Raw genomic sequence first — 112,416 nt, forward strand, 5'->3', positions numbered from 1 at the left:
CAGTGGCCAATGCCACACGCTATCAGGCGGTCATACACAGCGCCGGCAGCCCGTTGCAAGTGACCCCGTTGCAAGCCAGTGCCCAGGGCCAAGAGTGGGTTGCGAAACTGACCCTCACCGGTGCCGCCGGCTCGCCACGACTCTACCAACTACAGGTCCAGGCCATCCCTGCCGAGGGCCAGAACGACATCGTGCCCGGTGTGCCTTCGACCACGGTCGACGTCACCATCACGCTGTACGCCAGCGCTCTAGAGATGGCGACGGCTCTTAACAGCCAGAAGGTCGATGGAGTCCATTGCGCCCAACAATTGCTGGACGCCTTCCCGAGCCTGACCCTCGACACCCTGGCCAGTGCCATGGCCGGGGCGGTTACGCCATGGCCGACACCAGCAAGGGCCTCATGGCCGTTTGGCCGCAGACCTCGCCCCAGGACTTGGCGGCCGCGCTGGCAGGGCCTACGGACCCGGTGCAGATGGCCAGCCGTCTGCGGGCCCAACGTAGCCGGATGTCGACTGTGGGCCGCAATTGGCCCACGCGTTCCCCGCCCTGACCCTCGACACCCTGGCCAGCGCCATGGCTGGGGGCGGTTACGCCATGGCCGACACCAGCAAGGGCTTGCTGGCCGTTTGGCCGCAGACCTCGCCCCACCTGGCGGCCGCGCTGGCACAGGCCTACCCGGACCCGGTGCAGATGGCCAGCCGTCTGCGGGCCCAAGGCGTAGCCGGTGTCGACTGTGGGCCGCAATTGGTCCACGCGTTCCCTGCCCTGACCCTCGACACCCTGGCCAGCGCCATGGCTGGGGGCGGTTACGCCGTGGCCGACACCAGCAAGGGCTTGCTCGCGGCTTGGCCACAGACGCCACCGCAAGCCTTGGCGGAGGCGCTGATCCAGGCGTACCCCGGTCCCGTGCAAACGGCTCGTGCGCTACGAGCCCAGGGTGCGACCGGCGCGGCCTGTGCAATCGCTCTGCACAAGGCATTCCCCGAACTGCTCGCCAAGGACTTGGCCGCCGCCATGGCGCAAGCCGGATACCCCGCCGAAGATACCGGCGCGGGGCTCAAGGCGGCGTTGCCCGGCTTGTCTCCCTTGGATCTGTCCACCGCGCTGGTCAGCGCTTACCACTGAAGCAAGGAGCCCTGTATGACAACCGATGTCCCGAGCCTGATCCGGCTCCTGCAGCCCTTGCGCCAGCAAGGCATGACTGCCGTGCAAGCCGCGAATACCGTGCTGGCACAGTTCAACACCGGCAGCGCTGGCGCACGCCTAGCCGATGCATTCGGACCACACGTATCCCTGGTCCAGGCGCTGGTTCAGGTCTATGCGCCTGTCACGCTCCCCGAGATGGCCAGCATCCTGCACCAGCTCTATCCGGACCTCGGGCCGGTAGCGGTCGGCAAGATCCTGCTGGCGCCGGGTGTGTTCCCCCATACCACCGCCGAGCAAATGCAGAGTGCGCTGGTTTCGGCAGGCTTTTCACCGGCAGCAGTGGCGCAGGCCATCAAGGAGCTCTACCCCGCTCCACCCGTCCAGGAGCCCTTCGCGGCGATTGCCACCTCGATGCAAGGCGGCAACCGAGGCATCGAATTGTGGGTAGCCGGCACACCCGGGCAGGTATGGACCTTGTACCAACGAACCCCAGGCGCAAACTGGAGCGCCTGGGAGGGGCCGGGCTTCAAGAACCAGCCCAAGCCATTGATGCAACTGGCCGCTGCGCTACAGAACAATGGAAACGTACTGTTTGCCGGGCTGGACGGCGCAGGCAGCGTCTGGACCTGTGGCCAGGGCAGTCCCGGCGGCGACTGGAACGCCTGGAATGGTCCCAACGTAGGTGCCCAGCCTTGTGCCTTCGAGCAACTGGCGGCCTCGCAACAAGGTGGCCACAGGGGCGTCGAGCTCTGGGCAGCCGGTGCTGACGGGCAAGTCTGGACCTTGTACCAACTCACTGCAGGCGGCGCCTGGAGCCATTGGGAGGGCCCCGGGTTCAAGGGCCAGCCCACTCCCCTGTTCAAGCTGGCAGCCGCGCAGCAGAACAATGGCAACGTGATGTTCTGGGGGCTGGACCGCGAGGGTCGGTTGTGGGGCATCGGCCAACAGTCGCCGGGTGGCGACTGGGGTGCTTGGCAAGGCCCTGGCTTTGTCGGCCAGCCCGAACCCTTCACCGCTATCGCTGCCTCGGAACAGCTCGGCAACCGGGGTGTGGAACTATGGGGCATTGGTGCCAGTGGCCAGCTGTGGACGTTGTACCAGACCACTGCCGGCGGCCCCTGGAGCCGTTGGGAAGGCCCCGGCTTCAAGCAACAGCCGGCGCCCATGAAGAAAGTGGCGGCGGCCTTGCAGAACACGGGCTGCGTACTGCTCTGGGCTGTCGACAACGATAACCAGCTGTGGCAGATCGCCCAAGGATCACCGGGTGGTGACTGGGCCGGCTGGACGCGCACCAGCCCTCCACCGCAGGGCTGATCGGCCTCTCTGCCCCTCCTTAATCCTTAAGAGGAATACCCGCATGACAATCGACGTACCAACCTTGAGCAAGCTTCTGCAACCCCTCAAGGAGCAGGGCATGGGGCCGGGTGAGGCCGTACGCGTGGCGCTGGCATCGGCAACGGCATCGGCTGCAACCGGCGTCGGCGCCAGGGCGTTCTCGCTACCGCAGCAGGCGTTCGTTCACAACGGCGCCGTGGTGGCCGAAGCGGTACACAACGTGTTCTCGCCCATCACTGCCGCAGCACTGGCGATCATCCTGCGCGAGACCTATCCGAATCTGACTGCCCTTGAAATAGGTGGAATCATCCTCGCGCCCAACGTCTTGCCCGGCACGCCAGCGCCCGAAATGGCCAGTGCCCTGGCTGGCGCGGGTTTCGATGCCAATAGCACCAGCGATGCCGTCAATGTGCTGTACCCGATCACCCTGACCGTACAGGCCAACCAGGCCTGGCAGGCCAGCGGGCTGAATGTGACCGGCCGCCAGGTCACGCTGATCAGTGCCCAAGGGTCGTGGACCGCCAACCCCGCCAACGGCATGGTGGGTCCCGCCGGCGACTCTCGCTTCAAAGCCCCCGCACGCTACACCTTGCCGGGTGCACCGGAAGGCGCACTGATCGGCAAGATCGGCAGCAATGGGCCATTTCTCGTAGGAGCCTACGTGCAAGCGCCAGCGGGTCAGTCGGGACCGCTGCAATTGTGTATCAACGATGACTTGGATGGGGTCTACGGCGTAGGTTTGCGCGACAACGTCGGCACACTGCAAGTAAACCTGCAAACAAAGGGGAACTGAGCACGCCAGCCTGGTATCGCAAGGTGCCGGGCACGCCTGCACTCCCTACTATCCCTGCCCTGCACGCTCGCGTTCACCGTAAAGCAGCGTGATGTTGATGCGCGCGCTGGTGTAGCCAGGACGGAACGCCAGCGGCGCAGTGGCATGAAACAGGTCCGAATTGAAGATGACCGCACGATTGCAGCGATAGGGAATCACCAGCGGCTGTGCCCCTGAGGCCCGCAGGAAAGCGTCGATCCGATCACCCTGTCGGTTGTACGTTTCGAAGTCCCAGTCCATTGGGGCCTCGACGTCGTAGATCACCAACCCACCCGAGTTCTTGTCCAGGTTGGCGTCGTCGGGGGTGATCCAGAAATTCACGTTCACCGCAGCGAAGTCGGCATGCGGATAGGTCGCCGGCTGGTCGTGCCCATATTTGAATCCCCACAGTTGCAACAGCGGATGCCGCGTGCCGATCACCTTGGGAAAGTACTGCTGGATCTGCTCAGCAACTTGCAGCAGCAACGGGCAGTTGAAGCCTTCCCTGAAGAACGCCCCCAGGCGGCCATGGGCATAACGGTTGGTGTGCCAGACAGTGGATTGCAGGCAAAACGCTTGCAACTGCTGCAATGCTTGCGGTGTTAGAAAGTCATCGATCACTACGATGCCCAGCGGGCTCTGCTGGTAATCCTGCTCCGCTCCACGCAGCGCCGGGCTATCGTTCAACGCACCTTCATCCAGATGTGCGGCCGGCAGATGATGGATGACTCGACCATAGGTGGAGGACAGTGGCCATGACGCGAGCAACTGCTGTTGCAAGAGGCTGTCGCTCTCGTTGAAGCGCTGCAACGCGGTTTCATAGCCGTCGATCACGGCATCCAGTTGCGGACCTATCAACTGCCGATCACGCAGGTAGCGCATCTGCTCAAGGTCATGGCTCAGCTTGCTCCGGCTGAGTTTCGGCACAGGCGTGGGAACGTTGGGTATATCGCCTGGCAGCGAGTGCCAGGTACTGCCGCGAGTGACCGCGGCATGACGCAAGGCCCAATGTCCCGCTGCGCCAAGGTCATTGACCCGCAGCGCCGTGCTCGTGAGGTTGTCCAGCACTTCAGGATCCTGCGGATACAGCTCGACCAGCACCTGCCACATCCCCCGCGCGGCGTCGTACTGCCCCAGATGCACATACAGGTGGGCAAGCAGATAGGCCAGATTGGCCCGGGCCAGCACATAACCGGGTTCCCGGCGCAGGGCGCACTTGTAACTGCTGATGGCGTCTTCGTTGCGGCCTTGGGCTTGAGATACCCAACCCAGGTTGTTGTGCGCAATGGACCAGTCCGGTTGGTGTTCCACGGCGTATCGAAAGCAGGCTTCGGCGGCCTCGAAACAGCCTTGCAGGCACAACCGATGACCTTCGTCGTTCTGCGCCAGCACCTGCTCCGCAAAGCGTTTTGCGGCCCACAAGGCCGAGGGGGCTTGTGCCGTTCCGTAGCGCGGGCTCGATGCGGGTGCCGTCAAGCGAACCCCCGGGATTGTTTCAGTCTCTGGCTCAGTTGCATGGCATCGATAATGGCCTGGTTGACGGTCGTTTCCAGCGCAGGACTCCCAAGATCGATCTGTTGCCCGGCCTGGCGAGTGTCGTTAAGCGCAGACCCGCCAGGCTCCCGGCCTTGGGTTGCATGCAGAAACCGCCTTTGGTCGTTTAGATCATCTTGGTGTGTTGGCTCAAGTGCAGTGCGTGAACGATAGACAGGGCGCGCAATCTTGCAAGGGAACCGCAGCAAAAGTGGCGGCCAGAGGTTACTTACAGTCCTGGTTCAGTACTTGCAGTCTTGCCAAGGCGCGTCGGAGTGGCCGACCTGATCGCCGTGATGGATGCGGTCGCAGGCAGTGAGCCGGCCATAACGCTTGTTTCACTACTAGGCTTAGACCCGGACGCATTCCTGGTCCAACGGCGTTACCAAGATATCGGGGATGCACCTGCACTCCCCGCCCGGGTATTGGGTGTCACTCGATCCACAAGTACAGATCATGAAGGAACTCGGAATATGAGCACTGTCACGACCAAAGATGGCGTTGAGATCTACTACAAGGACTGGGGCCCGCGGGACGGCAAGGTCATCCATTTCCACCACGGTTGGCCACTCAGTTCAGACGACTGGGATGCGCAGATGCTGTTCTTCGTGAACAAGGGATTTCGCGTGGTCGCGCACGATCGACGTGGCCATGGCCGCTCCAGCCAGGTTTGGGACGGCCATGATATGGACCACTACGCAGACGATGTCGCGGCGGTCGTCGAGAAGCTCGGGACCCAAGGTGCAATGCATGTCGGGCATTCGACGGGTGGCGGGCAAGTGGTGCGCTACATCGCTCGACATGGACAGGACAAGGTGTCAAAAGCCGTGCTGATCAGCGCGGTTCCACCACTGATGGTCAAGACGGCAAGCAACCCGGGTGGAACGCCCAAAGACGTGTTCGACGGTTTCCAAGCCGCGCTCGCGGCTAACCGCGCCCAGTTCTACTACGATGTTCCCGCAGGTCCCTTCTATGGCTATAACCGCCCAGGCGCCAAGCCATCGGAAGCGGTGATCTGGAACTGGTGGCGCCAGGGAATGATGGGGAGCGCAAAAGCGCATTACGATGGCATCGTCGCGTTTTCACAAACCGATTTCACCGAGGACCTGAAGGCTATTTCCATCCCCGTCCTGGTGATTCATGGCGACGACGATCAGGTCGTGCCTTACGCGGATTCCGGCGTGCTCTCTGCCAAGTTGGTCAAGAACGGCACACTCCACACCTATAAAGGAGCGCCGCACGGCATTCCGACTACCCACGCGGACCAGGTCAATGCCGACCTGCTGGCGTTCATAAACGCCTGACGCAATAGCACGTACTCCAGCCACTGCCGGCCTGCAGGATGCGGGTCGGTCTAGGCTTTGATGCTAAAAATGCTCCGTTCTGAAGAAAATACTCGCGTAGTGTTTGTCGTTGCTGACAAGACACCCATGAGTTTTGGGGATAACGCATTTAGCCTCATGTAAAACTTACCCGATGGTTGATTCGGGCAGAAAACCTTCTGGCCCCATGCTCCAGGTATAAAAGCGCAGTAATGGATGCCTCAATGCCCCCCAGGAACTATTCCCCAAGTTCCAGCCGCGAACCCGCCATACGCTGGCGAGCCGCCGACAGCTGCGACTGGTACGCAATCATCAAGGCGAAAAAACTCACCAGCGCAGCGGCCAGCAAGTAATACGCCGCCATCATCGGGTCGCCGGTATAGCGGTAGAGCACAGTCACCAGGGTGGGTGTGAAACTGCCGAACAGCACCACAGAACTGGCGTAGGCCACGCTGATGCCCGTCGAACGCACCGCCACCGGGAATAGTTCGGCCAACGCTGCCGACGCCGGGCCGGCGTACAACACCATCAACATGGCCAGCCCGGCTTGCAGCAGCATCAAGCCGCTGTCCTGCGGATTGTGCTTGAGTGCCAGGAATGCCGGGTACGCCAGCAGCAACACTCCCAGCGCCCCGAGCAGCATGACGTTGTATCGCCCCCAGCGATCCGACAGCCAGCCACCCAACGGGCTGAGCAAGGTGATGAAGCCGACCAGGGTGATCCCGTAATAGGCTTTCCCGGCATCCAGGTTGAGCATGGCCTGGGCGTAGGCCGGCATGAAGTTGATCAGTTGGGTGCACACCGTCCACAAGGCAACAAAGCCGATTCCCAGGGCAAGGCTGCGCCAGTGCCGGAGGATTTCCCGGGCTGGCACCTCTACCCCCTGGCGGGCATGGGCCTGGAACGCATGGCTCTCGTCGAGGGTGCGGCGCACATAGACACCGACAAAATAGATGAGCACACCCAAAGCAAACGGAATACGCCAGCCCCAACTGCCAAGCTGTTCAGGCGTCAGCAGCGTTGCCAGGATGCTCGCGAACAAGCCACAGAGCAAAAAGGACCCCGCCTGGGCGACCTGCTGGAAGGCGGTAAAAAAGCCCCGGCGCGAAACCGGCGCCGCTTCACACAGGTAGGCCAGCGCACTGCCGATTTCGCCCCCTGCCGCCAGGCCCTGGACAATCCGCGCTACCACCAAGAGTACCGTGGCGCCATAGCCCAGCATGCTGTAGCCGGGACACAGGGCAATCAGCACCGTGCTGGCGGCCATCATGTTCATGGTCAGGATCAGCGCTTTCTTGCGTCCGTGGCGATCGGCATAGCGACCGATGAGAAACGCCCCCAGCGGCCGGGCAACGAAACCCACCGCGAGGGTGACGAAGGTGGCCAGCAGCGACATCAGTTGGTCCTGGGCCGGGAAGAACGCCTTGGCGATGTACAGAGAAAAGATCGCGAACAAGGTGAAGTCGAACCATTCCAGGGTCGTGCCTATCCCTACGGCCAGCAGCATCCTGCGCTGCTGCCGCGGCGAGTCCATTGGCTTCATGGCGATGATTTCCAGACGTAGACGCGCAACCCTGCGCACACGGGGGGCTTGGATGTGGCGGCGTACCGGGCCCTTGAGCAGGCCCGGTCAGCAGTCACCCTCCCAAGGCTACTGGACGGTGAACAGGCGCGAGGTGCGCTCCCACTCCCGGACAGTCTTGTAGTCCTCATGCAGGACATTGCTGTCGGCATGGCTCATGAACACAATGCCGGGACTGGAAAACAGGTCGATGGTCTTGACCACCGTGTCGCCTTCTTTCGGCGCACGCTGCAGCCAGGCCTTGCTTTTGAACGTCTTGAGCAACTCGTCGTACGAGGAGCGCGCGACCACGCCTTCCTGGTTGGAGATGAACTGCACCTGCCACAGCGGATAGCGATGGGGTTGCCAGGTTTGGAGAATGTCATCGATGGCCGACTCCCCTTCCCTGACCAGCTTGCCCACCAGGTCCAGCTGGCTGGAGCCGACCGCGTAGTTGGCCGCCGGGCGATTTAGCCCGCCGGACAACCGCGAGGCACACTCGATCAATGTCGGGCCGTCGGCGGTCACGATCAATTCGGTGTGGTTGGCCCCGTAGCGGATGCCCAGGGCGTCCAGCACGCCGTGGACATACTCGACGATTTCCTGCATTTCAGGGGAAGTGGGATCGAACAGCACGGCACGGTCATAGATCCAGCCGCCATCCGGTGCCGGCAACTTGTCGGCGCGCCAGATTTCAGTGATCAGATGCTTGCCATGGCCACTGACGCCGTTGATGAAATACTCCGGGCCAACCAGCAGGCGCTGCGCCAGGACCGCGTCGTTGCGTTCACCCAGTTGATTGACGGTACCGAACAGCTTGTCGAAGCTTTCCAGCAGCTCACGCTGATCGGCACAAAAAGTCACCGAATCGGTGCCCGCACTGGCCTGAGGCTTGATCACCACCGGCCAGCTACCGCGCTCGGCCCAGGCGCTCAGGGCACTGCGCTCGACAGCCAGGAAGTGGTCCATGCTGCGCAGGCTGGCAGCCTTGAGTCGCTCGTGCATGGTGTATTTGTCACGTCGAGCCAGGCTGGTCGATGGGGCGTTGCCCGGTAGCTGCAGAGCCGCGGCCAGGAGGTCGGCGACTATCACCCCGCTCTCGGTCCCCGGCAGTACCGCCGCCGGGCGCCAGGCCTCCACGGCATCGGCCAGCGGCTGGATGTCGCCCTGATACTCGAAGTGTGCGATGTACTCATTCTTGTGGTAGGTGCGCAGGTAGTATTCCGGCGGATTGGCCGAGCTGCTCACGTGCAGGCACTTCCAGCCGGACTCGGCCATCAGCGTCGGCAGCTGTGAGCCCGATGAATAACCATCGACTACCACGAGGATCTTTTCCTTGGCTTGTGTCATTTTCTGTCTCCCTTGAATTTCATCCATGTGCCGAACACCGTGACCAGGGCGATCACGGAGCAGCCCAACGCAGAGGTCATCGACCACTGGATTCGCGCATCGAATACTTGGAATACGTAGGTGAGCAGCGGTGCCCACGCGAGCAGTGCCGCCACGGTAAAGGGTTCCGAAAGCAGGATGCCACGCTGCAGCAACCACAACGGGATGATCACCCCGAGCAAGGTGGCGATCGCCAGGCCGCCGACTTGCGTGCCGGAGGCGATCACAAGGCCCGGACCGTTGTAGGCCAGTACGGCGGCGACAATGATCAGCAAATAGAAACGGTGGGCCATGATTCGCGTGGCGGTCCAGCTGCGCTCACCCAGTTGCTTGGTGGCGATGGTGTTCAGCGCCTGGGACGCACCACCGGCTGCCGCCGCGGCGAGGCCGATCAGGGTGTCACCGACGTTGATCGGACGAATCCCCGCCAGCCCCACCAGCGACGCCCAGGCCAGCAATGCCGTGCCCGACAGGATGCCCGCCGCCACCGCGTAGGTGTAAAGCGGCAACTGCCGGCGACGCACCACTCGCTCCAGCAGGATCGTGCTCACCGGGCCGAGTCCGCCCATGATGGCGCTGACAATCGCCGGTTCGATATAGCGCAAGGCGTAGAAATAGCCGATCCAGTTCAAGGCGCTGGTGAAATTCAGCACGGTCAGCGGGCCTGCGGCGTTGGTGCCGATTGCCAGTCCGCGAGTACCGGAACTGAGCAACAAGCGCGTCAGAAAGAAGCCGCTGGTGATGACGAAACTCCAGAACAGGAAGGTGAACGGATGCAGCTGCTGCAGCAGGTTGCCGGAAAAGACCGCGTTCGCGTTGGCCAGTACCAGGAAGGCAGCCACGTACAGCACCCCTGCCCGCCCGCCCCAGCGGCTGACCGGCGTGGCGATGCCGGCCAGGCTTGCTTCAGGCTTGTTCATTGACGGTCTTCTCCATGAATACGCTCAGCGGATCTTCTCGATAATCGGCGAAGGGGCCGCGATCGCGAAAACCTGCGCGGCGATAGAGTGAAATCGCTTCAGGCTGGCTTACGCCGGTTTCCAGCAGTAGCGTTCTGGCGCCGTTGTGCCGGGCCAGTTGCTCCAGGCGCTTGAGCAAGCGCACACCGACCCCACGACGGCGGGCATTGTCGGCAACGAACATGCGCTTGAGCTCGGCCTCGTCGTTACCGATGCTCACCACCGCCCCGCAACCGAGCACCTCGCCGCTGTGCAATTCGCGGGCGACGATAAAGCTGACACCCGGGGCCTTGAGTTGCGCCACGTCGAGCATGTGCACACTCTCAGCGGGATACAGTGAGCGCGCGTAATCTTCCGAACGTTGCAGCAGCGCGGCGACCTGCAGTTCCTCGGGGTCGCCTTCGTCGATGCTGAACGGCTCCTGGCCGAACGTTGCCGATGAGGGGTAATCCTGCAGCACCATGTCCGCGCCTTTCTCGGCGATCATCAGGGACGCGGCGTTGGTGTTGCCCGAGACCATCGTCGGCATGATCGATGCGTCGATCACCCGCAGCCCCTGCAGGCCACGCACACGCAGGCGATGATCGACCACGGCCAGCTCATCGTTGCCCATGCGGCAGGTGCCGACCGGATGGTAGGAGGTGTCGCCCTGGGTGCGGGCAAATGCCAGCAACTCTTCGTCTGACTCGACCTTGCTTCCCGGCGACAACTCATGGTCGCAATAGGCCCGCAAGGCCGGTTGTCCAGCGATTTCGCGCAAGATACGCATACCCGCAATCATCCGCCGCTGATCCTCTTCATGTTCCAGGAAGCGCGATTCGATGGCCGGCGCAACCGCCGGATTGCTGGAAAGGATATGGATGCTGCCCGTGGATTCCGGGCGCAACGGATACAACCCCACGGTCATGCCGGGCAATGTGTCCAGCCGCCGACTGGAGCCGGGACCATAACTGGCCGGGGCAAAATGGAACTGCAGATCGGGCCGCGGCTCTTGCTCGCGGGATTTCACGAAGCCGTGCCCGAGAGCGATGGGCAGGCTCAGCACACCGCGCCGGCGCGTCAGGTAGTGCAGGACTTCCTTGAACAGCGCAAAGCCGCGCGTACGTTCGTTGAAGGTGATCTTCTGGCGAATGCGCCACTTCAACCGGGAGGCGAAGTGATCGCGGAAGTTCTCACCGACGCCGGGCAGCACGTGCTGCACGGCGACACCGGCTTTTTCCAGTACCGCGGGTGCCCCAATTCCCGACAACTCCAGCAGTTGTGGCGACTGGATCACCCCCGCACTGAGGATCACTTCACGCCGGGCCCTGGCGAACTGCAATGTGCCGGCCAGGTAGTCGACGCCAATGCAGCGCTTGCCTTCCAGGCGCAGTTTCTGCACGGGCGCCTCAGTGACGACCGTCAGGTTTGCCCGCTTGCGCGCTGGCAGCAGGTATTGACCATAAGCCGAGGAGCGCCGTCCCTGATCATGGTTGACCTGGTAATAGCCGAAGCCCTCCTGCTCGCCGCTGTTGTAGTCGGGATTGCGCGAGTGCCCGGCCTCAGTGGCGGCAGCGAGAAAGGCATCACACAGTTCGTCGCGCTCGCGCGGCAGCGCCACGTGGATCGGCCCGTGCTGGCCACGGGCCGCACCGTGCACGTCGACACTGGTTTCCAGGCGTTGGAAATATGGCAAGACGTCATCCCAGGCCCAGCCCGCATTCCCCTGGCTGGCCCACTCGTCATAGTCCTCGCGCTGCCCTCGGACGAAGATCATGCCGTTGATCAGGTTCGACCCGCCCAGCAGGCGCCCCCGGGGAATCTGCAAGCGGCGCCCGCCTAGCGTCGGGTCCGGTCGGGTTTCGAAGCACCAGTCGTACTTGGGATTGCCCATCAGCAGGACTTCGCCTACGGGTATCGATAACAAGGGGCTGCGGCGTTCGGCACCGGCTTCGAGCAGCAGCACCCGGATATCCGGGTTTTCGCTCAAGCGTGCAGCCAGCACGCAGCCTGCGGCGCCTGCGCCGACAATGATGTAGTCGTACTCGTTCATGCCTGGCGCTTCCTGTCCCGAGACTCGACGGTGCGGGCGCCGATGGTGGTGCGATGCAGCAGCCGCCGGTATTTATCGTCGTACACCGTGGCTTTGTGCATGGCGCTGCGGTTGTCCCAGAGGATGATGTCTCCCGGCGTCCAGCGGTGCCGGTAGGTAAATTGCGGCTGCACCGAAAACTCCTGGATGAACGTGACCAGTGGTGCGCTTTCCTCAAGCGCTAGACCTTCGATGCGCCACGGCACATTGCCGCCGGCGTAGAGTGCCTTGCGCCCACTGACCTCATGGCGACGCACCAATGGCTGCGCCACGTCGACCCAGTCGGCCAGTTCCTGCGCCGAGGGCGCCGCTCGGTCGGGATAGTTGTAGGGCCGCGACTGGGTCCGGCTGATGACCACCTTGAGGTGTTCGATGCGCTGTTTGACCGCATCGGGCAATGCCGCGTAGGCGGCAAACATGTTGGCGAACCAGGTGTCGCCACCCTCCGGCGGGATTTCCAATGCATGTAGCATCGACCCTGCCGGCGGTACCTCCAGGTAGTGGCCGTCGGTGTGCCAGACCCGGCCGCTGACGGGTGAGCCGATCAGCTTCCCGTCCTTGGTGATGTTCGACAGGATGAGGATCTCCGGCTGGGTCTTCTCGCTGAACTGCGACCGTGTGTAGCTGACCAGCTCGCCGAAATGGCGACTGAATTCCAGCTGCTGCTCGGGGCTCATGGACTGTCCGCGAAACAACAGGATGGTGCTGCTGATCCAGGCCTCGTAAAGCGCTTCTATGGTGTCGTCGCTGAGCTTGGAATTGACATCGATGCCGCGGACTTCGGTGCCGATCGAATCGGTAATGGGAACGAGTTCAAGCATGCCGCCTCCTTGATTTGCATAAGGCCAGACTTCCGTGCTGACCGTGTCTTACACCGCGACCCGGTTGTCGACGATCCAGCGGTGCATCTCCACCAATTGGATCAACAGATGCGCCGGGCTGGCCCCGCCCGGTAGCATTGATGCGTTGAGCTGATTGGCCGCGATCTGTTCGATCAGCGCACTCAGGCGCGGGGTGTCGAACATCCAGGCAATCGGCGATTTCGGGTCCGTGGCGATCCAGCGCGCTTCGCTGATCAGCACCCGGTCGTACTCGGTATCCTGAATGTGCGGGTAGGCGCTTTTTTTGCGCGACAAGGTGGTCGGCGGCAAGATGTCGTGCATCGCCGCCTTGAGCAGGCCCTTGACCCCACCCCGGGATTTCATTTCCCACGGCACGTTCCACACATACTGGATCAATTGCGGATCGCAGAATGGCACCCGCACCTCCAGGCCCTGGGACATGCTCATGCGTTCCTTGCGATCCAGAATGACCGACAACGGTCCGGACATCCCAAGGAACAGGACTTCGCGCATGCGCGCCGCCTCGGCGCTTTCCCCTGGCAGGCGCGGCACCTGGCTGAGCCAGTAGTCGTAGCGGGCGCGTTCATCCTCGGCCACCCACTGCGCGGGGGCCAGGGCGGGCGACAGATAGGCGGCCAGCTTCGGTCCATCGCCCAGCCAGGGGAACTGTGCCCGGGCCAGTAACTGCGGTTTGAAGTAGTAGGGGTAGCCGCCGAAGATCTCGTCGGCGGCCTCTCCGGTCAATGCCACCGAGCATTTGCCGCGCATGCGTTCGAACAGCAGGTACATCGATGCATCGAATTGGCCCCAACCCGGCAATCCACGGGCTGTGCGCGTGGCCGGAATGACATTGAGCAAGTCCTGCATGGTTGCGCTGAGCGTGGTATGGCGGGTACCCATGTATTCGGCGGCCAATGCGGCGAAGGGTGCATCGATGTCCGGCCGCAGCTCGGTTGAGGTAAAGGCATCTTCGTCGGTGTCGAATTTCAGGCAAAAGGTATCGAGTGCAGCCCCAGCGCCCCGAGCCGCCAGTTGTTTCATCACCAACGCGGCAACCGACGTGGAGTCGATGCCGCCGGACAGCATCGCTGCGCAGGGCACTTCATGTTCGTACTGGCGCGCCACAACCCCCTCGAGCAGCGCGCGTACCTGCTCCGCGGTCTGCTCGAAAGTAGCGGTGTGCGGGGCACTCTCCAGCCGCCAATAGCGCTTTTGCGTCTGGCCGCGTTCGCTGAAGCTCAGCACAGTGGCCGGTGGCAGTTCGTGCAAACCTTGCAGTGGGGTTTCGCCGGGCAGTGCCATGCGTGGTTGCAGCACGATGGCCAGCGCGCTCGTGTCCAGCCTGGCGGTAAATTGAGGGTGGGCCTCGATGGCCGTGGGCACGCTGGCGAAAATGATGCCGCCATCGGTCAACGTGTAATACAGCGGTTGCAGGCCGAGGCGATCACGGGCCAGCAACAGCTCGCGTTTCTGACTATCCCAAAGGGCAATGGCGAACATGCCTTCAAGGTGCTCGACGAAGCCGGCTCCCCATTGCGCATAGGCGCGGCGAATGATTTCGGCGTAGGTCCAGCGGTCCGGTTCCGGGCCGAGACCGGCGAGCGTGTGCTGCAACTGCCCGGCGTTGTAGATCTGCCCGGTGTACAGGATGGCAACGGTGGCGCCGCGAATTTCCCCGATCCAGGGTTGCTCTTCGCCGTCGTAGCGCGAAGTCACCGTGCGGCAATGTCCCAGTGCAAGCTCCGGAGCGAGCCACACCGCTTGCCCGTCAGGACCACGCCCGGCCATTGCAGCGATCATCGCCGAGACAATCCTGGCGACCTTCGAACGAGGTAGATTCGTTTGTTGCCCAACACCGTGACGCAGGTCGACCCAACCGGCCATGCCGCTCATATGACGCTCCTTTCGAATTACCTACTGGGCAACGCCTTTATTGGCGTAACCGTCTCCATGTAGATCAATGTGCGCGGCCTACGGACCGAAGTAGATCAGTTCTTGTTGTTTAATCTATTTGTCCAGCCGGGCACAAAGTACTTCAAGCCATACATCGACGACAAGTGTCTTTTTGAATGTCTAAATAACCAAAAAAGAGGTGGCTATTACTTAAGATTATTTATGCCTTCGCATAATTTACTAAAAAGCACCAAGATGGCGCACAGCAACTCTTGATGGGTCAATCTCGCACTAAAAAAGTGCAAGTAAATATAGGGCCAATATCCATTTAAACGGCGCGCGCGTAGCACGGCGCAGACGGTGATATCAAAAGAAACCGCAGGAAATATTATTGGCCGAGCAACTTGATAATATTTAAGGAGTTTCTTGATCGGCACTGCGAAACCCTTGCCGTCAGCTGGTTTTTTTTAGTTCCCCCTACTTGTGGCCCAAAAAAAATCGCTGTTATGCTCCACAACAAGCAGCGTGGTGCCCCGTGTTCCACACTTTTACATGGAATGTGAGTAAAGGAATGTATATGGATATACATCTGCACATCATCTATCCCTATCGGCCATTAATGCAGCACCGCCCTTACTTGGTTGCATTGGGGCGTTAGTGCCAGCGTGGCTAGCGTCCGCCAATCAATCCAGACCATGCCGATTTAATCTGCGTATCTAGATCGCCATCCATTGCATCGTCGCCGGTATTAATGCGCAGGTTGCGTAACACCGCCCGTTCAAATAGCCGTGCACACCCGCGCCTGTCTGATGGCGAAGTGTGCGCTGACGTACTTCAGCACGTAGAGGGAATTATGAGCGTAAATCGGTTCGACTATTCGGGAAACCTTGCCAGGGCCAGTACTTATCATGGTTATCGCAATACGTTCTGGCCCCCGGCTGACAGTTATCACCTGACTTCGCTCGACCTGACCCCCGCGAACCCTGCCATGGGCGATGCCTGGCAAGAACGCCTGGACGCGCTCAAGACCGTGATTGATGAGCAATGGCGCGACGCCAAGCTGCACGGCGTGCCAGAACGGACCCGTTTCAGCGATCCGCGCGCCGTGGCCCAGGCCTTGCGCGCCCTGGGCGACCATCTGCAGCGCCCCCATGATCGCCAAGCCCTGCTGCTCAGGGCCAAGGCCATCGAGCACGGCTACGACGACGAAATACTCAAGACCCTCGCCGGCCTGCAAGAAGAGGTCGCGCTGGTCAGCGGGCAGTTGGCAACCTGGTATGGCAAGCAGACAGGAGGGTTGCCAAGCGCCTTCGGCTGCCAGCTCAATCCCGCCCGGCAAAGGGACGTGGAGCTGGCCATGGCGCTGGTGGATCAAGTGCCCGCATACCTCAAGGGCCTGCATACCCATTTGCGGCTGGGCGATGTGCCCTCCTTCGCCGCCACCGATCTGTTTTTCATGGCCGGCGAAGGTAACCTGCACCCCAAGCATATTGCCTATTTCCTCCCGGAGGACGAAGGCGTCAAGCGCTCGCCGTTCAAGAAGACCTATTACTTTGCGAACACCCACGCCGCGATGGTCGAGCACCTGGCGGCGCCGCTGGCGCGCCGGTTTCTGGCCACCGGAGCCCAGCATGACGCGGCGAGCGAGCCTTTTCGCCGCATCCCGACACTGGGTGTGCTCAGCCATGAACTGGGCCATTTCGTCCATCGCCAGGAGACCACCTACTCGCCGTTGAACAACGCCAATCGCTGGGCCTCGGTGGTGTTGCAAGAAGTCGCAGCGGATGTTTTCGGCATCCTGATCCTCGCCCAGGTCTGGGCACCCGCGCTGCAGATCCCGCCCGAGCAGGTGCTCGAATACTACTTGGGCGAGTGCCTGCGTTATCTGAACCGTGGGCTCGGACTCTTCCCCGACTGCGACGGGATGTACCTGCAATTGTCTTATTTCGTCCAGCTCGGCGCCCTGACGCTGCAGCATGAAGATGGGCAGCCCGTGCAACTGCTGGTCGATCACGGCGCCTTGCTCGCCGGCTTGCGTTCGCTGGCCCGGGTCCTGGCCGATGCCCTGCTCACAGGCGATCCGGAGGCTGCTGTCGCCTTCTACCAGTTTTACGGACCGGCACGGCTGCAGCCGCTGCAACCACTGGTCACTGCGTTGGCCAGTACGCCCGCGCAGTCCATCGAATACGTGCAAGAGCCTGTGCGTGTACCCACGGACTGCGCCGCAACCTGCGCGCAAGCCCGCCTCTAGACAAGGAGAGACAGAGATGACGAAGCCGATGCAGGACCTCAAACAGGTTGAAGACTACTACGGCACCACCCGCCGGTTTGGCGATAGCGATGCCACCATCTACGGGATCTGGGAACAGGGTGGAGCGTTCAACGATTCCATCACCCCCTCCACCTACAGCCCCGAATACCGCTCGCATCTGGGGCTCAAGCTCAAGTCCCTGACCCAGGAAGGCGCGACGATTTTCTCCATTGGCTGCGGCAATGGTTTTGTCGAGGGCGACCTGGTGCAGGCCAAGCGCCGCGTGCTGGCTATCGACTTCAACGATGAAGCGGTGGCCCTGAGCCGGAAAAAAGGCGTGGATGCGTACACCGCCGACTTCTTCAAGCTGGAGCCCGGCGCCCTCGCCGGCGTCAAGTCGGTCTATGCCGACGGCTTGCTCGGCCATTTGTTCCATCCGGAGCTGGAGCTCAAGCCGACCTTCGACAAGCTCAAGGAGTTGAACCTGGAATCCGGCACGACCCTGGTGTTCTCCAACGATTCGCCGCGCGATCCCGACACGCTCTTTGCCGCCCACGACAAGGTCGACGGTTTCTGGTTCATCTCCCGGGACTACCTGCGCGATGCACTGATCGAGGCCGGCTTCAAGATCGAGGAGTCCTACTACTTCCCCTACACGCGCCCGATCAGCGGCCTGCGCAATCGAACCCTGTGCATCGCACTGGTGCCCTGAGCCGATCACGCCCGCGCCGCGAGGAGAAACCGCCGTGCCCATATCCGAAAGCTTCGCCCGACGCTTGTTGCCGCTGCTCGATGATCTGACGAAGATCTACCCGACGCCTTTTCATCTCTATGACCAGCGCGCCATCGTCCAAACCCATCGAAACGTGGTGCAAGCCTTCGCCGACAGCGCGTTTCGTCAGTACTTCGCGGTCAAGGCGCTCCCCACGCCAGCCATCCTGTCCCTGCTGCTCAAGGAGGGCAGCGGGCTGGATTGTTCATCGCCGGTCGAGTTAATGCTGGCCGAACGGCTGGGCGCGCGGGGTGACGACATTGTCTTCACCTCCAACAACACCTCGCCCAGCGAATACCAGATGGCGCTGCGGGCCGGCGCCCTGATCACGTTCGACGACCGCAGCATGCTGGAGCAAGTGACATCCTTGCCGGATATCGTTGCCTTTCGCGTGTCGCCCCACGGCGTCATCGCCCGGTCGTCACAGATGGGCAACGCCCAGCAATCGAAATTCGGCGTTCCCGAGGCCGAACTGGTTCAGGGCTATCGCGAGGCATGGGATCGCGGTGCCCGGCGTTTTGGTCTCCACGGCATGATGTGCGCCAACGAGCTGTCGCTGGAGGCCGCGGTGCAGGCCGGTGTGCAAGTCATCGAGGTCGGGGCGCGGGTGGCTCGCGAGGCGGGCATCGAACTCCAATACATCAATATCGGCGGTGGCCTGGGCATTCCCTACCGGCCCGACGACCAGGCCCTCGATCTCACCGCGTACGCCGATGCGCTGAAACACGCGCTGAAGCAGGCATTCCCCCGCCACGCACCCAAGCTGCTGATGGAGTTGGGTCGCTACATCAGCGGCCCGCACGGGGTGCTGGTGTCCCGGGTCATCAACCGCTGCAGCAAGGCGCGGGAAATCGTCGGCCTCGATGCCTCGATGTCGGCGCTGATGCGCCCCGGACTGTATGGCGCCTACCACCACCTGACGCTGCCCTTCGCCAGTCAACGCCCCGAGGGCGTGTTCGATGTGGTCGGTGCACTGTGCGAGAACTTCGACAAGTTCGCCGTGGATCGCCCGCTGCCGACCCCGCTCATCGGCGACCTCGCACTGATCCATGACACGGGAGCCCACGGACATGCCATGGGCTTTACCTATAACGGCCGGTTGCGCCCGGCGGAATTGATGCTGACCGACGATGGCGATGTCGTCGAAATCCGTCGGGCCGAGACCTTCGATGACCATACCGGCCCGATTCAATGGCAACCCGTAGACGTCTTCAACCCCCACAAGGTGCGTTAAATGAGTAACCGTGCATTGATTGAAGCAGCGTTCGAACGGCGCACGCTGCTGACGACGCAAGAATTGTCGGCCCTGGTGCCGTCGATCGAAACCGGCCTCGCTGCCCTGGAGCGTGGCGAGTTGCGCGCAGCCTATGTACAGGATGGCCAGTGGGTCTGCGATGCCTACGTCAAGAAGCTGATTCTGCTGTCCTTCCTGACCCGCGAAAATGCCCTGGGCGAAACCAACCCCGGGCGGCCGAAAAGCTACGACAAGCTACCGCTGAAGTTCGAACAATGGGACGCCGCCGCGTTCCGTGACGCGCGCATCCGAGTGGTCCCCGGCGCGGTCGTCCGGGCCGGGGCGTACATTGCCCCGGGCGCCGTGTTGATGCCGTGCTTCATCAACATCGGCGCGTACGTCGGCGAAGGCACGATGATCGACACCTGGTCAACGGTCGGTTCCTGCGCCCAGGTCGGCGCACGCTGCCATATCTCCGGCGGCGTGGGCCTGGGCGGCGTGCTCGAGCCCATCGGCGACAACCCCGTGGTCATCGAGGACAACGTTTTCATCGGCGCCCGCAGCGAGGTAGCCGAAGGCGTCATTGTGCGCAGCGGAGCGGTGATCGGCATGGGGGTCTACCTCGGTGCCTCGACGCCCATCATCGACCGCGAGAGTGGCGAAGTGCGCTTTGGCGAGGTGCCGGCCAACGCGGTGGTGATCGCCGGCAATCGCGCCGATCCGAAGCTGCCGGGCGTATCGCTGGCCTGTGCGGTAATCGTGAAATACGTCGATGAGCGCACACGTTCGAAAACTGCGCTCAACGACCTGGTCCGGGTGCTCAGCCAATGAACGTCGCAGGCAACGCTTTCGCCAGGCTGCAGGGCCTGCTGGATGACCTGCCGCCCGCGCCAGGCTTGTCGGTGATCGCCCTGCACCTGGGCGAAAGCAGGCTGGGCGATCCGACATCGCTGCTGGCACCGTTGTCGGACCTCCAAGACTGGACCCGCTACCCGCCGCTGGCGGCGACCACGGCACTGCGCGAGGCCTACAGTCACTGGCTGCGGCGCCGTTTTGGCATCGCCGACAGCCTCGGCAAGTCGATTGCCATCGAACCCACCCCGGGGACCAAGCAGGCGGTCGCCACCTGCATCGCCCTCGCGGTCACCCGAGCGCGGGCACGGGGCGTGGCGGTGCCGGTGGTGGTGCTGCCCAACCCCTTCTACCCCACGTATGTCGCGGCAACCGAAGCCGCGGGCGCGCGGGCCTTGTTCTACGATCTTTGCGATGGGCAGCTGGAGGCCAACCTTGCCGCCCAGCTGGCGTTGGCCGGCGACAGCGCCGCGGCCGTGGTGCTGTGCAACCCCGGCAATCCACTGGGCAACATCCTCTGCGCCGATACGCTGGCGGCAATCAGCCGCCAGGCACACCAGGCCCGGGCCAGCCTGCTGGTCGATGAGTGCTACATGGATCTGCTCTGGCATTCAGCACCGCCCGGCTATCTCAGCCTGGTCGAGGCCGGCAGGGTCGCGCCGTGCCCGTTCGTGGTGCTGCACAGCTTGTCGAAGCGCTCCGCCGCGCCGGGTTTGCGCAGCGGTTTCATTGCCGGCGACCCACAGAGTATTGCCGCCTATGCCGCGTTCAATCGTTCCTGCGGGGTGTCGCTGGCCTGGCCGACGTGCGCGGCCTCGGCCGCGCTGTGGCAGGACGAGGCCCATGTGCAGCAGCAACAGCAGGCCCTGCAACGCAACTGGGACATGGCCGATGATTGCCTCGCCCAAGTGCCCGGCTACCAGCGCGCCGAAGCTGGTTTCTTCCTCTGGCTGGCCGTCGCCGATGGCGAGGCGACCGCGCAGCGGTTATGGACCGAGCAGAGTTTGCGAGTGATGCCCGGACGTTATCTGTGTCATGCCGCCAGCGACGCCAGCAACCCCGGAGATGGCTTCGTGCGCCTGGCCCTGGTTCATCAGCCATCGATCATGGGGGAGGCCCTGCGGCGCCTGCGTAGCGGGTTGAGCGGCCAATAGGCCGACGGCGGCTGGAACGCACAACTGCATCCCCTGGCGGATGCGATACCGATTCAGAGTCACCCGAGACAGGAACAGCAAGATGGCAATGGCAACGGACGCAGGGCTGCAAGAACGCATGGTGGGCTGGCGTCGCTGGTTGCATCAGCATCCAGAGGCGGGATTCGCCGAGAGCAAGACCTGCGCGTTCATCGCCGAGACACTGCGCAGTTTCGGCTTGCAGCCCCATGAGAGCATTGGCGGAACCGGTGTTGTCGCGACGATCGAAGGCGAGCAACCCGGCATCGAGATCGCCCTGCGCGCCGACATGGATGCCCTGCCCATCCAGGAAGAAAACACCTTTGCCCACCGCTCACGCCACGACGGCTGGATGCATGCCTGTGGTCACGACGGCCATATCGCGATGCTGTTGGGAGCTGCCAGCCGCCTGGCGACTGACCGGCGCTTCGCGGGCAAAGTCCACTTGATCTTTCAGCCGGCCGAGGAAATCGGTACGGGGGCCAAGGCGATGATGAACGCCGGCCTGTTTGACAGGTTTCGCGCCGAATGCGTGTACGGCCTGCACAACTGGCCAGGCCTGGAGGCGGGTCGATTCGTGGTGCATCACGGTGCGGCAATGGCAGGCGCCAGGCCCTTTGAAATTGTCGTCAGCGGCTGCGGCTGCCATGCCGCCATCCCCCACCAAGGCACTGATCCGCTATTGGCGGCGGCACACCTGGTCACGGCATTGCAGAGCATCGTGTCACGTAATATCGACCCGGCCGACGCACTGGTCCTCAGCATCACCCAGTTCCATGCCGGGCATACCCACAACATCATTCCCGACACCGCCCGCCTGACCGGCACCCTGCGCTACTTTCGCCCCGCGGCTGGCGAAATCGCATCGCGTCGAATGCTCGAACTGGTCGAACAACTGGCGGCCGCAATGGGCGTGCGCGCATCACTGGAGTTCTTCGAATTCGGATCGCCACCGGTGATCAACAGCGCGGTGCATGCCGAACATTGCGTGGTCGCCAGCCGCGCCGTGGCCGGGCGGGAAAACGTCGGTACTACCGTGGCACCGAGCATGACCGGGGAAGACTTTGCCTTCATGCTCGAACGCAAGCCTGGCGCCTACATCTGGATCGGCAACGGTTCGGCCGAAGGCGGTCGCTCGTTGCACAACCCGCATTACGACTTCAACGACGAAATCATGCCCATGGGCGTGGCCTACTGGGTCGCCCTCGTCCGGCACCGGCTACAGGTGTGAGCAATTGCCCCGATCAGGTGCGCATTTGCGGGAGGGAGCGGCGCTTTATCCAAACGGGCCGCGCGGGTATCGCAGGCCCGTTTTCCATGAGCTGGAATCGAGGAACATCTCAAGAGGCATTAGCTACAGGACCGCGAGTTGACGCCTAGCTAATCTCATCGGAGCCCTCATGGCTCATGTCCGCCGTTGCGCACGCGCAGCTTAAGGCCTGGAAAGCGCAACCTCGTCCTTTGCCTGATAAACGAACACTGAGCTGAAGGCGCAATTACAGGTGGAAATCGCCAGCGGCCTCCGGCTGATAAAGCACTTTCCTGATTTCGATCCGGCGGGTCCGATCAGAAATACGCCAGTCGATGGCATCGCCCTCCTGATAGCCGAGGATGGCGGCGCCGATGTCGGAACACACGGAGTGCTTCCCGGCGCTGCTGTCCGCGTCGTCCGGGTAGACCAGGGCTACTTCGATTTCTTCGTCGTCCAGGTGCAACAAGGCCCTGGAGTTCATCGTGACGACGTTGCGCGCCACTTGCTGCGGCTTGACGACAATGGCTCGCTCAAGCTCATGTTCGAGTTCAACCACGGCCGGGCCTTGCTCGAAGACGATCAGGCTCTCGAGCCTGGCTTTGTCGATTTCGGTGATGTAGATCCCCGTGGAGTCGCCAGCGGCACCTTCGCGCAAGAACTGCAGATAGCGCCCCGCCGTCATGGAAAACGACTTCAATGCCGGCGTTTCGTTCTCAAGCACAAAGCCGCTGCGCACAAAGGCTTTCAATGAGCGCGAGTTGTCCGGGTGGATCTTGGCGATGAGCTTTTCGGCCCGCATGTCGAGAAAGGCCAGTTTCATGCCCTCGCGGATGGTCCGGGCGCCAAGGTTTCGGCCCCATTTATCGCTGTCGCCGATAACCAGGACGATCTCGCAATTGGAGTCGGTCTTGACGAGACGGACAAAACCCACCGGGGCGTCATGGCGGTCATAGGCCATGAAGAACCGGCCGCCTCGGTTGAATAGATGGGTCAGGATCGGCAGTTGAGTCCGATCGATGACGTGTTCGATGGAACGGGAAACATCACGTGAATCGCTGAGGTAACAGGTAACGCGCTCATCTTCCAACCAATCTTTCAACGTCAGCGCATGTGCCCGAGTGATTTCAGGGCACAGCGAAATGAAAGGCTTGTTCATCTTCACCACACTTGTTTGTAAAGGATGAAAGCCCTTCATGGCGGTTATGGCCATGACGGTTCTTTCGGCAACCGGGCATCTTAAGGCATAAGGCGAGCAATGCCGAAAAGATCACAACCTGCTCCCTGCCCTACCCGTCATCGATGCCCAAGCGAGTTGGCCGTCGTTACGGCTGCTGCATCGACATCACGGTCGGCCTGACCGGAAGCTGGGAGTATTGCGGGTGCTGTTTGACGAAGGTTCGAACGGCCTGTTCCTGCCTGTCCGTCACACATATGGCAATACTGGGACGGTCCACCGTACAGGTTCCCAGTGCAAGGAAACCGCAGTTCTTGACCCCATAGACGGCAGCTGGGTGGGCCGCGACCGGGCAGCCGTACGCCATCTCGCCCAGGTAATTGAGTTGGCCGTTGGCCACGGTAAAACGCAGGGGTTTCGAATAGGGTCCCATGAGCCCGCGGCGTGAACCCAGGTCATTCACTTCATAGGTACCTGCAGGCAGCCATGCCGAGTAATAGTCCTTGGGAGCCCAGCCGTAGGTCTTGCCGCTATTCACATTACGAAAACTGATCCAGGTGCCGTAGGGCCCGCCCTCGATCAGCGAACCGAGGACGAGGCCTGCGTTTTCGGTGGAATAGACTTTGGAATCCAGGGCCATTTCAGGCGGTAATGCCGAACAGGCACTCATCAAGGCTGTAACTCCAACGACCAACAACTGACTTGTCTTGCGCATTCGATACTCGATCCATTGAAACAAAATGTGGCTTTCCCATTATGATGCTGCCCCTTTCAAATCAAGCGTTAAGGATGACACCCACTATGAGTAGTATTTTCACCGGCCGTGTATCGGGTGCCATGGCCTTCGCCTTGATCTTGAGCGGCTGCAGTTTATCGGGCACTTATCCGGATGCAACCGAAGCAGACGCCGCCAAGCTTCGTTTTATCAGCGACATGAGCAGCGCCACGCTGGGTGTGTTCGATGAGCAGAACTGTGACGGGCAAACCACGGGGATTCTCAATAACTTGTTCCTCGCCGATTCTCGCCGGCGAGCGAACATGTCGATACCTCCTGCCTCCCAGAAGACGCCTTACCTGGAAATCCGCTTGGCCCCGAACAAAGAGCGGATGCTGCACCTCAATACCCAAGGCACCGGCTCGGTATGTGGCATGGCCTTCACCTTCACGCCGCAAAGTGGCGCTGAATACGAACTCACCTTCAGTCGTGCCGGCAGTCAGTGCGTGACATCGCTCAAGCGCCTGCACCAAGCGCAGGGCCAAGTGGTGCGCTCCCCTGTCCCTCTGGTGAATAAAGGCCTGGCAAGCTGCCTGGGCGCCAACGCCCTCTTCCCTGCGCCCGTAAAGGGCCTGCCGGCCACCGTCGAGCGTGACGAAATGATCGAGCAGATTGTCTCGCAGAGCATCATCAGCGAGATGAAGCCTGGGCCTGCCTTGAGCGAGAGCAGCCAGAACGAAGCCGTCGACCTGGTGGTCGACAAACGCAAGCGGCAGATGAACCTGGACCTGCCGGATGCCTATTGGACCCAATTTCGGCAGAACGTAGTGACTTACCTGAAGCAGGCTCAAGGGGTAAAGGCCAGCGCGCTCGAGCACTACAAGGTCGAGTACCACACACGCCTCTCGCGCTTGGATACACCAGCCATCAAGGCACTGGTGCCAGACACCCAGGCCACCGATGTCACCCAGGCGCTGGCTACCAACAACGCGATGTTGCAGTACTACCATCGGCTCGATGAGCAGCTGCAAAAAGAAACGATGGCCGATCACTGGACCCGGATGGCCGACCTGGACAAGCGCTACGGGGTGTGTGAGCGCTACGCGCAGTGCTGGCAGAACTAACCTGGGCCAACCCGCTGCGCCCTTGCCTTGTTCCACCTGGCCATGGGGTTGGCCAGCGTAATCATGCAAGGGCGCCACTCTCTACATCCCCCTAGCCTCCACGGCCCTCCTCCGGCATCACCTGGTCAGCGCCTGGTAACTCACCCGGTGCGCCTCGGTCGGCAGCGGCACTTCCCATTTGAATAGCATGCGGCGGATATCCGCGTTGCGCAGCGAGGTGTCGCGCTGCTGGTTGCGCCGCATGATCTCGCTCTCCGGGCTTTCCAGGTAGACGATCTCCACCTCTGCACCGTAGCCGTACAGCAAGTCCAGGGTGCGATTGCGCATCTGCGCCGACAGATGCGTCGAGTTCCATACGAACGGCCGCTGCTCTCGCAACAAGGCCTTGGCCCGGTCGATGGCGTAGTGCGCGGCGGCGCCTTCGTTCTGCCCATGGCGCAGGCCCAGGGCCTGGCGCGCATCGTCGAACGAGACCACCGGCAGGCCCGGATGATGTCGCGCGGCCCAGGTGTCCTTGCCGCTGGCCGGCAAGCCGGAGAGCATCACCACTTGCGAGCCTTGCGGTGCATGCAGCGCATAGTCGGGATGCACCCGGGCGCCACGCAGGTACTGGATGCGCGTGTAGTCGTCGGCAAACGCCCGCGGCCCGTGCAGGCAGCCCTCCTCGGCCGCCAGTTCACGCCACAGTTCGATGGCGCTCAAGACATCGGCCTTGCCAGCGTAATCGCGGCCTTGCATGTCGGCCTCGGCCACCGCACAGAGCATCCACACCGGCAGTTCCCAGGACAGCTTGTGGAGCAGGAACTCCGTGCTGCGCCCGCTGCGATCGCCTTGCAGGGCGAAGAACGGCACCTGGTGCACGGCGATGATGCGGCAGATCTGCTCGCGCAGCTCGAACGGCACAGCGGCGCGCCATAACAGTAGCCGGGCATCCACCGCTCCCCGACGCGAGTGTCCGGGTTGGCCGATACGCCCGGTCTCGGGGTCGATCACTGTGGTATCGGGCTTGGCGATGTCATGCAGCAAGGCGGCGAAGAACAGCACGAAGCGCTGCTCGGCGCTGGCTTGCTGGTAGGCCGGCTGGGCCAGTAGCGCCTCCACCACCATGCGGGTGTGAATCCACACATCGCCCTCGGCGTGGTAGGTCGGGTCCTGCGGGGTGTCGGCCAGGCGCGCCAGGGCCGGGATGGCCGCCAGGCAGGCGGCACTGTCCATGGCGTGCCCAGGCTCGGGCACCAGGTGTTGCAGTGGATGAATATCCATCTCGAAAAGCTCCTTCAGTAGCCACGGCAGGGGCCATGCCAGTCCATGGACAGGCGCGGCGCGTAGAGGTCGACGCCGTCGGCCAGTTGATTGGGAATGAACGGTTGATTGGCATGGTGCTGGTCGGCATCGAGGATGGCCTGGACGAAATCCTGGCGAACCCACTTCAAGCGGCCGAGGGTTTGCTGTGCGTCCTCGAGCTTCAGGTACAAGCCTTCCATGCGACTGGAGCGGTCGCACTGGCGCCAGGCCCGGGCCAGGTCGAGGCCTTCGCGCTGCACCACGTGTTCGAACGCCTCGCGCCAATGGGCAGTCTTGGCCAGCGAATCGCCAACCAGCGCCATCAGCTCGGCCTGCCGGCGTGGCACCGGGCCTTCGTACAGCACCGGTACCGACAGCACGGGGCCGCCCTTGAGCAGCTCGCGGCGTGCGGCCGTAGACAAGAACACCCCGCTGCTGCGGTCCCACACGTCGAACTCGCAAAAGTAATGGGGCAAGTGGTCGTAGAACACTGAGTGCTTCTTGTGCAGCCACTCGCCGTACAGTACGAAGCGATCTTCCAGGCGCTCCAGCAGCCAGTGTTCGTGGGCCGCGGCCCACTGCTTGAACAAATTGAACTGGCGCTCGCGTCCGCCTCCGGTGAGGTAGTGGCCACGGGATTGCAGGCGCAGTTCGCCGCCCTCGGTAAAGCTGATGCCGGCGTTGGCACCGTCGAGTTTTTCTTCCACCACCAGCCATTGGCCAGCCAGGGAGGCATAACGCACCTGTCCGGCGTCAGTGTCGCCATCCTGCAGGCGCGAGCTTTCCAGGTGGGGGGTACGGGGGTACTTGAGCAGTTCTAGGGAGTGCGCGTCGGCACGAATATCCATGTTCATGGGTTTCTCCTTGGGAATAGGGAAAAACCGACGACAGGATCAGGCAGGCACAGCGATGAGGCGCCGCCGCGCAAAGGCGCGGGCAGCCATCAGGCACGATGGACCGTCGTCGGTATCAGGCGTGTTGGCTGGCGTAGGGCACTGGCTTCACCACTTGGGAGAAAGGTTGCAGGGGCTTGAGGGCGCGCATTCAACAGCAGACGGCGGTACCTGGTCAAGCCCTGCGATACGTTGAGCTGGGCCAGGTCAACGAGTTTTCGCGATCACCCCAGTCATGTACTGGTGCAAATCACGAAAGTCCTGGACCTTCCAGGCATAGGGCGCAATCTTCACGCCGTTCTCGCGCAAGGTTCTTGGGATCAGGTCGCCGTTTGGTCGCAGTATCACCGAGGAGACGATGACGCCCGGGTAATCGTTCAGGCGTTTCTTGAAGGCGGATGTCGTGAGGTCCGGGGTAGGAGGATTGCTTTTATTGGCCAATGGCCCTGTTCCCTTGATATCCGGGCCATGGCACACGGCACATCGCTGCAGGTAGAGGTTTTTGCCGTTGGCATTATCGGCGAAGGATAACGGCACTTGGATCAACGCTAGAACAGCCAGTGAAGCGATCAATGATCTTTTCATTTTTATTTTGCATTTCCCTCGGTCAGGTATGAAGTCCTTTTCAGTTGCAGTCGCCACTGTGATTGGGGCCCTGCAACTGCTATCGGGCAGCTTGAAAAACGCTTTCGTTGACAATGAGCACGTCATCGTCCAACAGGTTCAAGACGACACAAAAGTTGTGCGTGGACTGAACGTAAACCAGGTCGCCTTCTTGCTTGATCGCCACGAATGGATTGGCTGTGGTCGAGAACAGGAACCACTCCAAATGATTGCGTGCATCGGTCCTGGCGATAAAACCCTCGTTGCCCATTTCGCCCTCGCCGCATAGAACGACCTGGCCGTTACTCAGAGATAACTTATGGTTTACCTGGACTTGCGCCCATACATCGTCATCTTCACCAAGCAACTCACCCAGCGTGGTCTTTGCTTCCCGTGAAAGGCTGTAGGCCCTGCCATAGGTATGGGTAAGTTCGGTGTTTTCAATCGAGTCGATCGCTATGGGCTCGATAACCCCAGGTTGGCGATACATGATGTCCAGGCCGATCAACTGGCCGTCACTCCATCGCTCTTGCAGTCCTTTCATATGCGCTAGCGCTCACGGCTATTTTGATCACTGCCGGCCCAGGTTCGGCATGGCCACCCTTTAACGCGTCGCCTCAGTTTTTGGGCGCCCGATTTCGCGGGGCTCGCACTTTTGGGCGGCGGATTCTACCATGCTCCGGTGATATGAACTGGCCGATCCAGAGCCTCCAAGAGGGTAAAGCTCTATTTGCCCAGCCGGCAATTCGGCACCTTACCCGCCAAACTTTGAATGAGCTGCCTGTGCTGGATTTTTCATACTTGGCCGATAGCCAAGGCAACAAACCCTCTTTGTCCATTCATGACCGGGACGTCAAGTTTCTGGAACCTGCCTTTCTGGACCTTGAGCAGAAAACCGGAATCTATATAGACCCCTATGGGACAACGCGAATCTACCCCGCCCATCAACAAATACTGGTTGATCATCTGCAGGGGCGCAGTGAAGACAAGATTGTCGAGTTTGTGCGCTTGCTGAAGAACGCCATCAGGGAAGATGAGGTTCTAGTGGCCGATGGCGACTAAGTACGATATTCACAGGCATGCGAATGGCGAAGGTGACATTGTGATTGGCCTGGATCTCGAGATAGTCCCTGGGAAGTCGATTGGCGGTATCTGCCTGGGAGACAATGCAGACGATATCGTCTGGAACATCCTGGATGAGTTCGATGTACAAGCCTTTGATTTCGAAAACTTCGGGATGAAGTACACCTGCTACAGGATCGACGACGGAGCCATCTCATTCTCCGCCAACGAGGCCGGCAATATCGTCTCCTTATGCTGCGAGCCTCCTTATACGGGCCGCTTTGATAGAAGGTTCTACCCCGGAATAACGGCAGGTGAAATCAAGGCGCGATCCAAAAGACAGGAGCTTGTGGGCGGTTATCTGGTCCTGGATAGAAATTACCTTGTCTACTACGCAATGCCGGATGAGATCGACGACTTCGATCGTTTTTCCGATCTGGATGACGATGTGGTCTTCAATGAGTTGCATGTGGGGAACCTGGCTTGATACCAGGACGACACCCAGCCCACCGATGAAGGCGGGCTGGGTATGAAGCGTGGGGCCTAGTTGTCCAGGAAGGCGACGGCACGGGCCGGTGAGGCGCTGGTTCCCACCAGCTTCATCGGGAAGAAACCGACCATGAACCCTGACGCCGGCAGCGCGGCGAGGTTGTGCATCTGCTGCACGATGAAGGCCTCCTTTTCCTGGATCGCGAAGTGCCCATCCCAGATGGTGCTACCCTCGCCCGTTTCCTCGAACCGCTTGCGCATCACTGGGAAGGGCCGGTCCCAGCCTGGTGCATCGGTGCCGAGCACCTTGGCCCCGGCCCGCGCCAGGAACAGCGTGCCCTCGCGGGACATGCCCGGATAGGCAAACCATTCGGCGGACAGGGACTCGAAGCGCTCCTGCCCGGTACGTAGCAGCACGGCATCTCCGGCCTGGATCGGCCGGCCCACCGCATCTATCGCGGCCTGGAGCTCCTCGATGGTGTAGGCATCGTTGCGCCGCTCGTAGGGACGCATGTCGAGCACCATCCCCGGGCAGAACAACTCCTGCAGGTCGATTTCGTGGATCTTGCGTGCGGGTTTGCCCTCGATCAGGTTCCCGCTGTGATAAGGCGCGTCCACGTGCGTGCCACAGTGGGAGCTCATGTCCGAGAGTATTTCCTCGCCCCAACCCTCGCCATGGGGCAGGTCGTGGGCTTCGCAGCAGAAGAGCCCCATCATGCGTTCGCGGCCCTTGGCCTCCGGGCGGTGATAGTCGACCAGCGGAGCGATGACGCTGGCCATCGATGCCATGGCTGGCGGGATCTTCGAACGCAGCTCGGGGTCGATGGGGCGAGTCAGGCAGACCAGGCGTGTCATGTGATGCCTCCTAAGCAAGTGAGAAAGTGAAAGCGGCGGTGGTGACCTCAGGTCATGACCAGGCCGCCGTCGTACAGGATCGATTGGCCGGTCATGCCGGCCGCACCCGGTGACAGCAGATAGGCCGCCAGCTCGCCGATCTCTTCGGGGCGAATCGCCCGGCGCAGGGGAATCCGCTCCTCCAGCGAAGCTTGCAAGCTGTCCTTGTCCGTACCCATCGCCTGGGCCTGGCGGGCCAGCAGTTCATGCATCATGTCGGTGGCCACCAGGCCCGGGCAGATTGCATTCACCGTGACGCCGTGGGCGGCCGTCTCCAACGCCACGCAACGGGTCAGCCCCACCAGCGCGTGCTTGCTCACGTTGTAGGCGCTCTGGTTCATGGAGCCCCATTTGCCCGCGGTGGAAGCGATGTTGACGATGCGCCCGGCCCTTTGGGCGAGCAAATGCGGGAGCACCGCCTGCATCAAGTTCACGCAGCCCATTACATTGGTCTGGAACAGGTTCTCGAAGTCTTCGGCGGCGAAGTCGAGGAAGGCCGCGGACTTGTATACCCCGGCGTTGTTGACCAGGCCGTCGATGCGGCCCCAGCTCGCCAGCAGCTCGGCGACGGCCGAGAATACCGCCGGGCGATCGGTGACATCGAAACTGCGTACCTCCACCAGGGCCCCATCACGACCCAGTTCCGCCTGGAGGGTCCGCAATTTATCCGCGCTACGCCCGGTGACACAGACCCGGGCGCCCTTGGCCAGCAGGTTCTTGGCGATGGCCAGCCCGATACCACTGGCGCCGCCGCTGACGATGATGTTCATTCCTGCAAGTGCGGTCATTTCATACCCTCCGCTCGGTGCCGAGCCAGAACCGGTTTCTGATTTCGCGCTTGAGCACCTTGCCCGTAGCGCTGCGTGGCAAGTCGTTCCAAATCTCCACTGACTTGGGCGTCTTCACCCCGCCCAACTGCTCGCGGCAGGTGCGCAGTAGCACTTCCTGGTCGATGGACCGGCCTTTCTTCAATTGCACCACCAGCTTGACCGCCTCGCCCCATTTTTCATCGGGGACACCAATGACCGCGCAATCCTCGACCTCGCCCAGGGAGCACACCACCGCTTCGATTTCGGAAGGATAGATGTTGAAGCCACCGGAAATGATCATGTCCTTGCTGCGATCGACGATGTACAGATAACCGTCCTGGTCGAGGTAGCCGACATCGCCGGTACGCAGCCACTCGCCGTGCTTCGCCTCCTGGGTGGCGGCGGGATTGTTGTAATAGCCCACCATCACCAGGGCGCCGCACACTTCGATCTCACCGGCCTGCATGGGCTCGGCCTCCTGGCCATCACTGGTGAGAATCCGTACCTGCGTCAGGATGCCCGGGCGTCCGCAACTGCGCATGCGCTGGCTGAGGCGCGGGTCATCGGGGCGGTGATCGGCCGGCGCCAGGAAGGTGCAGGCCGTGGGGGCTTCGGTCTGGCCGTAGCCCTGGGCCATGACCGGCCCGAACACGCCGATGGCTTCCTCGATCTTCGCCTGGGCCGCGGGTGCGGCGCCGTACAGGAAGTATTGCAGCGAGCTGTAGTCGTAGCGACGCACATCAGGATGGGCCAGCAGCGCATACAGCGCCGTGGGCGGCAGGAACAGGTGCGTGACCCGGTGTTGCTCGATGCTGCGCATGACGTTCTGGGCATCGAAGCAATCGAGGATCACATGGGTGGCGCCCTGCGCAGTCAGGATCGCGGCAATGGCGCCGGCACCGTGGGTCAGCGGCGCGACCACCAGGTGCACCACCGGGCCCTTGGGCGGCAGCGCGCTGCTCACATTGGCGACTTGGGCGATCCAGTTCAGGTTGTTGTGCATCACGCCCTTGGGCTTGCCGGTGGTACCCCCTGTGGGAATGATCGACACCACATGTTCCGGCCCCGGGATCAGGTTCGGGGCCCGGGCCCATATCACCGAGGAGTTGCGCAAACCCGAGGGCCATTTCAATACACAGATAAGCCGGCACAGCCTGGAAACCGCGCTGGCACTGGATGCCTGGCTGCGCTTGCACGGGCTTTCGGCCTGATAGCCACCTGGGACGGCCGGTTCACCGGTTGAGTATTCCGGCCACCCCGCTCCACCTTGGCCTGCACTTGCCTTGCGGCAAGTGCATCGCCAACCCGGCAAGCCTCTTGCACTCCGGCACCGATAATTACCGTCACTTCGCACCTGGCGCTCCAGGCAAGCCCAGGGCGCGGCCGTCGTTCACCTGGCGAACTGTTCCTGGGCACAACGCGAGCCATCCATGGCAGCCATGGGCTATTAGCACATCTGCCCTAATCGACCGGTATCCCGGCGCCTGACTATAGTTATCTACTTGCGCGGTCGATGGACCGACGATTCATCAATCAAGGAACGAAACATCATGGAGAGCCCACTGCGCTGCGCCAGGCAGGTGCTGTTATCACTCGGTTTGCTGTGCACCAGCACCGCCGCCCTGGCCCAGGGTACCGGGGACTACTGGATCGTCTACGGCAAGGGCGAGCGTTATAACAACGAAATCTTCATCGCCAATGCCGATGCCATCCAGCAACAACCCAAAGGTGTGCAGCTGGCCATGATGATGCAGATTTTCGAGGACCGGAGGATGCCGGAACTTGCGGTCTACGAGATCCAGTACAAATGCAAGGAACGCCAGGTGCGTTTCGACAGCGCCAGGGCCATGAGCCGCCTCGACTACGCCATCAAGGACGTGACGACTATCAAGGGCTGGATCGACCCGGCGAAATCCGACTACTGGCTCCAGCGTACCTTTGCCTTCGTCTGTGCCCCCGGCAATCGCAGCAACAACCAGATGCTGCCACTGGGCAAGATGACCAACGCGCAGATGGTCGCCACCGTCAAGGAAATGTTCATACATCTGCGCGGCGTCCAGGCCAACAGCCAGGCAGTGCGCGACCTGGATACGATGCTCGGCAACAGCGCGCCATGAAATCCACGACAATGATCCGCTACCGACTGCTCCCGGCGCTGCTCCTATCACTGCTGGCCGGTTGCAAGAGCCTGCCGGAACTGCAGGCCAGCCATCATTGGAACGGTCGCGACGCGAAGGAAATCATCCAGTTCCTCGGTCCTCCCACGGACATGCAACCCTCCGCCGACCGCAGCCTGGTGACGATGCAGTGGTATCGCAATACCAGCTACGTGAGCAAGGAAGTGGTCGGCAGCACCAGCGAAATGCAAGGCAACGTGATGGTCAATACCAACTACTGGGACGATGTCAACCATCCGGGCAGTTGCACCCTCTCGGCCATCGTCGACAAGGCCCGGCTGATCAGGGACTTTTCCGCCAGTGGCCGCTGTTACGGCGTGGCTATGGAGCCCTAGGCAGGCGCCAACGCCAACCTCGGCTCAGCGTCGTAACGTCACCAGAACCAGCCACCGCGCGACAGTTCCTGCTCACAGCTCTTGTACTGGGCACCGAACAGCGAAGCGCGAGCCTGGACCTTCTGCGAAACGGTCTTGAGCCACGGCTTGGCGTCATAGCTGCGATTGCGATAGCCGCCCCAGCCCTCGTGGTAGTTCAGGTATTGGCCGTAGGCGTCCCACTTGGAGGTGCGGTTGACGTTGTAGCTCTTCTGCATGTACCAGCCCATGAAATCCAGGGCATCGGCGAAGTTGTCGCGGCTCGCCCCCCAGCCACCGGCATCCTTCTTGTAGTCGGCCCAGGTCTCGTCCTTGGCCTGGGCATAGCCGTAGGCGGTGCTGACCCGGCCCCAGGGAATGAACCCGAGGAAGTAGTAGCGCGGCGGCAAGGCGTCGTGCTTGAAGGAAGATTCCTGGTACATCATGGCCATGGGCACCTGGATCGGTGCGCCCCAGCGCTGGTTCATCTTCAACGCCGCTTCGTGCCACTTCGGTTTTTCCCGGAAGATCTCGCAGAGATTTTCGGGGTTTGCCGGAGGCTTGGTAGCGCACCCGGCAAGGGCCAGGAGCAGGACGAGAGGCAGGAGCCGATGCATGGAGGGAGTTTTTCCTTTGGCGCGGGCATGGAGTGCTGCCCTTCGGGCCAAGCTTTATACACACTTTGCCATCAGCCGGCGATACGCCAGCTCAAACAGCTGTGTTGCAACTCGCGACACAGCTTGCACGGCCCCATCCGGCACCACGGGTCAATCCCTGTCATGCCGATGGTCCTCTACCGACCAGGCACTGCATCCGCTTCAGCGGGAGATCGCCATCCAGCCGGCACAGCCGGTCATGACCCCGGCCGAGGTCCGGTTCAGGCGCCGCATGGCCCTGGGGGACTGGATCGCCCGCTTGAGCCGCGCTCCGGCCAGCAGGTAGGCCAGTTGGATACTGAGGTCGATGCCGACGCCCAGTGCGGTAATGAAGATCACTTCGGACCAGGACAACGTCGTCAGGTCGAATGCATGGGGCAACACGGCACCGAAGAACACCACGGCCTTGGGGTTGCTCAGGGTCAGCAGCGCACCGGCAAGCAAACCTCGGCTGGCCGAACGCTGCGGTGGCTCCTGGGGTTGTGCGGTGTTGTTCGACCACAGTTTCCAGGCGATGAACAGGATGAAGGCCACGCCGAGCCATTTCACGGCGATGAACAGGTATTCGAAGCGTAATGCCAGTGCGGCCAGCCCCAGGGTGGCGACCAGCAACCACAGTGCGTTGCCCATGACCATGCCGCCGATGAAAGGCAAGGTCGACCTGGCCCCACGGGCGACCACCTGCCCCAACATCGCTGCCTGGGCAGGACCGGGAATAGCCGCCGCAATCGCGAATGGCACGGCGAAGAACCAGATTGAAGCCGTCACGCTCATGTGTGAAATCTCCCAGGCACTGTCATGTGGTCCCGGATCCTCGCATTGAGCCGGCCACTGGATCAATGCCCCTCTCGGCTCCACGCTTTAGAAAAACTGCAGCATGCTGCTTGAGAACATATGGCTTGTAGCGGCTCGCGGCGCTCGGATTACATGGGCGCCCCATCAAGCCCGATGTCCGGGCCAGTACCAGGAGCACAACCGTGCCAAGACTTGCAGGATTACCCAGGGCGCTCGCCGGCATCGGCCTGGCGCTTGCCGCGGCCTTTGCCCATGGCGCCGATAACGCCGGCCAAACCGGCCGTTTCGTGGTGCATCGCATCGCCCAACACCTGTATGCCCTGGGCGAGCCGGGCTACTACCAGAAGAACTACTCCTACCTGTTCATCGGCAAGGATCGGGCGTTGATGTTCGATGCCGGGGCCAACCAGGGAGAAGAGATCATCCAGGTCATTGGCCAACTGACGGACAAGCCGGTCTCCGTCCTGCCCTCGCACCTGCACTTCGATCATCTGGGGGGCCTGCCCCATTTCAGCAGCATCTACCTGCCCGACCTGCCGTTCACCCGCAGCTTGCAACGCAGCGACGGCCTGTACCAGGTTCCCGAAGCCGTGCACCTGGGCCAGTTCGACAATCTGGTGCTCCCCCCCTTCAAGGTCGAACGGTTGATCCAGCCTGGACAAGTGATCGACCTGGGCGGCCTGCAGCTGAGGATGCTCAGTGTCCCCGGGCATACCCGGGATGAAGTCATGCTGTATGACCAAAACCATGACATCCTGCTCACCGGCGACCATCTCTACCCATCCTGGCTGCTGGTCGGCAACCTCGATGACTACCTGGCGTCCCTTGACGCGACCTTGCAGTCGATCGACCAGGACACCGTCCTTTATGGCGCTCACGCCGGTGATGACCCCAACCGGGTGCCACGCATGGATCGCGACGAGGTCGTGAAGATCCGCGATGCCATGCAGCGAATCCGTGCCGGCCAGGACCCTGGCCAGGCATTTGCCGATCCCGAACTCATCCGCCGGGCCAAGCTCCACGAGGTGGACAAGGGCGTCAGCATCCTGACGGGAATCCAGTTCACCGACGGCCGGGAGTTTGGCTACTGATCCTGCGCCCAGTCGGAGCTCGATGCCCGGGACTGCACGGTGCTGGCCAGCCACTCGATCAGTCCCATGACCTCGGGGCGGGCTCGCTGGCTCTCGGCGCAAACGCAGTAGTAGTTGTGCACGGCAGCCGACGAGATGGCCAGGGGGGCGACCAGTCGCCCTTCTTCAAGGTCACGGACCGAGACCAGCTCATCGCTGAGGGCTACGCCAAACCCCTCTCGGGCGGCCTGCAGCACCAGGCCGAAATCTTCGAAATAGACATCGGACAATCCACCCAGGGTCGCCCCCGCTTCCGCCAGCCACTGGCCCCACTGGGCACCGTTGTCCTCATGGAGCAGGCGATGTCGGGCCAGATCCGCCACGCTGCGGATGGCCCGTGGGCCCCGAAGATACTGCGCACTGCACACCGGCACCAGGCGAATGCCGTGGAGCAAGCGCCACCAGAACCCCGACCAGGGCGGCGTGCCATAGACCACCGCGATATCGGCCTTGCGCCAATCGACCTGGTTGAAGTAACTGGCCGAGATGACCTTGAGCTTGACCCCGAGGTTCTGCTCCATGAAGTGGAACAACGCGGGAGTCAGCCAGGCAATGCCCTCCAGCGGTGGCAGGGAAAGGGTCAGCTCGATCACGCCGGGCATCGCTTGCGCAGGAGCCTGCAACACCGCCACCGCATCGCCGATATCCGTCAGGGCATGGGCGATACGTTGATGAAACACTCGCCCGGCGTCGGTCAAGACCAGTTGCCGGCCACGCTTCTCGAACAGCTCGACGGCCAAGGCGCCCTGTAGCGTCTTGAGCTGCTGGCTCACCGCTCCCGCCGTCACATGCAGCTCGACCGCTGCCGCCGCCAGGTTGCCCAGGCGCGCGACCGACTCGAAGACCTTGATGCTGTTCAGTGGCGGAAAAGCCATGGTTCACCAGTACGGCAATTGGGGGGGCTGATGATATCGCTGCCGGGCCGTCGGATCGATCAGCAACCGTCCAGGTAGTCCCGGGCACACTGCAGCAGAGCGTCGATCACCGCGGACTGCGCCGCCGAGCGTGTGGCCAGGCCCAGGGTCGCCCTCGGGCTGGCCAACGCCAGTGCGCGAAAGTTGAGCCCGGGGCGCGTCATTCTCTGCATGGATGCCGGCACGATCGCGATACCCATGCCCGCCGACACCAGATTGACCGCCGACGAGACCTGTGGCGCCTGCTGATGGATCTTCGGGTTGAATCCCCGGGCCCGACACTCGGTGACGATGTCGGCGCTCAAGCCATAACCGGACTTGCGCGAATAGAGGATGAAGCGCTCGTCACGCAGGTCCTCCAGGCTCAGCTCCTGGCGCTCCAGCAGCTCGTGGCCATCAGGGAGCACCACCATGAGCGGCTCCTGGCTGAGCACCTGGAAGGCGATATCGCCGACTCCGGCAAAAGGCGGCCGGACAATGGCAGCGTCGATCTCCCTGAGCAGCAGGCGGTTGACCAGGGTTTCACTATTACCCTCGACCAGGTTGATCTGCACATGCCGGTAGCGTTGCTGGTAGCGGCTGAGCAACGAAGTCATCCCCTCATTGAACGAGGCCGACTCGGTAAAGCCCAGCGTCAGGGTGCCGATCTCGCCCCGCGCGGCCCGTAGCGCCCTGCCCTTGGCTTCGTCGGCGCGGGCCAGGATATCCCGGGCGCACTCCAGGAACACCTTGCCAGCATCGCTCAGGACTATCCCGCGGCCTTGGCGATGGAACAAGGGCGTGCCGATCTCTTCTTCCAAGGCACGTATCTGCTGGCCCAGCGGTGGCTGGGCGATGTGCAGTGCCTGTGCAGCCTTGGTGAGGCTCTGTGCCTGGGCTGTGGCCACGAAATAACGCAGGTGCCGGAGTTCCATGGAATGTAAAAGGTTCCAATATTGAATAAATAGAATATTAGACATAGCCATTAGCCAAGTCCAAGCTCGCCTCATCCATTGAACAAGACAGTTCGACCTTGGGAGGCCCCATGAAAAGCACGAAGAAACTGCGTGACCTGTTAGCCCTTGGCGAATGCCTGGTCGCTCCGGGTGCCTATGACGGGCTTACGGCCCGGTTGGTGGAGTTGGCCGGGTTCTCGGCGGTCTATGCCAGTGGCGGCGCCATTGCCCGTTCCGCAGCCCTGCCGGACATCGGCCTGCTGAGTTTCAGTGAAGTCCTGGAGCGCGTCGAAAAGATCGTCGACGGCTGCGCCCTGCCGGTGATCGCCGATGCCGACACTGGGTTCGGCGGTACCGCCAATGTCGCCAGGACCGTAAGGGCCTTCGAACGCGCGGGCGTGGCGGCGTTGCACCTTGAAGACCAATCGTTTCCCAAGCGCTGTGGGCACCTGGACGACAAATCCCTGATCGACAGCGCGCAGATGTGCAGCAAGATCCGCGTGGCTCGCCAGGCCCTGGACGATCCGGACCTCTTGCTGATCGCCCGTACCGATGCCATTGCCGTGGAAGGGTTCGAAGCGGCACTGGAGCGCGCGCAGCGCTATATCGACGCCGGTGCGGACATGATCTTCGTCGAGGCGCCCGAGACCGTCGAGCAGATCCGGCAGATCGCCGCGCGCATCCCCGGCCCCAAGCTGATCAACATGTTCCATGGCGGCAAGACGCCCATGATGCCGGCCGCGGAGCTGGCAGCACTGGGCTATCAGCTCATCATCATTCCTTCCGACCTGCAGCGCGCAGCGATCCATGCGACGCAGCAGGTGCTGGCGCAGATCCGCAGCACCGGCGACAGCTCGGCCCTGGCCAGCCGGCTCACCAGCTTCAAGGAGCGCGAGGAGATTGTGCGCACCCGCCACTACCTGGAACTGGACCGCGGCTGACGCGGACGTCGGCCCAGCAACCTGTAGCGATCCCACTGGTAGTGGTTGCAGGTCGTATGCAAATAGTCATGCGTCTTTTCGAAGGTCGCCGGTGCCAGCGGCGATAGCCTTCAGCAAGGCCACGACCTGCATGGCCGTGGCCCTGGCCGACTGTGGATTTTGCCCCGTCACCAGGCGGCCATCGCTCACGACCTTCGAGGTGAACGGCAGCCAGCCTTTCTCATAGTGCGCCCCCCGGCGGCGCATCTGCTCCTCGACGTTGTAGGGCACTTTGCCCGCCACCCCCGCCAGTACCTCCTCGATCCAGGCATATCCGGTCAGCCGGCGTCCCTCGACCAGCAAGCGCCCATCGCTCAAGCGAGTATTGAGCAATCCGCAATAGCCATGGCACACCGACGACACCACCCCGCCCTGCTCGAAGATCTCCCGAGTCAGGCGCTGCAAGCCCGCGGAGTCGGGAAAATCCCACATCACGCCATGACCACCGGTGAAATAGATCGCAGCGAAATCCGCTGCTGCCAGCTCGTCCGGGTGCGCGGTACTGGCCAGGCGCGCCATGCTCGCCGGGTCTGCCAACCAGGACTTGGCCGTGCTGTCCAAAAGCGGCCACTTGAGTGCCCGGGGTTCCAAAGGGGATGCCCCACCCGCCGGGCTTACCAGGCACTGCTCGTACCCCCTGGCAGCAAATACCTGCCAGGCATGGGTCAACTCTCCCAGCCACAGGCCGGTTGGTTGGTCGGGATCGGCGTAGTGAGCGACATTGGTCACCACATGCAATATGCGCGGGGTCATTTGGGAGGTGCTCCGGGTGCATGGCTCATCCGCTGAGCGACAGTGATACCCCACACGTTAGCCCAGCCTGGGCGCCTGGGACGGCCCTTGTGCCCTGCCTGGCCATCAACGCCTGTACGGTGGACAGATGGGCGCTTGACATTAAGGTTAAGTTGAACGTTAGGGTTTGTTCACGCCCCACCAGGCGTACCCGAGCATGGCGCCGCAGCGCGATACCGGGTCACAAGCATCGAGCGCGATGCCATTCTTTCTGGAGAACCCAACGTGAAACTCGGAACTGTCGCTGCAATGGCTGGTGCCCTCCTGGCCCCTTTGGCACATCCCGCCCTGGCCGGCTCACCAGACGCTCCCGTCCCCGCCGGTACTACAACGATCGACATTGCCGGCCACTCGGTGCCGGTCCTCAAGGGCGGCCTGTACGAGCGTTATCGCTCCAACCCGCCGCTGTCGGTGATCGAGGCCGAGGCGCCAGGGCTCGACTTGAGCTGGTTCAAGCAACTGCCCAAGACCCGGGTAGACATGGGGTTCGAGTCGTACTCGCCGAACTTCTACTACAAGAACAGCCGGATCACCGCGGTCTACACCGCAGACCTTGCACGGCTGCGCGAGTTGATGCCGGCCCAGGTACTGGAACAGGTGCAGCCGCTGCAGGTATGGCCTGGACGCGGCCTGGTGGCCTTCACGGCCTATACCTACGACTACTGCGACAACGACAGCTACAACGAGGTGGCGCTATCGATCATCACCAACAAGCCGGGGCAATCCAACCTTGGCCCGCTGACCCTGGTCGGCCAGGCCATATCGAAGGACTTCTGGGGCTATGTCCTCAAGTTGCCGGTCAATACCGAGCTGGCCAGGGTCCGGGGTGTCGTGGGCTACAACCTGCCCAAGTGGCTGACCGACATCAGCCGTCGCGAGGAAGGCGCCAGCCTCTCCTACGACATCATCGATAGCCAGACCGGCAACGTGGACGTGATCTTCAAGGCGAAAAAACTCGATGACCTCTCCCACGACGTGGGCATGGTGACCAACAGCTTCACCAACCTGGACCATAACGGCCAGCTGACCTACGGCTATGCCACGTCCCGGCAGACCCGCCACGCCTCCAGCTCCAGTGCCGATGCTGCACGCCTGATACTCGGTGACGGCAGCCTGTCGACCTACATCCGCTCATTGCAGTTGGGCAAGCTGGTGAAGTACGAGTACGTCCCTGAATTCCAGAGCGCGCTCTATGCACCCAAGCCCCTGGCCAGCCTGAAAGACGTTCACTGAGGTCATGCCGATCGCGGCCGGTCGGGGAATCTCGGCGCAGGAAGCGGGGTCATGACCCCGCTTCCTGCCGGCGAATGAACCTGGCCGGCACGGGCGAGCGGCTCACTCGATCCGCAGCGTTCCCGATCCTGGCAGGCGGGTCACCAGCTCAGCCCCCAAGAGCTTCGCCGGGGTATAGGCGCCGGCACTGGGCCGCGCCTGCAGCAGATGCTCCACCACCGCCAGGGCGCCGGTAATGGTCAGGCTGTACACATTGGCGGTATGCAGGCGAGCCACCTTGCGTTCGCCTCGGGCATTGCGTGCTTCTCCCCAGACGAAGGTGCCCTGGTCGGCGCGCTTGGTATCGTCCGGGCCGACCACGGTCTTGCTGATGCGCGCCTTGAGCCACTTCTGTACCCAAGCCAGGCCGAGCAAGGGACGCACCAGGTTAGCCAACCTGGCGCCACGGACCATGCCGGCAGAACCCGGGATAAAGACTTCGATGTTGGCAATACCAGTGGTGTGGTAAGCGGTGGAGACATCGCCCCAGGGAATGGTCATGGCGAGTTTCTCTCCGTCGCCGAAATCAATGCGCCGCACCTGATAGGCCAGCGGCACCGAGACGATCTTGCCATCGCGCCGTACCTTGCCGCCTTGCGCTAACCCCTCCACCGATGTCTTGGCGGTCCCCGGGGAAAAGCTCGAGCGCGAGTCGAACCCCAAGGCCAGGTACGTGGCATCGGGCAGTGCTGCCTTAAGCGCGGCGGCCACGCAATCGGTAGGAATCACATCGAAACCCACGCCCGGGCAGATCACCACGCCGGCTTCCCGGGCCCGCAGGTTCAGGGCTTGGGCCTGTTCGAAGACGGCAATCTCCCCTGTGATGTCCAGATAATGCGCCCTGGCCTCAAGGCAAGCCTGCATCATCGGCGCCGCCGTTGCGGAGAATGGCCCGGCGCAATGCAGGACCAGGGCTTGCCCCTGGAGCTCCGTGGCCAGTTGTGCGGCATCATCGAGGCCGAATATCTGCATCGCCAGCCCCAGTTCACGAGCCAGTGGCTCGACCTTGGCACGGCTGCGGCCGGCAAGCACGGGGCGCAATCCGCGCTTGACCGCCTCCCTGGCAATCAGTTCGCCGGTGTAGCCATAGGCGCCATAAATCATCCATGACGTGGGTTCGGGGCTGGCGTGCTCGTTCATGATGCTGCTCCTGACAGGGTGGTGAGGCGGCATTGGCGCCCTCCTCGATCAGTCACCGACGCTAACGTTGAAGCCTGGTTCAAGGTCAAGGTGCAATTGCCAGCGCCGCCTCCTGCGTGGCCAGCTCATCAAGGTAGGCCTCGACTTCGGCGGCCAGCCAGCTGGAGAAGGCCGCTTGCTTGGCCTTCGAATGCTCGCGATCGGGCAGCACCTGCCAGTAAGGATAGGGATAAGGCGCCGTGACCTGGCCCAACTGCACCAGCTCTCCACGCTGGATGGCGTCATGCACCAGGCTGCGGCGCTCCAGTGCGATACCCTGGCCGAGGCGCACCGCCTGCAGCACCAGGTTCGAATCATTGCTGCACAGCCCGGTCCGCGGGATATCGACGTCCAGCCCTGCGGCCTGGCACCAGGGCTGCCATGACTCCATGCTGAAGACGATCCTGCTGTCGATGATCTCTTGCGCCGTTCTGGGCAGGACCCCGTCGTTGAACCGGGGCGATGCGACCACCAGCGTTTCATCGTGGAACAGCACCTGCTGCTCCAGCCCTTCCCAATCACCCTTGCCCATGCGGATGGCAAGGTCCACGGACTCCCGGTTCAGGTTCGATACCGCCAGTCCTGCCTGCAGGCGCACATTGATATGAGGATGCAATTGCTGGAAGCGCGGCAAACGCGGCAACAGCCAGTTCAGCCCGAACGATGGCAACACGGCGACCACCAGCTCGGTGGACCTGGGCTGGGTCTTGATCATTCGGGTCGCTTCGTCGATGCCGCCCAGTGCCTCGCGGATCTGCAAGGCATACAAGCGCCCGTCTTCGCTGACCCGCACACCACGCCCTTCGCGAACGAACAAGGTCACGCCAAGCAACTCCTCCAGGACCTTGATCTGCTGGCTGATGGCCGAGTGGGTGACGTGCAGTTCCCTGGAGGCGGCGGTGACGCTGCCTAGCCTGGCAACGGCTTCGAAACTGCGCAGGCAGGAAATCGGCGGGATGCTCGACATGTAAGCTCTACTTACCATTGATGAAGGGAAATACCGATATTCTAGTCGGCCAAATTCTCCTAACGTAAGAAACAGTGAAGCTGTGGCCTGAAATGTGACACAGCGCGCCATACAAACCAGGGAGAGTGACGAATGAAACTGATTGGCATGCTGGATTCGCCTTATGTCCGGCGGGTGGCTATTTCATTGGAGCTGTACGGCGTGGCGTTCGAGCATGAGCCGTTGTCGGTGTTCAGCACCTTCGAAGCTTTTTCCAGGATCAACCCGGCGGTGAAGGCCCCCAGCCTGGTGCTCGACGACGGTAGCGTGCTGATGGACTCGACGCTGATCCTCGACTACTTCGAAGCCACCAGCCCTGCCTCCGGCAAGCTGCTGCCCCAACAACCCCAGGCCTTGGCCAAGGCCCTGCGTACCTTGGGCCTGGCATTGGCGGCTTGCGAGAAAACCGTCCAGATCGTCTATGAACACAACCTTCGGCCAGCCGAGAAACTGCATCAGCCCTGGCTCGAGCGTGTCACCCGGCAACTGCTGGCCGCCTGCACCGAGCTGGAACAACAGCTTCTGGCCGAGCGGGCTCAAGAGCCACGCCTCGACCAGGCCGCCATCACCAGCGCAGTGGCTTGGTCCTTCATGCAGTTGATGCTCCCGGATGTGGTCAAGGCCGATGACTTCCCGAGCTTGGGAGCCCATGCCGAGCGGCTGGAATGCAGCGACCTGTTCAAGCGTTATCCCATCGCCTGAGTCGTCGGCGCGGATCGAGCCAGCCTGACCGCGCCGCCCTGCCTATTCCCGGCCATGGGAGCCATCGCCATGTACACCCTGTATTTCGCGCCGACGGCCAATGGCCACAAGATCCTGATCATGCTGGAAGCGCTGGACGTTGCTTATCGAATCCAGCGCTTGGACCTCGCCTTGGGCGACCAGCATCGGGCGGACTTCGCACGCTTGACGCCCCATGCAAAGATTCCGTTGCTGGTCGACCACGCACAAGCCTTGGTCCTCCCGGAGTCAGGCGCCATCCTGCAGTACCTGGCGGAGACTCACTCGCGCTTTCTGCCAGCGGTGGGTACGCAACGTTATGCGGTATTGCACTGGCTGGCCTGGCAGATCAGCAGCCTGGGCCCCATGGCCGGGCAGCATTATCATTTCCTCCAGCTCGATGCACAGGCCCACCATTACGCCCGCGACCGTTATTTGAAGCAGACTGCAGCCTTGTTCGATACGCTGGAAAACGCCCTGCAGGACAAGGATTTCATCTGCCACGACTATTCCATTGCCGACATGGCCATCTATCCCTGGCTACGCATCCACGCCCAGCTGAATGTGGATATCGACGACCTGCCCAATATCACCGCCTACCTGCAGCGCCTGGCTGCGCGGGAGGAAGTCATCAGCGCCTATGCCAAGGGCGCGCAAGCCTGAGCCGCCGTTTTCCCGAGCGTTGCGAGGGTGCTCGCCGCCAAGTGATGTTTCTCGCCATCATCGCCACTAAATCATTACAGTGACGCCAGATACCCTAAGCGAGTGCGAGGCCCGAGATGATGACTGGCAACCACCGAGACTCAACCAATGGCATGGACCACCTGGCGTTCGGGCGCGTATCGGTGTTCCTGGGCGAGCGCAACGGCAAATACCCGGACGGCAACCAGGTGCTGATCAAGGGCACGGACACCCTGGCTGCCCTGGATACCCCGATCAGCTCCAACAGCATCGGCCCCCTGTTCGACGCGACCGAACTGGTCGTCCTGGGCCATGCCCATGAAGACCACATGGCCGGCCTGCATCGGCTTCCCGATGCGCAAGTCCATGTGCACCAGGCAGACCTGCCGGCAGCGCGCAGTTGGGAAGGAATGGCCGCGGCCTTCGGCCTCAGCGAGGCTTGTGCCATCCAGCAGATGCTCAAGCGCTTGCAGGATGAATTCTTCTATGCCCCACGCCCCGATGCCCTGGGTTATGAGGACGGTGCATCCTGGGACCTGGGAGGCTCCAGCATCCATGCCTTTCACCTGCCCGGCCATACGGCAGGCCACAACGTGCTGCTGGTGGAGCCGGAAGGCGTGGCCTTCATTGGTGACATCGACTTGAGCAGCTTCGGCCCCTATTACGGCGATGCCAGTTCGAACCTGGCGGATTTTCGACGCAGCCTCCAGCGCCTGCCGCAGATTCCCGCCAGGACCTGGGTGACTTCCCACCATCGCGGTGTCTACACCGACCGCCAGCGCTTCCTGGAGGATCTGCAGGCATTCGCCGCCAAGATCGACGAGCGAGAGAGGCGCCTGTTGGGTTGGTTGCAGGAGCGACCCTTGAACCTGGCCCAGATGGTCGAGAAACGCCTGCTGTACCCGACAGGCTTTACCGGGACCTGGGTGACTGCTGCCGAGGCTCGGACCCTCTTGCAACACCTGGACGAGTTGCAGCACGGCGGCCAGGTCCAGCGCGACGACCAGGGGCTCTATCACCTCGGCTAATGCCCCACTACAGGCCACGCAACCAGGGGCTGTAGCAGCGCTGACCCGGTTTGCCCAGGGGGTTATCAGCAGGTGCTTTAGGGCAGATTTTTCTATGCTGGTGCCTCGTTCATCCGGCCTCCAGTGGAATTCATTCCTTGCTTTGCGACCTGATCAGCGCCATAGGCGACGGCTGGATGATTGCCAAGCCCATCGAGCCAAACAGTTCTCCGGTGCCCGCAACAGGCGTTGCTCGATGCCCTGTTGCCCCTGGTCAAGCCCCTTCCGAGCGGGAAATAGAAGAGTCGCACCGTGAATATCCAGCGTGAACCGGATAGGGCTTCAGGACGCGATCGCGACGGTGATACCCATCCACGCCATGGCCAGGATCTGGATGAAAAAGAACACGAAACGCAAGGTGGCGATCGTATCGCTCTGCGGCACACAGATATGCACCAGGCTCTGGGCGATCCGCGCAGCAAGCAGTACCAGGGCCAGGCTGTCCAGGGTGCCGCTATCGACCTCCGAGGCATTGATGGCCACGACAATCGCCGCGTAGACCGGCAGGTTCTCGATGCAGTTCCTGTGGGCCCCCATGGCTCGCTGGTACCACTCGCTCCCCTGGGGCTTGCCTGGCTGCCATTGGCTCACTGTCGCGCGTCCCGTGAGGATTCTCGACCAGCGATAAACGCCAACGGTGCTGAACAGGATGAATAATGTCCAACCGGCAAATGCCAGCAGGACCCATGTTGGGGTATTCACTGTGTACCTTCCTGATTGAGGGATAATATGCGGCGCGGAGCCGATTGCACTTTCAGCGGCGAAAGCCCGAATCATAATATTAGATTATTCTAATTTAGTAATTACTAATTTAAATGGACGACCGACATCCCATCCCCATGACTTCTGAACATTTCGACGATGACCAACGCTTCCTCGCCCAAGGTGCACAAAAGGCCGCCAGCCTGCTGCGTGCGATCAGCAACGAATACCGCTTGCAGGTGCTGTGCCTGTTGATCGAGCAAGGAGAAATTACCGTCGGCGGATTGCTGCAGCGCATCTCGCTGAGCCAGTCGGCGCTGTCGCAGCACCTGGCGAAAATGCGTGAGGAAGGCTTGGTGGCGTTCCGCCGCGAATCACAAACCTTGTATTACCGCATCGACAATCCGGACGTGGAGAAGATCATCGCCACGCTCAAGAGCATCTACCGTCCGTGAGCTGCACAAATGCGGCCAGCTCCAGGGGCAGCATGGGTGATGGGCAACGGTGCTTGACCTCACGCCGCTAGCAGCTTTCAAGCGCCCACGGCGAAGCGACTGCGATAGCTTCCCGGGCTGATGCCCATGCGCTCACGGAACAGCCGCGAGAATGAACTGACATCCAGGTAACCCACCTGGATGGCGATCTGGTCGATGTTCTGATCCCCCAGTTCCAGAAGCGCCCGGGCCGCATCGAGCCTGAGGTTTTGCAGATAATTCAGCGGTGTCATCTCCAATGCTGACTTGAAACGCCGGACCAGGGTCTTTTCACTCACGCACAAGGCCTTGGCCAGCTGCGTCATGCGGATTTCATGCTGCATGTTGCCTTGCAGCCAATGCTGCGCCTGGCTGACCAGCGAATCGCCATGCTCGCGCTCCACCAGCAGCGGCAAAAAAGCGGTCTGGGTGTTCTGGCTGACATCGATCAGCATGGTCCTGGCCGTTTGCGTGCTGATCGCCCGACCGGAGAAACGTTCGATCATCCGGATGGCCTGCAACAGGTAGGAAGCCTGGGCGCCCGCGCACACCAGTCGGTCGGCTTCGGTGAGGATCGGTCGCAGTTGCAGGTCCACCCGCGGGAAGCGCTCGCGGAACTGGCGCTCCAGCCACCAGGTGGTAGTGGCCATGCGCAGGTCCAGCAACTGGCTTTGGGCGAGCAGGAAGGTTCCGGTGCAGTTCGCGGCGATCCAGGCACCGGCTTGCCACTGTTGCACGAGCCAGGTGCAGGCTGCGCGCTCACGTTCCAGAAGCTGGTCGAATGCGCGGCTCCCGGCGTAGTGGATGCTGGGAATGAATACCAGGTCGAAGCGTTCCCTGGGCTTGATCTTCTGAGTCTGGATAGCCAGGCCATTACTGGTGGTGACCAAGCCTCCGCACAGCGACACGAAGCGCCACTGATAGCCGTGCGCGCTGCTCCCCTGACGCTGCAGGTGCGAGTTGGCAACCTGCAGGATGTCTGCGAAGCCGGTGGCACTGGATGCGTAGCAGCCATCGAAGGCCAGGATTGCAGCACAAGGCATGGAGTGTCCGATCTCGCATAGAAATTGTCTTTATAGACAATATACAGGGTCAGGCAGCCTGCCTAGAGTGGCGCGATTGCGGTTCTTCTCAACGATTGGATAGCGCTATGCCTCAAGAGACTCAGGAAATCGTGGTAGCAGGTGCGGCAAGAACGGCCATCGGCAGCTTTGGTGGCGCCTTGCGTGATCAGTCCGCTTGTGACCTGGCTACCCTGGTGGTCAAGGAAGCCATCGCTCGTGCCGGGGTGTCGCCGACACAGGTGGGGCAAATCGTGTTGGGCAACGTGCTGCATACCGAGCCACGGGACATGTATGTGTCACGCGTTGCCGGCCTGCAAGCGGGCATGGACCAGGCTTCGACCGCCCTGACCCTCAACCGCCTGTGTGGGTCCGGGCTGCAGGCCGTCGTGACGGCGGCCAACGCCATTCGCCTGGGCGAATGCGAGATTGCCATCGGCGGTGGGGTCGAGACCATGAGCCGCTCGCTCTATGCTTTGCCAGCCGCCCGTTGGGGCGCGCGCATGGGCGATAGCCAACTGATCGACATGATGACCGGCGCGCTCACCGACCCCTTCGGCGCAGGCTCCATGGGCGTCACGGCGGAAAACGTCGCAGGCCTGTATGACATCACCCGCCAGCAGCAAGATGCATTTGCCCTGCAAAGCCAGCGCAAGGCCAACGCCGCCATCGCCGCCGGGCACTTCCGCTCGCAGATCGTGCCGGTACACATCAGCTCGCGCAAAGGTACGGTGGTGTTCGATACCGATGAGCACCCGAAAACCGACGCCAGCCTGGAGTCCCTGGCCGCATTGCGCCCGGCGTTTCGCAAGGAAGGCTCGGTGACTGCCGGCAACTCCTCGGGCATCAATGACGGTGCGGCCGCCTGTGTGCTGATGACCGCCGCCGCAGCCCAACGCCACGATGTCCAACCCCTGGCGCGGATGCTCGGCTATGCCGTTTCCGGCGTCGATCCTGCCGTGATGGGGACCGGCCCGATCCCGGCGGTGCGGCAAGTGCTGCAGCGCACCGGGTTGAGCCTGGACAGCTTCGATGTGATCGAGTCCAACGAGGCCTTCGCCGCACAGGCACTGGGCGTTTGCCAGGGCCTGGGGCTGGACCCTGCGCGCACCAACCCCAATGGCGGCGCCATTGCCCTGGGCCATCCCCTGGGCGCCAGCGGTACCATCCTGGCGGTGAAATGCATCTATGAGCTGCAGCGCATCCAGGGACGTTACGGCCTGGTCACCATGTGCATCGGTGGTGGCCAGGGCATCGCCGTGGTCTTCGAGCGAATCTGAACCGCGCCCCGTGCAGCGAAGGGCGGCCCTGCCCTTCGCTGACTCCTCGCCGGCAAGCAGATAGCACCATCACGCCAGGAGCGCTTGTCACAGGAAACATCCATCTAGACTCAAATGAATCAACAAAGGCTCAATTGTGAATTACAATGCTCGGATGCAAGCAAAAGTAATTTTCTGTTAAAGCCCTTCCCGATCTGTCTGGAAATGAATGATCCCATGGCCCCTGATGATGAACGCCTTCTCAAGTTGCTGACCACCGCGATAGTCAACCACCCCCGTGCGACCATGAAGGATCTTGCCGTGCTGGCCGGCGTCAGCAAGGCGACGCTGAACCGCCACTACGGCACTCGAGCGAACCTGGAGTACCAGCTCGAGGCGCACGCCAAGGGCGTGTTGGCACAGATCACTCGCACCGCCGAGCTGCACAGCGCCGAGCCATTGCACGCCCTGCAGTACCTGATCAAGGAGCATCTCACCCACCGTGACATGCTGGCCTTGCTGCTATTCGAGAACCGCCCGAAGACTCCCCCCCTGGAAAACGAAGAGTCCTATGCCAAGGACCTGGATGCATTTTTCCTGCGGGGGCAGCACCTGGGAGTGTTCCGCATCGACATCAGCGCCGCGGCCTTTACCGAGCTGTTCATCAATCTGGTCTACGGCATGGTCGACGCCGAACGCCGCGGGCGCGCAGCCAGTTCCAGGTCGGCCAGCACCCTGGTGCAGATATTCCTCCACGGCAGCGTCGCCTCGGCCGCCAGCAACCTGCCGGAATGAAAATGGCCGGCGGGGTCGCCCCAGCCGGCCATGGTTTTTCATTTATTTGAGCAGCGGTACTTGCTGCCCGGTCTGCAGTACTTCTGCAGCATCCAGTTGCGCCTCGATCTGCAGGAAACGCATGGCGATCTTTGGCGACATCTGCTGTGCGACTTCATCAATGTAGCGATACAGGACCTTCTGCTGCTTCTCGTGCAGGGCCTTGTAGGTCTTGATCATTCCTGCCGCCTCCTCATTGCTCACCGCCCCGGAACCGTAGGCCCGCGCATACTCCACCAGCAGCTGGAACGAGTCCTTGTTCAGCCCGTCCATTTCATTGCGATAGCGTGTGTAGATCGGCCAGAAGGCCTCGGCCTGTTCGCTATCGAGTTCCATGTTTGCCTCCACCATGCGCTTGCGCTTGTAATTGAGGGCTTCGATCTGGTTCTTGATCTTCTCCTTGTTCTCGCTCATTACCTCCTGGACCGAAGGCAAAGGCTCCTGTGCCTGTGCGGCGAAACACAGGCCGGCGGTGAACAGTACAGTACACAACAGGCGCCTGGACATGGCGTGACTCCTTTTACATTGGCTTGAAAACAGCTTGATCACCGCGAGGCTTCCTTGAGCGCGATCTTCGGTGCCCATTCCAGCCATTCATCATTGACGGCATCGAACAGGGCAAAGGTCTGGCCTGGCCTGGCCTGTTCGCCCATTTGCGGATTGTCCGGCGTGGCGAAGGCAATGCCGCCCGCCACCAGCGCCTCCAGGGACTCGGTGCGCACGGACACCCCCTTGAACAGGCCCGCCTCGATGCCTACCCCGCTGGCGTTCCAGAAGCGGCTTGCGGTGTGCACCAGCGGTGCATAGCGCGGCTCGATAAGAATGCTGATCAGCACCCGGTCCGCTTGTTGTCCCAGGCTCATGTCGATGACTTTGCCCACCGGCATCTTGCGATAGGTCACCGGGCTGCCGAGCTTGATCGAGCCCTTGTCCGCAGCGCTCAGGGTCAAGCGCAAGCCATCGCCGAGCCCGAGCAGGTTCGGGGCTTCTTCCTGGATCTGGAAGCGCGTCTGGCGCTCTCCCGGACGGCTCGCCGGCAAGGCCTCGATGTAGGGACCGCTAACCAGGGTGCCGAGATTTTCCGTGCGCAACAGCCCCAGTGCCGGCCGTACGACCCAGAAGCGCGTGCCGCTGCGGGCGAACTGCTCGCCGTTGGCCCCCAGGCGCGCCTTGAGCAACACCCCGGACAGGTCATTCTTCAAGCCGATGCCTTCGACCTTGCCGATCACCAACCCCTTGAACCGAATCGGCGTACCTTCGCGCAGGCCTTCGGCATCCTCGACACCCAGCTGGACCTCCACACCGCGGGCCATGGCGGCCTCCTCACTGTCGTAGAGGGCGAACCGGCGATCCTCGCCCGAGGACGACGCCTTGGGGTCCAGAGTGTCGAAGGCGATGCCGCCATTGATCAAGGTCTGCAGCGACTCGCTCTTGACCTTGACCCCGGTGAAGTCGCCGCTCAGGGTCACGCCACTGGCGTTCCAGAAGCGCGTGGAGCTGTTTACCAGGCGCGCGTACTCGGGCTCGACATGCACCCCGATCATCACTTGCTGGTTGTCCGCCGACAGCTGGTAGCTCTGCACGCTGCCGACACGGATCTGCCGGTAGAGCACCGGCGCCCCGACCTCCACCGAACCGCGCCGGTCACTGGTCAGCACCAGGTGCAGGCCCGGTACGTTCATGTCCATGGGCGGCGCCTTGGAGCGGGCGCTGAATTCCCGGCGCGGCGCCCCGCTCTTGGCAAAACGCACGGCGATGTAGTTGCCCTTGACCAGGGCATCCAGGCCAGTGATCCCGGCCAGCGAGATATTCGGTTTTACGGTCCAGAACTCGGTGCCCTCCAGCAGCAGGGCCTCGACCCGCGGGTCCATCGCCAGCTCGGCGGTGGCGCCACTGAAGTCCTGGTTCATGTCGACGGTCTTGACCAGGCCGACCTGCACGCCGTTGTACATGACCGGGGTGCGCCCGGGCTCGATTTCACTCAGGTCCTTCATCTTCAGCTTCACCCGCAGGCCGACCTGGGCCGCGTCGTAGTCCTCATACAGGCGAAACGGCTTGGTCGGATCGGTGGGTGGGCTGTCGCGGTGGTTGTCCGCCGTGGCGAAGGAAATACCGCCCGCGGCCAGGGTCAGCAGCGATTCGCTGCGCACCTTGAAGCCCGACAGGCTGCCGGAGATCGAGATGCCGCTGGCGTTCCAGAAACGCGTGTGCTTGCGCACCAGGTCGGCGTAGGCCGGCTCGATATGCACCTTGATCTCGATGGTGCGCTGGTCCTCGCCGAGCTGGAAGCTTTTCACCTGGCCCACCAGGATCTGCTTGTAGAACACCGGGCTACCCTGCTCCAGGGAACCCAGGCGGTCGGCTTTGAGAGTGATGTGCAGTCCGGGCACCTTCTCGGACATCGGTGGCGGTTCAGCCAGGGCTGTATAGGAGCGCACGCCTTGATCGCCCTTGTCGCCCTTGGCCGGATCCACCGCGATATAGACCCCGGAGACCAGGGTCTCCAGGCCTGTCACGCCCGCCAGGGACACCCGCGGCTTGACCAACCAGAAACGCGTATCGTTGTTCAGGTACTCCCGGGACTCCTTGGTCAACTCGATGGAGGCGATCACCCCCTTGATGTCTTCGCTGACACTCAGGTCCACCACCTTGCCGACCGAAATGCCCTTGTACAGCACCTCGGTCTTCTTGGCCTGGATGCCGTCGCCGCTCTCGAAGCGGACCTGGATCACCGGGCCGGCTTCGTCATAGGCGCGCCAGGCCAGCCAGGCGCCGATGACCAGGGCGAGCAGTGGCAGGATCCAGATCGCCGACCAGTTGCTGGTCTGGTGTTTTTTGGGGGCAGGCAAGTCACTCATTTTCATTATCCAAGTGGGTGTTGTCCCATATCAGTCGTGGGTCGAAAGTCACTGCTGCCAGCATGGTCAGCACCACTACGCTGGCAAAGGCGGCGGCACCGAGATTGGCCTCGATCCGCGCCAGGTGGCCAAAGTTCACCAGGGCCACCAGGATCGCGATGACGAAAATATCCAACATCGACCAGCGCCCGACCCACTCGATGAAGCGGTACATGACGATTCGCTGGCGAGCGGACATCGGCTGGTGGCGTTGCACCGAGTAGAGCAACAGCGCAATGCCCACCAGCTTGAAGGTGGGCACGACGATACTGGCCACGAACACCACCAGGGCGATGGGGGTCATGCCCAGTTGGACCAGGCTGCCCACGCCACTCATGATCGTGGCCGGCGACCCGCTGCCGAAGATGTTGACGGTCATGATCGGCAACAGGTTGGCGGGGATGTACAAAATCATCGCGGTGATCAGCAAGGCCCAGGTGCGCCTGATGCTGTTCGGGCGGCGCGCATGCAACACCGCACTACAGCGGCTGCAGCGCGGTGATCGCTCCTGGCCGGCCGGGTTGAGTTGATGACATTCACCGCAGACCCAAATGCCTGCATCGATTGCACGCATCAATGACCCTCCTTGACCGGCACCTGCCCAGGCGACCCCGGGTAGGCGCCGGCACTCGATCAGGGCTGCGCCTGGCGTTGCGCCAGTTGCTGGTCCTGGTTGTCTTTCCAGCCGCCGCCCAGGGAGCGGAACAGATTCACCAGGGCGATCTGCCGTTGGGTACTGGCCTCGATGAACGCGGTTTCATTGGCGAAGCTCGCACGCTGGGCGTCGAGGTAGCGCAAGTGGCTGTCGATCCCTCCCTCGTAACGTGCCTTGGCCAGTTTCAGCGATTCGACGCTGGTATTGGCCAGGGCGCGGCGAGCGGCTTCTTCCCGGCGCAGGGTGTCGGTAGCGGCCAGGGCGTCCGCCACTTCGCGAAACGCGGTCTGGATGGTGCCCTCGTACGCCGCGACGGCCGAGTCCTTGCGGGCCTCGGCCAGGCTCAGGCTTGCACGATTACGCCCACCATCGAAGATGGGCAACGATAGGGTCGGTATGAAGCTCCAGGAACGTGAGCCGCCATCGAACAGGCCGGACATCTGCGCACTGGAGGTGCCGAAGCTGCCGGTCAAGGTGATCCGCGGGAAGAACGCCGCCCGCGCAGCGCCGATGTCGGCATTGCGCGCTTGCAGACGGTGTTCGGCGGCCAGGATGTCCGGACGTCGCTCGATCAGCGACGACGGCGAACCCGCAGCGATGTCCTGTACCAGCAACAGCTTGTCTTGCTGGGTCTGGGGAATCGATGTCGCTGCATCCGGGGTACCCAGCAGCAGCACCAGGGCGTTGAATGCCTGCTGTTTCTGCCGCAGGGCGGCCTCTTCGTCGGCCCGGGACTGCTCAACCAGCCCCAGCGCTTCCTGGTAGTCCAGCGCGGTGGCGTTACCCACGGCACGATGCCGACTGATCAGGGCGAAGGAGTACTCGCGACTGATCAGGGTCTGCTGGGTCAGGGCCAGGCGGCGCTGGGCGCCGTCATGGACCAGGTACGCCTGGGTGACCTCAGCGATCAGCGCGATACGTGCCGAGCGCCCCGCCTCCTCGGTGGCCAGGTATTGCTGCAGGGCCGCATCGCTGAGGCTCTTGACCCGACCGAACAGGTCGACTTCGTACTCAGGCAGCGACAGGCCGACCTGGTAGGTGCTGGCCACGCTGGATTGCCCCTTGCTGGACAGGTCCGCCGGCAGGCGCTGGCGGTTGCCCGAGGCCCCCGCGCTCAGCCCCGGGATACGATCGGCCCGCTGGATACGGTACTGCGCTCGGGCCTGTTCGATGTCCAGCAGGGTCTGGCGCAGCGAACGGTTATTGTCCAGGGCGGTACCGACCAGCTTGCGCAACTGCGGATCGACAATGAAGCTCTGCCAATCCAGTTCGCTGGCCTGACGCCCCTGCTGGGCGGACGCGCCGCTCCAGCTATCGGCGACCGGCGCAGCCGGACGTTCATAGGTCGGGGCCATCGAACAACCACCCAGGGCCAGGGCGATCAGCAGCGCCGATACGGTAAAAGCAGGAATACGCATGCTGATCACTCCTGGGGCAGGGCTGGTTGTTCGGTAGCAGGCCGTTTGGTACGCAGCACCGACAGCAGCCAGACGAAGCAGATAGGCACGAACAGCACGCCCAGGAAGGTGGCGCTGAGCATGCCACCGATCACGCCGGTACCGATGGCGCGCTGGCTGGCCGCACCGGCACCGGTGGCGATGGCCAGGGGGACCACGCCCAGGATGAAGGCCATGGACGTCATGATGATCGGGCGGAAGCGCAGGCGAGCGGCCTCGATAGCGGCATCACGCAGGCTATAGCCCTTCTCCCACAGTTCCTTGGCGAACTCGACGATCAGGATCGCGTTCTTCGCCGACAGACCGATGATGGTGATCAAGCCGACCTTGAAGTACACGTCGTTGGGCATGCCCACGAGGATCACCGCCAGCACTGCACCCACGGCGCCGATCGGTACGATCAGCATCACCGACAACGGGATCGACCAGCTTTCGTACAGCGCCACCAACAGCAGGAACACCACCAGGATCGCCAGGGCGAACAGGCCCGATGCCTGGCCCGCGGAAACCTTCTCCTGGTAGGACAGGCCGGTCCATTCGTAGCCGATGCCCGGTGGCAGTTGCGAAGCCAGGTGTTCCATTTCGGCCATGGCCTGGCCGGTGCTGTAGCCCGGGCCTGCGTCACCGACGATACGGATCGACGGATAGCCGTTGTAGCGCACCAGTTGCACCGGCCCCTCTTCCCACTTGCTGGTTACGAAGGCACTGAGGGGTACCTGATTACCTTTGTTGTTGGGTACGTAGAGCTTGAGCACGCTTTCCGGAGTCATGCGCGCGCCCTGCTCGGCCTGGATCACCACCCGTTGCTGGCGACCGGCATTGGTGAAATCGTTGACCACATCGGAACCGAAGGCCGAGGACAAGGTAGAACTGATGGTCTCGAAGTTGACGCCCTGGGCCCGGGCTTTCTCACGGTCGATCAACAGGCGCAATTGTGGCGCCTCGGCCAGGCCTTCCATCATGCCGTAGAGGAACTTCGGATTGCCGTTGACCTGGCTCAGCAGCGTGTCCCGTGCTTGCAGCAGGGCCTCGCGCCCCAAGCCACCACGGTCCATCAGGCGCAGGGCGAAGCCGCCGGAGTTGCCCAGGCCATCGATAGGTGGCGGCGAGACCGCCATGATGGTGCCGTCGCTTGGCAATGCAAAGTGCTGGTTCAACGCGGCGACCTCAGCGGCAACAGATTCTTCCTTGCCGCGTACCGACCAATCTTTAAAAACCGGGAATGCGAGTGCCGCGTTGTCCCCCTGGCCGGAGAAGCTGAAACCGGAGACGAGAAAGACCGAATCCACCGCATTGCGTCCCTTGAGGTACTGTTCCAGCTCCTTGCCCGTGGTGTCGGTCCGCATGCGGCTGGCGCCGGGCGGCAGTTGCACGTCGACGATCATGTAGCCCAGGTCTTCGCTGGGTACGAAGGCTTCCGGCAGGCGCAGGTAGGTGTAGCCCAGCAGTGCGACGATACCGGCGTACACCAGCATGAAGCGCCCGGCACGCTTGACCAGCCCGGAACTGAGCACCGAATAGCGCTCGGTCACGCGGGCAAAGCCACGGTTGAAGGCACCGAAGAAACCACGTTTTTCGTGATGCCCTTCGGGGACCGGCTTGAGCAGCGTGGCGCACAGCGCCGGGGTGAAGGTCAGGGCCAGGAAGCCGGAGAACAGGATCGAGATCGCCAGGGATACCGAGAACTGCTGGTAGATGACGCCCACCGAGCCGCTCATGAAGGCCAGCGGCATGAACACCGCGGACAGTACCAGGGTGATACCGACGATGGCGCCGGATACCTGTTTCATCGCCTTGATCGTCGCGTCGGTCGGGGACAGCCCCTCCTCGGCCATGATCCGCTCGACGTTCTCCACCACCACGATGGCGTCGTCCACCAGGATGCCGATGGCCAGCACCATGCCGAACATGGTCATCATGTTCACCGAGAAGCCCAGCAGGTACATCACGGCCAGGGTACCGAGCAGACACACGGGTACCACGATGGATGGAATCAGGGTGTAGCGCACGTTCTGCAGGAACAGGAACATCACCAGGAACACCAGGACCATGGCTTCGAGCAGGGTATGGATCACCTTCTCGATGGCCACGTCGACGAAACGCGAGGTGTCGTAGGGTACGGAGTACTGCATGTCGCTGGGGAAGAACTGCGACAGTTCGGCCAGGCGAGCCTTGACCAGGGTCGCGGTCTCGATGGCGTTGGCGCCTGGCGACAGCTGGATGGCGCCGCCTACACCTGGAGTGCCGTTGAGGCGCGAGGAGATGTTGTAGCTTTCGCTGCCGACTTCCAGGCGAGCGACGTCAGCCAGCTTGACGGTAGAGCCGTCGGGATTGGAGCGCAGGACGACCTGGCCGAACTCTTGTGGGTTGTCCAGGGTGCCCTTGACTGCAAGGGTCGCGGTCAGCTCTTGTTCACTGGTGCCTGGCGCGCTGCCGAAGGCGCCCGCCGGTACCTGTACGTTCTGCCCGCGGATGGCGGTGCTCACGTCCTCGATGGACAGGCCATAACCCACCAGTTTCTGTGGATCGATCCAGACCCGCATCGCGGCTTCGGAGGAGAAGAACTGCAGCTTGCCGACACCCGGCAGGCGACGCAGTTCGTTGTTGATGTTACGCGCGGCATAGTCGCCCAAAGCCGTGGTGTCGCTGCGCTCTGCGCCTTCCTTGTAGTTCAGGGCGTAGATCAACAGGAAGCCGGCGCTGGTCTGCTCGACCTGCAAGCCCTGGGTGAGTACAGCCTGGGGCATGCGCGCCTCGGCTTTCTTCAGGCGGTTCTGCACATCGACCTGGGCCAGGTCCGGGTCGGTACCGGGCTGGAAGGTCACGACGATTTCGGCCGAACCGTTGGAGTTGTTGGTCGATTCGAAATAGAGCAGGCCCTTGGCGCCGTTGAGCGACTCTTCGAGCACGCTGGTCACCGACTCCACCAGCACTTTGGCCGAAGCACCCGGGTAGGTCGCGCTTACCGTGATCTGGGGTGGTGCAACACTGGGGTACTGCGCCACCGGCAGCTTGGAAATGATCAGCAGGCCGGCCAGGGAGATGAACAGAGCCACCACCCAGGCAAAATTCGGGCGCTTGATGAAAAAATCAGACATCAAAAAATCCTCGTGTCGTGGCCGAGCTTATTGTTTCTGCCCGGTTGGCGTTGCCTGGGCCTGCGTTGGAGTCACCTTGACCCCCGGTTGCACAGCGGCCAGGCCGCCAACGATCACCTGATCCCCGGCCTTCAGGCCTTCGGTGATCTGCCAGCGCGAACCCTGCATGGTGCCGGTGGTTACGCTGCGAGCCTCGGCCCGGCTGTCCGCCCCCACGACCATCACGTGGGAACTGCCGTCATTGGCACGCTTGACGGCACGCTGCGGCACCAGGATGGCATGGTTGTCAGTGCCCTGTGGGGTGTTCACCCGCACGTACATACCTGGCAGCAGGACGCCATCGGCGTTGTCGAACTTGCCGCGCAAGGTGATCTGGCCGGTACCAGGATCGACCGCCACATCGGCGAATTGCAGTGCGCCCTTGCGCTCATAAGAAGTGCCTTCGACTCGAATCGTCAGGGCCTTGCCATCCCCTTCGGCCAGGCTGCCGCTCTTGAGCGACTCACGCAGGCGCAAGGCGTCGGCAGCGGTCTGGGTGAAGTCGGCGTAGATGGGATTGAGCTGCTGGATACGCGCCATCAAGGTTGCATCCCCCTGCCCCACCAAGGCGCCTTCGGTCACCAGGGCACGGCCCACCCGGCCGGAAATCGGCGCAGTAACCGAGGCATACCCCAGGTTCAAGCGCGCGGTCTCCAGATCGGCCTGGGCCGAGCGAGTGGCCGCCTGGGCGCTGTTCAGGTCGGCGCTGGCCTTGTCGTAGTCCTGTTGGCTGACGGCTTCGATCTTCACCAGTGGCTCGTAGCGCTTGACTCGCGCCTGGGCTTCCTTGAGGCCGGCCTGAGCCCGTGCCAGGTCGCCTTCGGCGCGAGACGCCGCGGCCTTGAGCGGCGCGGGGTCGATCTGGAACAGCAGGTCCCCGGCCTTGACGTCGGCGCCCTCTTCAAAGCGCTTCTTCATGACAATGCCTGCCACCCGGGCGCGCACTTCGGCAACCCGCATCGGTTCGATACGTCCTGGCAACTCCGAAGTCAGAGCCAGGGACTCGGTCTTCACTGCAACGACATCCACCGGCAGCACCATTTCCGCCTGTTGTGGTTGCTCGGCCGAGGGGCCGCATCCTGCCAACGCAATGACAGCTGCCAATGCACTGATCCTTCCTATTGCACGCAAATCGACCATGGCACACCCAACTATTGATTGATAATGTCCAGAATGGTACTTTCAAACCATAAATGAGTCAATAACGTCTCACATGAGCTTTTTTGTCTCAACTCTCTTTAGGAAGCACTACGAAATTCTTGCGCACGGATGTGCACTGCAAGATTCAACTGGGACCTGCTGATGACCCTGACGCCCCATGACGAACGATTCATCAAGGCGCTGGCCGTTGCCATCGTCGACCATCCGCGAGCCACGCTTAAGGAGCTGGCGGAAGCCGCCGGCATGAGCCGCGCTACCCTGCATCGCTTCTGTGGAACCCGTGACCACTTGCTCGAGATGCTCGAGTCCTATGGCGAGGACGTGTTGCACCAGATCATCGAATCCTCTTGCCTTGAGAGTGCCGAGCCCCTGGCGGCGCTGCATGACCTGATCAAGGAGCATCTGGCCCATCGCGAAGTGCTGATCTTCCTGGTGTTCCAGTACCGCCCCGACTTCCTCGACCCCGAGTTCGATGGCGCCCGCTGGCAGCCCTACATCGACTCACTGGATGCGTTCTTCCTGCGCGGGCAGCATCGCGGAGTATTTCGCATCGACGTTACCGCCGCGGTGTTCACCGAGCTCTTCCTCACCCTGGTCTATGGCATGGTCGATGCAGAGCGACGCGGGCGGGCAGCCAGCGCCAACTCCGCCCATACTCTCGAACAGATGTTTCTGTATGGCGCTTCCAGCCTGCCACCCGCTTAAATCCAGGCCATGCCCTGACAGGATCCATTCAATGCCGCACCCCAAGCCCACCGGTTTGCCCAATCTGCCTCTGCAGGACCTGATCGCTTGCCATGAATGCGACCTGCTCATGCGCCGCGAACCTCTGGCGGCCGGTGAAAAAAGCTGCTGCCCGCGTTGCGGTTACGAATTGGCCGCGCACCGCCATCAGTGGCGGCGTCGCTGCTTTGCCCTGGTCCTGACTGCGCTGCTCCTCTACATACCGGCCAACTTCCTGCCGATCATGCACCTGACCCTCCTCGGGCAGACCCGTAGCGACACGCTCTGGACAGGCGTGGTCGGGCTCTATGACAGCGGCATGCAGGGAGTCGCCATCCTCGTGTTGCTGAGCAGCATGGTGATCCCGTTGCTCAAGTTGCTCTGCCAACTGCTGGTGCTGCTCAGCCTGCATTTTCGTATCGCCCTCCGGACCGGGATGCTGCTCTACCGCAGTTACCATCACTTGCGCGAGTGGGGCATGCTCGAGGTATACCTGATCGGCATCCTGGTCTCCATCGTCAAGCTGGTGGATATCGCCGACCTGAGCCTGGGTATAGGCCTGGCTTGCTTCGTGGCACTGCTGCTGACCCAGATCTGGCTCGAGATGAGCATGTCACCGCATCAGGTTTGGGACGCATTGGCCGAGGAGATCGACGAACCTGCACGTTGACCCACCCGGGCCTGCTCCCCATCAGAAGTGCTTTATCACCTCACTGATCCCGGCAACCGGTGAATGGAGATGAGATGTACGGGCCAGTTGCGCATCATTACTGTGATCCGCGGTCTTTGGAGCCAGGGAATACAGGCCTCCCGAGCACACCATGATGAAAAGTAGAGAGAGCATGACTTTACGCATGGAAACCTCCGTCACCCGAGTCGAAATCGAGTGCAGTGTTTTTGTTATTGGTCTCTCTAGTCTGCCTCTCTCAGATCACAAAAAGCTTAGCTTCCCATGCCATGAAATTAGCACTTCGTGCCAATCCCAAACTGTGCTGCGAGCGTAGCCGACGCGACCTGAATCAGCGCTGACCATCGCTTTGGATGGCCTCCTGCTCCAAAGGTGATCCAAGGCCAGGCGCGCATGGAAAGACTGCACTGTTGATGAACGGCGCCTCACCAGGCGGCACCTGGCTCTCGCACCAGTGCGGCTTGCCTGCCCACCATCGAAGCTATCCTCGGCCTGGAAGTCATTCATCCCGTCATCGCAGGTTTGGCAGCATCGTGCGCTACGCTTTGCCTTTGAACGTTTTCCCGGCGCCTTCATGGATACATTGAGCAAACTTGAAATCGAGACGGCCCTAGCACAACGGCTGCCCAACTGCTCTGTCAGTTGTACGATCAATCCCGACGGTCATCTGTCGGTGGATGTCCTTGCGCCGGGCACCAACCAGTTCACCATCGCCAACATCGACCGCACCCACTATCACGGTGAGCCAGGCATCAACCGGCTGGTGCGCGAGATACTCGAGGAAATGGTCGTCTCGCGACAGTCATCCCACCTTCCCTGAGCCACGTAGTGAAGGGCTCGACCTATTGGATAAGCCGATTCTTCAATTGGAGGTTGGTGCAACGACCAACCGATTTTTTCGCTGATTATTTTTGCAGTCCTCCCCTGGGCCTGCCGGTCAGATTATTACCAATGCACGACATCGGCCTTGCAAGCCGCGGTTCCAGCGCTGGTCGCGACCAGCAGGACCTGCCGTGTAAAGTCAAACCGCAGAGAAGGGACGACATCATGTACAGCATCCACCAGCGCCTGCAGGCCCGTGCCTGCCGTAAGCTTGCCCTAGAACAGAACCAGCGCCTGCTCAAACAAGCCCATACCCTGAACAGCCAGGCTTACGCACTCCTCGACAAGGTCCGGCCCGACCTGGATACCTTCGAGCAATACCACTTGCTGCGTAACAAGGCCGAGGAGAAATTCCAGGAAGCCAATGAGCACCTGCAACTGGTCAACCGGGAGTTCGGCGAGCCCCAGGCCTCAGGCTTTGCTCCTCTGCTGCGCACCTCCCCGCCCAAACAGGCATCCCGCAGATCGCTTCTACAGCGCACCGGGCGCTAGTTCCCGAAATACGCCATCAAGCCACCCAAATGCCTGCATTGTCAGGTCTTGCGCCCGGCCCAGATCAACGCCACGCAAACGTTGGCGATCCCATAGAAGTACGCCAAGGATGCATCGAGACTTTCTGGAACAGGGGCCCTACGAAACGACTACCCACCATGTGCTCGCGCACGAAGCACTGGGTGAACGGGGAATAGCTGATCACTCGCCAGGGTTTGCCCCGCGATTCCCGGGAACCGCCCCGAGACACCACCCTGCCCGTCCCGGCAAACCATCAACGGCCAAGCGCACCCTGCGCGCTTGGCCCTGATAGTTACGGCACGATCCTCACGGACTTTTTGTGGGTGAAAGTAAGGTAGCTAAAACGTCCATGGTATTCGCCCATGCCCGAAGCACCGATGCCGCCAAAAGGAAGGTACGGGGAGAATGCGTGCAGCAACACGCCATTGACCTGCGCATCACCGGACTGGATCTGGTCGATAATGCCTTTGGCAAGGTCGACGTCCTTGCCGAACACATACACCGCCAACGGCTTTGGATGATGCTTGTTGATCAGGCTTACAGCAGTGGGAACCTCATCGTACTCCAGCACCGGCAAGATCGGCCCGAACAGCTCTTGCGCCATCAGCGGGTCATCCCACTGGACATTGTCCACCACCGTGGCACTGAACGAACGCTTCTCCATGTCGGCCCGGGCACCGACCAGGACCTGACCGCGGGTTTCCTCGATCAAAGCAGCCAAGCGTGCGACCTGGTGCGCGGTCACGATCTTGCCGGTGGAGTCGACCTCCGGCAGCTCGACCTTGACCCTTTCCACCAAGCGTTGCAGCAGGGTGTCTTTGACGCTGCTATGGACATAGAGGTAATCAGGGGCGATGCAGGTTTGGCCGCTATTGATGAATTTGCCGAACATCAACTGATCGACCGCCTGGTCGATGTCCGCATCAGGCAGGACGATCAGCGGGCACTTCCCCCCAAGCTCCAGCACAACTGGCGTCAAGTGCTCCGCCGCCGCCTTCATGACCACCTTCCCCACGTTTGGACTTCCAGTGAAGAAGATGAAGTCGAAGGGCAGGCTCAACAGGTGGGTATTCTCGTCTCGCCCGCCTTGAACGAGCGTGACGTATTCAGGGGCGAATGCAGCAGCGATGATGTTCTCGATGACCCGCGATGTCTCGGGAGTGGCCTCCGACGGTTTGATGATGCAGGTATTGCCGCCCACGATGGCGCCGATAAGAGGCGTCAGGGTGAGGTTCAGCGGATAGTTGAACGGGCCGATGATGTAACTAACACCGTAAGGCTCCTGGACGACGTAGCACTGCGATGGAGCGATGATGTCCGGAGTCGGAACAAGCTCGGGAACGACCCATTCATCCAGATTCGCCAAGGCGAAATCTATTTCATGCAGAACCTCGCCGATTTCGGCCAGGTCCACCACGTCCTTGGGCTTACCCAGATCTTCGGCCAAAGCGAAGTAGAGGGCCTCCTGGTTCTCGACCACCGCGTCGCGGAGCCGCTTCAAGGCCGCCTTTCTAAAGCCGACATCCGCTGTCGCGCGGGTGGCGAAGAAAGCCTTCTGGGCTGAAAAGAGCGAGTCGATCATCGTCGGGGACAGATAGTTCATGGATGTATATCTCTTGGTGTTACAGGTTCGATTGGTAGCGACCGGAGCCAGGGAGACCCGCTTGAAAACAGCAAGCTGTTGTCACTCTCCGTGCCCAGGAGATGGGGCCTTGCCCAAAACTCCCTCGCAAACATGAGCGATTCCAGGCAAGCACGTGCCGCTACGGGTCTGCAGATACTGATCCGCTCAAAGGCGGGCCCCGTGAGATAAGCGCCGCATATCGCGCATTCAAACTCACTTGGGCAGCCGAACCCTCAAAGCAAGAGCTGTTCCAGTTTTTTGATAAAGAATTTATTCGTTAAATTTCAATAAGTTACATGTTTTTTAAAAACTCAACCTGGCACTTTGACCGATCGCTCGTTGCACATTTGAAACACCGGTTTCACTATAGAAAAAACTATGGATGCTGGACATGCACAACCAAGAGTACCTGCCCAGGGTGGTCGCGCTGATCACCCACCTTCGCCTGCCTGAGGGCCCTAGCCGGATGGCGCGGATCGTCGAGCAGGTGATCCCGGACTATTACGGTCGAGCTCGCATAGAGGTTGTCGAGACCACGGTCAACCAACTGCTGGAAACCGGGCGCGCCCTTGAGGCCAGGGGGGATGTCGATGTCATCATCGGTTCGGGAGCAACATCCGAGTACCTCAGGCGACATCTCTCGACCGCCGTCCTGTCGATTCGCATGGGGGAGTACGATCTTATTCGCGCGCTCGACCTGGCCCGGGCACGAGCCACCAAGGTGGGCATCGTCAGCTTCCAGCACGAGCATCCCGCGCTCCAGGCCATGTCGTCGCTGTTCACCGTCGACATCCGTCAAGTCACCTACAGCAGCTACGAGGACGCCCGCCAACAGATCCATCACTTGGTGGATGACGGTTATCGCCTGGTGGTGGGTTCTTCGACAGCAGTGGAAACGGCCGAGGCAGCGGGTGCGCAAGGTGTCCTGGTGCTTAACGCCGATACCGTGCGACGCGCCATGGAGGATGCCCTGGCGATTTGCCGAAGCCGCCAGCAAAGCCTCATTCAGCAACAACGCCTCAATGCGGTGTTACGCAATCTATCCGATGGCGTGATCGCCGTGGATGCCGAGTGCGCCGTCCAATCGCTGAATCCACGCATGGCGTCCCTTCTGGGCATCACCAGCGATTGGGCGCGGGGACGGTCACTCAGCGAAGTCGTTCCCGGTCTCGACATCAGCAATCTCCAATTCAGCGACGACACACAAGAAAGCCACATCCTCAAGGTCGGCGGCCGAACACTGGCAGCCAATGTCACACCCATCATCGAAAACGGCAGGCCCGATGGCCTGGTGATTACCTGCCAGGAAGCGAACGCGATTCAGCGCACGGAGCGACGCATTCGTAGCCAGATCAAGCCAAGGCAGTTCACCGCCCGATATCGCTTCGAACAAATGCTCGGCCAGGCCCCGAGTTTTCGCATCATGCTGGACCTTGCCCAACGCTATGCAGGCGCCGACGCCACGGTGCTCGTCCAGGGTGAAAGCGGAACCGGCAAGGAGCTCCTGGCTCAAAGCATACATAACGCCAGCCCCCGCCAATCCGGGCCCTTCGTTGCCATCAACTGTGCGGCGTTTCCAGAGTCACTGCTGGAGAGCGAGCTCTTCGGCCACGAAGAAGGCGCCTTTACCGGATCACGCAAGGGCGGCAAGGCCGGCCTGATAGAAAACGCCCACATGGGGACCCTGTTCCTCGATGAAATAGGCGACATGCCAGTGACGCTGCAGACACGCCTTTTGCGGGTACTGCAGGAGCGTGAAGTACTGCGCCTGGGGGCAACCGAACCGACCCCCATAGACATTCGCGTGATTGCCGCCACCCATCGGGATCTGCGCACACGGGTCCGCGAAGGTGAGTTCCGCGAGGACCTCTATTACCGGGTGAACATCTTGCGCCTGGCCATCCCCCCGCTGCGCGAACGCCCTGAAGACATACCGATGCTCGCCCAGTTCCTGCTGGCCAAGCTATCGCCGCGAACGGCGGCCAGCACGGTCGCCCACGCGCTGCTCGAGCGGCTCATGCCCCATCTTCAGCGGCACAGCTGGCCAGGCAACATTCGCGAGCTGGAGAACATCGTCGAGCGAGCCGTGTTATCGGCCAATGTGCTCCAGGACGGCAACACTTCGCTGGACCTGCGGATGCTATTCGACGAACTGTTCGAACCGTCGCCGGCCCAACCTTCCACAATGGCCGGGCCGCAGCCAGCGCAAGACTTGCGCAGCCTCAGCCGTGCACAAGAAAGCGCTCGCGTCAGTGAAATGGTCGAACGCTGTGCCGGCGATATGGAGGAAGCCGCCAAGCGCCTGGGCATCAGCCGCACCACACTCTGGAGACGGTTGCGCGCTAAAAAGTCCAACTAGCAGATAAACAGGCCCTTTCAACCCTGAACTTTATTTCAGAAATGAAATGGAAAACGCGCCACGCACACCTACCTAGCGTTAAACGCTCATTCAAGAAATCACTCAACTCAATGATTTAAAAAGAGTTATTCCAACAATAAAAATACGCCCGACATATTGGCATGTCGCTTGCTCCTTGCAGTTTCGGCTTGGCACCCTCGTGTGCCCAGCCCTACTCAATACAAAAACAAGGCAGGAGGTGCCGATGCTGGGCATGATGATGAACTTCAACCTGAGTATCACCGCCATCATGCGGCAAGCGCTCATGGTTGCCGCCAATACCGAAATTGTCTCGCTGCTCCCCAACGGCCAAGTGCATAGATACACCTATGCCGAGGCGTTCGCTCGTGCAGGCCGCCTGGCCAATGTGCTGGACACCCTGGGCTGCCCTTCGGATGCACGGGTCGGAACCCTGGCCTGGAATAATCACCGGCATTTTGAGTTGCACTATGCAATTCCGTGTTCAGGACGCATCTGCCACACCATCAACCCCAAGCTGTTTCCCGAACAGGTCAGCTACATCATTCGCCATGCCGAAGACGACCTGCTATTCGTCGACCCGCAGTTCGTGCCGCTGCTGGAAAGCATCCAGCATGAAATCAGCAGCGTGCGCCGCTACATCGTGCTGTGCACGGCTGACGCATTACCTGCCAGCACGCTGCCCAATCTCGTTAGCTACGAAGCGTTGTTGCAGGCACACGATGAAGGCTATGACTGGCCCGATCTCAATGAGCATCGAAGCAGTGGGCTGTGCTACACCTCCGGGACCACGGGTAATCCCAAAGGCGTGCTGGCGAGCCATCGCAGCACCGTTCTGCATGGCATGGCCCAGAACATGGCCGACAATGTCGGGTTGCGGGCACTTGATGTGGTCATGCCCATGGTGCCAATGTTCCACGTCAATGCCTGGGGCATGCCCTACAACGCAGCGATGGTGGGTGCCAAGCTGGTGTTGCCAGGACCATGGGTCGGCGACGCAGGTGCCATGGTCAAGTTGATCAATGATGAGAAGGTCAGCCTCTCTCTTGCAGTACCGACCCTCTGGGCCAACATCTCTCAGTATCTCGATACCCAGGGCGGCACGATCCGTTCGTTGCGACGCGCCGTCAGTGGTGGCGCCGCATGTCCACTTTCACTGATCCAGGCCATGCAACGCCACGGTGTGACGTTGGAAAACGGCTGGGGGATGACCGAGTTGAGCCCAATGGGCAGCTACAACCGACGCCAGCCCTGGTATGACGCGTTGACCGAGGAGGCCCAGGCAAAGCAGTTGCTCAAGTCGGGAAGGGCATTGTTCGGCATCGAGATGCGCATCGTCGACGAAGCCCAGCGCGCCCTGCCCCACGACGGCCAGGCCGCGGGTTCGCTACAAGTCCGGGGCCCCTGGGTTCGCAATGGATACTTCGGAGAAGAGCCCTGCGAAGGTTGGTTTGATACCGGCGATGTGGCGACGATCGACCCCCGCGGCTACATGTTGATCACCGACCGCATCAAGGACGTGATCAAGTCGGGCGGGGAATGGATCTGCTCCGTGGAGATCGAGAATGCCGTCATGGCCCATCCCCAAGTGGCCGAGGCCGCGGTCATCGCCATCCCGCACCCTCGCTGGAGTGAACGACCACTGTTGATCATCGTTCCCAAGCACGCTGCAACCGCCCCCACCCATGAAGAACTCTTGGCATTTCTGGACGGCAAGATTCCGAAATGGTGGATGCCGGATAGCTGCGAGTACCTGGACAAACTCCCCCATACCGCCACCGGCAAGGTCAGCAAGAAGGCGCTGCGAGAGCACTTCGCCAGCTAGGCGCCCCCACTCGGCAGGCAGAGGGAACGTCCGCCGGCCTATGGCGTCGTCTCCTTGAATGCCTCTGACCCATAGGTCGCTTGCAGCGACAAGGAGCCCCCATGCCAGTCGATATCAGTCCCTTCATGATCACCACCCCGGTTGCCAGTTCCCCAAGCAACCCGGTGGCCCTGGAACTGATGGGCGCCCAGGCCCTGGCCCATGTGCCCCAGGTCATCAGCCAATTGCCCGACGGTTCGATCCGCATGAGCGCGCCGACCCGTGGTGCCTCCAGCAAGAGCACCCACCGCACTCGCTGCGAGTGGAAGGAGCCGCTGTACTGGTCCCTGGCCAGTGCTCGGCTGCACAGCAATCGCCAGGTCATGCGCCTGGAGCAGGTCAATTCGGCGCAAAAGGTGGTGATCTCGCAGATGCACGTCAAGGACGACGACAGCCCGGCGGTCAAGGTGTTCTGGAACAAGGGCCGGATCACCTGGGGCTTTCGCGCCAGCTTCGACCAGGGCGAACCGGCCACCAGCATCATCGCCACCAACGTTGCGCTGCACACTCCCTTCGAGATCACCCTGAGTGCCACGACAGGCGGCCTGGTCCTGGTGCGGGTGACCTGCAATGGCGTCGCCAGCACCAGTACTCCTGGGCAACTGGACAGCAGTTGGAACGACCACCGTTTCGACTTCCACGGCGGGATCTACAACCAGGTCGACTACAGCGACAGCACCCCCGCCAGCGAAGGCTCGGTGTGCATCATCAGTGAGCTGCAAGTCAGCCATACGCTGGCTTGAAGCGGGCCCCACGGGCTTCACCATCTGGGTTGCGGTGCTGCGGGTCCCGGCACCATCTCCCTACCGGCGTCCCCCCCTCGGTGGTGCACCTGGCCTCGGGTGCTTGGGCAGGACGCCGCCGGACATCAGGACCATGGCGAGCCGGGTGACCATCCGGGCCTCCAAGGATTGCGCCGGCGGCGTCCCATGCAGGCGTTGCACTGGCCTGGCACTCACGCGCGCTGCCAGACCACCGGGAACCAGTCTTCACGCATGCGATCGCCGTCGTTCAGGTCGATGCCGGGAAACGGTGGAGAAGTACGCCCCGGGCGCTGGATATAGCGCACATCGTCGCCCATGAACCGGGTAGAGAACGCCCGCCGACGGCCACTCCCAGTATTGCCGGCAGCGCCATGCACGGTGCGAAAGTCGAAGACGATGGCGTCTCCCGGCTGCAGCTCCGGGGAGAGTATCGGGTACTGGCCGTTGTCCACGTCCGGCATGTCCATGAACAGGCTCTCGCCCGTGTCGTTGTCAGTGGCGCCGTAGAAGTCCTGGTTACTGGCCCAGCTCTTGGGTCGTACCGGCTTGGGCCAGCGATGCGAGCCCAGGACCACACTCAAGGTGTTGCTGCGGGTCACCGGGTCCAGGGGAATCCAGTAGCTGGCCGTCTGCAAGCCGTCGACGCAGTAGTAAGGCAGGTCCTGGTGCCAGGGCGTGGGCTTTGAAGTGCCAGGCTCCTTGACCAGGATGTGGTCGTGGAAGACCTGTACCCGTTGCGACTCCATCAACTGCCCGGCAATGGCCGCGGCTGGTGAGTTGAGAACGAAATCCTCGAAGGCTGGAATGCGCTGCCAGTTGCAGTAGTCCTCGAAGAAGCGCCCGCCTTCGCCGCTGCCGACGTTCTCGATGGCAAAGGCGCTGGGTTCGGCCAGGTTCTGCTCGAAACCTTCGCGCAAGCGCTCGATCCAGTCGCCAAAGACCCCACGCAGGACAATGGCGCCATTGCGTTGAAACTCCTCGATCTGCGGATTCATCAAGTCAACCTCTTGTTGTTCTAATGAATCCAAGTATTGAGGCGCTGAACTTTCTGCGTAAACGACAGATTACTTATTCATCAATATAGGCACTTTATATAGCCGACCGGTTGCCAGCCCTGGTGTTTGCCCGGTTAATAACCCTGCCTGCCTTCCCCCTCAGCCACTGCCGGACCAGGAACACCGGCCCCCGCATTTCATCATCGGCAGTTGACGTCCGAATAATAAGAACAACCAGGAGTGACTTGAGATGAGCGACAAGCAGCCTTCCATGCGGCGGGGCCTGAGCACCCGTCATATTCGTTTCATGGCCCTGGGTTCGGCCATCGGTACCGGGTTGTTCTACGGTTCCGCCGCCGCGATCCAACTGGCCGGGCCTTCGGTGCTGGTGGCCTACCTGATCGGCGGCGCGGCCATCTACATCATGATGCGCGCCCTGGGCGAGATGGCCGTGCACAATCCGGTGTCAGGGTCATTCGGCCACTACACTAGCCAATACTTGGGACGCTTCCCCGGTTTTCTCACCGGTTGGAGCTATGCCTTTTCGATGCTCGTGGTGTGCCTGGCCGATGTCACGGCCTTCGGTATCTACATGGGCTTCTGGTTTCCCGATACGCCACGCTGGATCTGGGTCCTGGGCATCGTGTTCTTCATCGCCGCACTGAACCTGTGCAGCGTCAAGGTCTTCGGCGAGATGGAGTTCTGGCTGTCCCTGCTCAAGGTCACCGCCATTATCTCGATGATTGTCGGCGGCATCGCGATCCTGCTCCTGGGTATCCAGCCCGGTGGCTCGGACCAGGTCCAGTCCGGCTTCAGCAACCTGTGGAGCCACGATGGTTTCTTCGCCAACGGTGCCAGCGGCCTGATCGCTTCGTTCACCGTGGTGATGTTCGCCTTCGGCGGGGTCGAAATGATCGGTGTCACCGCCGGCGAGGCCAGGGAACCACAGCGGGCGATCCCCAAGGCCGTGAACTCGGTGCCGCTGCGTATCCTGCTGTTCTATGTGCTGACCCTGTTCGTGCTGATGGCGATCTACCCCTGGTCGAAGATCGGCAGCGAGGGCAGCCCCTTCGTGCAGATCTTCAGCGCCCTGGGCATCGATTCGGCGGCGGCCTTGCTCAATGTCGTGGTGATCTCGGCGGCGATTTCGGCGATCAACAGCGACATCTTCGCCGCCGGACGCATGATGTATGGCATGTCTGGCAATGGCCAGGCGCCGGCGAGCTTCGCCAGGTTGTCGCGTTTCGGGGTGCCATGGATGACGGTCGCGGTCATGTGCGTAGCCTTGCTGATCGGGGTCCTGCTCAACTACCTGGTACCTGAGAACCTGTTCCTGATCCTGGTAGCCGTGGTGACCTTCTCCATCGTCTGGGTATGGCTGATGATCCTGCTGTCGCAAGTCATGATGCGCCGGCGCCTGTCCCCTGCCGAGGTCGCCACCCTGGCCTTCCCGGTGCCGTTCTGGCCCGTGGGTCCGGCCCTGGGTATCGCCTTCATGCTGTTCATCTTCGGCGTCCTGGCCTGGTTCCCCGATACCCGCACCTCGTTGTTCGTCGGGCTGGGCTGGCTGGCCCTCTTGTCCATCGGCTATTGGCTGTTCATCGCCCGGGACGCCAAGCAACCGGCTGCCGCCGACAAGCCGGCCCAGGCCGACGCAACGCCCTAGGGGGTGAACTGCGCAGTGGCCCAATCCAGGAACGCCTGGGCCACTGGCGAAGGTCGCATGGCGCTGGATTGGGCCAGTACTACCGGCTGCGGGCTGACTGCCTCGAGCAACGGGCGACAGGCCAGGGGTTGCCCGTCATAGCTGCGATCGCCCTGGGGCCGGGTACAGGACAATGCAACGCCGTAGCCGTGGGCCACCAGGCCGCGCTGCATCTCGAAGGTCTGGGTCAGTTGCAATGACGCCGGCTGCAGGTCGCAGGCCCAGAACAACGACAGGAAGTACTCCCGGGTCCTGGCGATGTCTTCCAGGATCAGGCACTCGGCGGCCAGGTCCACCAGCGACACCTGCTCCTGGGCGGCCAGGGGGTGATCCACTGGCAACAGGGCGTAGGGCATCAGGCGCTCCAGCACCCGGGCCTGGATGTTCGGGCTCAGGCCCATTCCATAGGTCAGGGCCAGCTCTGCCTGCCCTTCCAGCAGGCGTCGATTGACGCCCGCCAGGTCGCTCTCGAACAGGGTGATCGAGACGTCAGGGTGACGCTGGCGAAAGCCCGCCAGCAGCCGTGGGGCGAAGTACGGCCCCAAGTCCTGGAAACACACCAGGCTCAAGGTTCCGCGTAACTGGGCCTGGCAATCATCGGCGCCCACCATGATGGCGGCCCTGGCGAGAATCTCCCGGGCCTGCTCCAGCAACTTGCGCCCTGCCGGACTCAACTCCAGGCCCCGGCTGACCTGGCGATGAAAGAGCTTTTCGCCCAGTGCCGTCTCCAGTTGCGCGATCGCCAGGGACACCGAGGGCTGGGAGATGTGCATGGCCCTGGCAGCGGCGCTGACGCTGCCCTGCTCTGCGGCAGCGACAAAGTACTCGAGCTGGCGAAAAGTGAACCCGATCATCGGCCTGGCTTCCTGATTATTGTTTGCGCCGATGATACAGCGGCCCCGGCATCTATCGGCAACGCTCCCTCCTCCCCGCCCATCCATGTCCAAAGTACACAGCGCTGGCGTTGATTCGTGACTTCAAGTCAAAGGACTTTGGTGCGCCGACGGCTTAATCCGCCACCGGGCGATGGCCATACTACGCCCCATCCAAGCGATCGCTGAGCCGCGGGCCATAAGCTGCGGCAGCCAACGCACCGATCATCGTACGCATCAACCACCAGGAGCAGATCCATGAGTATTCCATCCTTTGGCCTCGGTACCTTCCGCCTGACCGGCCAGGCTGTCATCGATTCGGTGAAGTCCGCGTTGGCCCTGGGCTATCGCGTGATCGACACCGCGCAGATCTACGGTAACGAAGCCGATGTCGGCCAGGCGATCGCCGAAAGCGGCGTAGCCCGCAGCGAACTGTTCATCACCACCAAGATCTGGGTCGACAACTACGCCGCCGACAAGCTGGTTGCCAGCCTGCGCGACAGCGTGGCCAAGCTGCGTACCGACTATGTCGATCTGCTGCTGATCCATTGGCCGGCCCCAGGCAATGGCATCGAACTGGCCGAATACATGGAGGCCCTGCTCGAAGCCAAGAAGCTGGGCCTGACCCGCCAAATCGGTGTTTCCAACTTCAACATCGAACTGACCAAGCAAGCCATCGCCGTGGTCGGCAAAGAGCAGATCGCTACCAACCAGATCGAGCTCAGCCCCTACCTGCAAGGCAGCAAGCTCACTGCGTTCCTCAAGGAACAAGGGATCAGCGTCACCTCCTACATGACCCTGGCCTATGGCAAGGTACTCAAGGACCCGGTGCTGGCCGAGATCGCCGTCAAGCACAAGGCCACCGTGGCCCAAGTCGCCCTGGCCTGGGCCATGCAACTGGGCTACGCGGTGATCCCGTCGTCCACCAAGCCGGAGAACCTGGCCAGCAACCTGCTCGCCCGCAGCCTGCGCCTGGACGAGCAAGACATGGCGCGTATCGCCACCCTTGAACGCAATGGCCGCGAAGTCAGCCCTGACGGCCTGGCGCCAATCTGGGACTGATGCCATGACCACGCCCCTCGAACGCCTGACCGCCGGTGGTTTCAGCATCGGCCTGGAAGCACCGCTGGACCATGACTGGACCCCGGCCGGCGACCAGGCCCGGCGCCAAGCTGGCCGCCTGCCCGGCGAACCCGACCTCAAGCAGCATGCCTACCTGGCGCAACTGGCTGACCGCCTGGGCTTTCGCGCCCTGTGGATCCGCGACGTGCCGCTGTACGACCCGTCGTTCGGCGATGCTGCCCAGGTGTTCGAGGTGTTTTCCTACCTCGGCTACCTGGCCGGGGTCACCCGCGACATCCTGCTGGGTACTGCTGCCGTGGTCTTGCCGATCCGCGAGCCGTTGCTGACCCTGAAGTCGGCCAACAGCCTGCAACGCCTGAGCGGCAATCGCCTGCTGCTGGGCGTGGCCAGCGGTGACCGGCCGGTGGAGTACCCACTGTTCGGGCGGGATTTCGAGGGACGCGGCCATAACTTCCGCGAGCAGGTCGCCCTGCTCAAGGACGGCGCCAACGGCCACCTGCCCGAGGGCATGGCCGTGCTGCCAGCCAGTACCTCGCCCCTGCCCTTGCTGGTGGCGGGCCTGGCCCAGCAAAGCCCGGCCTGGATCGGCAACCACATGGATGGCTGCCTGGCCTACCCGGGCACCCCCGACGACCATCAGAGGCGCGTTGCCGACTGGCGCTCGGTGGCGGGCAACAAGCCCTACAGCAGCTTCATCCACCTGGACCTGGCCGAGCGTGCCGACGAACCCATGCGCCGCTGGCGCTTCGGTTTTCGTGGTGGTCGCAACGCGCTGATCGCCGAGCTCAATGCCCTGCGCGCAGCCGGTGTCGACCATGTCGGCCTGCATCTGCGACGCAACGTGCGACCACTGGACGAAACCCTGCGGGAGATCGCCGAGTACGTACTGCCACAATTTCATGCCACTGCTGCGACTGCATCACACCCACAACCGGAGGCCATTTCATGAGCAGTTCCCCCCAGATACCGGCCTTCGCGGGCCGCAGCTTCCAGGTCGCCTATGACGGCCTGGTGGCCCATAACATTTATGCAAGCGATGGCCTGAGCATTCGCTACGCCATCGTCTCCGGCCCCTACGCCGGTGCCAGCGGCGAAGCCGCGTGCCAATGGCGACAAATCGCCGATGGCGTCTACGTGATCTCCTGGCAAGAAACCGACGGCGCCACCGTGGTACATGTCGACGACTTCGCCCGTGGCCATTCCCAGGCCTTCTTCACCGCCAGCGACCTGAGCTTCTATCGCATGGAGGGCCCCTTGACCGCCCTCTCCAGCCAGGAGTACGCGCAATGAAACCCGGACGCGTTCTCTTCGCCCTGGCCATCGGGGCCTTCGGCATCGGCACCACCGAATTCACCCCCATGGGCCTGTTGCCGGTGATCGCCGAAGGCGTCGGTGCGAGCATTCCCAGCGCCGGCATGCTGGTCACCGCCTACGCCATCGGCGTGATGGTCGGCGCGCCGATCATGACCCTGTTGTTCAGCCGCTTCGGCAAGCGCGCGGCGCTGATGATGCTGATGGGCATCTTCACCATCGGCAACCTGCTCTCGGCCCTGGCACCGGACTACTACACCCTGCTGGCCTCGCGCCTGGTCACCAGCCTCAACCATGGCGCCTTCTTCGGCCTCGGTGCCGTGGTGGCGGCCAGCGTGGTCCCCAAGGAGAAACAGGCCAGTGCCGTGGCCACCATGTTCATGGGCCTGACCATTGCCAACATCGGCGGCGTGCCGGCGGCCACCTGGCTCGGCCAGCAGGTCGGCTGGCGCCTGGCCTTCGCCGGTACCGCGGTGCTGGGCCTGCTGGCCATCGCCGCGCTGTGGTACGCCTTGCCCAAGGGCGAGCGTGGCAGCGTGCCCCATGTCCGTCGTGAACTGGCAGTGATTGCCCGGCCCAACGTGCTGTTGGCCATGGCCACCACGGTGCTGGGCGCTGGCGCCATGTTCACTCTCTACACTTATGTCGCCCCGGTCCTGGCACAGCTGACCGGTGCCTCGGACAGCTTCGTCACCCTGGGCCTGGTGCTGATCGGGGTCGGCTTCACTCTGGGCAACAGCCTCGGCGGGCGCCTGGCCGATTGGTCGCTGGATGGTTCGGCGCGAATCTTCCTCGGCGTGCTGGCCGTGATCATGGTGCTGATGCCCCTGGTGCTGGGTAACCACATCACCGCGGCCCTGGCGCTGCTGGTGTGGGGCATGTTCACCTTCGCCGTGGTACCGCCACTGCAAATGCGCGTAATGATCGCCGCCGCCGAGGCCCCGGGCCTGGCCTCATCGATCAACGTGGGTGCCTTCAACCTGGGCAACGCAGTGGGCGCCGCCCTGGGCGGTGCAGTCATCAGCCAGGGCCTGGGTTACGCTGCGGTGCCCGTGGCCGGCGGCTTGCTGGCTGCCGCCGGGTTGTTGCTGGTATGGCTGGGCGGACGCCGCAAGGTCAGCGATGCCGCCGTCAGCGACGCGGCATAGCAACTGACCGGGGTGAAAACCCACTCCAGCCTCCGGGGGATGTACTCCGGTCGACATGAGGCGCCCAAACCTCATGGGCGCCTCGAAGACAGAACCCGGGGATTGACTGCGCAATACCGCGAGATTTGTGCCTGATCCTGCAAATGAGCACAGAAGCGGATCTCTCTACGGATAAGATCTGCGGGTCAGCTCAACAGGTCGTGATCAGCCATGAACACCAGCGCGCTCAAGGAAATTACCCAGCTCATCGCCCGCCATGCCGTCGACGAAGGGGCCAGCAGTACGGCCAACCCCAGTCTGGAAGTGGCGCGCCATACCACGCGCCAGACGGCGATCAGGTGCCCACAATCGCCGTTCTTTGGCATGGTGGTGCAAGGCCGCATGAGTATTCAGCTAGGAGAAACGATTCGGCACTTCGCCCAGGGCGACTATCTGTTCGTGTCATTCAGCGTCCCTGTGGCCTTCCACATCATCGAGGCCAGCGAAGACCAACCCTGCCTCGGGTTTGGCATGGCGATCACCCCGGAGCGCCTGCAAGAGGTGCTCGCCCGCATGGACATTCCGCCACATCCGGCGGCCACCCATGAGGCCTGCAGCGTAGTAGTGGATCGATTGAACCCTGAGCTGCTCGACGCGACGCTGCGCCTGCTGCGTCTGCTGGATGCTCCTGGCGATATCCAACCCCTGGCGCCCCTGATCGAGCAAGAGATCATCTACCGGCTCTTGTCCAGTCCCTACGGCTGTCGCTTGCTGCAACTGGCAGTGGCAGACAGCTCCACCAATGGCATCACCAAAGCCATCGACTGGCTGCGCAAGCACTACGTGCAACCCTTGCGCATACCGGAGCTGGCCGACCAGGCAGGAATGAGCGAATCCTCGCTGCATCACCACTTCAAGGCCATTACCGGCCTTACCCCAATGCAGTATCAAAAACAGTTCCGGCTGCACGAAGCGCGGCGGCTGATACAGATAGAACGCCATAACATCGGTAATGCAGGTTTTGCCGTTGGCTACCAGAGTCGCTCGCAGTTCACCCGTGAATACAGTCGATTCTATGGGGTGTCGCCATTGCAGCATCTCAAAGACCGCGAGGCATGACCGGGCTTCCCGGCAATACCGCACTCGCTCTGCAGCGGTGGCCGGGCTGCCCGAGCATCAAGGCCGGTTGAGCGCAGGTTGCGCCAACCGGCTTTGGAGCAGCGCTACACGTCGTCGGTGGTTGCCGTCCGCACGTGCTCCATGCTGCTCTGGCCATGCTGGATCAACTGGCGACCAGACAGCTTGCGCAGGCCAACATAGAACACTGGCGTCAGGAACAGACCGAACAGCGTGACGCCAATCATCCCGGCAAGCACCGTAATGCCAGTCACTGAGCGGACTTCCGCGCCGGCACCGTGGGAAAACACCAGTGGGATGGTACCGGCGATAAAGGCAACCGAGGTCATCACGATCGGCCGCAGGCGCAGGCGGCACGCCTCCAGGGCCGCCTCGACGATCTCCCGCCCCTGGAACTCCAGCTCCCGGGCGAACTCGACGATCAGGATCGCGTTCTTGCAGGCCAGCCCCATCAGCACCACAAGCCCGACCTGCACGAACGTATTGTTGTCACCACCGAGCAACTTCACGCCGAACAATGCCGAGAGCACGCACATCGGCACGATCAGGATCACTGCCAGCGGCAAGGTCCAGGACTCGTACAGCGCAGCAAGTACCAGGAAGGCCAGGAGAATCGCTACCGGAAACACGACCAACGCAGCCTTGCCCTGGGTGGACTCCTGGAAGCTCATGTCGCTCCACTCGAAGTCAAAACCATTGGGTAGTACCTTCCTGGCGACCTCGGAGATCTTCTCCATCGCCTGGGCCGAAGACAACCGCCCGGGATCGGCCTCGCCCGAGAAGTCCGCCGCCGGATAGCCGTTGTAGCGCAGCACCGGGTCGGGTCCGTAGGTCTGGCTGACCTTCACCATCGAAGCGATCGGCACCATTGCCCCCTGCTCGTTACGCGTCTTCAGGTTGCCGATGTCCTCGACGCGCTTGCGGTAGTCGCCCTCGGCCTGGGCGTATACACGCCAGGTACGACCGAACAAGTTGAAGTCGTTGACATAGCTGGAGCCCAGGTACACCTGCAGCGTCTGGAACAGGTCTGCCAGCGCCACGCCCTGGGTCTTGGCCTTGACGCGATCGACCTCGACATCGATCTGCGGCACGTTGGACTGATAGCCCGAGAACGGAAAGCCCATGCCCGCTTCCTTCATCAGCGCCCCTTGCAGCGCCCCGGTGGCTTGTTGCAAGGCGCCATAACCCTCGCCGGAGCGGTCCTGGATGAACAGCGAGTACCCCGCCCCGGTACCCAGGCCAAGAATGGGCGGCGGGTTGATCACGAAAGCCATGCCCTCCTGTACGCCATTCATCTTGGCCTGGATGTCGCCCATGATTTGCTTGGCGCTGCGTTGGCGCTCGTTGAAAGGCTTGAGGATCACGTAGGCCACCGCATAGTTCGGTGTGTTGGTCTGCTGGATCGGGTTGAAACCGGCAAACGTGAGTACATGGGCGACACCATCGATGGCCAGCGCCGCTCGTCCCAGTTCATTGATAACCGCATCCGAGCGGGTGATCGAGCTGCCCTCGGGGAGCTTCGCGATACCGACCAGGTAGAGCTTGTCCTGGGTCGGGATAAAGCCCCGGGGCACGTTATCGAACAACAGGCCCGTACTCGCCAATAACAGTCCATAAACCGCGAACGCCGCACCGCGCTGCCTGAGGATACGTGCCACGGCCCCTTGATACTTGTTCGAACTGGCGTCGAAAAAACGATTGAACGGTGCGAACAGCCACCCGAAGGCCCGGTCGATACCCCGTGAGAGCGCATCCTTGGGGGCATCGTGACCCTGCAGCAGCCTGGCCGCGAGCGCCGGTGACAGCGTCAGCGAGTTGATCGCGGAGATCACCGTGGAAATGGCAATCGTCACGGCGAACTGCTTATAGAAAGTCCCGGTGACACCGCTCAGGAATGCCATGGGTATGAATACCGCGCACAGGACCAGGGCGATCGCGACTATCGGCCCGGAGACCTCCTTCATCGCCTGGTGTGCGGCAGCCAGCGGCGTGAGACCTTCAGCGATATTGCGCTCGACGTTCTCGACCACAACGATCGCGTCGTCGACCACGATGCCAATGGCCAGCACGAGGCCGAACAAGGTCAACGTATTGATCGAGAACCCCAGCACATGCAACACCGCGAACGTACCCACCACCGACACCGGCACGGCTATGAGCGGAATGATCGAGGCTCGCCAGGTCTGCAGGAACAGGATTACCACCAGCACCACCAGCACAATGGCCTCGGCCAGGGTCTTGACCACGGCGTCGATGGCCTCGCGTACGAAAATCGTCGCATCATAGTCCGATCGGTAGTCCATGCCGGGAGGAAAGCTTTTCTTCAACTCCTCCATCTTGGCGATCACGTTGTTACGCACGTCCAGCAGATTGGCCCCCGGCGCCTGGAACACCCCGATCACCGGGGCCTCCTGGCCATCGAGCCGGGTGCGTAGGGTGTAGTCGCTGGCGCCGAGTTCGATACGCGAGACATCGGCCAGGCGTACGATCTCACCGTTCGAACCACTCTTGAGCACAATGTTGCCGAACTCATCGGGGGTGCGCAGGCGCCCCTGGGCATTGATCGCAATCAGGAAGTCACTGCCCCCGCGGACCGGTTCGGCACCGAGCTGGCCGGCCGAAACCTGCAGGTTCTGATCCTGTATCGCACGCAGGACATCGCCTGCGGTCATGTTTCGCGAAGCGACCTTATCCGGATCGAGCCAGACACGCATCGCGTAATCGCCGCTACCGAAGAAACGCACCTGGCCAACGCCCGGTATACGGGCGAGCTGGTCCTTGATCTTGATGTTGGCGTAGTTGCGCAGGTACAGGCCGTCGTAGCGTCCATCCGGAGCAACCGGGGTGATCATCAGGGCGAAGCTGGGTGACTGCTTTTGCGTGGTCACGCCAAGGGCGACCACTTGCGCAGGCAAGCGCGGTTGGGCCTGGGCCACCCGATTCTGCACGTCCACCTGGGCCTTGTTGGGGTCGGTGCCGGGTTCGAAGGTGATCGTCATCATCAAAACACCATCGGAGCCGGCCACCGACTTCATGTACATCATGTTCTCGACGCCATTGATCTGCTCTTCCAATGGCACCGCCACAGTCTCGGCGATCACCTTGGGGTTGGCACCGGGATAGGTGGCGGTGACGACCACCGTCGGCGGCACCACCTCGGGATACTCACTGACCGGTAGCAGGGGAATGGCGATGAGCCCCACCAGGGAAATGACGATGGAGAGCACCGCTGCGAAGATGGGTCGATCGATGAAAAACCTGGAAAAATTCATGGGCTGTCGTCCTCACTTCGCCGTGATCGAAGCGGGGGCGCCCATGGCCACCGTGCTGGCATCCACCGGTGCGCCGGGGAAGAAGATCTTTTGCAGGCCGGCGACGATGACCTTGTCCTCTGCTGTAAGCCCGGCCTGCACGATGCGCAGGCCGTCAGAAAAACCACCTAGGGTGACGTCCTTGCGCACGGCCTCGTTTTTCGTCCCCACTACATAGACGTACTTGCGATCCTGGTCAGTGAGGATTGCCTTGTCGTCGATCAGCATTGCGTTGAATTCAGCGCCGGCCTCAAGTTGCACCCGGGCATACAGCCCTGGAGTCAACAGACGCTCGGCATTGGGCACCACCGCGCGCAAAGTGATGGTGCCCGTGCCCGCGTCGACCTGGTTGTTGACGAAGTCCAGCACGCCGACGTGGGGAAAACCCGTCTCATTGGCAAGGCCGATACGCACCGGGTTGGCCGAGTTGCGTCGCTGGCCGGTGCGGGCCAGCGCCATGTAGCGCAGGTAGCTCTGCTCGTCCGGCTGGAAGTAGATATAGACCGGGTCCTGGGAGACCACGCTGGTCAATAGGCTCAGATCAGCCTGGACCAGGTTGCCGACCGTGAGCATGGCCCGGCCGACTCTCCCGGCGATGGGCGAGCGAACCTTGGTGAAGCCCAGGTCGAGCTGCGCCCTGGCCAATGCCGCCTCTGCTGCGCGTACATCCGCGGCGCCCTGGGTGGAGGCCGCGCGGCGGGTGTCGAACAACTCGCGTGAAATCGCATTGGCGGCCACCAGCACCTGGGCACGCTGCTCTTGCACCCGGGCAAGCTCTGCCGTTGCACGGGCTCGAGCGAGCTGTGCCAGCGCGTTGTCATAGGAGGCCTTGTACGGCCGCGGGTCGATCCCATAGAGCAGATCGCCAGGCTTGACCTCGTCACCCTCCTTGAACGCGATGCGCTCCACATACCCGCTGACCCGCGCCCGCACCTCGACCGCATCGGTGGCGGCGATGCGCCCACTGAACTCGTCCCACTGCCGCACCGGCTTGACCACGACCTGGGCCGCACTGACCTGGGCCGCCGCGGGGGCTAACGCTTGGCTGTTATCGTCGCTGCAGCCGGCAAGTGCAGCAGTGATGGAGGCGATGATAGCCAGGGAAGACCCCGGCCCCAATGAGATCCAATATCGCTTTAGCTCAGGCACAACCATCTCCTTTGATTGATTTCAGAGTGCATCTCGCCATGCGTTGGCTCAGCAGACTCAAGGTCTCTGCGAGGCGCACACGGGCGTTGAAATCGAAAGAGGGAATGAAAAATAAGTTGCACAGGACGCAACTTGCACGATCCGAAAGCCTGGCTGCTGGCTTCAGCTGGCCTGCTTTGACTTCCGGCATGTGCACGATGCCATCCAGGTCCTGGAGGGCGTTACATTGATCCCACGAGAGCCGTGCCTGATCCTGCAAGCGGATGCAGGCGCACGCTTAGCGCCAATGGCGCGGGCCGGACGAAGGCAAGGCAGCCTTCATCCTGAGCGAGCATGGGTGAATTGGCTTGGAGGGCCGGCCCGGGCACAGGTGCCGCCCGGATCCGCAGGTTTTGCATTCAGGCCACTCAATGCCCGATAGCGCTGGCTGGCGAAGCGCCCAGCCGGGTGATGTAGTCGACCAGGGCCTGGCGCTCGCTGTCCTGGCGAACCTGCAGGGAAATCCCGCGCATCCAGATACCCAGTGTCCCGGCATGTTCTTCGCTGCCACGGGTGCCCTGGGCATAGTGCTCGAGCTGGCGGTGCAGGTACGCGCCGTCGAGAATATTCAGCCTGGGCGTCTTGAGGTGGGCAAAGCCCTGGGCCTGTGGGCCATGGCAGCTCGCGCAGGTTCCCTGGTACAGCTCCCGGCCCTGGGTGACGTCTGCAGCGCTGGATGCTCCGGGCGAGGTGAACGCCAGTCCAGAGTAGTACGTGGCCAGGCTGGCAAAGGCGCTATCGTCCAGGCTCGCCACCACTGCGCGCATCTGCGCCCCATGGCGGTCGTTAGCGTCATAGCCACGACGCCCCGCCTTGAAATCCCTGAGTTGCACCAGCAGGTATTCGGCCTGCTGGCCCGCCAGGCGTGGTGCCCCCACCAGGGCGTTGCCCTCGCCCTGGGCGCCATGGCAGGCCGTGCAGGTCTCGACTTGAGGTGGTGTAGCGGCCTGGGCATTGCACAGCGCCGCAAGCAGGAGTAGCCCGGCGCAGAGGCTTGTCTTCATCGATTCAGGTTCCGTGTTGTTGTTCTTGCTGGGCGATCCGCTGCAACAGCCGGTTGCGGACCTGCTCGACATCAGCCGGCACGGTTCGCCTCCAGGCCTGTACCTCGGCCTCGGTGTATGGCTTGAAATCATCGGGCAATTGAGCGGCACTGAAACGCGCCAGCATCCAGTTCAAGACACCGGCCAGGGCCTGATCGGACAGGCCCGAAAGCGCGGAACCCGGCACCTGTACCAGATACTCCCGCCCCCCCGGGACCTGAAGGAACTTGCCCAATTGCCCGGGGAAACCCGGGACCTGGCGCTGCGGATTACCCTCGCCCCCCGGCAAGTGGCAACCCTGGCAGTTGAGCATGTAGTCCAACTGTTCCTGCCCGGTAGCCTGGGCCGTAGCCGCCAGCAACAGGCCCGCCCAACCTGCGCAACAGGCCAACAGCCTGGCCCGGCCGCTGGCCATCACGGCTCCTTGACCCCGATCACCACCGACAGTGAGCAGTGATAAGGCATGTCCGCGTGGCTTCCCGAGCACCAGTTCAGGTCGTTGGAACTCTGTGGCCGATACAGCGGGGTATCGCCCTGGTCGCGCTGGCATACGCAGCGCCCACAGCTGCTCTTGCCACAGCAGTCGTTGTAGGAGATCACATAGTCCCGACCGTCTGCCGGATTGCGGCACGTGCCGATCCAGGTGATATCCGAGCGCACGGTGCCGGGCGGGCAACTATTGACCGTGCCGCCGCAACACCCGCAAAGAAAACCGTCGATGGCGCAATAACGCCAATAGTCGCAGCTGTTCGGGTCACCCGATTCCACCAGGCCCGAGCCCTCCTGGGCAAAGGCGCCACTGCGAAACACTGGCAGCAGGGTGGTCGCTCCGACACCGATCATCAACGTGCCCAGACCACCGAGAAAACCTCGCCGAGAACTGCCACGGGCGACTCGCCGGGAGAACATCTCGGCCGCGTCGTCGAACCACTTGATCGCCATGCTCAGTGCACCTCTTTGTAAAGGGCGTCATTCGGCGCGTTGAGTGCCGCCTGGTAGGCCTGGATCGAGGCATGCCCCAGGTCCTGGGCCTCCAGCAAACTTTCCAGGTGCTCGCGGGAATTGATCAGGCCATGGGCCGCTACCGCTCCGCTGGCGTCGATCAACACGCCGTAGGGCAACTTGCTGATCTGGTAGGCCAGCCCCACTTCCTGGGAGAGCACGTAGGGAAATGACCACAGTTGCTGGGCTTCGATGAAGGCTCGATGAGACAGCAGGTCGCCATCGCTGGCCAGGACAATCCGCAGCCTGGCCCGCTCGTGCTGGGCCATGGACTTGAGCACCGGCAGCAGGGTCTTGCAGACCGGGCAAGTCTCGGAGAGAAAAAACAGCAGGGTCGACTGCCCCGCCGTGCTGGCCCCGCCGAGGTTGACCGAACCACCGGTCAGGCTGGGCAAGGTGAAACGTGGCGCGACCTCACCGGCCTTGATCGCCTTGCCCAGGGACAAGGCGCCCACGGGCCTGATCCTTTCATGCAGCACCCCTACCTGGCGGGCCAGGGCCCATACCGCGAGCACCAGGGCCAGGGTCATCAGCCAGGAAAACACATTGGAAATCATCAGCGCCTGGGTCATGTTCATCACAACTCCTTCAACAAGGCGTGGTTGGAAAGCAGCAGGTGCGCCAACAGGTAAAGCGCCGAGCCCACCATAAGCACCAGGACCAGGACCAGGGCGTCGAACCAGGACAGCGGCCTGGCATCCATCGGCAGCAGCAGGTTCAGCGCCAGCAGGATCAACAGCAGGTTGCGCCAGACTAGCGCCCGGCTCGGCGGTTGAGCGGTGGCTCCAAAGTGGCAGCCACAGTCTTGGATCGACCCACCGCGCTTCAGGCTGGCGGCCAGTACCAGGGCGTAAAGGACTAGCAAGGCAAGCGCCGGGAGCGCACCGGCGGGCAGCCAGGGGCTGCACAGCAATCCGGCGGCGGCCAGCAGTTCCATCGGCGGCAGCAGACGCTGCACGACGCGACGCAGGCCAGGCCCCAGCCAGCGCCCCAGCCCCTTGGCATAGCCCTCGAGTACCAGGACGAACCCCTGGGGATGGCGCAGTTTCTGCAACCCACTCGTCGCCAGCAGCAGCGCCAGGGCATAGGCACTGGCCATATGCACCAACGGGTCTTGCAGGTACGTGGTGATCACCATGGCGTCACCACATTCATGAAGCCGAGCGGAATGTCATCGACACTGCGCAGATGCTGGCCACTGTCGGCGTCATAAAGGTTGATGTTCTGGCGCAGCAGCGGATTGAGCCCCGCATCGCCTGCGGTGAAATAGACCCAGAGCGTGAACAGCTTCGGCAGCGGCACCACCCAGTCCAGGCTGTACAGCCGCGGATGTGGCCCCTGGCTGACCCCAATGGCGGTGCTCTGCTCCTTGAGCTCGATCCGCGCCAACCGCTGGTGGCTGCGTACGTCGTAGACCCACACCTCGCTGCCGGGCTTCTGGTAGTTCTCGGGCGTGTCCTTGTGCATCAGGACGAACAGCCGGCCGCTGTCAGCGTGCAACGCCGTGCCGTGATTGCCCGCGATGCTCCAGCCGTCAGCACGTTCTGCGTCGCTGACCAGCGACCATTGATCGGCCAGCGTCACACCCTGGGCATCCATGCGCAGGCTGTAGCCATTGTTTTTCTGCGAAACGAAGAACCAGTTGTCGCCCCTGCGCCAGCCGGTGGTCAGCAACAGGTCCTTGAGAGGGTCGAACACCGACGCGGTTCGCTCCTGCAGGACGACATGCCCCTGCTCATCGAGACGCAAGTGGAAGAATCCACCATTGCCGCAAATGGCATGAAAATCCCGGGGGCCAGCCGGATAGATAGAGGCGCAACCGGGGATCGCCACCTCCTCCACGAATCGTCGGTTCTCCAGGTCGACGATGGAGATCGACTGGGCCGGCGTGAAGTTCAGGACCAGCAAAAAACGCTCGTCATCGGACAGTACGCTCAAGCCCGTGGAGATCAGCGCGGTCATGCGCTTGGGCGGGATCGGGATCTCGAACTTGGGGCTCAGGGTCCGGGCATCGTAGACACTGACCACATCCGAGCGCTGGCCGCGCACGCCCCGGCTGAAGTAGATCTCGGTGGCATACAGCTCGTCGCGCCGGGTCGACATCACCAGGCCATTGGACCAGGTTCCAGTGCTCAAGAGGCCCAGGCTGCGGCCGTTGTCATCGAAGAGATAGGCCCGGCCATCGGCCATGTTCGGGGCGTTGCTGCCCCAGATCCAGAACCAGTTCTGGCCGCGGTGGTCCCCCAGGACCTCGACCCCGGCTAGCTCTGGAACGAACTCGGCGGTAGCCGTGGAAGCGATGGCCGTGAGCGAAACGGCACACAACAAGTAGCGCAATGAACGCATCAGCATAAGAGAAAGATTCCGTGGCGCCGGCCCTTGGTGGGCGATCTGTTTTGCCGGAGTCTATCGATGGCGATCGGGCGGCGACTTGACTGGCGATGACAGCCGTCTTGCCATCCGGCGCCAGTCTCGCAACGCACTACACTTTCAAGGCTGCGGGCACATCCTTCGGCCAAGGTCGCGCCCAGAAGCGGGACTTGACTTGCCTCGCAGATCGCTGTGCAGTGTGGCGCACAAGAACAAGGGGGCGACATGACGGTAACCCGCAAGACCAAGAATTTCCCGGCGCAACCTGCTCCCCGACCTCCCACCCAGGCCTTGTCCGTACGCACCGTATGGTCCGAGAATTTCTTCCGCCGCTTCAGATCGGTATTCGCACCTCATCTTGCAGCACTGGGGATCGACACCCGTCTGTTGGAGCAGGCCGATGTGGAAATACCCGGCGAGCACTACATCGCACTCTGGGAAGCCGCAGGAGGAGACAATCCCAACATTGGCATCGAGCTGGGCAGCCAGACCGAAGCCGATGACTTCGGCGCCCTGGGCCATGCCCTGCATTGCGCTACCAGCGTCGAGATGGTCTTGCGGACCCTGCAGCGCTTCATCGTGGTCTTCGCCCAGGAGTCGATGATCGACTTCGAGTTCGATGTGCGCCCGGCGTATGTCGAGTACCGGGTCAATGCCCCCACGATCCTCTATCGCCGCCAGGACTCGGAATTCGCCATTGCCTCGATCCTGCGCCAGCTGAGCCTGATCACCGGAGCCTGCATCAAGCCGGTACGGGTGGACTTCGAGCACGACAAGCCCGCCGACACCTCGATGCACAAGCGCGTCTTCCAGTGCCCGGTGCATTTTCGCCAGGCCTCGAACCGCATTTACTTCACCGGCGATACCCTTCAGTTGCCGGTGGTCAGTGGCAACGAGCGCCTGTACCAGGCCCTGGTGCCTTATCTGGAGCGGGAACGCCAGAGCCGCAGCATCGGCGATGAGATCCTGCCCCAGGTCACGCACATGATCGCCGCGGGAATGAGCAGCGGCGCCCTGTCGCTGGTAGACATCAGCCAACAACTGGGGCTTAACCGACGGACCTTGCAACGTCGCCTGAAGGACCATGGCATCGAGTTCTCGTCGCTGATCGAAGACGTACGCCGGGAGCTGGCCCTGGCCTACATGAAGGGCTCGGACTACTCGGTGACGGAAATCTCGCTGCTGGTGGGGTATGCCGAGTCCAGCTCCTTCACCCGGGCCTTTCGTCGTTGGACCGGCCACTCCCCCCAGCAGTACCGCTCCAACTGCCAGCGCTCGTGACTCCCCGCCCCTGACGCGTTCGGCCGGCAAGACTGGCACCCCCGGACAATCCAGCGGCCAGGCAGGCCGCTACCCTCGACCACACCTTTGGTAGCCGGCACTCGGCCGCCCGGCAGTGCTGTCTGCGGGCGCCTGCCGATTCCGGTCGCCGACGGCCATGGCGCACCCCCTTGCACCGCCAATCGCTGCGCCGTCACCTTCGACAACGAGAACAAGAACATGACATTCGAGCGAGACTTGCGCCTGGAACACCGTTCCTTCTGGCAGCACGAGCATGGCCCATACTCAGCCAATCCCCCGCTGAGCGAGAACCTGGACGTCGACATCGCGGTGATCGGTGGCGGCTTCACCGGGCTCAATACGGCCTGGCAGTTCAAGCAGGACAATCCCAATGCCCGTGTGGTGGTGCTTGAGGCGGCCGTCATCGGCTTTGGCGCCAGTGGCCGCAATGCGGGTTTCAGCACCAAGCTGTTCGGCCTGGAACCGGAGTTGGTGCTCTTGCGCTGGGGCAAGCAGAAGATGATCGATGCCCATCGCTACCTGCAACTGGCGGTGGCACATACCCGGCAATTGATCCAGACGCAAGCACTGGATTGCGATTATCGCCACACCGGCCTGATGCGCATCAGCTACTCGCCACAACAGTCGGTGCGCATGGGCAAGACCTACCAGCTGTTCCAGCAACTGGGCCTCGACGGGGACATGCACTGGCAGGAACAGGTCCAGGTTCGCCAACAGTTCAACTCCCCGCGCTTTGGCGTCGGCATCCATGAGTCCGATACTGGCTACCTGAACCCCTGCAAACAGGTGCGGGCACTCAAGGCCCTGGCGGAGTCGGCCGGGGTCGAAGTCTACGAAATGACCGCCGTGACCCAAGTCGAAAGAACCGCGGCGGCCATCCTGGTCCACACTTTGGGCGGCAGGATCAAGGCCGACAAGGTGGTCCTGGCTACCAACGCTTATTCGCGCGAGCTTCCCAGGCCGGATGGGCTCAGGGAGCGCCAATATCCGCTCTGGACCTATCAAGTCGTCACCGAACCCTTGAGTGACGAGCAATGGCAAGAGATTGGCTGGCGACAACGCGAGGCCTTCGGTGACAACCGGCAGATGCTGCACTACTTCAGGCCGACGACCGATGGGCGGATCGTCATGGGCGGCGGTGATGTGTTGCCCCAGAAGGGCCTGGCCCGGGAAGAAACGCCCTCGCCCGCGACCTGGCAGCACTGCGAAGCCCACCTGAAGTGGATCTACCCGCAATTGGCGAACACCCGGATCGACTATCGCTGGGGAGGACCGGTGTCGGTGAACCTGGACATGGTGCCCGAGATCAGTTTCATCGGCGATGAGCGCATCATCTACTCGGGTGGCTGTTTCGGGCACGGCGTGGCCCTGACCCACCTCAATGGCCGCACCATCGCCGACCTGCTCAACGGGCGCAAAACCGAATTGAGCGAGTTCTGGATCGTCAACCGCAAGTCGTTGCCGATGAACAGCGACACCTTGTCATTCTGGGGTGGCAAGGCTGCACGCCAGGCCCTCAAGGCCTGGGATTGGTGGGAAGAACGCCGTCTCGAAGCCTGACCGTATGGCGGGTGAGGATTGACGGCGCCGAGGCGACCTTGATAATGCGACCAAATAGTCGCATTATTTTCAAGATCGCCATGACTCATGACCGTACCGCCTGACTACAGGGACTACGCCGCGAACAGGTTCTGGTGGCGGCCATCCATATAGCAGGGAAACGTCATGGCGTGCATCGGACGCTATCTGTTTACCCTCAACCCCAATCACATTCAGGCCTGCAATATCATGCTCAACGACACCGCTTCAAAATGCCCTTCTACGATGGGCTTTTTTTTGCAAAATAATGAGACGGAGTGCTCCGTTAATTTAATGAAAACTCTTTTCAAGGGCGGTCGCCTGTTGTTGCTGGTGGCCGGCGCCTTGCTGGTCGGCGGGTGTGGCAGCCCGCCCGTAATACGCTCAGGCCAGGCCTTGAGCTACCAGGGCCTGCAAAAGACCGGCGAACGCGGCATGGGCATTACCCCCAATGCCGCTCACCACGGCCAGTACGTCCAGGTGCTGGTCAAGCCGATACAGATAACCTCCGCGGTCGCGAGGGACACCTCGCCTGAGGTTTCGCTTGAAGTGGACAGGGCGCTGCAACAACGCCTGGAGGCCGAGTTGAGCCGTCACTTCATGCTCTCCCCGCGCGCCAATGGCAGCAACACGCTGGTGGTCAGGGTACGAGTGATGCGGATTGCCGAAGCCTGGCCGGTGATCAATGCCCTGGCCACGCCACTGCTGGGACCGGTGAAGAACGGCGGGCTGTCAATCGAAGTCGAGGCGCTCGATGCCCGTACCGGCCGCCAGGAGGCCCTGCTGTTGTTGGCCGACGACGCCGGCTTCTTCGACATCCTCGATAGCTACCAGCGCGCGGCCCATGCCAAGGCCCTGGCACAGGAGTTCGCCACTGAAACCGCGACGTTCCTGGCCCCACTGGGACATGTCAGGCGATGAAACAACGCCTGCGAGACCCGTCGCACGCCACTGCAGTCATTGAAGAAGAGAGATGAGCATGTCTGGAAACCCATTGGGCTTCAGGAAAAAACTTGGCCTGTCGTTACTGGCGGTGGTGTTGCTTTACTGGATTGCCCTGCCTATCTTGCCGTTCCTCGATATTCCCCAAAAGACCCTGGTGATCTCTGTATTGGCAATAGGCGGCGAGTTGCTGACCCTGCTGGTGATCGCCATTCTCGGCCAGGAATACTGGGCACAGATCAAGCAATGGTGCAGGCAGCAGTTTGAGTGGGCCATGCGCAAATTCAAACGTGGTGAGTGAGAACATGACACAGGCAAGTGCCCTGAGCGCACGTGAGGTCTGCCAGCGGTTGCGCGATGCTGCCCTTGGCATCCACCTATTGCAACGAATCGAGGTGGCAAATGCCGGCGACCAGGTCCTGGTGGACATCGCCGGCTGGTGCCTGCTCCTGGACCTCGATGGCCCACGCCTGCTGCACTGCCTGTGCTGCACCACGGTCGAAGGACGGCAATGGCGGCTCGATAACCGCCAGCGCTTCGGTACAGACCCAGTCAGTTTGCTCAGCACCTGGGAGCTGGCCCGGATCGAGCAACTGCTCGGCACTACAATCTGAGCCTCGCGCCGACGCCTGCCGGGGCGCGCCAGCGAACTACAGGCAGTCCTGGGCGGTTCGCTCGAAAGCCGATGGAGTAAAGCTCGAGGCCAGCAAATGGCGCTCGTAGAGGAATACCTTTCCACCACCCTGCGCCTTGTAGGCTTCCAGCACGTTATTGGCCGCTACTTTGCTGACGACCACGATCCGATAGCTGCGCTGGGTCTGGGAGACCACCGGGACCAGTGCCTGCTCCTTCAGTTTTGGCACCACACAATCGGCATATTCGGTGGGAGTCTTCTTGGTCTGCATGACCAGTGTCGGATCGTTCGGTGCCGAAGCACAGCCGGCCAGCATCAGGGAAACAAGGGTCAAGGCAGCAACGGGTGAAGCACGCATCGGTGAAATCCTGGAATAAAATCTGGTTCGTTGCGCAACGGTTCGGCGTCACGGCGCTGCCGTTGCGTTCATTAATGGACTCCAGAAGCCGACTCTTTGGCCAGCCTCTGCGACGGCGCGCATTTTCCACTGTCGGTCGGCAAATCAGAATATGCGTTTTTTGATTGTTACTATCACTTGAACCGATAGTTGTGCCGCGTGCAGACTGCCAGGCAGTCCGATTACAACTAAAAAAGGAATTGCTCGTGCGAACTTTCGACCTTATCCGTGACGCTGTCCTGCCAGAATTTCGTGAGCGGGTAGCCGATTACCTGATCGACTATGAAACCGCCCTGGCCGACCCGGCCACCGACCCGCAGGTACGCCGTGAAGTGGCCTATCAGTTGCGCGGCTATCTTCGCGGGTTGAACACCACACGGGTACTGGGCATGGCGGATTGGGAAGAACTCGACCGCCGGGTGATGGCCTCATGGCTGGCCCCGCAATGAGCGGCGCCAGGCCATAGCCGGATCGAAGCCTAGGACTTGCTCGCCGCAAGGTAGCCGGCCAAGCGCTGCGCCATTTGCGCACCAAGGGCCTGGAGCCCGCTCATGGGCCGCACCATCACCTCGAACTCGACGATCTTGCCCTGCTCATCGAAGCGAATCATATCGATGCCCTTGAGCTGCCTGTCGCCTACCCTGGCGCTGAACTCCAGCACCACATTCAGGCCATCGGCCGTGGCCAGTTCGCGGTGATAGGCGAAATCCTCGAAGACCTCGAGCACAGTCCCCAGGATGGTCGCCACCACCGGGGCCCCGGGATAGGCCGTATGAGCCATCGGTGAGCGAAACACTACAGCGGCATCCAACAGTTCAGGCAAGTCGCCAAGATCCCGCCGCTCGATCATCGCGTGCCAGCGCTGCAGGGAAACTTGGGCCTTGGGGTGCAGTTTCAATTCCGACATCGGGTTCTCCTCTCAAGCATCGGTGATGCTACTCAGGTTCCGTCGCCCAGCTTGCCAGGGGACGGCGTAGTGGCTCAGTTGCCAGGCCGGCAACCGCGCGCTGCGACCCAGGGCTGGCGCAACACGGTCGCCACCTCCTCGGCCCAGATTCCATAAGCCAGAGCCCCAGGATGAAAACCATCCACGGCCAGCATGTCGTCGTGCAGTGGTAGCTCGCCGGCTACCAGGGTTACCCCGGGCTGCGCTTGGCTCCACTGGCCAAGCAACTGGTTGAAGCGTTGCGCCCTGCTCCCCAGGTACCAGCGCAAAGGTTGCGGCAGGGAAGCAAAGGCATGCATCGGTGGCACGCAGGACAGCAAGACCCGGGCGGCTGCGAACTTTTTGCGCAGCAACGCCACCAAGCGAGCCACACAGCTCATCCAAGCCCTGGCACCGATACCGCCGGTGACATCATTGACACCGACGCAAACCAGTACGGCGTCGAAATCCTCGGTATCGCTGTCTTCGATTCTTTGCAGCAATGCCGGGGTATCGAGCCCGGATTGGGCAAGCAGGCGCCAAGACAGGGTGAAGTGCCCGGACAGGCGCGCTGCCAATTGGCCAGACAGGGCGTCGGCCTGGTGCATCACCCCCACTCCGGCGGCGGCCGAATCCCCTATGATCAACAACCGCAGCAAGGGGCCGGCACCACAGGCGCCGGATCGTTCGCCAGCAGGTTCTGCAAGCCGTGGAGTGACCCTGCGCACATAGCGCCCCTGGGCCAGCAGCAACGGCGCCAGGAGCAATCCGGACAGGCTTTGCAACATGATTGACGAGCCCCATGCAAGAGATGGGATGCAGGCTAAGGTGCAATCTTATCAGCGTCAAGATTAATCACCGTGGTAGGATTTCGCGCTTTGCAGGCCCCTTCAGGCCATACCGGCGAACTTCCCATGACCAAGAACTCCCCACGCTCGCGCGACTCCTACCACGTGGGCAACCTGGCACCGCAGCTCCTGGCTGCCGCCCGGGCAATGCTGGAGGAAGTGGGACCGACCCGGCTTTCATTAAGAGCGGTTTCCGAACGCGTGGGCGTCAGTGCCACTGCCGCCTATCATCACTACGCCAATCGTGCCCAGCTGGTCGGCAGCCTCGCAGCCGAAGGGTTTCGTGAATTGGCAGCGGTACTGGTGTTCAACGACAGCACCGTCGACGGTACGCAGAAACTGCGCAACGCCTGCCTGAGCTACTTCGGTTTCGCTCGACGCAATCCGGCGCTGTACCAATTGATGTTCGGCCCCGAGTTCGCCACCGGCGAAATGCTCCCCGAGCTGTCCATCGCCCGAGAACAGGCCTTCGGCGAGTTGCGGCGCATCATCGCCGAGTTACTGCACCTGCAGGTGGACGAGCCACAGGTGCGGCGAGCGGCCCTCGCCGGCTGGTCCTACACTCACGGCCTGGCCTCCCTGGTTATCCAGGGTGTCCTGGATTTCCCTGAAGGCACCACCGATGAACGCTTCGTGGACAGCACCCTGCAAGGTTTCCAGCAGTTGTTTCAGGCCGGTCACCCGGGTTGAAGCCATCGGGTGGCGATGAAGGTGCTCCTGGAACCAACGTCTGGAACGCGACTTGAGTGGCGGTTTTCCTCATCCAATCGCTGATTGGCGTTGAAGCCATCGACTATTTCTGCACAATGCGTGCATTTCACAACTGACACGAGGTCCACTGATGCTCTTGACCCCTCAAGACGAACGACTCATCAAGGCGCTGGCCCAGGCCATCGTCGACCGTCCGCGGGCGACCCTCAAGGAGCTGGCGGAACTCGCCGGAGTGAGCAAGGCCACCCTGCACCGCTTCTGCGGCACGCGCGACAAGCTGCTGCAGATGATGGAAGACCACGGCCAAGGCGTACTCAATCGCATCATCGACAGCACCGACCTGCAACATGACGAGCCCGTAGCCGCCCTGCGCTCGCTGGTCAGCGAGCACCTGGCCCATCGCGAAATGCTGGTGTTCCTGCTGTTCCAGTACCGTCCCGACACCATGCTCAACGACGGCGAAGACGAACGCTGGCAGTTCTATACCGATGCCCTGGATGCGTTCTTCCTGCGAGGCCAGCAGTTAGGAGTGTTCCGCATCGATATCACCGCCCAGGTCTTCACCGAGTTGTTCCTCACCCTGATCTTCGGCATTGTCGATGCCGAGCGCCGTGGCCGCGCGGCCAGCGCCAATTCGGCCAATGTGGTGGAACAGATGTTCCTCCATGGCGCCATTGCCACCACCAAGCCTGCCTGACGGGCTGTCCTCCCCCATTCCAGTGCATTGCCGGCACACAAAAAAGCCCCGCGGTCCGAAGGCCGACGGGGCAAATTGGCTGGTTGCGGCCAACCAAAGGAGCTGGACCGGCAAATCCATCCGTACCTTGACCTACGGCAGAGCAACGCGGCCAGGGCACTTCGTGCTGTTTGGGCTTGGGAGGGTGTCAGCGCCGTCCCTGCACACGGATTACCGATGAAATATCCGGAAAAGTCCGAACTGGCGACAAGATACTTCGCAGCCGCCAATGAGTCAACATTGACTCAATTGATCCATTTGCAACCTTGTATGCCGGCGCAGTCCTGCTCCTTTTCCTGTCAATCCAACTCCCTGCCAGCCGTTTCAGGTGCCAACTTCAACCCCGCCAGGGACAGCACGATAGCGGCGAACATGTACCAGGCCGGGGCATTCGGACTGCCAGTGAGGCTGACCAGTGCGGCAGCGAACAACTGGGTGAACCCTCCAAAGACCGCCACGCCGATGCAGTAGGCGATGGACATTCCACTGACCCTGATCCGGGCCGGAAACAATTCAGGCAAGAGCGCCATGTTAGGGACGATGGTGTAGGTCAAGGGGATGCTCAGCACTGTCACGATCGCCAGCAGCATCAGGATATTCGGATACAGATTGACCAACAGGAACGCCGGGTAGATGGCGATCAGCAGGATGGGCAGTGGCCAGAAGATCGACTTGCGTCGCCCGATGCGGTCACTCAACCGCCCCGCATGGGCGGACAGCAGCAACGGTGGCAGGCAAGCGAAGATAGCCGCCCAGGTCGCCACAGCCAGGGGCATGTGCAAGACACTGATCGCATGGTTCGCCAGGTAGAACTGAATGGTATAGATAGGCACGGTGGCACCGGTCACGAGCAGCACTCCGGCCACTATCTGCCGCGGGTGGCGCAACAGCAGCTTGAGTTGGCGTTCGTCCTCCGGCTCCTGGCGTACCAATTTGCGGTGCACTTCGGTCTCCGGCAGCCGGTGGCGGATGTACTCGCTGATGGGAATCGCCAGGATGCCGACGGCAAATACCAGTCGCCAGCCCCAGCTATCCATGGCCTCGGCGCTCAACAGACTGCTCAGGCTCATCACCAGCACCCCGCCGAAGGCGATGCCCAGGCTTTGGCTGAACGTCTGCCAGCTGCAGTAGTAGCCCCGGGAATCCTTATCCGCATACTCCATCAGCATCGTCGTGGAGCTACCAATCTGCCCGCCTACAGCAAACCCCTGGACCAGACGTGCCAGGATGATCACCGCCGGCCCAAGCAGCCCGGCCTGGGCGTAGGTAGGGGCCAGGGTGAACAACAGCGAGCCGCTCGCCATCAACCACAAGGTCAGGCGCAACGCCGCTTTGCGCCCCACACGGTCGGCGTACAGGCCGATCAGCAAACCGCCTAGCGGGCGCATGACGAAGCCGGTGCCAAACACCGCCAGCGACAGCATCAAGGGGATCAGCGAGTGATCGCCAAATGGAAAGAACAGCCGGGCCATCAGCGTTGCCAGCATGCTGTAGACCAGGAAGTCGTAGAACTCCAGGGCATTGCCCAGGCAGATCGCGGCAATCGCCCGGTGATGCTTGGGCCGGGGCGACTCAGTTGCCGCATCGAGCAGGGTCGTGGTGGTCGTTGTTTTTGTTGTTGTCATCAACGGTTCCTCTCAGGCGTTCGATTCAGGCCAGAAAACGCTCGGCCAGGCGTACCCAGAAGCTGGCGCCCAGGGGCAAGATCTGATCGTTGAAGTCATATTCCGGGTGATGCACTTCGCAACTGCCCGCGCCGTCGCCATTGCCGATCAACAGGTAGCAGCCGGGCACACGCTCCAGCCAGTAGGCAAAGTCATCGCTGGCACAAATCGGTTGCAGGCCCTGCACCAATGCGTTTTCGCCAAGCCAGTCGCGAATCACCCCGGCGGCCAGCGAACTGGCCTGCTGGTCGTTGACCAGGACCGGATACCCCTCACCGAAGATCACCCGTGCCTTGGCGCCGAAGCTGCCGGCGTGCAGTTCGGCCAGGCTCTGGATTCGCGCCCGGAGCATCTGCCGGACCTCAGGTCGCAAGGCCCGCACGCTCAGGCGCAACTCGGCCTGCTGGGGGATGACGTTGGCGGCATCGCCCGCCAGGAATGCACCAACGGTCACGATGGCCATGTCACTGGGCGGTACATTGCGCGACACCAGGCTTTGCAGGGCCATGACCAGTGAGGAACCGATCACCACCGGGTCCACGCTCTTATGCGGCATGGCACCATGACCGCCAACACCTTCGATGAAAATGACGATGTTGTCGGTAGACGCCATGCATGGGCCGGCCAGCACCCCGAACTGGCCAACCGGCATGCCTGGCGAATTGTGCAGCGCGAAAATCCCATCGCAGGGAAACAGCTCGAAGACGTTCTCCTCCAGCATGCGCTTGGCGCCAGAGCCTCCATGTCCTTCCTCTGCCGGTTGGAAGAACAGATGCAGGGTGCCGCGCCAGCAGCGATTGCGAGCCAGCTCACAAGCAGCGGCCAGGAGCATCGCGATGTGCCCATCATGCCCGCAGGCATGCATCTTGCCGGGTGTGCGGCTGCGCCATGGATGTTCGCCCTGCTCGGTTATCGGCAACGCATCGAGCTCTGCCCGCAGCCCCAGGCTAGGGCCATGGCCATTGTGCAAGCTAGCCACCACGGCGGTCTCGGCCAGTTCCAGATGGACCTCGTAGCCCCACTTGCGTAGAAGCTCGACCACCCGCTCACGGGTAAGGAACTCTTCATGTCCCAACTCCGGCTGGGCATGCAGTGCCCGTCGCAACTCGATCATTGCCGGAGTGATTTCAGCGATTCCGGGACTTATCCGGGTTTCATGCATGGTGTCGTGTCCTGAAGGTCTATGTGACGTGCAGCGCATGGACCGACCCCGGTCCATTGACCTAACCTAGCGCCGGAAAATGCCAGGCATAAGCCGCAAAAACGTTGTCGTGACAACCGTTGGTATTCAGGAGCCCCCAGTGAAACTCCATCAGTTGCAGGCCTTGGTGGCCGTTGCCGAGGGCGGCGGAATCCGCGCCGCTGCCCGCCGCCTGGAGGTGTCCCAGGCGGCAGTGACCCGAGCCCTGCGGGAACTGGAAGAAGAACAGGGCTTGGCCCTGTTGGTCCGCCATACCGGTGGGGCCCGCTTGACCCCGGCCGGTAAGATCCTGCTGCCACACGCCACGCAGATCGCCAGCCAGCTGCAAAAAGCCCAGGCCGACTTGGCCAGCCTACGAGGAGAAACGCCCTCGCGACTGTGCGTAGGGGTGACCCCCTGGCTGGGCCAGACCGTACTCGCCAGCACGGTCCAGGCCTTTCGCCAGGCGCTGCCCAAGGTCCAGCTGGAGGTCTATGAAGGCCTGCTGGCCGTCAGTCTGCCGCTGCTGCGCAATGGCTTGATGCACTTGGCCCTGGGGCCCGCCGCCCCCTTGCCCCCCCAGGAGTTCGTGCACATGCCCCTGGCACGCTACCGGATGAAGGTCCTGGCGGTGCACGAGCACCCACGATGCTCGGCGCGCTCGCTGGCCGAGTTGCTGGAGGATGACTGGGTGATCAACTTCAGCCAGTCCAGCCAAGCGCCACTCATGCACCAGTTATTCGAACGCCACGGCTTGCACATAGACCCCGGGCGCATCGTCTGTGCCCAGTCCAGTGCCATGCTCAGCAGCCTGATCACCGATGCCGGGATGCTCGGCTACTCCCCCGAACCCATGATGCTCTGTCCTCCGCTGCAGGGCAGGGTTCGGGCGTTGACCCTCGAGCAACCCCTCGAGGAGAGCGAAGCCAGCGTGATTCACCTGCGTGACCAGCCCCTGGATTCGGCCGCCCAGTGTTTCGTCCAGTGCCTGCAGGACACCTTGAAGGCCTGCAATCGTTCCCACCGCGAGGCGCAGCGGCAGTTGGCCAGGATGCTCAGCCTGCAGTTTTGAACAGCCGGGCCACGGATGGCATGATGCAAGCCTTGCGCAGCGACCGCCCCGAACGGCCCTGCCCTTGTAACCCCTCGAACAAGAGAGCCCCATGGCAAACCAAGATATTTCCTTCCTGCCCGATCCGGACGCCGACTCCATTTCCTCCGACGTCGCAGGCTTCGGCGGCCTGCTGGTCTCCACCCAGATCCCGACCCATGCCGACGGCAGCCTGGAACTGGGCGACATCACCCTGCAAAGCGAGTGCACCCTGCAAGCGCTGAAGGTCGCGCTGGAGCGCGCCGGCAGCTCCATGGACCGGGTCCTGCACCTGACCATCTACCTCACCGACATGGCCGATCGCGCAGCCTTCAACGAGGTCTACCAGCGTTTCTTCGCCAAGCCCTGGCCAGTTCGCGCAGCCGTTGGCGTAGCGGCGCTGGCAGTGCCGGGAATGCGCGTGGAAGTCACCGCGATGGCCGCCAAGGCCTGATGCCAAGCGGCTGCGCCCAGTGCGCAGCCGCCACCGGGCAGCACACGGGTGCCGGGCAAGCATTTCGCCGCTACAATGCGCGCCTTGACCCTGATAAGCCTGATTAAAAAAACATGTCCTTGCCCAAACATCACCTCGAACTGCTCAGCCCTGCCCGCGATGTCGGCATCGCCCGCGAAGCCATCCTGCATGGCGCCGACGCGGTGTACATCGGTGGCCCGAGCTTCGGCGCCCGCCACAACGCCAGTAACGAGGTGAGCGATATCGCCCAGCTGGTGGAATTCGCCCGTCGCTATCACGCCCGGGTATTCACCACCCTCAACACCATCCTCCACGACAATGAGTTGGAGCCGGCGCGCAAACTGATCCATCAGTTGTACGATGCCGGTGTCGATGCGCTGATCGTCCAGGACCTGGGGGTGATGGAGCTGGACATTCCGCCCATCGAACTGCACGCCAGCACCCAGACCGATATTCGCACCCTGGAGCGGGCCAAGTTCCTCGACCAGGCCGGCTTCTCCCAGCTGGTACTGGCTCGTGAGCTGAATCTCAAGGAAATCAGCGCCATCGCCGCCGAGACCGACGCGGCCATCGAATTCTTCATCCACGGCGCCCTGTGCGTGGCCTTCTCCGGCCAGTGCAACATTTCCCATGCCCAGACCGGTCGCAGCGCCAACCGCGGCGACTGCTCCCAGGCCTGCCGCCTGCCCTACACCCTGAAGGATGAGCACGGTGGCGTGATCGCCTACGAAAAGCACCTGCTGTCGATGAAGGACAACAACCAGAGCGCCAACATCCGCGCCCTGGTCGAGGCCGGGGTGCGCTCGTTCAAGATCGAGGGTCGCTATAAGGACATGGGGTATGTGAAGAACATCACCGCCTACTACCGCCAGCGCCTGGACGACGTACTGGAAGACCGCCCGGACCTGGCTCGCGCGTCCAGCGGCCGCACCGCGCACTTCTTCGTTCCCGACCCGGACAAGACCTTCCACCGTGGCAGCACCGACTACTTCGTCAGCGAGCGCAAGATCGACATCGGCGCCTTCGACTCGCCAACCTTCACCGGATTGCCGGTGGGCGTGGTGGAAAAGGTCGGCAAGCGCGACCTAGAGGTGGTGACCTTCGAGCCATTGTCCAACGGCGACGGCCTCAACCTGCTGGTCAAGCGCGAGGTGGTGGGCTTTCGCGCCAACATCGCCGAAGCCCGCGGCGAGTTCGAGGAAGACGGTGAAAAGCGCTATCGCTATCGCGTCGAGCCCAACGAAATGCCCGAGGGCCTGCATCGCCTGCGCCCCAACCATCCGCTGAGCCGCAACCTGGACCACAACTGGCAGCAGGCCCTGACCCGTACCTCCGCCGAACGCCGCATCGGCCTGGCCTGGCAGGCCCGGCTGCGCGAGGAGCGCCTGGAGCTGAGCGCCACCAGTGAAGAAGGCATCGGCATCAGCGTCGCCCTGGACGGCCCCTTTGGCGTGGCCAACAAGCCGGAGCAGGCCCTGGAGCAATTGCGCGACCTGTTGGGCCAGCTGGGCACTACCTGCTACCACGCCACCGACGTCAAGCTGGACGCCCCCCAGGCCTACTTCATCCCCAACTCCCAGCTCAAGGCCCTGCGCCGGGAAGCCATCGAAGCCCTGGACGCCGCACGGATCGCCGCCCATCCACGGGGCTCGCGCAAAGCCGAAAGCAACCCGCCGCCGGTCTACCCCGAATCGCACCTGTCGTTCCTGGCCAACGTCTACAACCAGAAGGCCCGGGACTTCTACCATCGCCATGGCGTGCAGTTGATCGACGCCGCCTTCGAGGCCCACGAGGAACACGGCGAAGTGCCGGTGATGATCACCAAGCATTGCCTGCGCTTCTCCTTCAACCTGTGCCCCAAGCAGGCCAAGGGCGTGACCGGCGTACGTACCAAGGTGGCCCCGATGCAGCTGGTGCACGGTGACGAGGTGCTGACCCTGAAGTTCGACTGCAAGCCTTGCGAAATGCACGTGGTGGGCAAGATCAAGGGCCATATCCTCGATTTGCCGCTGCCCGGCAGCAGTGCAGACTCGGTGGTGGGCCATATCAGCCCCGAAGACCTGCTCAAGACCATTCACCGCGCACCGCATTGAGTGGCTGGCGGGCGCCGCGCAATGCCGTCGCGCCCGCTGCAGATTCCAGACTCCAGAATCCAGGCCACCAGCCTGCACCTGCCAATAGCCCGGCGCTGACAGGCACAACGTTCCGCCTGTTATGCGCCATGCTTGGTTTCATTGCACATACGTCCCCTCTTCTACGTACGTAGCGTTTTTTTCTCGGCCAGGGGGGAGTTCCCTGTCAGTCGCCGTGGTCTACTACGCGCCGGTCGATCGGCAAACAGGTATAGTGGCCGACCTCGCTGAGCGACAAGCCGATTCCGGCGCTGGCCGCACTCCGGCCCCCGCTCCTATCAAGACAGAATGGATAACGTGTGTTCGCAAGATTCGTATTCATTGCCCTGCTCCTGACTCTGTCGGCGTGCAGTTCCAAGCCCTCCAACTCCGGGCCCCTCAAGGCTGGCGAGTATCGCGTCCAGCGCGGCGATACCCTGTATTCCATCGCCAGCCGCAACGGCACGAACTGGAAGGAAGTGGCGCGGCTCAACGGTCTCAAGGCGCCCTATACCGTGGAAGTCGGCCAGGTATTGAAGGTGGGCGGTGGCGCCCCCAGAACGACCCGGGTGACCAGCAGCAAGACACGAACCAGCACCAGCAGGAGCAAGGCCCCACCGCCTGCCCCGCCGATGCCCAAGGTCACTCTCAAGGGCTGGACCTGGCCGCTGCGCGGGGTGCTGATCGGACGCTTCTCGCCTACCGGCAAGCTCAACCAGGGCATCCGCATCGCCACCGCCGAGGGCCAGCCGATCCACGCCAGCCTCGGCGGCAAGGTGGCGTTCGCCGGCTACATGCGCGGCTACGGCAACCTCATGATTCTCCAGCACGGGCCGTCCTACACCAGTACCTATGCCTACAACAGCAAACTGCTGGTCAAGGAAGGCCAGATGGTGATCAAGGGCCAGAAAATCGCCGAAGCCGGGTCCCAGGATACCGACCGCGCCCAGTTGTATTTCGAGATCCGCGCCAATGGCGTGCCGGTCGACCCGATACGCCTGCTACCACCGGGTTGAGCAACACCACCATCAACCCGGCTCACAAAGTGGCGCTGGCGCCAACGAAGCCCTGACCCGGCGCGGCAACAGCGTCAGCAAGGCCAGCAACGCCAGCACGGCACCGATCCACAAAGGTGCCTTGAGCCCATGGCCCGCCTGGATCGCCAGCCCGCCAGCCCAGGCGATGAACGCCAGGCCGGCATTGATCACCGACACATGCACGCTGTTGACCAGGGGTCCGGGATTGGCGGTACGCATGACCCGCACGATCAGGGCCGGGCTCAGGGGCACGCCCACCAGGCCGATGACCAGGAATGCCACGACACTGAACAGCGCCTGCTCGGCGCAGAGCGCGAAGGCCAGCAAGGCCAGGCCCAGCACCAGCAATCCCGAGCTGAGTACGGCGAAGGTGAAGCGATCGGCGAAACGCCCCACCAGGCTGTTGCCGACAAGGTTCATCAGGCCGTACAGCCCCAACAGGATCGGCAGCAGTGTGCCAGGTACCCCGGACACCTCGGTCAAGATCGCCGTGACGTAGGTGAATGCCGCGTAGGCCGCGGCGATCACCAAGCCGCTGCTGGCATAGGCGGCCCATAGCGTGCCGCTGCCCAGGGCCCTGAACTGCTCACCCAGGCCAGCGCCGCTCGACTCTCGCGAAGACGGCACCAGCGCCCTGACGATCACGACGCACACAGCCGTCAGCGCCACCACCAGCCAAAAGCTGGTTCGCCAGCCCAGGTGCTGGTCAATCAGGGTCGCCGCCGGGACCCCAAGTACAGTGGCCAGCATCATGCCGCTGAGCACGATGGATGAGGCCCGGCCCCTGGCCTCCTGCGCCACTGTCTCGGCACAGATCGCCAGCGCCCCGCCGATGCATGCCGAACCCGCCACACCGGTGATGACCCTGGCAAATGCCATGGTGCCGTAGTGACTGGCGCTGGCAGCCACTACGGCGCCCAGCAGGTACAGGGCCAGTTGCCAGAGCAGGGCTTGCCGGCTGGGCACCTTCAACCAGAGGAACAAGGCCGTCAGCAAGGGACCGCCCAGGACCATGCCCAAGGCATACAGGGCGATCAGGTAGCCGATTTGCGCCGCGCTGACGCCGAACACCGCCGCCAGGGACGGCATCATGCCAGCGACCATGAACTCGGAAGTGGTCAGGACGAAAATGGTCAGGGCCAACCAGTAGACCGTCCCAGGCATGGACACCTGTTCGCGATGGCCTCGTGCGGTCATGACCATCCTCCCCACAGCGGGAGGCGCGAGCTCGATGAAGCTTTCCTGGGATTGGGCATGAGGACTCCTGGCAATACATTCAATTGAATTATTGAATGAAAGGCCGATGCTAGTTTCGGCCACGCACTCGGGTCAAGCCCCTTGCCCTCGCCCCCTGCCCAGAAATGGATCTAGCCGGCGTTGAACTTCATGCAGTGAACAGGGCATCTGCGACTCTCGCAGGACTCTTGCAAAACCTCGCTACCGTGCTGGCTTGGCGCCTGCCTGGTGTTGGGCACACCCACGCAAGCGGCCAGAGGTTTACCGGAGTGCGCCAGAACCTTGCGCCAACCGTGCGGGGTGAACTCGGTGCCAATCCCTGTCGGCACTGGGCCGGACCTGTCGCACTGAGTCCCGATAGTTCTCTCGCTACCCGTTGCACCGGGCCTGGTGCTCCATTCACAAGAGAGGCCAGCAGGCCCGTTCCTGCGCACCAGGCCAGCCATTGCTCCAGCCTTGGAAGGATGCAGTGCAATGCTCCTATGCCAAGCCGCTACAGGCCCAGCTGCTCATGTTCCAGGTCGCCCTCCCTGCCCGCCCACCAAGCGGGAATGGGCAACAGCGACTCTGCCACGCCTACTGTCAACAGGTTGTGGCGCAGGCTCCTGAGCCGAACCAGTACCTGGACCCTGGGCTCGACCTGGATCAATGCCTGCCAACTCAATTGAACGTACCGACCATGGACAGCGGCCGAGTAGAGGAGCAACGGCTGTGGAAATGGCTCACGCAGCTCGAAGTAGCCCAGGTAAGCGGATGCGTTATCTGCCAGCACGGCATTCTGCCGGGCATCCCTGGAAGCCTGCATGCGGGTCTCCAACAGCTCTATTGCGGCCGTGCTCTCATACAAGGGCGAGCTCTTGCCACTTAGCAGCCATTGATACTTCGAGTTCTCCGAAAACAATGAGTTGGCGATACCGTTTGGGCAGAAGAACAGCTCGATCGCCCTGCGCACCAGGGTTGGCACCACTGCTTGTGTCACTTTGTCCAGGTACTGGTCGCGGGCCTCAAAGTCCTGCCTGCCATAGCTGATGAGTTGTCGGAACTGGGTCTTGACCGCAAAGTGAATCTGGTTCGGTTCATCACAGTTAGCCGCAATGCGCTGGGCCAAACACCATTCGCGTTGGCGAATGTTCCGATCCAGTTCAGTGTCATCCAGGCTCAGGAAGTCGAAGAAGGTCCTGATCGCGGCGAGGCAGACCTCGGGTTCCCGACAAACCGCCCTCATGGTCTCGCTCGCCCTCTCGCCGTAGAACCACTCCATCAACTCCAGCAGCGCCAGGCATTTATCAGCGGCACTTTCAAATGCACTCCGGGAGTAACACGCGCCAGCCGCCCTGTGAAGCTGCCCATACTGGATGTTGGCGGCATTGAGCATGTCCCTTATCACCAGGCGCTCGGTTTCCCCACTCCGGTCGATGGCCTGGTGGATGAACTCATCGATGACCCCCTTGCTCCGATGCTCCAGCCAGCTATCGAAGAACAGCGCAAACTCTCGAAGCGTGAAGGCAGGTACCAGGGTTGCCAGGCTCATCTCGTAGTCGATTTTCTCCGGCCCCGACTGGCTGTCGCGCCGTGCGAGTACGAACGCCTCGAACAGTTGCAAAGAGCGTTGGGCCAACGGTCCCTCTGGATCGAAGCGACTCGTGGCGAGCGCTGCCTGTCGCTGCTGCTCGCGCTCTTCCTCGTTTGGGCCACCCAGCATGCTGGGGCCGAACGCATTGAAGAGCACTTGGGTGTGCTGGTTAAAATGCTCGAGCATCCTGGGCTCCAGCTCACGCAGCAGGGTCTGCAAGACAATCCCGTGCCAGTCCAGATCACCCTCGTTGTGCCGCTCTGCCGCCGCACCGAACACCGACAGGCTGCGACAGATGCGCTTGGCCTGGCGCGGATTGCCGGGAAACCACTGGGCACAGCGCTCGATCGTCGTCGCAGGTAAAAAACCACAGCACGCCTGCAGGTTCTTCATCACCATCTTCTCTGTCTGCTTGGCCGTGGGTGCCGGCAGGGCAAAGGGTACGTCGATGATCTTGTCCAGGAAGTGCTGGGCGGACTCGCCAAAAGCCTCGGAGTAACTGCACAACGCCCGGCTGATCAGCTCATGATCGAACGCCAGGACAAAGACGAACCCAGGCCAGTCGAGCAGCTCCCGTAGGGCCAGGAGCGTTTCCGGCAGAATCTTCGGGTCGGCGCGATCCAGGTCGTCGATGAAGACAATCACCCGGCGCGCACCCAACTGTCTGTGCAACGCCTCCAGGTCCTCTTCCTTGAGTTGCAGCATGCTGCCCAACTTGTCGAACACGACCCCCGATACCTTGGCCGCAGCAGTGATGACCTGACCGTACTCCAGTGAGTCCGGAAGCTGCGCCTGGGCAACCGTATCCGTCGCCTTGGCTGCAATATGGCTGACTTTCTGGCTCAAGCGCCGCAGCCAGGGGCGCAAGGGCTCGGCCAGGCCTTCACCTTGCAGTGCTTCAGTCAACTCCAGGTAGAAGCGGGCCAGGAACCCGTCTTCACCGTTGGTGCGCCAGACGGGAAAGCGGATGACGATATCGCCCTTTTCCTCTGCAATCTGCTGCAGGAAGTTCAGCACGCTGGTCTTGCCGCTGCCCCACTGGCCGTACAGGCCGATGCGCGAGGACCAGCCCGATGGCGTGGCCGTGATCACGCGATGAATCAGCTTGGCTAACGGCCAGCGGTCCAGAAGATCGTCCTGGCGGTGAGTGAGTGGCGCATCATTTCCACCAGAGACGCTAGCATTCTGGATGGTCGACATTCGTTGCAGTTCCTTATCCTGGTTCCTGGTGCTCATTGCTCTTGCTTGCTACCACCACGGGCCGCCTCACTCTCTAGGGACGAACGGGCTTGAACAGATCGATGGAAATCATCTTGTACATCCCGCTCAACGGCACCATGCGCTTGATATCCATCTGGTAGAAATCGGCTGTCGGACTGATAGAGGCCGGCATGCTCGGCGTACAGCCAGTCAAGCTGTAGAGATTCATGTAGTCGGCATTGGGGTCGCCCACGGTGCCCTGGCGCATGGAAAGTGTACAACGCAAGCTGCCCTTGAGCCCCGGGCCGCCATCACCCTGGACCTCCAACCGCAGCGGACAGACGCCCATGCGCCGCCCACCCATCCAGGGGTCCTGGGCTTGTGGACATTCCTGATCGCCGACAGTGGCCATGACCTGCCCCACCAGTTGGCGCAAATCCTTGTTCTGATCAGGCCAGACCTCACCGTTGTCCACCATGTGGTCCTTGATGAACAACGTGTAGCGCACCGGAAAGCCGACTTTGTTGTTCAGCATGAAAGAGCCCTGGGAATAGGCCAGTTTCTCGTCGGCCTTGCATCCGGCGCGGTTACTGACGGCGAATTCGGTGGTGTTGAGATTGGTAACGCTCGTTCCACCGCGCAGCTTGATCAGGCACTGGGCCTGCCGACCATCGGTGCAACTGTTTTCGACGATATGGAAGCCGTTGCTGTGTACCGCGCTGTCATCAATGACAAAGCCATTGAAGTTGGTCATGTCGCTGGGGAGCACCCGGTTGACCCGCAGATCCACAAGAAACGCGCCATCCTGGGCAACCGAGGGTTCCAGATTCATGGAAAAGCGGGCATTGCACTGCTGCTTCAAGGTCACCCTGAAGTCTTGCGCATCGGGCAACCCTCCAAAGATACCGCCAATACCGAAAGGCAGGCCCAGCACACCGCCGAGCACAGTCAGTATTCCCGAAACAGCAGACTTGGCACCGGCATAGGCCTGCATTTCCGCGTTGGTCATGCTGCCATACGAGGCGTTGCTGAAGTTATTTGTCTGTGACCACCTGAAGCTCGTGGTGGAACGAATGGTGCCACTCACGCGGGCTTCATCGCAGGCACCTCGCTCTTGGCAGAACTTGAGATTGAAGCCCCAGTCCTTGCTGAAGAGATCGACGATATTGATGACCGGCTTCTTCAGTGCCATCACCAGCACTCCCTGCTGGCGCGACCCAATCACCACCGGCCCTGCCTCCGTCCCCTTGAGAGTGGCGTATCGAGGCACATCAATGGGGTACTTGCGCTCAAAATCCGCCGCGTTGACATTGAATGCAGGTTCGAAAGTGATTGGGTAGTCACCCTCGTTCTCGATCAGCACCGTGATGAAATCAGGTTCGGCAGCCTGGGCTTTCAAGCAGCCCATCGCACTCAATAACACACCTGTCAACAGGACACTCTTGCGATAGGTGGAGCGTACGGATCTGTCCATCATCAATCCTTGATTGTAAATCCCGCTCATTACTCTAAATGGTTTATGTCAAATCGCCATCTTTTAGGCGCAAGCCGCTACCGGAGGCTGATCAGCCCCACCTCGATGCTCGTTTCTGGACAGACAACCTGGTCTTGCAACCCGATGAAACGCACGGCGTGGCACCGCCGGCCGTCCTGTGGAGTCTTGCTTGCCAAGCAGCCACAAACGACAGGTCAGCTTTTCATCCAGGACGACGCTTGAGGGTCTGGCTGGGCAACTCCTTGAACAACGCCCGATAGCTACTGGAGAAACGCCCCAGGTGCCAGAACGACCAGTGCATCGCCACCTCGGCCACCGTGGTTTCCTGTGGATTGCAACTGCGCAGCTCGCGATGGGCGCTGTTGAGCCGGCGCAGGCGCAGCCATTGGCTGGGAGCCATGCCGGTAAAGGCCTTGAAGGCGCTCTGCAACTGGCGCAGGGACACTCCGGCGACCTGGGCCAGTTCCAGCAGGTTGAGGGTTTCCTCGGGCAGGTCGGCGGCCCATTGCGCGACCCGCTGCATGATGGCCCGTTCCTCCGTGCGCCGTTGCAGGCCATCGCGGTCCAGGCGCACGCAAGCGTTGTCGAGAATGTACAGGCAGTCATCGAGCAACTGCTGGGTCAGGGCTTCCCGGCTGGGTGGATCGAGGGTCTGTGACAAGCGCGTCAAGGTCGCGCTGAGCCAGCGGCAGAACAACGCGTTCTGCTGGCAGGTCAAGGGCGCCATGAACAGGCCATCCAGGCGTTCGACCCCCAGGCCCTGGCCCTGGACGAACTCGGGGCCGAACACCACCGCCACTTCCTGGTAGTTCTCGGGGGTGATCCAGATATTACGGCTCTCGCCATTGAGCACGTACAGCGCGTTGTCGCTGCGATCGAAGCAGAACGCCAGGGCGCCTTCGGGGGCATTGAAGTTCTGTTCGACCCGGGTATTCATGCGCTCTTCGTAGATTTGCACGCCCTGCAGGTCCAGGTAACGCACCAGGCCATTGAAATGCCCGGGGGACATCTGCCGGTACTGCTGAACCCAACCGGGGGTGGCCCGGACCTGGTCGATCACATCGAAGGCCTTGAAAGCCTGGACTTGAAGCGGATTGGACGTCGTCATGGGAAGACCTTACGCACTCTTTTGGTGCGCTTTGCGTCTGTTGAAAGTGGATAGATGGAACCACAAGGCTCGCCCAAGATAGTCGCCAATGCGCCGCAGGGGAAGCCTTGCCGGGATACTCCCGCTCACCTGGGTGCAGATGAAAACAATCATCGAGGTCTTTATGAACGCCCCTTTCGATCAGCTTTCCTCATGGCTGAAAGAGCACAAGATTACCGAAGTAGAGTGCGTGGTCAGCGACCTGACCGGCATTGCCCGCGGCAAGATCGCACCCACCAACAAGTTCCTGCATGAGCGAGGCATGCGCCTGCCGGAAAGTGTCCTGCTGCAAACGGTAACCGGGGATTTTGTCGACGACGACCTGTACTACGAACTGCTGGACCCGGCTGACATCGACATGCTCTGTCGTCCCGATCCCTCGTCGATCTACCTGGTGCCCTGGGCCCTGGAACCCACGGCCATCGTCATCCACGACACTTTCGACAAGTTCGGCAACCCCATCGAACTGTCGCCACGCAATGTGCTGAAGAAAGTCCTGCAGCTCTACACCGACAAGGGCTGGCAGCCGATCGTGGCTCCGGAAATGGAGTTCTACCTGACCCAGCGTTGTGAAGACCCGGACCTGCCGCTGCAAGCGCCCCTGGGACGCTCGGGACGTGCCGAGAGCGGCCGGCAGTCATTCTCCATCGATGCCGCCAACGAATTCGACCCACTGTTCGAGGACGTCTACGACTGGTGCGAAGCCCAAGGCCTGGACCTCGATACGCTGATCCACGAAGACGGCCCGGCGCAGATGGAGATCAACTTCCGCCATGGCGACGCCCTGGACCTGGCGGACCAGATCACCGTGTTCAAGCGCACCCTGCGCGAGGCCGCGCTCAAGCACAACGTCACCGCCACCTTCATGGCCAAGCCGATCACCGATGAGCCCGGCAGCGCCATGCACCTGCACCAGAGCGTGGTGGACATCGCCACCGGCAAGCCGGTATTCACCAACGACGACGGCAGCATGAGCGAGCTGTTTCTGCAGCACATCGGCGGATTGCAGAAGTACATCCCCAAGGTGCTGCCGATGTTCGCCCCCAACGTCAACTCGTTCCGCCGCTTCCTGCCGGATACCTCGGCCCCGGTGAACGTCGAATGGGGCGTGGAAAACCGCACCGCCGGCCTGCGGGTACCGACCTCCAGCCCGGAAGCCACGCGGGTGGAAAACCGCTTGCCCGGTGCCGATGCCAACCCCTACCTGGCGATCGCCGCGAGCCTGCTGTGCGGCTACCTGGGCATGGTCGAAGGCATTGCCCCCAGCGCGGCGGTGGAAGGCCGCGCCTACGAGCGACGCAACCTGCGCCTGCCGATCACCATCGAGGACGCCCTGGCGCACATGGAGGAATGCCCGGTCATCGAGCAGTACCTGGGGCGCAAGTTCGTGCGTGGCTATGTCGCGGTCAAGCGTGCCGAGAACGAGAACTTCAAGCGGGTGATCAGCTCCTGGGAACGCGAGTTCCTGCTGCTCAGCGTTTGATCCGGCGATTTTACGAACAACAAAAACATCCCACAGAGGTGTCGAACATGCGTCTATTCAAAGCAGTGATCCCGGTCGCCCTGGCGACCCTGTGCAGCACCGCCGCCCAGGCCGAACCCAGCGTCAGCGTGTACAACTGGAGCGACTACATAGGCAAGACGACCCTGGCCGACTTCCAGGCCCAGACCGGGATCAAGGTGATCTACGATGTGTTCGACTCCAACGAGACCCTGGAAGGCAAGCTGCTGGCCGGACGTACCGGCTACGACGTGGTGGTGCCTTCCAACCACTTCCTCACCCGCCAGGTGAAGGCCGGGGCGTTCCTCAAGCTGGACCGGACGCAACTGCCCAACTGGAAGAACCTGGACCCGAAGCTGATGACCCTGTTGCAGCAGAACGATCCCGGCAACCAGTACTCGGTGCCCTACCTGTGGGGCACCAATGGCATCGGCTACAACGTCGACAAGGTCAAGCAGGTGCTGGGCATCGACCATATCGACTCCTGGGCGGTGCTGTTCGAACCGCAGAATCTGAAGAAGCTGGCGCAATGCGGGGTCTCGCTGATGGACTCGCCCGATGAAGTCATGCCGGCGATGCTCAACTACCTGGGCCTGGACCCCAACAGCCAATCGGCGGCCGATTACCAGAAGGCCGAGGCCAAGCTGTTGAGCCTGCGCCCCTACATCACCTACTTCCACTCCTCCAAGTACGTCTCGGACCTGGCCAACGGCAATATCTGCGTGGCGTTCGCCTACTCCGGCGATGCCTTCCAGGCCGCCAACCGGGCCAGGGAAGCCAAGAATGGAGTGAACATCGCCTACGCGATTCCCAAGGAAGGCAGCAACCTGTGGTTCGACCTGATGGCCATCCCCGCGGACGCCGCCAATACCAAACAGGCCCATGCCTTCATCAACTACCTGCTGGACCCGCAAGTAATCGCCAAGGTCAGCGCCCAGGTCGGCTATGCCAACCCCACCCCGGCCTCCCAGCAGTACATGGACGCCCAGCTGGTGAACGATCCCGAGGTCTACCCACCCAAGGAGGTGCTGGACAAGCTGTACATCGCCAGCACTCCGTCCCCCGCGATCATGCGCGTCATGACTCGCTCGTGGAGCAAAGTGAAGTCCAACAAATGAACCAGCCACTCTCCCTGGGCGGTGCCAACGGGCACGCCCACTCCTATTACGCGGCCTCGGTCGGTGCCCTGCCCGGCTACCCATCCCTGGAAGGCGACCTGCAAGCCGACGTCTGCGTGGTTGGCGGCGGCTTCACCGGGGTCAACACCGCCATCGAGCTGGCCCAGCGCGGGCTATCGGTGATCCTCCTGGAGGCCCGGCGCATCGGCTGGGGCGCCAGCGGGCGCAACGGCGGGCAACTGATCCGCGGCATCGGCCATGACATCAGCGGCTTTGCCCGCTATGTCGGCCAGGAAGGACTGAAATACCTGGAACAGGCCGGTATCGAATCGGTGCAGGTGGTGGGCCAGCGTATCGCCAAGCACGGGATCGACTGCGACCTGCGCTGGGGGTTCTGCGAACTGGCCAATACCCCAGCCCAGTTCGCCGCATTCCAAAGCGAACAGGAGCACCTGCTGAGCCTGGATTATCGCCATGCCACCCGCCTGGTGGCGGCCCGGGACATGCACCAGGTAGTGGCCTCCAAGGCCTACGCCGGAGGCCTGGTGGACATGGGCTCAGGCCACCTGCACCCCCTCAAGCTGGTGGTGGGCGAAGCCCGGGTAGCGACGTCCCTGGGCGTGCGGATCTTCGAGCACAGCCCGGTGCTGGAGCTAGGCCACGGCGATAGCGTGAAGCTGCGCTGCGCCAGGGGCACCGTGCGAGCCGGACGCCTGGTGCTGGCGTGCAACGCTCACCTGGAGGACCTGGAGCCGCGCCTGAGCGGCAAGGTCTTGCCCGCGGGTAGCTACATCATCGCCAGCGAACCGCTGCCGGAACCTCTGGCCAGGCAGTTGATCCCGGACAACCTGGCACTGTGCGACCAGAAAGTCGGCCTCGACTATTACCGGCTGACCGCCGACCGGCGCCTGCTGTTCGGTGGGGCCTGCCATTACTCCGGCCGCGATCCAGCGGATATCGCCGGCTACATGCGGCCGAAGATGCTCAAGGTGTTCCCACAACTGGGGGACATCGGTATCGACTTCCAGTGGGGTGGCAAGATCGGCATCACCGCCAACCGCTTCCCCCAGGTCGGACGCCTGCGCCAGTTCCCCAACGTGTACTACGCCCAGGGGTACTCCGGACATGGACTTAACGTCACCCATTGGACCGCGCGGCTGCTGGCCGAGGCGATCCATGCCGGCCACAGCCAGGGCCTGGAC

At 62.2% G+C, this 112,416-nt stretch carries 104 protein-coding genes and 1 pseudogene (1 of these 105 cut by a window edge); 53 read left to right on the forward strand and 52 right to left on the reverse strand.

The genetic code is table 11. The features are described from left to right. Positions 1 to 525 precede the first annotated feature (525 nt). Genes ATY02_RS36110 through ATY02_RS35840 form a run of 3 tightly spaced genes read left to right on the forward strand, consistent with a single transcriptional unit; the run spans position 526 to position 3,274 of the window. Positions 526 to 1,125, forward strand: coding sequence for a hypothetical protein (locus ATY02_RS36110; protein WP_228022298.1), 600 nt, complete (start codon positions 526 to 528; stop codon positions 1,123 to 1,125). Between the two features lie 15 nt (positions 1,126 to 1,140). Further along, the gene (locus tag ATY02_RS16090) at positions 1,141 to 2,460 is read left to right on the forward strand and encodes a hypothetical protein (protein ID WP_068576946.1); all 1,320 of its coding nucleotides are present in this window, start codon (positions 1,141 to 1,143) and stop codon (positions 2,458 to 2,460) included. 43 nt (positions 2,461 to 2,503) lie between these two features. Beyond that, positions 2,504 to 3,274: a hypothetical protein gene (locus ATY02_RS35840; protein ID WP_068576944.1), complete on the forward strand. Its 771-nt coding sequence runs from the start codon at positions 2,504 to 2,506 to the stop codon at positions 3,272 to 3,274. A 48-nt stretch (positions 3,275 to 3,322) separates the two neighbouring features. Here ATY02_RS35840 and ATY02_RS16100 read toward each other — a convergent pair whose 3' ends face one another. After that, positions 3,323 to 4,768 (reverse strand): tetratricopeptide repeat protein, encoded by a 1,446-nt coding sequence (locus ATY02_RS16100; RefSeq protein ID WP_164823682.1) that lies wholly within the window; start codon positions 4,766 to 4,768, stop codon positions 3,323 to 3,325. Between the two features lie 530 nt (positions 4,769 to 5,298). Between ATY02_RS16100 and ATY02_RS16105 the strand changes: the two genes are divergently transcribed. Then, complete coding sequence (locus ATY02_RS16105; RefSeq protein WP_022644483.1) at positions 5,299 to 6,129, forward strand: alpha/beta fold hydrolase; 831 nt, start codon at positions 5,299 to 5,301, stop codon at positions 6,127 to 6,129. Positions 6,130 to 6,385: 256 nt separating this feature from the next. On the opposite strand, the gene ATY02_RS16110 is transcribed toward ATY02_RS16105, so the two are convergent. The 6 genes from ATY02_RS16110 to asnB all read right to left on the reverse strand — a co-directional run bounded on the left by ATY02_RS16110 (position 6,386) and on the right by asnB (position 14,862). Next, positions 6,386 to 7,690, reverse strand: a complete 1,305-nt coding sequence (locus tag ATY02_RS16110) for an MFS transporter (RefSeq protein WP_068576940.1) — start codon at positions 7,688 to 7,690, stop codon at positions 6,386 to 6,388. Between the two features lie 108 nt (positions 7,691 to 7,798). Continuing rightward, positions 7,799 to 9,058: an ATP-grasp domain-containing protein gene (locus tag ATY02_RS16115; RefSeq protein WP_068576938.1), complete on the reverse strand. Its 1,260-nt coding sequence runs from the start codon at positions 9,056 to 9,058 to the stop codon at positions 7,799 to 7,801. Then, entirely contained in the window at positions 9,055 to 10,017 is a 963-nt protein-coding gene (locus ATY02_RS16120; RefSeq protein WP_068576936.1) for a DMT family transporter, read from the reverse strand. The genes ATY02_RS16115 and ATY02_RS16120 overlap by 4 nt, the downstream gene beginning before the upstream one ends. After that, positions 10,004 to 12,088, reverse strand: a complete 2,085-nt coding sequence (locus tag ATY02_RS16125) for a GNAT family N-acetyltransferase (protein WP_068576933.1) — start codon at positions 12,086 to 12,088, stop codon at positions 10,004 to 10,006. The genes ATY02_RS16120 and ATY02_RS16125 overlap by 14 nt, the downstream gene beginning before the upstream one ends. Next, complete coding sequence (locus tag ATY02_RS16130; RefSeq protein WP_068576931.1) at positions 12,085 to 12,948, reverse strand: TauD/TfdA dioxygenase family protein; 864 nt, start codon at positions 12,946 to 12,948, stop codon at positions 12,085 to 12,087. Before ATY02_RS16130 ends, ATY02_RS16125 begins: the two co-directional genes overlap by 4 nt. Positions 12,949 to 12,996: 48 nt before the next feature. Next, a complete protein-coding gene (gene asnB, locus ATY02_RS16135) occupies positions 12,997 to 14,862 on the reverse strand; it encodes an asparagine synthase (glutamine-hydrolyzing) (protein ID WP_068576929.1) in 1,866 nt (621 codons plus the stop codon). A gap of 853 nt (positions 14,863 to 15,715) precedes the next feature. Between asnB and ATY02_RS16140 the strand changes: the two genes are divergently transcribed. The 6 genes from ATY02_RS16140 (at position 15,716) to ATY02_RS16165 (ending at position 22,374) form a co-directional block, all read left to right on the forward strand. Continuing rightward, complete coding sequence (locus ATY02_RS16140) at positions 15,716 to 17,113, forward strand: hypothetical protein (protein WP_068576927.1); 1,398 nt, start codon at positions 15,716 to 15,718, stop codon at positions 17,111 to 17,113. 16 nt (positions 17,114 to 17,129) lie between these two features. Next, the gene (locus ATY02_RS16145; RefSeq protein WP_068576926.1) at positions 17,130 to 17,825 is read left to right on the forward strand and encodes an oxin biosynthesis protein; all 696 of its coding nucleotides are present in this window, start codon (positions 17,130 to 17,132) and stop codon (positions 17,823 to 17,825) included. Positions 17,826 to 17,859: 34 nt separating this feature from the next. Continuing rightward, the gene (locus ATY02_RS16150; RefSeq protein WP_068576925.1) at positions 17,860 to 19,119 is read left to right on the forward strand and encodes a diaminopimelate decarboxylase; all 1,260 of its coding nucleotides are present in this window, start codon (positions 17,860 to 17,862) and stop codon (positions 19,117 to 19,119) included. Next, positions 19,120 to 19,950, forward strand: a complete 831-nt coding sequence (locus tag ATY02_RS16155) for a 2,3,4,5-tetrahydropyridine-2,6-dicarboxylate N-succinyltransferase (RefSeq protein WP_068576924.1) — start codon at positions 19,120 to 19,122, stop codon at positions 19,948 to 19,950. Next, positions 19,947 to 21,125: an aminotransferase class I/II-fold pyridoxal phosphate-dependent enzyme gene (locus ATY02_RS16160; RefSeq protein ID WP_068576922.1), complete on the forward strand. Its 1,179-nt coding sequence runs from the start codon at positions 19,947 to 19,949 to the stop codon at positions 21,123 to 21,125. Before ATY02_RS16155 ends, ATY02_RS16160 begins: the two co-directional genes overlap by 4 nt. A gap of 88 nt (positions 21,126 to 21,213) precedes the next feature. Further along, entirely contained in the window at positions 21,214 to 22,374 is a 1,161-nt protein-coding gene (locus ATY02_RS16165; RefSeq protein WP_206600635.1) for a M20 aminoacylase family protein, read from the forward strand. Between the two features lie 265 nt (positions 22,375 to 22,639). Here the strand turns inward: ATY02_RS16165 and ATY02_RS16170 are convergent, their stop codons facing one another. After that, positions 22,640 to 23,605: a bifunctional GNAT family N-acetyltransferase/nucleoside diphosphate kinase regulator gene (locus ATY02_RS16170; RefSeq protein WP_083236075.1), complete on the reverse strand. Its 966-nt coding sequence runs from the start codon at positions 23,603 to 23,605 to the stop codon at positions 22,640 to 22,642. Between the two features lie 112 nt (positions 23,606 to 23,717). Next, a complete protein-coding gene (locus ATY02_RS16175) occupies positions 23,718 to 24,284 on the reverse strand; it encodes a hypothetical protein (RefSeq protein ID WP_068576916.1) in 567 nt (188 codons plus the stop codon). A gap of 86 nt (positions 24,285 to 24,370) precedes the next feature. Here ATY02_RS16175 and ATY02_RS16180 point away from each other — a divergent pair, with 86 nt between their 5' ends. After that, positions 24,371 to 25,408 (forward strand): hypothetical protein, encoded by a 1,038-nt coding sequence (locus ATY02_RS16180; protein ID WP_141698298.1) that lies wholly within the window; start codon positions 24,371 to 24,373, stop codon positions 25,406 to 25,408. A 117-nt stretch (positions 25,409 to 25,525) separates the two neighbouring features. Here the strand turns inward: ATY02_RS16180 and ATY02_RS16185 are convergent, their stop codons facing one another. The 4 genes from ATY02_RS16185 to ATY02_RS16200 all read right to left on the reverse strand — a co-directional run bounded on the left by ATY02_RS16185 (position 25,526) and on the right by ATY02_RS16200 (position 28,732). Further along, on the reverse strand, positions 25,526 to 26,671 hold the full coding sequence (locus ATY02_RS16185) for an AAA family ATPase (RefSeq protein ID WP_068576914.1): 1,146 nt from the start codon (positions 26,669 to 26,671) through the stop codon (positions 25,526 to 25,528). A 14-nt stretch (positions 26,672 to 26,685) separates the two neighbouring features. After that, positions 26,686 to 27,546, reverse strand: coding sequence for an RNA ligase family protein (locus tag ATY02_RS16190; RefSeq protein ID WP_068576912.1), 861 nt, complete (start codon positions 27,544 to 27,546; stop codon positions 26,686 to 26,688). A gap of 246 nt (positions 27,547 to 27,792) precedes the next feature. Further along, entirely contained in the window at positions 27,793 to 28,170 is a 378-nt protein-coding gene (locus ATY02_RS16195; RefSeq protein ID WP_068576910.1) for a c-type cytochrome, read from the reverse strand. 79 nt (positions 28,171 to 28,249) lie between these two features. Then, positions 28,250 to 28,732: a hypothetical protein gene (locus ATY02_RS16200; RefSeq protein WP_068576908.1), complete on the reverse strand. Its 483-nt coding sequence runs from the start codon at positions 28,730 to 28,732 to the stop codon at positions 28,250 to 28,252. A 143-nt stretch (positions 28,733 to 28,875) separates the two neighbouring features. Here ATY02_RS16200 and ATY02_RS16205 point away from each other — a divergent pair, with 143 nt between their 5' ends. Both ATY02_RS16205 and ATY02_RS16210 read left to right on the forward strand, forming a co-directional pair. After that, positions 28,876 to 29,250 (forward strand): hypothetical protein, encoded by a 375-nt coding sequence (locus ATY02_RS16205; protein WP_228022299.1) that lies wholly within the window; start codon positions 28,876 to 28,878, stop codon positions 29,248 to 29,250. After that, complete coding sequence (locus ATY02_RS16210; protein ID WP_068576906.1) at positions 29,240 to 29,737, forward strand: hypothetical protein; 498 nt, start codon at positions 29,240 to 29,242, stop codon at positions 29,735 to 29,737. Before ATY02_RS16205 ends, ATY02_RS16210 begins: the two co-directional genes overlap by 11 nt. 56 nt (positions 29,738 to 29,793) lie before the next feature. Here the strand turns inward: ATY02_RS16210 and ATY02_RS16215 are convergent, their stop codons facing one another. From ATY02_RS16215 to ATY02_RS16225, 3 genes are read right to left on the reverse strand one after another with little or no spacing between them, the layout of a single operon-like run. Further along, positions 29,794 to 30,594: a cyclase family protein gene (locus ATY02_RS16215; RefSeq protein WP_068576904.1), complete on the reverse strand. Its 801-nt coding sequence runs from the start codon at positions 30,592 to 30,594 to the stop codon at positions 29,794 to 29,796. A 47-nt stretch (positions 30,595 to 30,641) separates the two neighbouring features. Beyond that, on the reverse strand, positions 30,642 to 31,421 hold the full coding sequence (locus tag ATY02_RS16220) for an SDR family NAD(P)-dependent oxidoreductase (RefSeq protein WP_068576902.1): 780 nt from the start codon (positions 31,419 to 31,421) through the stop codon (positions 30,642 to 30,644). 1 nt (position 31,422) lies between these two features. Then, the gene (locus ATY02_RS16225; RefSeq protein ID WP_228022300.1) at positions 31,423 to 32,541 is read right to left on the reverse strand and encodes an AMP-binding protein; all 1,119 of its coding nucleotides are present in this window, start codon (positions 32,539 to 32,541) and stop codon (positions 31,423 to 31,425) included. 4 nt (positions 32,542 to 32,545) lie between these two features. Between ATY02_RS16225 and ATY02_RS36115 the strand changes: the two are divergent. From ATY02_RS36115 to ATY02_RS16235, 3 genes and pseudogenes are all read left to right on the forward strand, one after another. Further along, positions 32,546 to 32,653: pseudogene (locus ATY02_RS36115) on the forward strand (hypothetical protein); the annotation flags it as partial. A 339-nt stretch (positions 32,654 to 32,992) separates the two neighbouring features. Continuing rightward, on the forward strand, positions 32,993 to 33,559 hold the full coding sequence (locus tag ATY02_RS16230; RefSeq protein ID WP_068576898.1) for a hypothetical protein: 567 nt from the start codon (positions 32,993 to 32,995) through the stop codon (positions 33,557 to 33,559). Next, a complete protein-coding gene (locus tag ATY02_RS16235) occupies positions 33,556 to 33,954 on the forward strand; it encodes a hypothetical protein (RefSeq protein WP_124346849.1) in 399 nt (132 codons plus the stop codon). Before ATY02_RS16230 ends, ATY02_RS16235 begins: the two co-directional genes overlap by 4 nt. Positions 33,955 to 33,992: 38 nt before the next feature. On the opposite strand, the gene ATY02_RS16240 is transcribed toward ATY02_RS16235, so the two are convergent. Together ATY02_RS16240 and ATY02_RS16245 are read right to left on the reverse strand one after the other, a co-directional pair. Then, a complete protein-coding gene (locus ATY02_RS16240; RefSeq protein ID WP_068576893.1) occupies positions 33,993 to 34,589 on the reverse strand; it encodes a hypothetical protein in 597 nt (198 codons plus the stop codon). Positions 34,590 to 34,790: 201 nt separating this feature from the next. Further along, positions 34,791 to 35,402, reverse strand: coding sequence for a LysE family translocator (locus ATY02_RS16245; RefSeq protein WP_068576891.1), 612 nt, complete (start codon positions 35,400 to 35,402; stop codon positions 34,791 to 34,793). A 203-nt stretch (positions 35,403 to 35,605) separates the two neighbouring features. Here ATY02_RS16245 and ATY02_RS16250 point away from each other — a divergent pair, with 203 nt between their 5' ends. Further along, complete coding sequence (locus tag ATY02_RS16250; protein ID WP_068576889.1) at positions 35,606 to 36,514, forward strand: MBL fold metallo-hydrolase; 909 nt, start codon at positions 35,606 to 35,608, stop codon at positions 36,512 to 36,514. Here ATY02_RS16250 and ATY02_RS16255 read toward each other — a convergent pair. Together ATY02_RS16255 and ATY02_RS16260 are read right to left on the reverse strand one after the other, a co-directional pair. Next, positions 36,508 to 37,428 (reverse strand): LysR substrate-binding domain-containing protein, encoded by a 921-nt coding sequence (locus ATY02_RS16255; RefSeq protein WP_068576887.1) that lies wholly within the window; start codon positions 37,426 to 37,428, stop codon positions 36,508 to 36,510. The genes ATY02_RS16250 and ATY02_RS16255 overlap by 7 nt on opposite strands. 59 nt (positions 37,429 to 37,487) lie before the next feature. Then, positions 37,488 to 38,381 (reverse strand): LysR family transcriptional regulator, encoded by an 894-nt coding sequence (locus ATY02_RS16260; protein WP_068576885.1) that lies wholly within the window; start codon positions 38,379 to 38,381, stop codon positions 37,488 to 37,490. Between the two features lie 110 nt (positions 38,382 to 38,491). Here ATY02_RS16260 and ATY02_RS16265 point away from each other — a divergent pair, with 110 nt between their 5' ends. Continuing rightward, on the forward strand, positions 38,492 to 39,343 hold the full coding sequence (locus tag ATY02_RS16265) for an isocitrate lyase/PEP mutase family protein (protein WP_068576882.1): 852 nt from the start codon (positions 38,492 to 38,494) through the stop codon (positions 39,341 to 39,343). A 66-nt stretch (positions 39,344 to 39,409) separates the two neighbouring features. Here the strand turns inward: ATY02_RS16265 and ATY02_RS16270 are convergent, their stop codons facing one another. Beyond that, entirely contained in the window at positions 39,410 to 40,135 is a 726-nt protein-coding gene (locus ATY02_RS16270) for a type 1 glutamine amidotransferase domain-containing protein (protein ID WP_068576881.1), read from the reverse strand. A gap of 288 nt (positions 40,136 to 40,423) precedes the next feature. Between ATY02_RS16270 and ATY02_RS16275 the strand changes: the two genes are divergently transcribed. Further along, the gene (locus ATY02_RS16275) at positions 40,424 to 41,407 is read left to right on the forward strand and encodes an acetoacetate decarboxylase (ADC) (protein WP_124348357.1); all 984 of its coding nucleotides are present in this window, start codon (positions 40,424 to 40,426) and stop codon (positions 41,405 to 41,407) included. A gap of 102 nt (positions 41,408 to 41,509) precedes the next feature. Here the strand turns inward: ATY02_RS16275 and ATY02_RS16280 are convergent, their stop codons facing one another. Then, a complete protein-coding gene (locus ATY02_RS16280; protein ID WP_068595991.1) occupies positions 41,510 to 42,586 on the reverse strand; it encodes a saccharopine dehydrogenase family protein in 1,077 nt (358 codons plus the stop codon). An 85-nt stretch (positions 42,587 to 42,671) separates the two neighbouring features. Continuing rightward, positions 42,672 to 43,592 (reverse strand): LysR substrate-binding domain-containing protein, encoded by a 921-nt coding sequence (locus tag ATY02_RS16285; protein WP_068576875.1) that lies wholly within the window; start codon positions 43,590 to 43,592, stop codon positions 42,672 to 42,674. A gap of 132 nt (positions 43,593 to 43,724) precedes the next feature. Here ATY02_RS16285 and ATY02_RS16290 point away from each other — a divergent pair, with 132 nt between their 5' ends. The 3 genes from ATY02_RS16290 (at position 43,725) to ATY02_RS16300 (ending at position 46,060) form a co-directional block, all read left to right on the forward strand. Then, positions 43,725 to 44,333, forward strand: a complete 609-nt coding sequence (locus tag ATY02_RS16290) for a glutathione S-transferase (protein ID WP_068576873.1) — start codon at positions 43,725 to 43,727, stop codon at positions 44,331 to 44,333. 69 nt (positions 44,334 to 44,402) lie between these two features. Then, positions 44,403 to 45,014 (forward strand): glutathione S-transferase family protein, encoded by a 612-nt coding sequence (locus ATY02_RS16295; protein ID WP_068576870.1) that lies wholly within the window; start codon positions 44,403 to 44,405, stop codon positions 45,012 to 45,014. Between the two features lie 116 nt (positions 45,015 to 45,130). Continuing rightward, positions 45,131 to 46,060: an MBL fold metallo-hydrolase gene (locus tag ATY02_RS16300; RefSeq protein WP_068576868.1), complete on the forward strand. Its 930-nt coding sequence runs from the start codon at positions 45,131 to 45,133 to the stop codon at positions 46,058 to 46,060. Positions 46,061 to 46,381: 321 nt separating this feature from the next. Here the strand turns inward: ATY02_RS16300 and ATY02_RS16305 are convergent, their stop codons facing one another. Then, entirely contained in the window at positions 46,382 to 46,801 is a 420-nt protein-coding gene (locus ATY02_RS16305) for an MAPEG family protein (protein ID WP_068576866.1), read from the reverse strand. A gap of 137 nt (positions 46,802 to 46,938) precedes the next feature. On the opposite strand from ATY02_RS16305, the gene ATY02_RS16310 reads away from it, so the two are divergent. Further along, positions 46,939 to 47,256: an ArsR/SmtB family transcription factor gene (locus tag ATY02_RS16310; RefSeq protein ID WP_068576864.1), complete on the forward strand. Its 318-nt coding sequence runs from the start codon at positions 46,939 to 46,941 to the stop codon at positions 47,254 to 47,256. A 77-nt stretch (positions 47,257 to 47,333) separates the two neighbouring features. Here ATY02_RS16310 and ATY02_RS16315 read toward each other — a convergent pair whose 3' ends face one another. Continuing rightward, on the reverse strand, positions 47,334 to 48,317 hold the full coding sequence (locus ATY02_RS16315; RefSeq protein WP_068576862.1) for a GlxA family transcriptional regulator: 984 nt from the start codon (positions 48,315 to 48,317) through the stop codon (positions 47,334 to 47,336). Positions 48,318 to 48,424: 107 nt separating this feature from the next. Between ATY02_RS16315 and ATY02_RS16320 the strand changes: the two genes are divergently transcribed. Next, positions 48,425 to 49,615, forward strand: a complete 1,191-nt coding sequence (locus tag ATY02_RS16320; protein WP_068576859.1) for an acetyl-CoA C-acyltransferase family protein — start codon at positions 48,425 to 48,427, stop codon at positions 49,613 to 49,615. A 216-nt stretch (positions 49,616 to 49,831) separates the two neighbouring features. Further along, the gene (locus ATY02_RS16325) at positions 49,832 to 50,389 is read left to right on the forward strand and encodes a TetR/AcrR family transcriptional regulator (protein WP_068576857.1); all 558 of its coding nucleotides are present in this window, start codon (positions 49,832 to 49,834) and stop codon (positions 50,387 to 50,389) included. A 42-nt stretch (positions 50,390 to 50,431) separates the two neighbouring features. On the opposite strand, the gene ATY02_RS16330 is transcribed toward ATY02_RS16325, so the two are convergent. Genes ATY02_RS16330 through ATY02_RS16355 form a run of 6 tightly spaced genes read right to left on the reverse strand, consistent with a single transcriptional unit; the run spans position 50,432 to position 59,714 of the window. Next, the gene (locus ATY02_RS16330) at positions 50,432 to 50,935 is read right to left on the reverse strand and encodes a transcriptional regulator (protein ID WP_068576855.1); all 504 of its coding nucleotides are present in this window, start codon (positions 50,933 to 50,935) and stop codon (positions 50,432 to 50,434) included. Between the two features lie 38 nt (positions 50,936 to 50,973). Then, positions 50,974 to 53,286 (reverse strand): PqiB family protein, encoded by a 2,313-nt coding sequence (locus ATY02_RS16335; RefSeq protein ID WP_164823683.1) that lies wholly within the window; start codon positions 53,284 to 53,286, stop codon positions 50,974 to 50,976. Next, positions 53,279 to 53,899: a paraquat-inducible protein A gene (locus ATY02_RS16340; protein ID WP_068576854.1), complete on the reverse strand. Its 621-nt coding sequence runs from the start codon at positions 53,897 to 53,899 to the stop codon at positions 53,279 to 53,281. Before ATY02_RS16340 ends, ATY02_RS16335 begins: the two co-directional genes overlap by 8 nt. Positions 53,900 to 53,958: 59 nt before the next feature. Next, entirely contained in the window at positions 53,959 to 55,398 is a 1,440-nt protein-coding gene (locus tag ATY02_RS16345) for an efflux transporter outer membrane subunit (RefSeq protein ID WP_068576852.1), read from the reverse strand. Between the two features lie 5 nt (positions 55,399 to 55,403). Further along, positions 55,404 to 58,535, reverse strand: a complete 3,132-nt coding sequence (locus ATY02_RS16350; protein ID WP_164823684.1) for an efflux RND transporter permease subunit — start codon at positions 58,533 to 58,535, stop codon at positions 55,404 to 55,406. 27 nt (positions 58,536 to 58,562) lie between these two features. After that, on the reverse strand, positions 58,563 to 59,714 hold the full coding sequence (locus ATY02_RS16355) for a MexC family multidrug efflux RND transporter periplasmic adaptor subunit (RefSeq protein WP_068576176.1): 1,152 nt from the start codon (positions 59,712 to 59,714) through the stop codon (positions 58,563 to 58,565). A 162-nt stretch (positions 59,715 to 59,876) separates the two neighbouring features. On the opposite strand from ATY02_RS16355, the gene ATY02_RS16360 reads away from it, so the two are divergent. Together ATY02_RS16360 and ATY02_RS16365 are read left to right on the forward strand one after the other, a co-directional pair. Beyond that, on the forward strand, positions 59,877 to 60,440 hold the full coding sequence (locus tag ATY02_RS16360) for a TetR/AcrR family transcriptional regulator (RefSeq protein WP_068576196.1): 564 nt from the start codon (positions 59,877 to 59,879) through the stop codon (positions 60,438 to 60,440). A 31-nt stretch (positions 60,441 to 60,471) separates the two neighbouring features. Beyond that, positions 60,472 to 61,128 (forward strand): paraquat-inducible protein A, encoded by a 657-nt coding sequence (locus tag ATY02_RS16365; RefSeq protein ID WP_068576174.1) that lies wholly within the window; start codon positions 60,472 to 60,474, stop codon positions 61,126 to 61,128. A gap of 21 nt (positions 61,129 to 61,149) precedes the next feature. Here ATY02_RS16365 and ATY02_RS16370 read toward each other — a convergent pair whose 3' ends face one another. After that, complete coding sequence (locus tag ATY02_RS16370; protein WP_164823685.1) at positions 61,150 to 61,314, reverse strand: hypothetical protein; 165 nt, start codon at positions 61,312 to 61,314, stop codon at positions 61,150 to 61,152. Between the two features lie 406 nt (positions 61,315 to 61,720). On the opposite strand from ATY02_RS16370, the gene ATY02_RS16375 reads away from it, so the two are divergent. After that, on the forward strand, positions 61,721 to 61,966 hold the full coding sequence (locus ATY02_RS16375) for a hypothetical protein (RefSeq protein WP_068576172.1): 246 nt from the start codon (positions 61,721 to 61,723) through the stop codon (positions 61,964 to 61,966). A 227-nt stretch (positions 61,967 to 62,193) separates the two neighbouring features. Then, positions 62,194 to 62,520, forward strand: a complete 327-nt coding sequence (locus ATY02_RS16380; RefSeq protein ID WP_068576171.1) for a hypothetical protein — start codon at positions 62,194 to 62,196, stop codon at positions 62,518 to 62,520. A gap of 313 nt (positions 62,521 to 62,833) precedes the next feature. Here the strand turns inward: ATY02_RS16380 and mdlD are convergent, their stop codons facing one another. Next, on the reverse strand, positions 62,834 to 64,144 hold the full coding sequence (mdlD, locus tag ATY02_RS16385) for an NAD(P)-dependent benzaldehyde dehydrogenase MdlD (protein ID WP_068576169.1): 1,311 nt from the start codon (positions 64,142 to 64,144) through the stop codon (positions 62,834 to 62,836). 412 nt (positions 64,145 to 64,556) lie between these two features. Here mdlD and prpR point away from each other — a divergent pair, with 412 nt between their 5' ends. The 3 genes from prpR to ATY02_RS16400 all read left to right on the forward strand — a co-directional run bounded on the left by prpR (position 64,557) and on the right by ATY02_RS16400 (position 69,149). Continuing rightward, on the forward strand, positions 64,557 to 66,524 hold the full coding sequence (prpR, locus tag ATY02_RS16390) for a propionate catabolism operon regulatory protein PrpR (RefSeq protein ID WP_083236044.1): 1,968 nt from the start codon (positions 64,557 to 64,559) through the stop codon (positions 66,522 to 66,524). Between the two features lie 244 nt (positions 66,525 to 66,768). Next, complete coding sequence (locus ATY02_RS16395; protein ID WP_068576167.1) at positions 66,769 to 68,367, forward strand: long-chain fatty acid--CoA ligase; 1,599 nt, start codon at positions 66,769 to 66,771, stop codon at positions 68,365 to 68,367. A gap of 101 nt (positions 68,368 to 68,468) precedes the next feature. Further along, a complete protein-coding gene (locus tag ATY02_RS16400; protein WP_068576165.1) occupies positions 68,469 to 69,149 on the forward strand; it encodes a polysaccharide lyase family 7 protein in 681 nt (226 codons plus the stop codon). 212 nt (positions 69,150 to 69,361) lie between these two features. Here ATY02_RS16400 and ATY02_RS16405 read toward each other — a convergent pair whose 3' ends face one another. Continuing rightward, positions 69,362 to 70,165, reverse strand: a complete 804-nt coding sequence (locus tag ATY02_RS16405) for a phytanoyl-CoA dioxygenase family protein (protein WP_068576163.1) — start codon at positions 70,163 to 70,165, stop codon at positions 69,362 to 69,364. Between the two features lie 250 nt (positions 70,166 to 70,415). Here ATY02_RS16405 and ATY02_RS16410 point away from each other — a divergent pair, with 250 nt between their 5' ends. Then, positions 70,416 to 71,831 carry an amino acid permease gene (locus tag ATY02_RS16410; protein WP_068576161.1) on the forward strand — a complete coding sequence of 472 codons (1,416 nt, stop codon included), beginning with the start codon at positions 70,416 to 70,418 and terminating at the stop codon, positions 71,829 to 71,831. On the opposite strand, the gene ATY02_RS16415 is transcribed toward ATY02_RS16410, so the two are convergent. Further along, complete coding sequence (locus ATY02_RS16415) at positions 71,828 to 72,724, reverse strand: LysR family transcriptional regulator (protein WP_068576159.1); 897 nt, start codon at positions 72,722 to 72,724, stop codon at positions 71,828 to 71,830. The genes ATY02_RS16410 and ATY02_RS16415 overlap by 4 nt on opposite strands. 276 nt (positions 72,725 to 73,000) lie before the next feature. Between ATY02_RS16415 and dkgB the strand changes: the two genes are divergently transcribed. From dkgB to ATY02_RS16440, 5 genes are all read left to right on the forward strand, one after another. Then, positions 73,001 to 73,804 carry a 2,5-didehydrogluconate reductase DkgB gene (gene dkgB, locus ATY02_RS16420; RefSeq protein ID WP_068576157.1) on the forward strand — a complete coding sequence of 268 codons (804 nt, stop codon included), beginning with the start codon at positions 73,001 to 73,003 and terminating at the stop codon, positions 73,802 to 73,804. Positions 73,805 to 73,808: 4 nt separating this feature from the next. Then, the gene (locus ATY02_RS16425) at positions 73,809 to 74,774 is read left to right on the forward strand and encodes a TIGR03571 family LLM class oxidoreductase (RefSeq protein WP_068576192.1); all 966 of its coding nucleotides are present in this window, start codon (positions 73,809 to 73,811) and stop codon (positions 74,772 to 74,774) included. Further along, on the forward strand, positions 74,771 to 75,115 hold the full coding sequence (locus ATY02_RS16430) for a MoaF-related domain-containing protein (RefSeq protein WP_068576155.1): 345 nt from the start codon (positions 74,771 to 74,773) through the stop codon (positions 75,113 to 75,115). The genes ATY02_RS16425 and ATY02_RS16430 overlap by 4 nt, the downstream gene beginning before the upstream one ends. Then, entirely contained in the window at positions 75,112 to 76,284 is a 1,173-nt protein-coding gene (locus ATY02_RS16435; protein ID WP_068576153.1) for an MFS transporter, read from the forward strand. The genes ATY02_RS16430 and ATY02_RS16435 overlap by 4 nt, the downstream gene beginning before the upstream one ends. A 210-nt stretch (positions 76,285 to 76,494) precedes the next feature. Next, the gene (locus ATY02_RS16440) at positions 76,495 to 77,382 is read left to right on the forward strand and encodes an AraC family transcriptional regulator (protein ID WP_068576152.1); all 888 of its coding nucleotides are present in this window, start codon (positions 76,495 to 76,497) and stop codon (positions 77,380 to 77,382) included. Positions 77,383 to 77,486: 104 nt separating this feature from the next. Here ATY02_RS16440 and ATY02_RS16445 read toward each other — a convergent pair whose 3' ends face one another. The 8 genes from ATY02_RS16445 to ATY02_RS16480 all read right to left on the reverse strand — a co-directional run bounded on the left by ATY02_RS16445 (position 77,487) and on the right by ATY02_RS16480 (position 86,296). After that, complete coding sequence (locus ATY02_RS16445; protein WP_068576150.1) at positions 77,487 to 80,672, reverse strand: efflux RND transporter permease subunit; 3,186 nt, start codon at positions 80,670 to 80,672, stop codon at positions 77,487 to 77,489. Positions 80,673 to 80,684: 12 nt separating this feature from the next. Further along, positions 80,685 to 81,860 carry an efflux RND transporter periplasmic adaptor subunit gene (locus tag ATY02_RS16450; RefSeq protein WP_228022301.1) on the reverse strand — a complete coding sequence of 392 codons (1,176 nt, stop codon included), beginning with the start codon at positions 81,858 to 81,860 and terminating at the stop codon, positions 80,685 to 80,687. A 407-nt stretch (positions 81,861 to 82,267) separates the two neighbouring features. Further along, positions 82,268 to 82,903, reverse strand: a complete 636-nt coding sequence (locus ATY02_RS16455) for a c-type cytochrome (RefSeq protein WP_068576146.1) — start codon at positions 82,901 to 82,903, stop codon at positions 82,268 to 82,270. A 4-nt stretch (positions 82,904 to 82,907) separates the two neighbouring features. After that, on the reverse strand, positions 82,908 to 83,357 hold the full coding sequence (locus ATY02_RS16460; protein ID WP_068576144.1) for a hypothetical protein: 450 nt from the start codon (positions 83,355 to 83,357) through the stop codon (positions 82,908 to 82,910). Continuing rightward, on the reverse strand, positions 83,357 to 83,878 hold the full coding sequence (locus ATY02_RS16465) for a methylamine dehydrogenase light chain (RefSeq protein ID WP_416220684.1): 522 nt from the start codon (positions 83,876 to 83,878) through the stop codon (positions 83,357 to 83,359). The genes ATY02_RS16460 and ATY02_RS16465 overlap by 1 nt, the downstream gene beginning before the upstream one ends. Positions 83,879 to 83,886: 8 nt before the next feature. Further along, on the reverse strand, positions 83,887 to 84,522 hold the full coding sequence (mauD, locus tag ATY02_RS16470) for a methylamine dehydrogenase accessory protein MauD (protein ID WP_228022302.1): 636 nt from the start codon (positions 84,520 to 84,522) through the stop codon (positions 83,887 to 83,889). Further along, complete coding sequence (locus ATY02_RS16475) at positions 84,522 to 85,082, reverse strand: MauE/DoxX family redox-associated membrane protein (protein WP_068576140.1); 561 nt, start codon at positions 85,080 to 85,082, stop codon at positions 84,522 to 84,524. Before ATY02_RS16475 ends, mauD begins: the two co-directional genes overlap by 1 nt. Beyond that, on the reverse strand, positions 85,076 to 86,296 hold the full coding sequence (locus ATY02_RS16480; protein ID WP_068576138.1) for an amine dehydrogenase large subunit: 1,221 nt from the start codon (positions 86,294 to 86,296) through the stop codon (positions 85,076 to 85,078). The genes ATY02_RS16475 and ATY02_RS16480 overlap by 7 nt, the downstream gene beginning before the upstream one ends. A gap of 243 nt (positions 86,297 to 86,539) precedes the next feature. Here ATY02_RS16480 and ATY02_RS16485 point away from each other — a divergent pair, with 243 nt between their 5' ends. The 5 genes from ATY02_RS16485 (at position 86,540) to ATY02_RS16505 (ending at position 90,750) form a co-directional block, all read left to right on the forward strand. Continuing rightward, positions 86,540 to 87,595, forward strand: a complete 1,056-nt coding sequence (locus ATY02_RS16485) for an AraC family transcriptional regulator (protein ID WP_083236046.1) — start codon at positions 86,540 to 86,542, stop codon at positions 87,593 to 87,595. Between the two features lie 219 nt (positions 87,596 to 87,814). Further along, positions 87,815 to 89,176: an NAD(P)/FAD-dependent oxidoreductase gene (locus tag ATY02_RS16490; protein ID WP_068576186.1), complete on the forward strand. Its 1,362-nt coding sequence runs from the start codon at positions 87,815 to 87,817 to the stop codon at positions 89,174 to 89,176. A gap of 312 nt (positions 89,177 to 89,488) precedes the next feature. Further along, positions 89,489 to 90,115, forward strand: coding sequence for a DUF3313 family protein (locus tag ATY02_RS16495; protein WP_068576136.1), 627 nt, complete (start codon positions 89,489 to 89,491; stop codon positions 90,113 to 90,115). Positions 90,116 to 90,188: 73 nt separating this feature from the next. Continuing rightward, positions 90,189 to 90,437, forward strand: coding sequence for a transporter suffix domain-containing protein (locus ATY02_RS16500; protein WP_228022303.1), 249 nt, complete (start codon positions 90,189 to 90,191; stop codon positions 90,435 to 90,437). 4 nt (positions 90,438 to 90,441) lie between these two features. After that, positions 90,442 to 90,750 carry a hypothetical protein gene (locus ATY02_RS16505; RefSeq protein WP_068576133.1) on the forward strand — a complete coding sequence of 103 codons (309 nt, stop codon included), beginning with the start codon at positions 90,442 to 90,444 and terminating at the stop codon, positions 90,748 to 90,750. 36 nt (positions 90,751 to 90,786) lie between these two features. Here the strand turns inward: ATY02_RS16505 and ATY02_RS16510 are convergent, their stop codons facing one another. Further along, the gene (locus ATY02_RS16510) at positions 90,787 to 91,128 is read right to left on the reverse strand and encodes a hypothetical protein (RefSeq protein ID WP_068576131.1); all 342 of its coding nucleotides are present in this window, start codon (positions 91,126 to 91,128) and stop codon (positions 90,787 to 90,789) included. Between the two features lie 245 nt (positions 91,129 to 91,373). Here ATY02_RS16510 and ATY02_RS16515 point away from each other — a divergent pair, with 245 nt between their 5' ends. Next, on the forward strand, positions 91,374 to 91,616 hold the full coding sequence (locus ATY02_RS16515) for a hypothetical protein (protein ID WP_068576129.1): 243 nt from the start codon (positions 91,374 to 91,376) through the stop codon (positions 91,614 to 91,616). Between the two features lie 29 nt (positions 91,617 to 91,645). Here the strand turns inward: ATY02_RS16515 and ATY02_RS16520 are convergent, their stop codons facing one another. Both ATY02_RS16520 and ATY02_RS16525 read right to left on the reverse strand, forming a co-directional pair. Beyond that, positions 91,646 to 92,074: a nuclear transport factor 2 family protein gene (locus ATY02_RS16520; protein ID WP_068576127.1), complete on the reverse strand. Its 429-nt coding sequence runs from the start codon at positions 92,072 to 92,074 to the stop codon at positions 91,646 to 91,648. Positions 92,075 to 92,148: 74 nt separating this feature from the next. Then, positions 92,149 to 92,880, reverse strand: coding sequence for an SGNH/GDSL hydrolase family protein (locus ATY02_RS16525; protein WP_068576125.1), 732 nt, complete (start codon positions 92,878 to 92,880; stop codon positions 92,149 to 92,151). A 126-nt stretch (positions 92,881 to 93,006) separates the two neighbouring features. Here ATY02_RS16525 and ATY02_RS16530 point away from each other — a divergent pair, with 126 nt between their 5' ends. Together ATY02_RS16530 and ATY02_RS16535 are read left to right on the forward strand one after the other, a co-directional pair. Continuing rightward, a complete protein-coding gene (locus ATY02_RS16530) occupies positions 93,007 to 93,630 on the forward strand; it encodes a TetR/AcrR family transcriptional regulator (RefSeq protein WP_068576182.1) in 624 nt (207 codons plus the stop codon). A gap of 151 nt (positions 93,631 to 93,781) precedes the next feature. Continuing rightward, a complete protein-coding gene (locus tag ATY02_RS16535) occupies positions 93,782 to 94,348 on the forward strand; it encodes a transcriptional regulator (RefSeq protein WP_068576123.1) in 567 nt (188 codons plus the stop codon). 338 nt (positions 94,349 to 94,686) lie between these two features. Here ATY02_RS16535 and ATY02_RS16540 read toward each other — a convergent pair whose 3' ends face one another. Continuing rightward, positions 94,687 to 96,012 (reverse strand): MFS transporter, encoded by a 1,326-nt coding sequence (locus ATY02_RS16540; RefSeq protein WP_068576121.1) that lies wholly within the window; start codon positions 96,010 to 96,012, stop codon positions 94,687 to 94,689. A gap of 25 nt (positions 96,013 to 96,037) precedes the next feature. Beyond that, positions 96,038 to 97,213, reverse strand: coding sequence for a M20 aminoacylase family protein (locus ATY02_RS16545; protein WP_068576119.1), 1,176 nt, complete (start codon positions 97,211 to 97,213; stop codon positions 96,038 to 96,040). 139 nt (positions 97,214 to 97,352) lie between these two features. Here ATY02_RS16545 and ATY02_RS16550 point away from each other — a divergent pair, with 139 nt between their 5' ends. The 4 genes from ATY02_RS16550 to ATY02_RS16565 all read left to right on the forward strand — a co-directional run bounded on the left by ATY02_RS16550 (position 97,353) and on the right by ATY02_RS16565 (position 101,923). Next, entirely contained in the window at positions 97,353 to 98,303 is a 951-nt protein-coding gene (locus ATY02_RS16550; protein WP_068576117.1) for a LysR family transcriptional regulator, read from the forward strand. Positions 98,304 to 98,394: 91 nt separating this feature from the next. Continuing rightward, positions 98,395 to 98,775, forward strand: coding sequence for a RidA family protein (locus ATY02_RS16555; protein WP_068576115.1), 381 nt, complete (start codon positions 98,395 to 98,397; stop codon positions 98,773 to 98,775). A 113-nt stretch (positions 98,776 to 98,888) separates the two neighbouring features. Continuing rightward, positions 98,889 to 100,889 (forward strand): peptidase U32 family protein, encoded by a 2,001-nt coding sequence (locus ATY02_RS16560; RefSeq protein WP_068576112.1) that lies wholly within the window; start codon positions 98,889 to 98,891, stop codon positions 100,887 to 100,889. A gap of 338 nt (positions 100,890 to 101,227) precedes the next feature. Further along, positions 101,228 to 101,923 (forward strand): peptidoglycan DD-metalloendopeptidase family protein, encoded by a 696-nt coding sequence (locus tag ATY02_RS16565; protein WP_176719807.1) that lies wholly within the window; start codon positions 101,228 to 101,230, stop codon positions 101,921 to 101,923. Positions 101,924 to 101,935: 12 nt separating this feature from the next. On the opposite strand, the gene ATY02_RS16570 is transcribed toward ATY02_RS16565, so the two are convergent. The 4 genes from ATY02_RS16570 to ATY02_RS16585 form a co-directional block, all read right to left on the reverse strand. After that, positions 101,936 to 103,141, reverse strand: coding sequence for an MFS transporter (locus ATY02_RS16570; protein WP_416220663.1), 1,206 nt, complete (start codon positions 103,139 to 103,141; stop codon positions 101,936 to 101,938). 532 nt (positions 103,142 to 103,673) lie between these two features. Continuing rightward, on the reverse strand, positions 103,674 to 105,953 hold the full coding sequence (locus ATY02_RS16575; RefSeq protein ID WP_068576110.1) for a KAP family P-loop NTPase fold protein: 2,280 nt from the start codon (positions 105,951 to 105,953) through the stop codon (positions 103,674 to 103,676). A 73-nt stretch (positions 105,954 to 106,026) separates the two neighbouring features. Continuing rightward, positions 106,027 to 107,457 carry a hypothetical protein gene (locus ATY02_RS16580; protein WP_141698181.1) on the reverse strand — a complete coding sequence of 477 codons (1,431 nt, stop codon included), beginning with the start codon at positions 107,455 to 107,457 and terminating at the stop codon, positions 106,027 to 106,029. A gap of 193 nt (positions 107,458 to 107,650) precedes the next feature. Further along, on the reverse strand, positions 107,651 to 108,556 hold the full coding sequence (locus tag ATY02_RS16585) for a helix-turn-helix domain-containing protein (protein WP_068576106.1): 906 nt from the start codon (positions 108,554 to 108,556) through the stop codon (positions 107,651 to 107,653). Between the two features lie 163 nt (positions 108,557 to 108,719). On the opposite strand from ATY02_RS16585, the gene ATY02_RS16590 reads away from it, so the two are divergent. The 3 genes in view from ATY02_RS16590 to ATY02_RS16600 are tightly spaced (at most 47 nt apart) and all read left to right on the forward strand, a layout consistent with a single transcriptional unit that may run on beyond the window. Then, positions 108,720 to 110,078 carry a glutamine synthetase family protein gene (locus ATY02_RS16590; RefSeq protein WP_068576105.1) on the forward strand — a complete coding sequence of 453 codons (1,359 nt, stop codon included), beginning with the start codon at positions 108,720 to 108,722 and terminating at the stop codon, positions 110,076 to 110,078. A gap of 47 nt (positions 110,079 to 110,125) precedes the next feature. After that, entirely contained in the window at positions 110,126 to 111,214 is a 1,089-nt protein-coding gene (locus ATY02_RS16595) for a polyamine ABC transporter substrate-binding protein (RefSeq protein ID WP_068576102.1), read from the forward strand. Further along, positions 111,211 to 112,416, forward strand: partial view of an NAD(P)/FAD-dependent oxidoreductase gene (locus ATY02_RS16600; protein WP_068576100.1) — the 5' portion only. It continues 108 nt past the right edge of the window; the window shows 1,206 of its 1,314 coding nt (coding positions 1-1,206); it begins with the start codon at positions 111,211 to 111,213; its stop codon lies off the right edge, out of view. Before ATY02_RS16595 ends, ATY02_RS16600 begins: the two co-directional genes overlap by 4 nt.

This window comes from Pseudomonas sp. BIOMIG1BAC, assembly GCF_001705995.2.
Classification (GTDB): domain Bacteria; phylum Pseudomonadota; class Gammaproteobacteria; order Pseudomonadales; family Pseudomonadaceae; genus Aquipseudomonas; species Aquipseudomonas sessilinigenes.

What these genes read in the sequence shown, in the direction of transcription:
- ATY02_RS16090 (WP_068576946.1), top strand. Translation starts at nt 1,141, where the DNA reads ATGACAACCGATGTCCCGAGCCTGATCCGGCTCCTGCAGCCCTTGCGC.
- ATY02_RS35840 (WP_068576944.1), top strand. Translation starts at nt 2,504, where the DNA reads ATGACAATCGACGTACCAACCTTGAGCAAGCTTCTGCAACCCCTCAAG.
- ATY02_RS16105 (WP_022644483.1), top strand. Translation starts at nt 5,299, where the DNA reads ATGAGCACTGTCACGACCAAAGATGGCGTTGAGATCTACTACAAGGAC.
- ATY02_RS16110 (WP_068576940.1), bottom strand. Translation starts at nt 7,690, where the DNA reads ATGAAGCCAATGGACTCGCCGCGGCAGCAGCGCAGGATGCTGCTGGCC.
- ATY02_RS16115 (WP_068576938.1), bottom strand. Translation starts at nt 9,058, where the DNA reads ATGACACAAGCCAAGGAAAAGATCCTCGTGGTAGTCGATGGTTATTCA.
- ATY02_RS16120 (WP_068576936.1), bottom strand. Translation starts at nt 10,017, where the DNA reads ATGAACAAGCCTGAAGCAAGCCTGGCCGGCATCGCCACGCCGGTCAGC.
- ATY02_RS16125 (WP_068576933.1), bottom strand. Translation starts at nt 12,088, where the DNA reads ATGAACGAGTACGACTACATCATTGTCGGCGCAGGCGCCGCAGGCTGC.
- ATY02_RS16130 (WP_068576931.1), bottom strand. Translation starts at nt 12,948, where the DNA reads ATGCTTGAACTCGTTCCCATTACCGATTCGATCGGCACCGAAGTCCGC.
- asnB (WP_068576929.1), bottom strand. Translation starts at nt 14,862, where the DNA reads ATGAGCGGCATGGCCGGTTGGGTCGACCTGCGTCACGGTGTTGGGCAA.
- ATY02_RS16140 (WP_068576927.1), top strand. Translation starts at nt 15,716, where the DNA reads ATGAGCGTAAATCGGTTCGACTATTCGGGAAACCTTGCCAGGGCCAGT.
- ATY02_RS16145 (WP_068576926.1), top strand. Translation starts at nt 17,130, where the DNA reads ATGACGAAGCCGATGCAGGACCTCAAACAGGTTGAAGACTACTACGGC.
- ATY02_RS16155 (WP_068576924.1), top strand. Translation starts at nt 19,120, where the DNA reads ATGAGTAACCGTGCATTGATTGAAGCAGCGTTCGAACGGCGCACGCTG.
- ATY02_RS16160 (WP_068576922.1), top strand. Translation starts at nt 19,947, where the DNA reads ATGAACGTCGCAGGCAACGCTTTCGCCAGGCTGCAGGGCCTGCTGGAT.
- ATY02_RS16165 (WP_206600635.1), top strand. Translation starts at nt 21,214, where the DNA reads ATGGCAACGGACGCAGGGCTGCAAGAACGCATGGTGGGCTGGCGTCGC.
- ATY02_RS16170 (WP_083236075.1), bottom strand. Translation starts at nt 23,605, where the DNA reads ATGGCCATAACCGCCATGAAGGGCTTTCATCCTTTACAAACAAGTGTG.
- ATY02_RS16175 (WP_068576916.1), bottom strand. Translation starts at nt 24,284, where the DNA reads ATGCGCAAGACAAGTCAGTTGTTGGTCGTTGGAGTTACAGCCTTGATG.
- ATY02_RS16180 (WP_141698298.1), top strand. Translation starts at nt 24,371, where the DNA reads ATGAGTAGTATTTTCACCGGCCGTGTATCGGGTGCCATGGCCTTCGCC.
- ATY02_RS16185 (WP_068576914.1), bottom strand. Translation starts at nt 26,671, where the DNA reads ATGGATATTCATCCACTGCAACACCTGGTGCCCGAGCCTGGGCACGCC.
- ATY02_RS16190 (WP_068576912.1), bottom strand. Translation starts at nt 27,546, where the DNA reads ATGAACATGGATATTCGTGCCGACGCGCACTCCCTAGAACTGCTCAAG.
- ATY02_RS16195 (WP_068576910.1), bottom strand. Translation starts at nt 28,170, where the DNA reads ATGAAAAGATCATTGATCGCTTCACTGGCTGTTCTAGCGTTGATCCAA.
- ATY02_RS16200 (WP_068576908.1), bottom strand. Translation starts at nt 28,732, where the DNA reads ATGAAAGGACTGCAAGAGCGATGGAGTGACGGCCAGTTGATCGGCCTG.
- ATY02_RS16205 (WP_228022299.1), top strand. Translation starts at nt 28,876, where the DNA reads ATGAACTGGCCGATCCAGAGCCTCCAAGAGGGTAAAGCTCTATTTGCC.
- ATY02_RS16210 (WP_068576906.1), top strand. Translation starts at nt 29,240, where the DNA reads ATGGCGACTAAGTACGATATTCACAGGCATGCGAATGGCGAAGGTGAC.
- ATY02_RS16215 (WP_068576904.1), bottom strand. Translation starts at nt 30,594, where the DNA reads ATGACACGCCTGGTCTGCCTGACTCGCCCCATCGACCCCGAGCTGCGT.
- ATY02_RS16220 (WP_068576902.1), bottom strand. Translation starts at nt 31,421, where the DNA reads ATGACCGCACTTGCAGGAATGAACATCATCGTCAGCGGCGGCGCCAGT.
- ATY02_RS16230 (WP_068576898.1), top strand. Translation starts at nt 32,993, where the DNA reads ATGGAGAGCCCACTGCGCTGCGCCAGGCAGGTGCTGTTATCACTCGGT.
- ATY02_RS16235 (WP_124346849.1), top strand. Translation starts at nt 33,556, where the DNA reads ATGAAATCCACGACAATGATCCGCTACCGACTGCTCCCGGCGCTGCTC.
- ATY02_RS16240 (WP_068576893.1), bottom strand. Translation starts at nt 34,589, where the DNA reads ATGCATCGGCTCCTGCCTCTCGTCCTGCTCCTGGCCCTTGCCGGGTGC.
- ATY02_RS16245 (WP_068576891.1), bottom strand. Translation starts at nt 35,402, where the DNA reads ATGAGCGTGACGGCTTCAATCTGGTTCTTCGCCGTGCCATTCGCGATT.
- ATY02_RS16255 (WP_068576887.1), bottom strand. Translation starts at nt 37,428, where the DNA reads ATGGCTTTTCCGCCACTGAACAGCATCAAGGTCTTCGAGTCGGTCGCG.
- ATY02_RS16260 (WP_068576885.1), bottom strand. Translation starts at nt 38,381, where the DNA reads ATGGAACTCCGGCACCTGCGTTATTTCGTGGCCACAGCCCAGGCACAG.
- ATY02_RS16265 (WP_068576882.1), top strand. Translation starts at nt 38,492, where the DNA reads ATGAAAAGCACGAAGAAACTGCGTGACCTGTTAGCCCTTGGCGAATGC.
- ATY02_RS16270 (WP_068576881.1), bottom strand. Translation starts at nt 40,135, where the DNA reads ATGACCCCGCGCATATTGCATGTGGTGACCAATGTCGCTCACTACGCC.
- ATY02_RS16275 (WP_124348357.1), top strand. Translation starts at nt 40,424, where the DNA reads ATGGCTGGTGCCCTCCTGGCCCCTTTGGCACATCCCGCCCTGGCCGGC.
- ATY02_RS16280 (WP_068595991.1), bottom strand. Translation starts at nt 42,586, where the DNA reads ATGAACGAGCACGCCAGCCCCGAACCCACGTCATGGATGATTTATGGC.
- ATY02_RS16285 (WP_068576875.1), bottom strand. Translation starts at nt 43,592, where the DNA reads ATGTCGAGCATCCCGCCGATTTCCTGCCTGCGCAGTTTCGAAGCCGTT.
- ATY02_RS16290 (WP_068576873.1), top strand. Translation starts at nt 43,725, where the DNA reads ATGAAACTGATTGGCATGCTGGATTCGCCTTATGTCCGGCGGGTGGCT.
- ATY02_RS16295 (WP_068576870.1), top strand. Translation starts at nt 44,403, where the DNA reads ATGTACACCCTGTATTTCGCGCCGACGGCCAATGGCCACAAGATCCTG.
- ATY02_RS16300 (WP_068576868.1), top strand. Translation starts at nt 45,131, where the DNA reads ATGATGACTGGCAACCACCGAGACTCAACCAATGGCATGGACCACCTG.
- ATY02_RS16310 (WP_068576864.1), top strand. Translation starts at nt 46,939, where the DNA reads ATGACTTCTGAACATTTCGACGATGACCAACGCTTCCTCGCCCAAGGT.
- ATY02_RS16315 (WP_068576862.1), bottom strand. Translation starts at nt 48,317, where the DNA reads ATGCCTTGTGCTGCAATCCTGGCCTTCGATGGCTGCTACGCATCCAGT.
- ATY02_RS16320 (WP_068576859.1), top strand. Translation starts at nt 48,425, where the DNA reads ATGCCTCAAGAGACTCAGGAAATCGTGGTAGCAGGTGCGGCAAGAACG.
- ATY02_RS16325 (WP_068576857.1), top strand. Translation starts at nt 49,832, where the DNA reads ATGGCCCCTGATGATGAACGCCTTCTCAAGTTGCTGACCACCGCGATA.
- ATY02_RS16330 (WP_068576855.1), bottom strand. Translation starts at nt 50,935, where the DNA reads ATGTCCAGGCGCCTGTTGTGTACTGTACTGTTCACCGCCGGCCTGTGT.
- ATY02_RS16335 (WP_164823683.1), bottom strand. Translation starts at nt 53,286, where the DNA reads ATGAGTGACTTGCCTGCCCCCAAAAAACACCAGACCAGCAACTGGTCG.
- ATY02_RS16340 (WP_068576854.1), bottom strand. Translation starts at nt 53,899, where the DNA reads ATGCGTGCAATCGATGCAGGCATTTGGGTCTGCGGTGAATGTCATCAA.
- ATY02_RS16345 (WP_068576852.1), bottom strand. Translation starts at nt 55,398, where the DNA reads ATGCGTATTCCTGCTTTTACCGTATCGGCGCTGCTGATCGCCCTGGCC.
- ATY02_RS16350 (WP_164823684.1), bottom strand. Translation starts at nt 58,535, where the DNA reads ATGTCTGATTTTTTCATCAAGCGCCCGAATTTTGCCTGGGTGGTGGCT.
- ATY02_RS16355 (WP_068576176.1), bottom strand. Translation starts at nt 59,714, where the DNA reads ATGGTCGATTTGCGTGCAATAGGAAGGATCAGTGCATTGGCAGCTGTC.
- ATY02_RS16360 (WP_068576196.1), top strand. Translation starts at nt 59,877, where the DNA reads ATGACCCTGACGCCCCATGACGAACGATTCATCAAGGCGCTGGCCGTT.
- ATY02_RS16365 (WP_068576174.1), top strand. Translation starts at nt 60,472, where the DNA reads ATGCCGCACCCCAAGCCCACCGGTTTGCCCAATCTGCCTCTGCAGGAC.
- ATY02_RS16370 (WP_164823685.1), bottom strand. Translation starts at nt 61,314, where the DNA reads ATGCGTAAAGTCATGCTCTCTCTACTTTTCATCATGGTGTGCTCGGGA.
- ATY02_RS16375 (WP_068576172.1), top strand. Translation starts at nt 61,721, where the DNA reads ATGGATACATTGAGCAAACTTGAAATCGAGACGGCCCTAGCACAACGG.
- ATY02_RS16380 (WP_068576171.1), top strand. Translation starts at nt 62,194, where the DNA reads ATGTACAGCATCCACCAGCGCCTGCAGGCCCGTGCCTGCCGTAAGCTT.
- mdlD (WP_068576169.1), bottom strand. Translation starts at nt 64,144, where the DNA reads ATGAACTATCTGTCCCCGACGATGATCGACTCGCTCTTTTCAGCCCAG.
- prpR (WP_083236044.1), top strand. Translation starts at nt 64,557, where the DNA reads ATGCACAACCAAGAGTACCTGCCCAGGGTGGTCGCGCTGATCACCCAC.
- ATY02_RS16395 (WP_068576167.1), top strand. Translation starts at nt 66,769, where the DNA reads ATGCTGGGCATGATGATGAACTTCAACCTGAGTATCACCGCCATCATG.
- ATY02_RS16400 (WP_068576165.1), top strand. Translation starts at nt 68,469, where the DNA reads ATGCCAGTCGATATCAGTCCCTTCATGATCACCACCCCGGTTGCCAGT.
- ATY02_RS16405 (WP_068576163.1), bottom strand. Translation starts at nt 70,165, where the DNA reads ATGAATCCGCAGATCGAGGAGTTTCAACGCAATGGCGCCATTGTCCTG.
- ATY02_RS16410 (WP_068576161.1), top strand. Translation starts at nt 70,416, where the DNA reads ATGAGCGACAAGCAGCCTTCCATGCGGCGGGGCCTGAGCACCCGTCAT.
- ATY02_RS16415 (WP_068576159.1), bottom strand. Translation starts at nt 72,724, where the DNA reads ATGATCGGGTTCACTTTTCGCCAGCTCGAGTACTTTGTCGCTGCCGCA.
- dkgB (WP_068576157.1), top strand. Translation starts at nt 73,001, where the DNA reads ATGAGTATTCCATCCTTTGGCCTCGGTACCTTCCGCCTGACCGGCCAG.
- ATY02_RS16425 (WP_068576192.1), top strand. Translation starts at nt 73,809, where the DNA reads ATGACCACGCCCCTCGAACGCCTGACCGCCGGTGGTTTCAGCATCGGC.
- ATY02_RS16430 (WP_068576155.1), top strand. Translation starts at nt 74,771, where the DNA reads ATGAGCAGTTCCCCCCAGATACCGGCCTTCGCGGGCCGCAGCTTCCAG.
- ATY02_RS16435 (WP_068576153.1), top strand. Translation starts at nt 75,112, where the DNA reads ATGAAACCCGGACGCGTTCTCTTCGCCCTGGCCATCGGGGCCTTCGGC.
- ATY02_RS16440 (WP_068576152.1), top strand. Translation starts at nt 76,495, where the DNA reads ATGAACACCAGCGCGCTCAAGGAAATTACCCAGCTCATCGCCCGCCAT.
- ATY02_RS16445 (WP_068576150.1), bottom strand. Translation starts at nt 80,672, where the DNA reads ATGAATTTTTCCAGGTTTTTCATCGATCGACCCATCTTCGCAGCGGTG.
- ATY02_RS16455 (WP_068576146.1), bottom strand. Translation starts at nt 82,903, where the DNA reads ATGAAGACAAGCCTCTGCGCCGGGCTACTCCTGCTTGCGGCGCTGTGC.
- ATY02_RS16460 (WP_068576144.1), bottom strand. Translation starts at nt 83,357, where the DNA reads ATGGCCAGCGGCCGGGCCAGGCTGTTGGCCTGTTGCGCAGGTTGGGCG.
- mauD (WP_228022302.1), bottom strand. Translation starts at nt 84,522, where the DNA reads ATGAACATGACCCAGGCGCTGATGATTTCCAATGTGTTTTCCTGGCTG.
- ATY02_RS16475 (WP_068576140.1), bottom strand. Translation starts at nt 85,082, where the DNA reads ATGGTGATCACCACGTACCTGCAAGACCCGTTGGTGCATATGGCCAGT.
- ATY02_RS16480 (WP_068576138.1), bottom strand. Translation starts at nt 86,296, where the DNA reads ATGCTGATGCGTTCATTGCGCTACTTGTTGTGTGCCGTTTCGCTCACG.
- ATY02_RS16485 (WP_083236046.1), top strand. Translation starts at nt 86,540, where the DNA reads ATGACGGTAACCCGCAAGACCAAGAATTTCCCGGCGCAACCTGCTCCC.
- ATY02_RS16490 (WP_068576186.1), top strand. Translation starts at nt 87,815, where the DNA reads ATGACATTCGAGCGAGACTTGCGCCTGGAACACCGTTCCTTCTGGCAG.
- ATY02_RS16495 (WP_068576136.1), top strand. Translation starts at nt 89,489, where the DNA reads ATGAAAACTCTTTTCAAGGGCGGTCGCCTGTTGTTGCTGGTGGCCGGC.
- ATY02_RS16505 (WP_068576133.1), top strand. Translation starts at nt 90,442, where the DNA reads ATGACACAGGCAAGTGCCCTGAGCGCACGTGAGGTCTGCCAGCGGTTG.
- ATY02_RS16510 (WP_068576131.1), bottom strand. Translation starts at nt 91,128, where the DNA reads ATGCGTGCTTCACCCGTTGCTGCCTTGACCCTTGTTTCCCTGATGCTG.
- ATY02_RS16520 (WP_068576127.1), bottom strand. Translation starts at nt 92,074, where the DNA reads ATGTCGGAATTGAAACTGCACCCCAAGGCCCAAGTTTCCCTGCAGCGC.
- ATY02_RS16525 (WP_068576125.1), bottom strand. Translation starts at nt 92,880, where the DNA reads ATGTTGCAAAGCCTGTCCGGATTGCTCCTGGCGCCGTTGCTGCTGGCC.
- ATY02_RS16530 (WP_068576182.1), top strand. Translation starts at nt 93,007, where the DNA reads ATGACCAAGAACTCCCCACGCTCGCGCGACTCCTACCACGTGGGCAAC.
- ATY02_RS16535 (WP_068576123.1), top strand. Translation starts at nt 93,782, where the DNA reads ATGCTCTTGACCCCTCAAGACGAACGACTCATCAAGGCGCTGGCCCAG.
- ATY02_RS16540 (WP_068576121.1), bottom strand. Translation starts at nt 96,012, where the DNA reads ATGACAACAACAAAAACAACGACCACCACGACCCTGCTCGATGCGGCA.
- ATY02_RS16545 (WP_068576119.1), bottom strand. Translation starts at nt 97,213, where the DNA reads ATGCATGAAACCCGGATAAGTCCCGGAATCGCTGAAATCACTCCGGCA.
- ATY02_RS16555 (WP_068576115.1), top strand. Translation starts at nt 98,395, where the DNA reads ATGGCAAACCAAGATATTTCCTTCCTGCCCGATCCGGACGCCGACTCC.
- ATY02_RS16560 (WP_068576112.1), top strand. Translation starts at nt 98,889, where the DNA reads ATGTCCTTGCCCAAACATCACCTCGAACTGCTCAGCCCTGCCCGCGAT.
- ATY02_RS16570 (WP_416220663.1), bottom strand. Translation starts at nt 103,141, where the DNA reads ATGACCGCACGAGGCCATCGCGAACAGGTGTCCATGCCTGGGACGGTC.
- ATY02_RS16575 (WP_068576110.1), bottom strand. Translation starts at nt 105,953, where the DNA reads ATGTCGACCATCCAGAATGCTAGCGTCTCTGGTGGAAATGATGCGCCA.
- ATY02_RS16580 (WP_141698181.1), bottom strand. Translation starts at nt 107,457, where the DNA reads ATGAGCGGGATTTACAATCAAGGATTGATGATGGACAGATCCGTACGC.
- ATY02_RS16585 (WP_068576106.1), bottom strand. Translation starts at nt 108,556, where the DNA reads ATGACGACGTCCAATCCGCTTCAAGTCCAGGCTTTCAAGGCCTTCGAT.
- ATY02_RS16590 (WP_068576105.1), top strand. Translation starts at nt 108,720, where the DNA reads ATGAACGCCCCTTTCGATCAGCTTTCCTCATGGCTGAAAGAGCACAAG.
- ATY02_RS16595 (WP_068576102.1), top strand. Translation starts at nt 110,126, where the DNA reads ATGCGTCTATTCAAAGCAGTGATCCCGGTCGCCCTGGCGACCCTGTGC.